Below are 115,343 nucleotides of genomic sequence, written 5' to 3'. Positions count from 1 at the left end.
TCTACGTCAAAATGTTTGAAGATGTAAGGAGCGCCGAGCGGAAACGGTGCACCGTTGCCTTTTACGTAATAAGAGGTAAAGAAGAACTGTTGTTCATCCGTACGTTTGTCCGTAGGCTCAAACTTTTTGAAAGAATTGTAGAAAGATTGAGAGGGCATGGAACTGCCTACGCCACTGCCTTTCGCGGATATATCCTGTGCAAGGGAGTTGTTGGGCAGCATGATCGATTGCAGCGGGTTCTCTTCTACGCCGCTCAGGTATTGCACTTCAAAGAGATGTTCCAGTTTGTTGTTCATCGCTGTGGTGTGCAAACTGGCGTAATCCGGGAACAGGCCTATCTCTGAGGGATGTGCTTCTGCATAGTCGATCACTTCCTTGGCTTTGTCGGCCGCCAGTTTGTAATAAGCGGCGCCTTTGTTGAGCGGGAATCCAGCCATGGTGAGATATACTTTCGCCAGCTGTGTTTTGATAGCGGCGAGGCCTACGCGGCCGGAGGCGTCCGTCCAGTTGAGGCCTGCGGCTTCTGCATTCTTCAGGTCCTGCACGATGGCATTATAAACGTCTTCTGTTTTCGTGCGGGAAGGGAAGAAATCAGGCGAAGATGCTGTTTGTGATTTCAGGATCAGTGGAATATCTCCCCATAACCTTACTGCATAAAAATAAGCCCAGGCGCGGAGGAAGCTGGCTTCGCCGAGCACGCGCTTCTTTTGCGCACTGTCCATCGGGTTGATGCCAGGTACTTTATCGAGCGTGAGGTTACACTGTGCGATCTCTTTGTAGAGCCCTCTCCACCACTGTCCTACATGCAGGTTATCGCCATTGTATACCAGGCCGAGGAGGTTATTGAGATCGGAGTTCTGCGCAGTACCGGTGATAGCGGTACCGGTAGGGGCGTCCAGCATCTGGAAGTTATTGGAGAAGATACCGGCGCCTTCACCGATCACGCGGGTACGTGCATAGGCTGCAAACACGGCAGCATCGGCATGTTCAGGCAAGGTGAAATAGCTGTCGGGCGAGAGGTTGGACGGGTCGTTCTCTTTCAGGAACTTGGAACATCCGGTGCCCATACCCAGCATCAGCGCGCCTCCCAGGGCCAGCAGCATCGTTTTGTTGATTATGTTACGCTTCATGGTTAATAGTCTTTAGGTTACTGAACAAATTAGAACGCCACATTTAATCCCAGGGTATAAGTAGTTGGCTTGGGATAGTCGAAGAAGGTCTGTCCTTGTGCAAAAGCGTTGCTATAGGTAGTTACCTCAGGATCGTTGCCACTGAATTTCGTTCTCAGGAAGAAGTTCTGTACGGCGCCATAGATCCGCAGTCTGGACAGATGCAGTGGTTGTATCATCTCTGCCGGGAAGGTGTAACCCAGCAGGAGGTTTTTACCACGGATGAAGGAACCATCTTCCACCCAGCGGGTATCTACGTTGGTAACGTAGCCTGCTGCCGGGTTACGTGGTGCAGCGATCATGGTGTTCTGATGATCCGGCGTCCAGTAGTCGAGCACAGATTTGAAGCTGTTGGCCAGGCCGGTACGGTCTTCACCGGAGTGGTGGGTCATATTCAGCACATCGTTGCCATACATGTATTGCAGCTCGATGGTGAGATCCCAGTTTTTGTATTTAAAGGTGTTGAGAAATCCACCCCAGCCTTTCGGGTTACCATTACCGATGATCTGACGGTCGGCGTCATTGATGGCATGATCGCCGTTCACGTCGAGGTATTTGATATCACCAGGCAAGATGGGCTTACCACCGCGGTAGTCGGTGAATTTAGCCGCTTCTGCTGCTTCTGCCGTGCTCCAGGTTCCCAGGCGCACCAGGCCCCAGAAAGAACCAACGGGCTCGCCTACACGAATAATGTTGGTCTGATTGGTGAAGTTAGGACCACCCACGCCAAAGATGTCGGCCGGCGTAGCGAGCGACAGCACCTTGTTCTTGTTGAAAGAGATATTAAAGGTAGAATTCCAGCTGAAGTCCTTGCTGTTTACTACCAGTGCATTCACTGCCAGTTCAATACCTTTGTTCTCCATGGAGCCGATGTTCTGACGGATGGTGGTATAACCGCTGGTGGTGGGCACTGGCGCATCCAGCAACATGTCGGTGGTTTTGCGATAGTAGTAATCTGCTTCCAGGTTGATCCTGTTCTTGATCAAACCAATTTCTATGCCTCCATCATACTGCGCTGTTTTTTCCCAACGGAGGTCGGCATTGGCCAGGCGGTTGGTACCCACGCCCTGTACTTTGGCGCCGCCGATGGCAGCGGCGTAAGTACCGCTCGCAGCCAGGGATGCCAGCGAGTTATAGGAAGGTATTTCAGAGTTACCCGTTAAACCATAGCTGGTGCGCAGTTTCAGGTTGGAGATAATTTTATTGTTCTTCAGCCATTCTTCTTCTGATGCTCTCCACGCGAATGCTGCTGAAGGGAAGAAGGCATATTTGTGGTTTTCACCAAAACGGGAAGATCCATCTGCACGGCCGGTGAAGGTAACGAGGTACCTGTCTTTAAAGCCATAGTTCAAACGGGCGAAGTAAGAGTTGAAGGCAAAGCTGCTCCTGTAAGAACCTACGCCGCTGGCAGGAATGTTGGAACCTGCACCGAGGTTGTTGTTCTCAAAGTAGTCGGTAGAAAAATTCTCTGCTCTTGCATTGAAACCGAACATATTGGTCTGTTGCCATGACAGACCTGCCATACCGGTGAAGCTATGCACTTTGTTGAAGCGCTTGGTGTAGGTAAGGTAGTTCTCGAAAGACCAATAACTTTCACGGTCGTTGGCGTCGATGGCGATACCTTTCTGCGAAGCGGAGATATCGAGCAGGGAGCGGCCGTTCCATTCATTGCGTCCGCGGGTAACGATGTTGGTACCGAGCACACTGCGGAAAGTCAGGCCCTTGGCCAGTTGCAGGTCGGCGTATACGTTACCGAGGAGGTTCTGTGTGTTGAGGATGTATTTCCTGTCGGTGAGGATCTGTACCGGGTTGGAACCGCCTTCTGCGCCGGGATATACCTTGTTATTAGACCAGCTGCCGTCTTTGAATTTAACAGGGAGGAAAGGCAGCGCTTCGGTGATCATACGTACGGAGTTAAGGCCGCCGGTACCGATATCCACCAGGTTTTCTTCCTGGTTGTTATAGCTCAGTGAACCGCCTACATGCAGCCATTCTTTGATTTTGCTGTCAATAGTAAAACGGGCAGAATAACGTTTGAGATAAGAGTTCAGTAGCAGGCCATTATCATCGAGGTAACCGAGGAACAGGCCGTATTGACTATCGGCATTACCACCTGTAAAACCAAGCTGGTGGCTTTGTGTGAGTTTGTGTTGTACAGATTCTTTCAACCAGTCGGTGTCATAGTAAGGGTTACCGTCTTTATCAAACAAGCGGGGGTCTGTTCTCTTCAGTTTCGGATTTTTGGATACGTAGTCGCCATTGGCCCATCCTGCGGGATCGTAGATCTGCGAGTTTTTCCAGGCGAGGTCTTCTACCTGCATGTATTCTTTGGCGTTCAGCATTTCCACGCGGTGCGGGCCGATGGTGTTTTTGCTGAGGTAGGTGTCGTACGTAACACGGCCGCCGAGCGCAGTACCTTTTTTGGTGGTGATCATTACCACGCCGTTGGCGCCGCGCGCACCGTAGATCGCAGTGGCAGAGGCATCTTTCAGTACTTCGATAGATTCGATATCATTCGGGTTGATGAAATCGATGGCATTACTGCTCTGCGTTTGTGAACCCACGGGGAGCGCCACTCCATCGATGATGTAAAGCGGGTTGTTGGTGGTGTTGATAGAACTGAAGCCGCGGATGCGGATGTTGGTTTGTCCGCCGGGGCGACCGGAGTTAGTGTTCACCTGTACGCCGGGTATGCGACCGCTGAGTGCCTGGTTTACAGACGGGGCGGGCCTTTCCTGGAGTTGTGCCGCTCTTACGGAGGCTACGGAACCGGTTACGTCGGAACGTTTAGCGGTACCATAACCGATCACTACTACGTCTTGCAATGATTTCACGTCGGTGCTGAGGGCCATGTTCACTACGGCGTTGTTGCCGGTGCTTTTTTCCTGTTGGGTATACCCTACAAAGGAGAAGATGAGCGTGCTGCCGGCGGGAGCATCGATGCTGTAAGTGCCGTCTGGTTTGGTTTGTGTGCCGGTGTTGGTGCCTTTGATCTGCACGGATACACCGGGCAGCGGTGAGTTGTCCCGGGCATCGATCACTTTACCGGTGATCTTCCTGCTCTGGGCAAAAATGAGAAGGGATAAGAGCAGCAGTCCTGTCCCCATCAAGCCTGACCGCATAAGGAATGTCAATTTTTTCTTCATACGTTTTGGTTTTTTGGTGAATAAAATGGCGCGCAAAAACGTTTTAGCAAAGCATGCCCAGGCACCCCGGCTGAATGCGGTGGTGAGTAATAAAAGGGAAGTCTTTGGGTGAGATGCGCAGCGCACCATTGCATGGGCTATTTATTTCGTATAGCCGATGACGTTAGATGACAAGTAAGCAACAATCAGTTTTACATGTGTGATAAAAAAAAGACTTTTCAGAACGGGCATCAATCTGTCCGGAACCTGCAACGCCATAACGTGAATACCCGGTTCGCTGCTTCAGGCAATAGCAACAACGGCTAATGCCAGCTGTTATGCTGAAACAAAAATCCGGTGATCGAGGCCGTATACCTTAACGTGAAAATTCAGAAGAAAATCGATTTAGCTATCTTTCTTCCTAAAAGAATATTTCATGACGTGTTTGTTTTACATGCTTTTGTTAAGAGATCTTTTTTTACAATGATTTGGCCACTACGCTGAATAAAACGTGACATTGGTTTTTTCAAAAAGACGTTAGCTTTTCCCTCTTGATTGATAGAACAATACAGATGCTTCCGGTTTTCACAAATGCTACATCTTCACGTTAAAAATAGAAATATTTCCCGACAACTAAAACGTTTTTGCAATTTTTTTTCGGGCTGATGAAATATTATCACGGAAGAGATAATTTTTAATTTTAGCGGTTATTTTTTGAGAGATGAAACCGCCGCCTGCTGCAATAATAATGGCAATCCCTCCTGTTCAAAAATAAGTTTCCCGATCTTCAAATCAGACCATCCACTTTGCAGGCGATAAGCGAACACCGGCCGCTTACCTTCCAGGCTGCATTCAATGAAACCCGCTTCCACAGCAGCAACTGGCGGCAGCAACTGCTTCAGTTGATACAGATGCGTAGAGATCACAAAAAATCCCCGCGGAAAAGTTGCCAGTCCGCCGATCGTTTGCACCGACAATTCCAGCGCATCATCCACATTGGTGCCGCGGAACAATTCATCGAACACCGCAAAGCAACAACGGCCCGCTGCCGCCGTTTGTACCACCTGTTTCAAATGTTGTACCTCCATCATAAAATGACTGTAACCATTTCTCAAATCATCATTGAGCTGTATCACCACTGCAATATCATCGAAAAAAGGCAGGCTGCATGCTGCCGCGGGCACCCCCATGCCTGCATGCGCCAGGTATACGCACAGGCCCAAAGTCTTTAGCAGCGTGGATTTGCCAGACATGTTCGGTCCGGTGAGCAGCAATACCCGCGCCCGGCTATGCAGATCATTCTTCACCGGCTGCCGCAACAAGGGATGATAGCACTGCCGGAGATGAATACCTTCCTCCTGAAACACCGGCAGGCACCAGTTATGCTGCACTACCGCCTGCGCCAGCGAATGCCAGGCCTCATATAAAAAGAAGGCCCGCCAGAAACCCTGCAAAGCCGCCAGCCGGATATCGCGGCTGAACAATTGCAAAAGCCTGACTTCATCGGCAAGACGATTATTTCCCTGTCGCACTTCAGGCGCCAGGGAAGGCGCATCCAGCTCTTTGAGGAATGTTTTCAATTGCGTTACCGGCTCCGCTAACAGGCCGCCAGCAAAGCTTTCCGCCTGCACATCCCTGAAGTAACGATCTACCTGCTCAAAGAACAACACCGCCTGCGCCAGTTTTGCCCGCAGCGTAAAACGGTAACTGCGCTGGCGCCACAGCTGCCAGCCCGCTACCAGGTTATTGTCATCAAAACGGATCGCCTGTTCCTGCAACTGCTGCAAGAAATGGTATACCTCTTCAAAATCATGCGGGTGATAAGTTAATTTCGTATGTACGTAACCGTTATCAATGATCGTTCGTATCACTGCCTGCTTTTCCAGCACGCCTTTTTTATCCGGCGGCAGATCCTGCAGGATACCGGTCAGCATTTCCTGCGCAAAACGGTTATGGGTAAAATTGATCAGCGGCAGCAGCTGCCGCGTAATTTCCAGGTCTTGGATGATGGGCATGTGATCGTTTGAACACACCACCCAGCACTAATTATGCCGGATATTTGCAATATTTTTTTACCTTTTCATCATATACCTATATAGAGGACGAAATGATGGTGAACACCAGCAATATCAGCCAGCAAAGCGAAGCAGCATTGATCCGGGGCATCCACGAAGGAAGCAGACAAATCTTTACCTATGTGTATGAGCGCCATTTCAGGGAACTTGCCATCACGGCCTGGCGCTACGTGAAAGATGCCGGTATCGCACAGGAGCTGGTGCAGGAAGTATTCATCCGCATATGGGAACAACCCTCCCTGCTCAACGAAAACGGCGCGCTCCGCGCCTATCTCTATCGCGCCGTCATCAACCATTGCCTCAATTATCTCAAGAAAGAAAAAAATATCGCCAAACATCACTCCGCCATCGCGGAAACCCTTAGTGATAGCTACCTGCATCACCTGCAGGAAGAACAGGAACTGAAAGTGATGATATACCAGGAAATAGAAAAGCTGCCGCCCCAATGCCGCAAAGTTTTCAAGATGAGCCGCTTCGATGGCCTCCGCTACCGCGAAATCGCCGAACAGCTGGGCATCTCCGAGAAAACCGTGGAAAACCACATCATCAATGCCCTGAAAATATTACGCGAACAACTCTTCCTCGGACCTAATAATACCCGCGACTATAGCGCCAATCTCCGGCTGATGCAGCTCTTCCTGCTCGTCACTGCCAATAATATATTATCTATATAAATATGTAAAAAATCTTTGTGTAACCCTGGGGGTACCCCATCTTCCCGATTGTATCATTTATCAAAGGCGCCACTTTCATGGAACAGGAAACAAACTACTGGCAGCAGCTGGTACAACATCTCAACGATCCCGGTAATACGGCTTTGCAGGAGCAGGTACAGCAATGGCTGGCACAATCGCCGGGCCACGAAGCTCTCTACCGGCAGGTACAGCAGCTATGGGAACTTGCCGCCGAAACAAAAGCGCTCGACGAACTTTCCCTGCCGGCCGCTATCGCCCGCCTCCATGCAGCATTACCGCCCGATGATACCCCCGGCCTGCAACCGGTACGCCGCTACAAATGGTTCCGTGTAGCCGCCGCCGTTACCATACCCCTGCTCGCCCTCGCCTGGTTCCTCTTCCGGCCGCACGCAGCGTATCTCGAAAAGAATACCCTGGCCGGCAATATCGACTCCATCCGGTTGCCGGATGGCTCAAAAGTATACCTCGATAAGTACAGCAAAATAAAATTTCCGGAAAAAATGAAGGCCTCCCGCACCGTGATCCTGGAGCAGGGAAATGTCTTTTTTGAGGTGAATACCAATGCCATTCAACCATTTATCGTTAAAGCCGGCAGTGCGAGCGTTACCGTACTCGGCACATCATTTAACATGCAACTGTCTAATAATCGTGTAGACGTTGGCGTTAAGACAGGTAAGGTGCAATTCGACGGCGGTCAGCGCCACCCACAGGCCAGCGTCCTGTCGGCCGGCGACGGCCTCGCCTTCGATCTTTCCACCGGGGAAGCTACACCGTTCAATGCCGCCACCAGCAACAACGACGCCTGGCTCACACATGAACTGGTGTTCATAGACGCGCCCCTGATGGAAGTATGCAGCGCAATGGAATCCCTCTACCAGGTCAAGATCAGCCTGCAAGGCAAGATTCCACTGAAAAAACTGAATGCCACTTTTAAGAGGAACAAACTGGAAGAAGTACTTGCAGTATTACAAGCTGCTTATCCGATCACTGTGGTACAACATCGCGACACCATCATTATAACGGGTCGCTAAGCTGTACTGTAGCATCTTCTGCCCGTTATCGGCCTTTCATCCTGCGTTGTCCCTCTATGCCCAAAAGCCCTGTGCCTCGGCATCAACCAAATCTGCCGGCTACCGGAACCGTGCTCCCACACAGCGCCGGCAATGCCTGCACCCTATATGTTTAACCTATAATAATTCAATACGATGTTTGAAATCCGTAACAAAAAGAAGCGACCAAAATCGAAACTCCTCTTTGTACTGCTTTCCCTCATCTGCCTCGAAAGCCAGGCAGTACCTGCGAATAATGAACAGGACAGGGAAAAACTCGAAGTCGTCCTCAACAGGATGGAAAAGAAGTACAATATCGTTTTTGTGTACGACGCCGCAGTCATCAATAAAGAAATGAATGTGGAACTCGATCCCGACAAACTGTCGATGCAGCAAGCCTTACACCTGCTTGAGAACAAAGGCATCGCCTGCAAGGTAATAGGCGATAAAGTAGTGCTCACCCGTTCCGCACAAACAGCTGCCACACCACAACAACAGGAACGCATTACCGTAAAAGGACGCGTAGGCACCCGCAGCGAAGCCGGCGACGCCAGCTTCGTACCCGGCATCAGCGTAGTGGAAAAAGGCACTACCAATGGCACCGCCACCGATAGCAAAGGCGATTTTACCCTCCGCGTGAAACCCGGCGCCACACTGGTATTCTCCATGGTCGGATATAAATCACAGGAAGCAAAAGCCAATGCCGACAAAGCCATCATCATCACACTGGAAGAAAATGTGACCAACCTGAACCAGGTGGTAGTCACCGGTTATCAAACGATAGACCGCAAACTGTTCACCGGTTCCGCCGCCTCACTCAAAGCCTCCGATGTGAAACGCGATGGCATCACCGACGTGAGCCGCATGCTGGAAGGCCGCGTGGCAGGGGTTTCCATCCAGAATGTATCCGGCACTTTCGGCGCCGCTCCCAAGATCCGCGTACGTGGCGCTACCTCCATCACCGGCGATAACAAACCGCTGTGGGTAGTGGATGGCATCGTGCTGGAAGATGTGGTGAACGTATCCAACGAACAATTATCTACCGGCGATCCTACCACCCTCCTGGGCTCTTCTGTGGCGGGCCTCAACCCGGATGATATCGAGAGTTTCCAGATATTGAAAGATGCCGCCGCCACCGCCATGTACGGCGCCCGCGCAATGAACGGCGTAGTAGTGATCACCACCAAAAAAGGACGCGTAGGCAAACCGCTCATCTCCTATACCGGTAACTTCTCTACCTATATCAAACCTACTTATAACAATTACAACATCATGAACTCCGCCGACCAGATGTCGGTATACAAATCCATGGAAAACTTCGGCTGGCTTAACTATGGCGATATTTCCAACAAACAGGACGGTGGCGTATATACGAAAATGGCGGAACTCATCTCCCAGAATAAACTGGTGAATGATGAACAACACCGGAACGATTTTTTAAAGCGATATGCACTCGCCAACACCGACTGGTTTGATGTGCTGTTCCGCAACTCGCTCATGCAGGAACACTCGCTCAGCATCTCTTCCGGCACCGATAAATCACAACTGTATTTCTCCACCAGCTTCCTGAATGATAACGGATGGACCGTGGGAGATAAAGTAAAACGTTTCACGGGCAACGCACGCGCTAATTTCAACATCAGCCCGAAACTCACGGTGGGCCTCATTACACAGGGCTCTATCAGGGATCAGCGGGCGCCCGGCAGCATCGGTCGCGTGAGCAATCCTGTTGAAGGTAAATTTGACCGCGATTTCGATATCAACCCTTTCAGTTATGCGCTCAATACCAGCCGCACCCTCACTGCCTATGACGAAAAAGGCAACCTCGAATATTTCCGCCGTAACTATGCGCCGTTCAACATCCTGAACGAGCTACGCAACAATACCCTCGACCTCACCATGATAGACCTAAAGTTGCAGGGAGAAGCCAGTTACAAGATCAAGCCTACGCTGAAATACTCCTTCCTCGGGGCTTTGCGCTATGCCAAAACAAACCGCGAACACAAGGTGAGAGAAAACTCCAACATGGCGATGGCCTACCGCGCCAACCAAACATCTACCATCGCAGATAATAACAAGTTCCTCTACCGCAATCCCGATGACCCGGAAGCCATACCTGTAGTGGTTTTGCCCTATGGCGGCTTTTACAATACCAACGACGATTACCTTGTTAGTTATAATATCCGCAACTCGCTCGAATGGAGCAAGCTGTATAACAATACGCACCAGTTCCTGTTATACGCTTCACAGGAATTGCGCTATGCCGACCGCCAGACCAAGTTCTCCAACGGTTACGGCTATCAGTTCGATAAAGGCGGCGTGCCTTATGTAGATCCCCGCATCGTGAAACAGGCCATCGAAGGCAATTTCGACTTCTATGGCATGAGCACTTACTACGATCGTTTCCTCGCTTACATGGCTAACGGCGCCTACTCTTACAAAGGAAAATACAATCTCAACGGTACCATCCGATATGATGGCTCCAACCTGCTCGGCAAGTCCCGCACTGCACGCTGGCTGCCCACCTGGAACGTGAGCGGATCATGGAATATGGATACGGAAGAATTTATGAAACAGCTGCGGGCCGTCAACAGGCTCACCCTGCGCGCCACCTATGGCCTCACCGCCAGCATGGGCCGCGCTACCAATTCCAGCCTCATCACCCGCAGCGGCCGCACCAACAGGCCCTACCTCGATGAGATCGAATCTGTGATCAACATCACCGACCTCGAAAACCGCGAGCTCACATGGGAAAAGCAATATGAAACCAACATCGGCATAGATGCGGGCCTGTTCCAGGAAAGGCTCACCTTCACCATCGATGCATATAAGCGCGATGGCTTTGACCTGATCAGCCCTATCCGCACCGGCGGCATCGGCGGTCAGTTCATCAAAAATGCCAACTATGCCGACATGAAATCCAAAGGGCTGGAACTCACTGTGGGCGGCACTATCATCCAGCAGCGCGACTGGGGCTTCCGCTCGCAACTCACCGCCGCCTGGAATGAAAATAAAATCACCAACGTAAAAACCAATCCCGACATCTGGACGCTCGTAGCCCCTGATGGCGGTCCGCAGCTGGGTTATCCATACAGAGGCCTCTTCTCGATCGACTTCAAAGGATTAGGGGCTTACGATGGCGCACCTACCTTCATCAACGAAAAAGGAGAACTGAGCAACAATGTGAACCTGCAAAGCCAGGTAACCAAATACCTCAAGTACGAAGGCCCGGTGGACCCGAAAATAACCGGCGGTTTCTTCAACTCCTTACGCTACAAGGATTTCACGCTCTCTGCATTGGTCACTTTCAGCGCTGGCAGCAAAGTGCGCATGAACCCTGTATTCGATCAGCGCTATTCCGATCTCTCCGCGCTGCCTAAAGAATACCTCGACCGCTGGCAGCAAACCGGTGATGAAAAAATCACCCAGATACCTGCCCTGCTGGATGTGCGTACCAATATGTATCTCGGCGGCGTCACACCTTATTATACCTACAACTATTCCAGCGCGCGCGTTGCCGACGGAGGCTTCATCCGCCTGAAACAGGTATCACTCAACTATACGCTGCCCTTGCGCTATACCAATGCCCTCGGCCTGCACAACGCATCGCTGGCGCTGGTGGCCAATAACCCCTGGCTCATCTACGCCGATCCCAAGCTGAAAGGCCAGGATCCTGAGTTCTTCCAGTCTGGCGGCGTGGCCCTGCCCATACCCAAACAGTACACCTTATCCGTAAAAGTTGGTTTCTAATTTCTCAGCCATGAAAAGAAAATTCGTATATATATCAGCGTTAGTACTGCTGGCCACCGCACCAGGTTGCAAAAAATACCTGGAGCAGGTACCCGACCAGCGCACCGATGTGAACAGCCCTTCCAAAGTAGCGGAACTGCTTACCAGCGCCTATCCCCGCGCCAACTATATTCCTTTCCTGGAAGCAATGAGCGACAATGCGCAAGATAAAGGCGTCGCTCCCAACGACATCGTGAACCGTGAATCATGGAAATGGAACGATGTACCTTACCGGGAAGAAGATTCGCCCGACTTCTACTGGCAAAAGGCCTATGCCGCCATCGCCGCTGCCAACGAGGCTTTGCGCGTGATCGGCGAAGCATCCGATCCTGCCAGCTATGCTGCCAGCAAAGGCGAAGCGCTGCTCGCACGCGCCTACGCGCACTTCATGCTCGTTACCATCTATGCTAAAGTCTACAACCCCAATACTGCCGCCTCTGATCCCGGCATCCCTTATGTAACCGCTCCGGAGAACGTAGTAACGGGCAAGTATGAACGAAAAACAGTGAAATACGTGTATGATATGATAGAGAAAGACCTGACAGAAGGATTACCGTTGATAGATGATAACTCCTACAAAGGCGCTCCCTCTTATCACTTCACCAGGGCGGCTGCACACGCCTTCGCCACCCGTTTCTATCTCTTCAAAAAAGATTATCAACAGGTAGTACAACATGCCAATCTCACATTTCCTTCCGGCAACGCATTGCCTTACCTGCGTCCGATCAACTCGCAGGAATTTCAGGGACTGGAGCCGCTGGTGAAAAGAAAAGTATACACGCAAGCCACCACCAAAGCCAATCTCCTGCTCGTGGAAACCGCTTCCCTGTGGGCAAGATCGCTGCGCAGCAATGCCTATGGCTGCGATGTGAACATCCTGCAAGGCGTAGTATGGGGCAATAATTCCACCGGGGGCCTCTATGGCTTTATGTTCTATGGCACGCCGGAAACCTATTTCACGCCCAAGTTCAATGAGCTGTTCATCAGAACAGATATCAATGCCAATATCGGTAATGCCTATGATATGGTGCCGTTGCTCACCGCAGAAGAAGTGCTCTTCAACCGTGCCGAGGCCAACACCGAACTGGGTAACTACGATGCCGCCATCGCCGATCTCAATACGTATGCCAGTCAACGTATGATCATCGATCAAAACGCGCACAACTACTACGATCCTGTAGCGCACAAACTCACCCGCGACAAGATCACCAATTTCTATGGCACAGTAGACCTGAGAGCCGCGCTCATCAACAATATCCTCGATTTCAAAAGGGTAGAGTTTCTCTTCGAAGGATTGCGCTGGTTCGATATCCTGCGTCACAAACTTCCGGTAACACATAATACCCGCGATAACAAAACCAGGATGACCCTCGGTCCGAACGATCCAAGACGGGTAGTACAGATACCGCAGGAAGCGCAGAGCTCCGGCCTTGAACTCAATCCCAGATAATCTCTCAATAAAAAATTATGAAAACAAGATATTCACTTCCCATACTTTTTATCTGCTGCATGATGACTTTGTTATCCTGCCATAAAAAAGATGACCTGGACGTCTCCAATCTCTTCCCGAATAAATACCCTGATCCTACGGTGCTGGATCAATGGCTCATCTCCAATTATCTCAAACCTTACAATATCGATGTAAAGTACCGCTGGCAGCCATTTGAGGTGGCTACCAACAAGGTGATCATCCCGGTAAAAGAAGATAAGGTACAACCTGTGATGGATATCATCCGTCAAACATGGATCAAGCCTTATAGCGATGTTGCCGGTATGGATTTCTTCCTCACCTATTGTCCCAAACAATTCGTATTGGTAGGCAGCGCCATCTATAACTCCGATGGAACTATTACCCTTGGTGAAGCAGAAGGCGGCAAGAAAATACTGCTCACCCAACTCAATTATTTCGACCGCCAGGATAAAAATTTTGTAGAACAGATGTTACATACCATCCATCACGAATTTGCGCATATCCTGCACCAGACTGTTTTCTACCCGCGTGAGTTCAAAACCATCACTTCCGGCGGCTATACGGCCACCTGGTATAACACCTCCCCGCAAACCGCGCTGGATATGGGTTTCGTTACCCCTTATTCCCGTGCCGCCTTCGACGAGGATTTTGTGGAGATGACTTCCACCATGCTGGTAAAAGGCAAAGATGGTTTCGATGCCCTCGTGAGCAGCGCCGCTCCCGACGGGCAGGCCAAACTGAAGCAGAAAGCCGCCATCGTACGGAACTACTTCCAGGACAGCTGGAAGATCAATTTCGATACGTTACAGGCCAAAACCTATCAGGCCATCCTCAACGCTACCAAATAATATCTAACAATCACGCCTATATGAAAAATATTCTCATCACCGGTCTGTTGTTCTGCTTCGTGCTGGCCGCCTGCCGGAAAAATGACGATACCTCCATCTATGGCCAGAAGCCGGAAGAGCGGATGAATCAGATACTCAACACTTACAAAACGCAGCTCACCGGCAGCCCTAACGGCTGGAGAGCCTATCTGTACCCGGGCAATGGCCGGGGCTACGGCTTTTACTTCAAATTCGCCGATAACAACCGCGTAAATATGCTTGGCGATTTCACCGCGCAAAGCGGCGCCTCCATACAGGAAAGCTCCTACCGGATGCAATCCGTGCAGAGGCCTTCCCTCTTCTTTGATACTTACAACTACCTTCACCAGCTCGCCGACCCTGATGGCAGCGTGAACGGCGGGCCAGACGGGACGGGCCTTTCCTCCGATTTTGAATTCGGATTCGATTCCACCCGCACGGATACCATCCGTCTTACCGGCAATGTGTTTAAATCACAACTCATCCTCATCAAAGCATCCAAAGCAGAAGAAGATGCCTACAAAGCAGGTCAGCTGAATAATATCAAAAAGAAAGTGAGCGATTATCTGGCGGTTAACAGTTTGCTCAACCTGCAAACACCGGTGGATAAGCCGGTGCAGTTCATCATCAACAGAAGCAGGCGTGTATTGTCGCTATTGTATGAAGATAGCAGCAAGGTAAAAGTGGCCACTTACGCTTTCGCTTATGGCACCAACAGCTTGTTCCTTGACAAGCCCCTTGTGTTTAGCAACCTGCGTTTCCAGGAAGTGTTCTTCGATGAAACGACCAGCCAGTTTTACTTCCAGCAAGACGGCAAGCGCAGCAACCTGGTACCCGCCAGCAAACCCGCTTTCCCGCTGAGCAAGCTGATAGGCATCACCTACTCCGGCATCAGGATCACCGATGCCACACTGGTGGCCTCTTCCGCGAGCTTCGTAACAGCTTACAAGAAAGCGCAGCAAAGTATCCTCGCCATGCCTTACAATATCTACCTCAAACGTACAGATATCATATTCGATGTGAACGCCGGACAGATGGTGATCGATTATGTATTGGGAAGAGGCGCCATCGAATTCCATGCGCCATTCCCCTTCTCTTACATCCTGCGGCCTGATGGTACTTTCAAGTTCATGCCCGGCGATGTGACCAGCGGAAACAGCCAGCTGCTGATCCCTTCCGTAGCGCCGATCAATAACAAGTTCGCCAGCGACCGTTTCTCTGCCGACTTCTACACCTCCGCCGCTACGGGCCTGTTGGGACAGCTGATCAGCCAGGACGATACACAATATTTTATGGCTGGCGCCCTGCAATAATCTCATCTGTAAAAGAAAATATCATGAAACAACTCACACTATATACACTCGTGCTACTCCTTGCTGCCAGCGCCTGTCGCAAGGATAAGAACGAAAGCTATGCGGTAGAAAAATCTTTCACCGATCCGCAACGTACGCTCGATTCTTTCAGCAAAGCGCTGCAAACACCCGCTGATGGCTGGGATGGCTACCTCGCACCTGGCAACGGGCAGCTGTACCACGTATATCTCCAACTGGACAGTAACAAAAAAGAAGTGACCATGTACAGCGATGCAAGCGCTGAAAGTGGCGCCACGCCTGCCAAAAGCAGCTACGCATTAAATGTAACACAGGCTATAAACGCCTCCATCACCTTCCGGGAGGGCTCCGGCTTGGGTAGCATCCTCGTCGATGGCAAACGTACGCCCGACAGCACCTTCTCTTTCAGCTACAGCCAGGGCGATACCATGGTGTTACTCGGTAACCGCTATGGCGATCAGCTCACACTTTTTAAAGCCTCCGCCACCGCCAAAGCCAGCTATACCAGCGGTAAACTTGGCGCCGCAGTGAGCGCCATCGGCACGTTCCTGAAACCCGGCGACTTTAAAACATGCTACACCAAAAATGATTCGTCGTTGGTGCTTGCCAGCAACGCATCCCGCATCTTCGGATTTTACACCGTAGGCTCCAATCTCGCGCTGGACAAGGCCATGACCGATTTTGCCTACAACACCGATGGCATCACGCTGCGCAGGCCACTTACGGTAGCAGGCACGCAGGTACGCGCCCTCTATTGGGATGATAGCAAAGGCACCTTATATGCGCTCATCGGCGGAGAAAAAGTGTACATCGTACTCAGGAAGATTCCTGTTATTCCGCTGCATTACTTGCTGGGAGCGGAGTTTCCGAACGAGATATCGGCTGTTACACCATTATACGAAAACCTTCCCGGATGGTCTACCGATTTCTTTAATCTGTGGGTACAACTGCATAATAATCTTCAGAAGAGCGGCCTGTTGTTGTACGCTATCGAAAGTGAGGCATTGGTCAACCAAAATGTTTTCAACTTCAACGTGTATTTTGCACAGGGCACCAAGTTGTATCTTGGCCAGTTCCAATACAAATTCACCAAAACGGTAGATGGCACTTATACCTTTACAGCAGTTAAGCCAAGCGGTAATGCAGCCATCATTGCGCCAATGGTCAAACCCTTTACAGATCTGCTTTCGCAGAATCATTTCAAAGTAGACTATTACTACGACCAGAAAGGCGGGATATTGTTAGGCAAGATCATTTGTGTAGAGAAATCAACGATCTACTGGACGGGATTCTTTGGCTCCTATGTCAACGGATAACTACTCCATAAAAAAGGTGCTGAATATTCAGCACCTTTTTTATTAGTAAGCTAACAATTCTTTTATCGCCGCTTCCACTTTATCCGCGTTTGGCAGCATCGCCGCTTCCAGCCCCATGTTGAGCGGTACGGCTGGCAGATCCATGGCGCCGAGGGTGAACACGGGTGCGTCCAAGTATCTGAAGCAATGTTGTTGTATCCTTCCTGCCAAAGCCTGTGCGAAAGAGTTGTTCAGTTGCTCTTCAGTAAGCACGAGGCATTTACCGTGTTTCTTCACCGTTTCATAAACGAGTGCTTCATCCAGCGGGAAAAGGGTGCGCAGGTCTATGATCTCCACATGGCCGGGAAATGCTCTGGCAGCGGCTTTGGCCCAATACACCCCCATACCGTAGGTGAGGATGCAGCAGGAATGGCCATTGGCTACATCTCGCGGATGCGCCGCCTGCACAATATTTCCTTTTCCTAATGGCAGTATGTAATCTGCGGCTGGTTCCACCATCATGGCATCCTGTGTGCCAGGCACTTTGCTCCAGTAGAGGCCTTTGTGTTCGAGCATCACTACCGGGTTAGGATCGAGGAAAGCCGCTTTCAGCAAGCCTTTCATGTCTGCCACATTGGAGGGATACACTATTTTGATCCCTTTGATACTGAGCAGGGTGGATTCCACGCTGCCGGAGTGATAGGGGCCGCCGCCGCCGTAAGCCCCGATAGGCACACGTATCAGCGTTTGCACCGGATATTTTCCGTTGGAGAGATAGCATGATTTTGATATCTCGGTAACGAGTTGATTAAATCCCGGGTAGATGTAATCCGCGAATTGTACTTCCACGATGGGTTTTACGCCGGTGGCAGATAATCCTGCTGTGGAACCGATGATATAGGCCTCTTGTATGGCGGTGTTGTATACGCGGTGGTCGCCGAATTTTTCCCCAAGCGTGGCGGCTTCGCGGAAAACGCCGCCCAGCCGGCGTCCTACGTCCTGTCCGAACAGGATAGCTTCAGGATATTGCTGCATGATCTCTTCGATCGCATGCAGGGCAGCATCTACCATCACTACTTTGTTGCCGGTGGCAGGTGTGCGGATACCGCTTTCAGTGGTAACGGGCGTCGGCGCAAACACGTGCTCCTGCACGGTTTGCGGCGAAGGCTCTGGAGCGTTTACGGCTTTATCGAAAGCTGTTTGTATATATTCAGCCGCTTTGCGGTCAATGTCTTCCAGTTCAGTTTCGGTGATACCTTTCTTCAGCAGCAGTTGCCGCAGTTTAGGCAGCGGATCGTTTTTGGCGTGCTGCGCAAGATCTTCCGGGGAGCGATACCACTCTTTGCGTACGCCGGAGGTGTGATGCCCGAGCAGCGGCACGGCGGCCTGCACGAGTATGGGTTTACGTTCGTGCCGCACATAGCGTATTGCCGCATCCATGGCGGCGTGGCAGGCTTCATAATCGCTGCCGTCTACACGCATGCGTTCCAGTCCTTTGAAGCCGGCGGCATATTCATAGGCATCCATGGCGCGGGCTTCCGCTGCCGTTACAGAGATGCCCCAGTCGTTATCCTGTACGAGGTAGATGATTGGTAATTGCTTCAATACCGCAAATTGCAGCGCTTCGCTCACTTCTCCTTCTGTTACGCTACCATCGCCGAGGGAGCATAATACCACTGGCAATTCGCCATCAGGGCCGGTTTGCAGCAATGCGGACTGTATCTGTTCGAGGTATTGTACGCCTTGTGCCATACCGGTGGAAGGAATGACCTGCATGCCGGTGGCGCTGCTCTGATGTGGTATCCTGGGCTTGTCTGGCTGGCGGCTGTTAGGGTGGCTGTAGTAGGATCTGCCACCGGAGAAGGGATCCTCTGCTTTCGCGAGGAGTTGTAGCATGAGCTCATAAGGTGTGAAGCCCATGGCCAACAGCATGCTTTCATCGCGATAGTAGGGGCTTACAAAGTCCCACGGTTGCAATTGCAGGCCGGTGGCGATCTGTATGGCTTCATGGCCCCTTGAGGTGGAGTGCACATATTTGCAGATGGCACGGTTGGCCTCATAGATGGCCGCCATGTGCCCCGCTTCACACATCAGCCGGTAGGCTGTCAACAATTCTTCCTGTCCGCCCATATTCCTCGCCGCTTCGATGGCCGGCGCTTTTAAAGTTGAAACGCTTGTACTATCTTTAAACACGGTAAGACTGTTTTGGTGATGCCTGTGGTAAAAAAGCAAAATAGTTGCAATAGCAACTATTGCTAATGCAAATTAATGAATATGACTGATACTTTCGTCAGTAATCCATCTTTTTTTAAGCTGGATGCTACCCTTAAAAAATTGCGTAATTATTGGCAGAAGATGTTCGATGCCCAACAAAAAGACATCACCGTAGATCAATGGTTATTGATAGAAAATCTGTACAAGCACAAGAAAACAACCCACAACGAGCTGGCGCGTAATACCTCCAAGGATATTACCACCATTTCCCGCATCATTGAATTGCTGGTAAAGAAGGGATTGGTGAAGAGAGAGGCCGATAGTATCGACCGCCGTAAAGTATATTTACAGCTCACACCCGAGGGTACGGAAAAATACAAAGATGTGAAACCCCTGGTGCACGACATGCGCAAGATTGGCTGGAAAGGCCTCACAGAAGCCGATTACGCAGAACTCACCAGGATACTTGATACGATTTATAGTAATGTTCCAGGTAAATAATTTAGGGATTTTTTGATTTACAGATTTTCGGATTTAGTATCGGGCTTAATAGCCCAAATCCCCAAATCCGTAAATCAAAAAATTCGTAAATCATCTCACAGAGAACTCCAGCAGGCTTTCCTTCTCAATAAATGCTTCAAAGTTGTCGCCAATCTCGGCGGGGCCTACGCCGGCAGGGGTTCCTGTATAAATGAGATCGCCGATGTTCAGCGTAAAAAAACGGGAGATATAAGATACCAGATGATTGAAATTGAAGAGCAGGTCTTTGGTATTGCCTTCCTGTACCAGGGTTTTGTTCTTATACAAACTGAAGTTGATATTGCCCAGGTCCATCTCTGGTGTGATAGGCAGGAATTTCCCTACGATAGCAGAGTTATCAAACGATTTAGCAATTTCCCATGGCAAACCCTTTGCCTTCTGTTGTTCCTGAAGATCGCGTGCGGTGAAGTCTATCCCTACAGATAGCTGATCATAGTATTTATCTGCAAATTTTTCCTGTACATGCTTGCCATTCTTGCTCACCCGCAGCACCAGTTCGCACTCGTAGTGCAGGTTGGTGGTGAACTCGGGGTAATAGAACGGATGGTTATTTTGCAGCAAGGCGTTCTTGGGTTTCATGAACACTACAGGCGCTGCTGGTATTTCATTCTTTAATTCCTTGGCATGCTCGGCATAGTTTCTACCTACGCAAATAATCTTCATAATGCGTTTATTTAGCGTCTAAATTTAAACAGTTAGCACCCTAATATACAAATTTACTTTAGAGCCGGGTAAGTCAGGTTGTTATAGGTGTTCATCGTACGGGCCAGGCCGATGAAGGCAAAGCTCTCGATGATCTCTGTACACTTCTCTATTTTCTCCTGTACTACCGGCTCTTCTATCGTTTTCCATTTACCCAGTACAAACTCCACCTGGCGGCCTTTCGGATAGTTGTTGCCGATACCGAAACGCAGGCGTGGATATTGGTTGGTGCCCAGCGATTCCTGAATGCTCTTCAAGCCGTTATGCCCGGCATCGCTGCCGCCGGGGCGGAGGCGCATCACATCCAGGGGTAATGCCAGCTCGTCTACGATCACCAACAGATTTTCGATCGGTATCTTTTCCTTGTCCAGCCAGTATTTGATGGCTTTGCCGCTCAGGTTCATGTAGGTGGTGGGTTTGATCACCACAAATGTTTTCCCTTTCCATTTGCATTCTGCCACATCGGCCAGGCGGTCGTTATGGAAGGTGGCGCCATGTTTGGCTACAAAAGCATCTGCCACGTCAAACCCGATATTGTGGCGGGTATGGCGGTACTCCTCTCCTATATTGCCTAATCCGGCTATCAGATATTTCATAATTTAAATTAAAAAGCCTTCCGCAATGCGAAAGGCTTTTTTTGAAAAATATTTCTAAAAGATTATTTCTTTTTAGCATCTTTTTCAGCGGTAGCTTCTTCCTGACGCAGCTGACGGGTCATTACCACAGAAGCGATCGGAATACGCGGAGAGTTGGTGATCTCGATACCTTCGATTTTCACATCTTCTACGCGGATGTTAGCGTTCAGTTCCAGGTTATCGATATTTACTTCGATGTTCTCAACCAGGTTCTTAGGCAGTGCTTTTACTTTCAGCGCTTTCAGTTTGCTTACCAGTTTACCACCGGCTTTCACGCCTGCTGACTGACCTACCAGTTTGATCGGCAGGGTTACCAGTACTGGTTTGTCTTCTACCAGTTCCAGGAAGTCAACGTGTGCCAGTTCATCGGTCACTACGTCGAATTGCAGGTCTTTCAGTACGCATCTGTAAGTTTTGCTGCCCAGTTTAATTTCTGCCAGCTGGAATGCAGCAGTGTATACCAGGTTTTTGAAAGCTTTTGCAGGCGCTGAGAAGTTCACAGTTTCTGCACCCCCGTAAATAACGCAAGGCACTTTTTCCTCAGAACGGATCTGGCGGGTGGCTTTTTTGCCGAATTCGCTCCTGAGTTCTCCTTCGATGGTTATTGTTTTCATTTGTTTAAACAATTTATATTGATGATAAAAAAACGTTGTTATCAATCCGACCTGCGCTGGCTGTGAATGAACAGGCTGGTGATGGATTTATTCTCGTGCATATTGCGGATGGCTACGGCGAAGAGGTCAGCAACAGAGATCACTTTGATCTTCCCGCTTTCCGGTCTGATAGGAATGGTATCGCAAACCACGATTTCTTCCAGTACAGAATTTTCGATGTTTTCGTACGCCTTGCCGCTGAAAACGGGGTGTGTACAAAAAGCGCGTACGCTTCTGGCGCCTTTTTCTTTCAGCAGGTTAGCTGCTTTGGAGAGTGTGCCTGCCGTGTCGCAGATATCGTCAATAAGCACAATGTCCCTGTCTTTCACATCACCGATCACCACCATTGAAGCAATTTCATTGGCACGCTTGCGGTGCTTGTCGCAGATCACCATTTCGGCGTTGAAATAGGAGGCTACTTCACGCACCCTGTTGGTGCTACCTACGTCAGGGGACGCAAAGGTAAGATTTTCCAGCTTTAAATTCTCTATATAAGGAATAAAAATCGCGGAACTATCCAGGTGATCCACCGGGATGTCAAAGAAGCCCTGTATCTGCGGGGCATGTAAGTCCATGGTAATCACGCGGTTGGCGCCTGCCGAAGTAAGCAGGTTGGCCACCAGTTTGGAGCCGATAGCTACACGTGGTTTATCCTTCCTGTCCTGGCGCGCAAAGCCGAAATAAGGGATCACCGCCGTAATATAGCCCGCAGAAGCGCGTTTGGCAGCATCGATCATCAACAGCAGCTCCATCAGATTATCTGAAGGCGCGTTGGTGCCCTGAACAAGAAAAACATAGTCGCCGCGGATACTCTCCAGGAAAACAGGCTGGAACTCGCCATCACTGAATTTCTGGATCTTTACTTTACCAAGCCCGTTGCCATATCGTCTGGCAATTTTCTCTGCCAACGCAGGATTACTGTTTCCTGTGAAGATTTTTACTGAAGGTTGCATACTGGATACTAGTGGAAAAGAGGTTGCAAAACTATGATTTTTGGTGCATCAGCAGGAATTTTTTCCCCTAAAAATCTTATAATCAAAAAATTATGATCATAACATTCACAATATCAACATTTTTCAAAACGCGGCAGGGGTATATTTTTTTCTTCTGCAAAATAGCGAATAACACGTGATCCAGCGTATATTTGGTAAAATGTTGGATGGTATGTTTGTGAATGTTAACCCTGCTACGCCCCACGTAGCTATCCGCTATTGGTCAGACGATGACAAACCCAGAGAAAAGTTAATGAATAATGGCCCCGCCGCCCTCAGCGATGCGGAACTGCTGGCGATTTTACTGAACAACGGCTATAAGCGGAAATCCGCCATAGACCTGGCCCGCGAAATATTGCGCATGGCCAGCAACAATCTTTCGGAACTGAGCCGCCTAAATGTAAAGCAACTGCAAAAGCTGCAAGGCATGGGCGCCGCCAAAGCCGTTACTGTTGTAGCCGCCATGGAACTGGCCCGGCGCAGGCAAGCAGGGTCCATGCACCGCAAAACCGTTATCCACAGCGGTTCCGATGCCGCCCTCTTTTTCAAGCCACTCCTCGCCGATCAATATTTTGAAGCATTTTATGTGATGTTCCTCAACCACGCCAACCGTGTGCTACACTACCGCTGCGTCAGCAATGGCGGCATGTCCAGCACCGTAGTGGATCCCAAGATCATTTTCCGGGAAGCCCTGGAAGCCCATGCCACCAAGCTGCTGCTCTGCCACAATCATCCTTCCGGCAGCCTGCGGCCCAGCCAGGCCGATATCCGCGTCACACACAAAATAAAAGAACTGGGCCACCTCTTCGATATCGAAGTACTGGACCATATCATCGTGTCGCAGGCCGGATACTACAGCCTCGTGGAAGAAGGCGTGTTGTGATTTTGGAATTTTGGAATTTGGAGAATTTGGAGATTTTGGGATTTGAGGATGTGACACTCCCTGATCAAACAAAATCTCTAAATATCTAAATCACTAAATGACTAAATGTATTTACTTTCGCATTTATTTATTCAGTTCCAATATGCTCAAAATAGGAATCTTCGGGGTGGGACACCTCGGGAAAATTCACCTCTCTCAGCTGGTAACCATGAAAGACGTGGAAGTGGTAGGCTTCTATGATCCCAGCAATGCCAACGCGGCCAGCGTAGCAGAGCAATACAATATCCCACGCTATACCGTAGCCGAAGAACTGATACAAGCGGTAGATGCCATCGATATTGTTGCCCCTACCACGCTGCACTTCAAATTGTGCGAACTGGCTATCCGTAATGGCAAACATATCTTTGTAGAGAAACCCATGACCAACACCATGGAAGAGGCTAAAACACTGGTAAAACTGGTGGATGAAGCCAATATCAAATTCCAGGTAGGCCACGTAGAACGCTTCAATCCTGCGTATCTCGCACTGAAAGGATATGATCTCAAACCGATGTTCATCGAAGTACACCGCCTGGCAGAATTTAATCCCCGCGGCACCGATGTAAGCGTGATCCTCGATCTCATGATCCATGATATCGATATCGTGCTCAGTATCGTAAAATCTTCCGTGAGCCGCATCTCCGCCAGTGGCGTAGCCGTGATGAGCGACACGCCCGATATCGCCAATGTACGCATCGAATTCCATAACGGATGCGTAGCCAACCTCACCTCCAGCCGCATCTCCCTGAAGAAAATGCGTAAAATGCGCCTCTTCCAGAAAGATGCCTACATCGGTATCGATTTCCTCGATAAGAAAACAGAAATCATCAAATTGAAAACACCAGCAGATGAAGGCCTGTTCACCCTCGATATCGAAACCAACAGCGGCAGAAAAACCATCGCCATCGACAACCCGGAGATCAAGCAATCCAATGCCATCCGCATGGAACTGGAACTTTTCCGTGATGCCATCCTTCATAACAAACCAGTGGTGGTAAACGCGATAGACGGCCTGCAGGCGCTGGATGTAGCCCACCAGATATTACAGAAGATCAATAAAGGCCTGTCGGAAGCGCCGGCCGCCAAATAAATTCATGTAAAAACTATAGCCAGGCATTTCAAAGAAAATTTCTACCCATGAAATATCTGTACTCATGCCTGGCTATAGTTATCTTCTTGTCTGCCTGCATGAACTCCCAATAAATAAATCCGTAAATCAAGAAATCCGTAAATCAAAAAATGTTCACATCATCAATGCGGCAGCGATCACAAGATCGAGCGGCCGGGTGATCTTGATGTTGGCCTCCTCTCCCGCCACCAGGTGCACCGGGCGCCCCAGGCGCTCCACTACGGTAGCTTCGTCGGTAAACAAAGGATCATAAGGTAGTTCAAAGGCGGGCAGTATCCATTCAGAGAGGAAGGTTTGCGGGGTTTGAATGATCTTATAACGTTCACGGTCCAACGCTTTGTTAGCGGCGCCGTCCACTTCGCGGATACTGTCTTTCATATCGATCACGGGAATGGCGCTGCCATGCGCGATAGTTTCCTCATAACAGGTACGCACCAACGAAGATGATACCAGGGGCCTTACGCCATCATGTACAAACACTACGGCATCGTCCTTCACTTCCTGTAAACCGTTCTTTACGGAATGGAAGCGGGTTTCGCCGCCCTTTACAATCGTCACATCGGGCAATTGTTCAAAGGAGCGCAGCACTTCATTGGCCATGCTGAAATGCGCTTCAGGCAATACCAGCACGATCTTCATATCGGGGAAGGCATTGGCAAAAGCGGCCATGCTGTGATAGAGCACCGGTTTGCCGCAGAGGTCGAGGAACTGTTTGGGTACAGCGCTCTGCATGCGGGTACCAGCGCCGCCTGCAACGATAATGGCTATCTTCTTCCGTGGTTGCATCTGTGATTAAATTCTACTGCAAGATATAAACAAAAAATCCTCTTGCGGGGCAAGAGGATTTTTATCAATGTGGTTGTCATCAGATGATCAGCATGGCATCACCATAGCTGAAGAAACGATATTTCTCTTTGATGGCCTGTTGGTAAGCTTCCATGATCAGGTCGTAGCCGGCAAAGGCGCAGGTCATGATCAGCAGGCTTGTTTTAGGCAGGTGGAAATTCGTTACCAGCGCATTAGGGATGGCGAAATCATAAGGAGGATGGATGAAGGTATTGGTCCATCCTTCGGCTGCTTTCAGGTGGTTCTGGGCAGTTACAGAAGATTCCACGGCACGTACGGAAGTAGTACCGATGGCGCAGATCCTGCGGTTTTCTTCTTTCGCTTTGTTCACCACTTTCACCGCATGTTCATCGATGAGGAAGTACTCAGCATCCATTTTGTGTTTGCTCAGGTCTTCTACCTCGATCGGGCGGAAAGTGCCTAAGCCCGTGTGCAGCGTTACTTCTGCAAACTTCACACCTTTGATCTCCAGGCGTTTGATCAGCTCACGGCTGAAGTGCAAACCCGCTGTGGGCGCAGCAACAGCGCCTTCGTACTTTGCATAAACGGTCTGATAACGCTCTTTATCTTCTTCTTCCGGTTTACGTTTGATATACTTGGGCAGTGGTGTTTCACCAAGGGTATCCAGTACCTGCTTGAACTCATCATCATTGCCCTCAAATAAGAAACGGATGGTACGGCCTCTTGAAGTGGTGTTATCGATCACTTCTGCCACCAGCGATTCATCATCGCCGAAATACAATTTGTTACCTACACGTATTTTACGCGCAGGGTCTACGATTACGTCCCACAGGCGGTTTTGCTTGTTCAGCTCACGCAGCAGGAACACCTCGATTTTTGCTCCCGTTTTTTCTTTACGACCATACAACCTCGCAGGAAATACCTTGGTATTGTTCACAATCATTACGTCCTTGTCGTTGAAATAACCAAGGATGTCTTTAAATACTTTGTGTTCAATTTTTCCGGTAGTGCGATTTACCACCATCAGGCGTGACTCATCTCTTGTCTTGGAAGGGTGCTGGGCGATCAGATTTAAAGGGAGATCGAATTTGAACTGTGATAGTTTCATATTACGGTATGAATAAATTTTTAAGCTCGCAAAAGTACTAAATTTATCTGGTCCATCAAAAAATCATCTAAAATAACTATATATCAGCTTTTTACACATTAAATGCCTTTAGGTATGGCAGCAATCAGCTGCCGGGTGTACTCATTTTGCGGATGGTTATACACTGCATCAGCAGGGCCGCTTTCTACGATCTTTCCTTTTTGCATCACCATCATCCGGTCGCTGATAAAGCGGACTACAGAGAGATCATGAGAGATGAATATACAGGTGAAACCAAACTCTTCACGCAAGCTGATGAGCAGGTTCAGCACCTGTGCCTGTATGCTCACATCCAGCGCAGCTACCGATTCATCGCAGATGATGAAGGAAGGCGCTACCGCCAGCGCTCTTGCAATAACGATGCGCTGTCGCTGCCCGCCGGAAAACTCATGCGGGTAACGATGAAAATGCTCAGGCAGCAGGTTTACCTTCAACAACAGCTCTGTTACCTTCTCACGCTGCGCTCGTTCGTTGCCATAGAGGCCATGTACCTGCATTGGCTCCAGGATGGCCTTGCCGATGGGCTGCCTCGGATCCAGCGATGCATAAGGGTCCTGGAAGATGAGCTGCATATCTTTACGCAGGTGGCGCATGCCTTGCGGAGAGAGGCTGCGCAGATCCTGCCCTTTATAAACAATTGTACCCCCGGTTGGTTCTATCAATCGCAATAATGAACGGCCCAATGTTGTTTTCCCGCATCCCGACTCTCCTACCAGCCCCAGTGTTTCACCGGTGGTGACGGAAAAGCTCACCTCATCTACCGCTTTGCGCCATTGCAGCACCTTTCCGGTGAAGCTGCGCTTTACCGGGAACCAGGTACTGAGGCCGTTCACTTCCAGCAAAGGCGGACTGGCAGCCAGTTTGCGGGCACGCTCTTCCAATGCGGATTCGCTGATCACCAATGAATTGACCAGTTCCTTTACAGCGCCGCTTTTTTCGTATATCCTTCCCTGTGAGTCGGTGTCCATAAAGTCGCGGGTAACAGGCAGGCGGCGCAGGCGCTTGTCCAGCGGCGGCCTGCAGGCCAGCAGCCCTTTCGTATAGGCGTGCTGTGGCTGCCGGAACACCTGTTCCACCGGGCCTTGTTCCACAATATCTCCTTTATACATCACGATCACGCGGGAGGCGATCTCGGCTACCACGCCAAGGTCGTGGGTGATGAAGAGCACGCTCATATCCAGCTCCTGTTGCAGTTCGCGGAGCAGCGCCAGGATGGCCTTTTGCACGGTCACATCCAGCGCGGTGGTGGGCTCGTCGGCGATGAGCAGCTTAGGGCCGCAGGAAATGGCCATAGCAATCATCACACGTTGTTTCTGTCCGCCGGAAAGCTCGTGCGGATAACGGTCCATCACCTGCGCAGGATCGGGCAGCTTCACTTGCTGAAAGAGCGCGATAGCCTGTGCAGCGGCGGCTTCGCGGGAGATGTGTTTATGTAAGCGGATGGCTTCCGTTACCTGGAAACCGCAGGTGAGCAAAGGATTGAGGGAGGTCATGGGCTCCTGGAAGATCATGGCAATCTCATTGCCACGATAGGCGCGCATTTCAGGGAGAGGCAGCTGAAGGAGGTCTATTGCCTCTCCAGCGGCGCCATTATATAATATTTTGCCCGCAGCAATATTACCGGGATGCTGCACGAGGCGCATCAGCGAGAGAGCGGTCACGGACTTGCCCGAGCCGGATTCTCCCACTACGCCTACGATCTCGCCTTTACCAATGGAAAGGGAGATCTTGTTAACAGCAGTAATTGTTTGGTTGTCTGACCGGAACTTCACTTCCAGGTCCTGTATCTCTACCCGCATGGTAAGCATGGGTGGAAGATACACAATAATTCCTAGAAGCGCAGGTGCTTCACGGTTTGGTGACTGTCGATCAGCTTCTGCAAAGAGTCGATACCGATTTTCAGGTGGCGTTCAACAAATTTGCTGGTCACTTTCTTATCGCTTTCTTCTGTTTTCACGCCTTCCGGTATCATGGGTTGGTCGGATACGAGCAACAGCGCGCCGGTAGGTATTTTGTTGAAGAAGCCAACAGAAAAGATGGTAGCTGTTTCCATATCTACGGCCATGGCGCGTATTCTTTCAAGGTATTGTTTGAATTCGGCGTCATGTTCCCACACGCGGCGGTTGGTGGTGTAGCAGGTGCCGGTCCAGTAATCATGGCCGGAATCGCGGATGGTGGTAGATATTGCTTTTTGCAGCGCAAATGCAGGAAGGGCGGGCACTTCAGGTGGGAAGTAGTCGTTAGAGGTACCTTCACCGCGGATCGCTGCGATAGGCAGGATCAGGTCGCCGATAGCATTTTTCTTTTTGAGACCTCCACATTTGCCAAGGAATAATACGGCTTTGGGCGAGATGGCGGACAGCAAGTCCATCACGGTAGCCGCGCCGGGGCTTCCCATTCCGAAGTTGATGATGGTGATATCGCCTGCGGTAGCGCATTGCATTGGTCTTCCAACACCAACCACCTCTACTTCATTCCATTCGGCGAACATCGTTACATAATTGCTGAAATTGGTGAGGAGAATGTGGGAGCCAAAGTTCTCCAGTTTTTCACCTGTGTAGCGGGGCAGCCAATTAGCTACAATTTCTTCTTTTGTCTTCATAGCCTTTTGACACGCAAATATAAGGTTTTGTTCGCTAATCACCACAACATAGTGCTATCTTCGCACCAGTGGTTCATGTACTAAATCCGTTCAAGCCTTGATCAGCATTCAATTTCCTGCGCCAGATTTTAAAATTGTTAAGAATGGCGATAAAGAGCTCATCTTCGATCGTTTCCGGAAGAAATACGTGACGCTTACACCGGAGGAGTGGGTAAGGCAGAACTTCCTGCAATATCTCGTGCGGGTATTGGCTTATCCGTCTTCCCTGATCGGGATAGAAAGGGAGATCTTGCTGGGAGAGATGAAGAAGCGCTTCGATATTGTGGTGTATAACCGCGAGATGCAGCCCTGGATGTTGGTGGAATGTAAGGAGATGAATGTGCCGCTGAGCCAGCAAACGCTGGAACAGGTGGTGCGCTATAATATGGTGATCCCGGCCAGCTACCTGGTGATCACAAATGGCCTACACACTTTTTGCTGTACCTGGCACGATATGCAATGGCGCTTCCTGACGGAGTTGCCGGGTTTCGCATAAAACAAAGACCTCTGCCTGGCGGGCAGAGGTCTTTGGCTATAACAGTTATAACTATACGAAAATCAAGGGAAGATACCCAGTTGCTCGTAAGCAGCGCCTACCTTATTGATAGCGCATACATAAGCAGCGGTACGCATATCGTGGATCTGCGGATTGGAGAGCATCACATCGCGTACTTCGTGGAGGGCGGCGTGCATGGTTTCTTCGAGACCGGAGTATACCAGGTCTACTTCATCGGCGCCATGCGCGATGAATTTCCTTTCTTTGTCAGACACTTTTTTACCGGTCAGGTCTTCGATGGTCTGGAGGATATGGATGTTCATATTCTCGTCGAAGCGTTTACCCAAACGGCCATAACGCACGTGGCTCAGGTTCTTCAGCCACTCGAAGTAAGAAACGGTTACACCGCCGGCGTTGAGGAACATGTCTGGCACTACGATCACACCTTTTTTGTTGAGGATTTCGTCGGCTTCAGGCGTCAGCGGGCCGTTAGCGGCTTCGCCGATGATCTTGGCCTTTATGTTAGGCGCGTTGTGTTTGTCGATAACGTTCTCCAGCGCGGCAGGGATCAGTATTTCGCAATCCAGTTCCAGGCCATCTGTGTTCTTGTTAAGCATGGTGGAGCCAGGGAAATTGATGATGGAGCCGGTTTCTTTTTTGTGTTTCAGCACGGCATCAGGGTTGAGGCCATTTTCGTTGAAGATGGCGCCATCCCATTCGATGAGGCAGATCACTTTGGCGCCTGCTTCATGGAAGTATTTGGCGGCATGGTAACCCACGTTACCCATACCTTGTACGATCACGCGTTTGCCTTCGATGCCGGTAGTGAGGCCGAGGCGGTCCATATCTTCCTTGATGTTGCACAGTTCGCGCAGGCCGTAGAATACGCCGAGGCCGGTAGCTTCTGTACGGCCGCGTACACCGCCCTGTGATACAGGTTTACCGGTTACGCAACCATATCCGTCAATTTCACCGGGGCGCAGGCTCATGTAAGTATCGAGGATCCAGCTCATTTCTCTTTCGCCGGTGCCGTAATCAGGTGCAGGAACGTCGGTACCGGGGCCGATAAAGTTTTTCTTTACCAGTTCAGCAGTATAACGGCGGGTGATCGCTTCCAGCTGGAACGGAGTGTAGTTGCGGGGATTGATCTTCAGGCCGCCTTTAGCGCCGCCGAAAGGCACGTTCACGATCGCGCATTTGTAGGTCATCAGAGAGGCCAGTGCCATCACTTCATCCTGGTTTACTTCATCGCTGAAACGGATACCACCTTTACAAGGCAGCTTGTGATGAGAGTGTTGTACGCGGTAAGCTTCGATTACCTGTACAGTATCTCCTATTCTTACCGGGAATTTGATCTGGTATACTGCGTTGCAGGCTTTGATCTGCTCAAGGATACCTTTGTCCCATTTGGTGAATACAGCGGCTTTGTCAAAACTTCTCTCCACACTCTGGAAGAAGCTATAATGCTGATCTTGCGACATAGTATTATATTGTTGTTTTGGTATAATGATTAGATTTTCTACTGATTTTTCTCACGTTCTTCCAGTTTGCCGATCTTCCTGTCGAGATTGATGAGGAATAATACGATGCCGAGGAAGATGATCACCAACACGCCTACGATCACATAAATTTTGCCGTTGCTGCGGAAAAACTCATTCACAGGACCTGTTTCTGTGTCCTGCTGTTGCGCGTTTGCCAGCACGGAGACGAGCAGCAGCAAAACGGTAAGGCAGCAGGAAAATGCTTTTTTGATCATTTAAAAATATTTTTAAGCTCTAATTTTTTGTAGCGCACCACGAGGGTGTAAATCCATACGCTCAGCAGCGTCCATCCGATGAAGGCGGGATAGAGCACCATTTTCATGGTACCGTCCGTGTCTTTGGAGGCGAAACCCGGTGTAGAGGCGCTTCCCGGATGGAGAGAGTCTACCATTCGGGGAATGATATAGGTGAGCGGTATTAGCAATGCAAAGGCGAAGACGTTGAAAACTGCGGATATGCGTGCCCGTTTGTCGAGGTCCTGGATAGACATGCGCAGCACCAGGTAAGCCAGGTAGATGAGGATGGCGATGGCTGTGCACATTTGTTTCGGATCGCTGGTGAGGGTACCGCCCCAGGTATAGGTGGCCCAGAGTGAACCGGTAGCAAAGCCCATCAGGCCGAACAGCGCGCCCACACGGGCCGCAGCGGCAGCATATACATCTCTCTTCAGATCATATTTTGACAGGAAAAGCAGGGAGTTGACAACAGAGATGGTGAACATGGTGTACATACATATCCACATCGGCACGTGAAAAAACAATCCGCGGGATGATTGTCCGTTAGTTCCTATTATCGGTATCTTAATAGTGAACCCGGCGATAATTACATAAATAAGAAGCAGTATCGCCAATGCTTTCCACCAATGTCTGGCCATTTTTTAGCAGCTATATTCCGGGGCAAACCTACACGTTTTATCCCTAATCACAAAGATTTTCAGCGATTTTAAGTTTATCAAAAATCATCAAAAACCCTTTAAATATCATTTACAGAACGACGCCTTTTCTTTGATGTTTCACTAGTGTCAGTCTTTCCAGAGGAAAGGGAAGAGGATCATGGAGAGCGCAATCACAAGGATATCCATTCCGCCGAGCAGGAAGAACATGCGGGGAAGGCCGGGCTGGTAGACGGTAATGAATGCCGACAAAGAGATATTAGCCAGCAACATGAGGATGGGCATGATCAGCGGGAAACCCATCACCGCCATCAGTGCGGCATTGTGGTTGGCCTGGGCCGCAATGGCCGCCAGCATGGTAAAGAGCAGCGACAAGCTCACCCCTCCCAGCAACACAATGCTCATAAAATACAAAGGATTATACAGGGGATTACCCAGGAAGAGGAGGCTGCAACCCAGTGCTATCAGGCTCATCACGATCATCAGCACCACATTGTAGATCAGCTTGGCGGCAATGAAACAACGGGGATGCACCAGGGAATAGAAGTACAGCAGTCGCCCACGGCTCTCCTGCATAAAGCTCTTGGCGATCGCATTCACCGACACGAAGAGCTGGATCACCCAGAAAAGCGCGTTCCACAATTTATCATCCGGCCGCCCCATCATCAGGTTGATCACAAACACCGTGGACACAATGTAGAGCAACACGCCGTAAAAAGCGTACTGCTGGCGAAATTCCAGCAAGAGATCTTTTTTAACGAGCGTGAGCGTTTGATGTATGGCAGATCTTCTTTTCATGGGAGGGCAAAGATAATTAATAAATGCAGATGTGCCGGAATGCCGTTGGCAACCTAACACATCTGCATTTATTAATTCCTTATATTGCGCAGATGAAAAAGATACTGGTCGCCAACCGCGGAGAAATAGCATTGCGTATCATGCGTTCGGCACATGAAATGGGTATTAAAACAGTAGCTGTATATTCCGAGGCAGACCGCACCATGCCTTTCGTTCAATATGCCGACGAGGCAGTATGCATAGGGCCAGCACCTTCCAGCCAGTCTTATCTTTTAGGAGAAAAGATCATTGCAGTAGCTAAAGAGAAAGGGGTGGATGGTATCCATCCCGGTTATGGCTTCCTGAGTGAAAACGCCCGCTTTGCCCAGCTGGTGGCTGATGCCGGCATTACTTTCATCGGCCCTTCCGCCAGCTCCATCGAGATGATGGGCAGCAAGCTGGCCGCCAAACAGGCTGCACAAAAATTCGGCGTGCCCATGGTACCCGGTACCGAAACCCCGCTACGCAGCGTGGACGAGGCCCGGGAAGTGGTGAAGAAAACCGGTTTTCCCATTCTCATCAAGGCCTCCGCAGGCGGCGGCGGTAAAGGCATGCGCGTAGTGAATGCTCCCGAAGAACTGGAAGAACAGATCCGCATGGCTAAAAGTGAGGCCATGAGCGCATTTGGCGATGATGCCGTATTCATCGAAAAATATGTAGGCGCACCACGTCATATTGAAATACAGGTGCTGGGCGATCAGCATGGCAATTATGTATACCTCTTCGAAAGGGAATGCTCTATCCAGCGCCGCCACCAGAAGCTGATTGAAGAGGCGCCCTCTTCCTGTCTCACGCCCGCCATCCGCGCCGCCATGGGCAAATGCGCAGTGGACGTGGCTAAAGCCTGTAACTATTACGGCGCAGGCACCGTGGAGTTCCTGGTAGATGAACAACTGAATTTTTATTTCCTCGAAATGAATACCCGCCTGCAGGTGGAACACCCGGTAACAGAGCTGATCACCGGGCTGGACCTCGTAAAGGAACAGATCAAAATAGCCCGCGGCGAAAAATTATCTTTCACACAGGAAAGCCTTACCATCAATGGTCATGCGATCGAACTCCGCATCTGTGCGGAAGATCCGGCCAATAACTTCCTGCCCGACACCGGCAAACTGGAAACCTACATCCGGCCACAGGGCTATGGTGTAAGGGTAGACGATGGCTATGAGCAAGGCATGGATATCCCTATCTTCTACGATCCTATGATCGCGAAACTGATCGCCTGGGGCAGCAACCGCGAAGAGGCGCGCCACCGCCTGATCCGCGCCATCGAAGAATACCAGGTGAAAGGCATCCGCACCACCCTGCCTTTCGGGCACTGGGCCTTACAGCAGCCACCATTCATCAAAGGACAGTTCGATACCAATTTCATCAGTAAATATTTTACGCCCCAATCCTTGCAGGAACACCATGAAACGGTGAGCAAAGTGGCCGCCATCCTGGCTGCACAACTGTGGCAGCAGGATCAGGTAGCTTTACAACAAGCTGCTTTACAGACATCCGGACAAACATCCGCCTGGAAAAAAAGAAATACGTTACGATAATCCGTAAAGTATGTTAAGATAAGTTAAAGTGCTTTCTCAAACCGGGAAATCGTCTACCTTTGCGACACATTTTTTATGGTACGTACACTTATACTCAATATCATCGACTTCTTTTACCAGCCATTCCGGAAAGTCATGCCGCTGCAAACCTTCCGCTACCTGGCCTGTGGCGGAGGCAATACATTGCTGGATATATGCCTGTACTTCGTTTGCTATAATTTTGTGTTGCATCAGCAGATGGTGCATCTGCCATTCCTCAGCATCAGCGCGCATATCGCGGCGTTGTTCATGTCGATGGCAGTAACTTTTCCTATAGGCTTCCTGTTGAGCAAATATGTGGTGTTTTCAGACTCTAACCTGAGAGGACGCGTGCAGCTGTTCCGTTATTTTGTGCAGGTAGCCATCTGCATCATGCTCAATTATATCTTCATGAAACTGTTTGTGGATCATCTCCACTTCTACCCTACTATCGGTAAAATATGTACTACCGCACTGGTAGTGATCTTCAGCTATCTCGCACAGAAAAAATTCACGTTCAAAGTGAAAAATATTTAGGGATGTAAGAATGTGAGAATTTACGAATTTAGGGATTTAGGGATTTGTAAATTCGTAAATCCGTAAATCCGTAAATTCTCACATTCTCACATCCCTAAATTTCAAAATAACAATGTCTGCAACGCGGCTCGTAGAGGTCTTTTTCGCCGAGTAGCAGGGTATCTTTTGTAGATGATTTACGGTAGGAATAATTGGCGATGTGACCGCATTTCACGCAGATAGCGTGTAGTTTGGTGATATAATCCGCCTTTGCCAGCAGGAAAGGCATCTGGCCGAAAGGTTTGCCGGTATAGTCCATGTCAAGGCCGGCAACGATTACGCGGATGCCGCGCAAGGCCAGCTGGTCGCACACATTGGGCAGCTCTCCATCAAAGAACTGCGCTTCATCGATCCCCACAACATCTACCTCCTGTGCCAGCAACAATATCTGCTGCGAGTTTTCCAAGGGGGTAGAGATAATTTTATTTTCATCGTGCGATACAATGCTCTGTTCGTCGTAACGCGTGTCCACAGCGGGTTTGAATATCTCCACCCGGAGATTGGCGATGCGGGCGCGTTTCAGGCGGCGGATCAGTTCTTCCGTTTTACCGGAGAACATAGAACCGCATATCACTTCTATCCAACCTCTTCGTCCTCCTGCAAGAGAAGGTTCAATAAACATATTATACTATTTTGATTATTAATTGGTTAAAATATTCTACTTTTATGCAAATAAAATAATTTCTCTCACAAACCGTTAACAATTAAGGCATGGAAAAGATAAGTGCATTAATTGAAAAACTTCAGGAATTAAAAAATTCCGGTGCGGACCTGCAGACCATATCTTACTACGTACAGTTATTGCAGGCAGAGGTATTACACGCCCGTAGCCGGCAACACCAGCAGGAAGCGGCAGTCAGGCAAAGCCAGATCGCTGTGATCATGCCGGCGCGGCAGCCTGCGGAAGAAATTAAACCGGCAGCGCCGGCAGCGCAAACTACAACATTACCATCAAATAAACCCGTACTAACGGAAACGGATATACCGAAAGCACCGCCGCCGCCTCCTCCGGCGCCGGCGCCCATAGCGGTACCAGTGCAGGAAGCGCCAGCACCGGCGCCTGTTCAGGCGCCACCGCCTCCGCCAAAAGAAAAAGAAAAAGTGCCTGCACCTGCCCCCGCTACACTTTTTGACGTGGCGGAAACACCGGCAGCGCCGAAGAATGGCCACAGTGGAGCCATCACACGCGAACTCAATGAACTGGTAGGTAACAACGGGCAGTCGCTCAACGACCGCCTGCGCACGCAGCAGCAAGTGGAAGTAGCCCAGAAACTGGGCGATGCTCCCATCAAAGACCTCCGGCAGGCCATTGGCATCAATGATAAATACCAGTTTATCCAGGAACTTTTCCGTGGCGACAAAGACCTCTACGAACGTTCTATCAAAACGATCAATGAGTGTCATACCATGCAGGAAGCTGATTACTGGATCCAGCGCGAGATCAAGATATTACAAGGCTGGCAGGATGAACACCACCTGGTAAAACATTTCTATTCCCTGTTGAGAAAACGTTTCTCCTGAATATAGCTGATCACCTTCTCGGTGGCGCCCCTGTTGGATTGCACATAGTTACCGGCTATGGCGGCGATCTGATTATAGGCGGCTGTATTGTGCAGCAGTAATGTTGTGCGGGCAAGGAGCTCTTCGTGGTTACGCACCACCAGTGCGCCGCCGGCCGCTTCGAGTTCTACGGCTTCAAAATACCTGTCAAATACAGGCCCCATGATCACGGGCTTGCTATATACAGCCGGTTCGAGGATGTTATGGATGCCGCCTTTGTCGAGGCCTCCGCCTACATAACAGATCGTAGCATAGCGGTATAGGGCGGTGAGCATGCCGATGTTATCTATGATCAGCACATTACTTTCCGGGATATGGCCTGTGAGCTGTGAATAGCGCAATGCATCCGGGAACAGCTGTAATATAGACTGGATATGGCTTTCGCCGATCTCGTGCGGGGCGAGGATGAGTTTCAGGTCTTTGTCGGGCTGTTCTTTCCACCAGGCGGCGAGCATCTTTTCATCGGAGGGCCAGGTGCTGCCTGCGGCCAGCAGGCGTTTGCCGGCGAGGAATTGTTCGATCAGCGGTAATGCGCGCTGGTCTTGCAAGAGGGCGCTTACCCGGTCGAAGCGGGTATCGCCGCCGAGGCTCACCTGTTGCAGGTGCAGGCCTTGCAGCAATTGCAGGGAGGCTTCATTCTGCACAAAGATATGATTGAATTGTTGCAGCAGCCTGCGGAACATGGCGCCATAGCTTTTGAAGAAAGGCTGCTCCGGCCTGAAGATACCCGATATCAGCAAGGTGGGCACTTTTCGTATATGCAGCTCCGTGAGATAGTGGTACCAGAATTCATATTTGACGAAGATGGCCAGCTGTGGCTGTACCAGCTCGAGGAAGCGGCGGGCATTGGCGGCCGTATCCAGGGGAAGGTAACAGATATAATCCGCGCCGGGATAGTTCTTCCGGACCTCATAGCCTGAGGGCGAAAAAAAAGTTAACAAAATTTTATTCTCAGGAAATTGCTGGCGGATGGCTTCGAGCACGGGCCTTCCCTGCTCAAATTCGCCAAGAGAGGCGGCATGCATCCATACCAGCGGCTGCCCTGCCAGCTGCCACTCCTGTAGTTGCTTTTGCCAGTGATGGCGGCCTTTCAGCCATCGGGCCGCTTTGGCATTGCCGCCGAGGGCTGCCAGCTGAACGCCCGTCTTGTATAACCGAATACCGGCATTATAAATGGCTGTTGCTATCATTCGTCTGCGTACTTTTACTCAATTTTAAAGGCGGTACAAAGATAGTCCGCTACCAATCTCAATTTTTGTAAATTTGCACACTTTAAACAAAATAAAAATATACATAGCATATGGTTCCTATTCAGATGGTCGATTTGAAACGCCAGTACACGAAGATTAAGCCTCAGGTAGACGCTGCCATCCAGGAAGTTTTGGAAAGCTCCGCTTATATCAATGGCGGCGCGGTACAACAATTCGCTGCGTCTTTGCAGCAATACCTGCATATCAAGCACGTGATACCTTGCGCCAACGGAACCGATGCCCTGCAAATAGCCATGATGGCGCTCGGACTGGAGCCTGGCGATGAAGTGATCACCCCTTCCTTCACCTTTATCGCCACCGCAGAAGTGATCGCCTTGCTGCGCCTGAAGCCGGTGTTTGTAGATGTAGACCCGAAAACTTATTGCCTGGATGTAGCCCAGATCGAAAAAGCGATCACGCCAAAAACCAAGGCGATCGTGCCGGTACATCTCTATGGCCATGTGGCGGATATGGAACCCCTGATGGCGCTGGCAAAAAAACATAATTTATACGTTATTGAAGATAATGCCCAGGCCATTGGCGGCGATTACACCTTTGCCGACGGCACTAAAAAGAAAGCTGGTACCATTGGTCATATCGGCTGTACTTCTTTCTTCCCTTCCAAAAATCTTGGCTGCTATGGTGATGGCGGTGCGCTGTTCACCAACGACGACGAGCTGGCAGCGAAGATCAGGATGGTGGCCAACCACGGCCAGTCTGCCCGCTACTATCACGATGTAGTAGGCGTTAACTCCCGCCTGGATAGCGTGCAGGCGGCGATACTCAACATCAAACTGCCCCTGCTGGATCAATATATTGCGGCACGCCGCCAGGTGGCAGATGCCTATGATGCTGCATTTGCGGGCATGCCGCAGATCACTACCCCATTCAGGGCCGCTAACAGCTATCACGTTTTTCATCAATATACATTGCAACTGCATGGCGCCGACAGGAATGAACTGCAAAAGTTCCTGGCCGAAAAACAGGTGCCATCCATGATCTACTATCCTGTGCCGGCACATCGCCAGAAAATGTTCGAAGCCTTTGGCGGCATGGCATTTAATTTACCTGTAACCGATAGTCTCACCCCCAAGGTGATTTCCTTGCCGATACACACTGAAATGGATGCTGATCAACTTGATCACATTATTGAATCAGTTAAATCATTTCTAAATCAACACCCCTCCTCATGAAGATTACAGTAGTAGGCACTGGTTACGTAGGCCTCGTAACCGGTACTTGTTTTGCCGAAACAGGTAATGAAGTAACCTGTGTAGACATCGATGCCAACAAAGTAAAGAAGCTATCCGCCGGGCAGATCACGATCTATGAACCCGGGCTGGAGAAACTGTTTGAAAGGAACCTGAAAGAAGACCGCTTGTTTTTCACCACCAGTTTGGCAGATGGTATCCGCGATGCGGAAGTCATCTTCCTGGCGCTGCCTACGCCTCCGGGGGCGGATGGCGCAGCGGATCTGTCTTTTGTGCTGGGAGTAGCCGAACAGATGGGGCAACTCCTCACCGGCTATAAAGTGATTGTTGATAAAAGTACGGTGCCGGTAGGTACTGCCGAAAAAGTAGCAGCGGCCATCGCCCGCCACTACAAAGGAGAATTTGATGTAGTGTCCAACCCGGAGTTCCTCCGGGAAGGCGTTGCGGTGGATGATTTCATGAAGCCTGACCGGGTGGTGATCGGCACCAATTCCGAAAGGGCCCGCAAGGTGATGGGTGAGCTGTATGCACCTTATGTAAGACAAGGCAATCCTGTCATCTATATGGATGAAAAATCTGCCGAGCTTACCAAGTACGCTGCCAATTCTTTTCTCGCCACCAAAATATCTTTCATGAACGAGATCGCGATATTGTGCGAAAAACTCGGTGCTGATGTGGATATGGTACGCAGGGGTATCGGCAGCGACGACCGTATTGGCAAGCGTTTCCTTTTTCCCGGCATCGGTTATGGCGGCAGCTGTTTTCCCAAAGATGTGCAGGCGCTGGTAAGGTCATCCGAAGAAGCGGAATACGATTTCAAGATATTGAATGCCGTAATGGACGTAAACGCGCAGCAGAAGTTGTTCCTGCTGCCGAAAATAAAAGCCTATTTCAAGGGCGACCTCAAAGGCAAACACTTTGCACTGTGGGGCCTGGCCTTTAAACCCAATACCGATGATATCAGGGAAGCACCGGCACTGGACATCATTGATGCCTTGCTGGCCGAAGGTGCTACCGTATCTGTATTTGATCCCGAAGCAATGAACAATGTGAAACATTTACTGGGCAACAAGATCACTTATGCGGATCATCAATATACCTGCCTGGAAAACGCAGATGCCTTGATCATTGCAACGGAATGGAGCGTATTCAGAACACCTGATTTCAACAAGATCTCTGCCGCACTGAAGAACAATGCGATCTTCGATGGCAGGAATCTGTTTGAAGTGAGCCGTATGAAGGAACTGGGATATCATTACGAGAGTGTGGGCCGTACTCCTGTTTTATCTTAACCTGCTGCAATATGGAGAAAAAAAGAATATTGATAGCCGGCGCCGCCGGCTTTCTCGGGTCGCACCTGTGCGACCGCTTCATAAAAGAAGGATATCATGTTATTGCCATGGACAATCTCCTGACGGGCAATATCAAAAATATCGAGCACCTGTTTCCCTCGCCGGATTTTGAATATTATCATCACGATATCACGAAGTTCGTGCACATCCCGGGGAAGCTGGATTACATCCTGCATTTCGCTTCTCCTGCGAGCCCGATCGATTACCTGAAGATGCCCATACAAACCCTGAAAGTGGGTTCGCTGGGCACGCACAACCTGCTGGGCCTGGCCAAGGATAAAAAAGCGCGCATACTCGTAGCCTCCACTTCTGAAGTATATGGTGACCCTACCGTGCATCCACAGCCCGAAGAATACTGGGGCAATGTGAATCCTGTAGGGCCGCGCGGGGTATATGATGAAGCCAAACGATTCCTCGAATCTATTACCATGGCGTATCATAATTTTCATGGCGTAGATACCCGCATTGTGCGTATCTTCAATACTTACGGGCCGAGGATGCGCCTGAACGACGGCCGTGCATTGCCCGCATTCATGAGCCAGGCACTGAGTGGCCAGGACCTCACTGTTTTCGGGGATGGCAGCCAAACCCGATCTTTCTGTTATGTAGATGATCTGATCGAAGGTATATACAGATTGTTGTTGTCCGACTATCACCTGCCGGTGAACGTGGGCAACCCGGAAGAGATCACGCTGAACCAGTTTGCAGAAGAGATCATCGCATTAACAGGCAGCAAGCAGCAGATCGTTTATCATCCATTGCCGAAAGACGATCCGAAACAGCGGCAGCCCGATATCACCAAAGCCCGCACCCTGCTGGGTTGGGAGCCGAAAGTGAACAGAAAGGACGGACTGAAAATCACTTACGAATATTTTAAACAAGCCTTACTAAAATAACTTAGGGAATGAAGCGGAAACTTTTAATTACAGGTGGCGCCGGCTTTATTGGATCACACGTGGTACGGTTATTTGTGAATAAATACCCCGACTACCAGATCGTAAATCTTGACGCGCTTACGTATGCCGGTAACCTGGAAAACCTGGTGGATGTAAAAGACAAACCAAATTACATCTTTGAAAAAGGAGACATCACTGATGAAGCCTTTATCGACCAGCTCTTTCAGCAATACCAATTCGACGGTGTTATCCACCTGGCTGCTGAAAGCCATGTAGACCGCTCCATTATGGAACCCCTGGCATTCATTAAAACAAATGTCCTGGGTACGGCCGTGTTACTGAATACCGCCCGTAAATATTGGAAAGAACAGCCGGCCGGTAAACTCTTCTATCATGTTTCCACGGATGAAGTATATGGATCATTAGGGGAAGAAGGTTTCTTCCATGAAACTACCGCTTACGATCCCAGGTCGCCGTATTCCGCGTCCAAAGCTAGTTCAGACCATTTCGTGATGGCCTACTATCACACCTATCATCTCCCGGCTATCATCTCTAATTGTTCCAACAATTATGGCTCGCACCATTTTCCGGAGAAACTGATTCCGCTGGCGATCCATAATATCAAGAACAACAAACCGGTACCGGTGTATGGTAAAGGTGAAAACGTACGGGATTGGCTATACGTAAATGATCATGCCCGTGCGATCGATACCATCTTCCATAACGGTAAAGTAGGTGAAACCTACAATATCGGCGGCTTCAACGAATGGAAAAACATCGATCTCATTCAGCTGTTGTGCCAGATCATGGACAAAAAACTAGGCCGTGAACCAGGCACTTCTGCCAAACTGATCACCTTCGTGAAAGACCGTGCAGGCCACGATCTCCGCTACGCCATCGATGCCACTAAACTGAACAAGGAACTGGGCTGGTCTCCCTCCCTTCAGTTCGAAGAAGGACTGGAGAAAACGGTTGACTGGTACCTGGCCAATGAAGAATGGCTGCAACATGTTACCAGTGGCGACTATCAGAAATATTACAACGAACAATATCAAAAACGATAGCCGAGAGTTATGCCATTTCAAGAAACCAATATACCGGGCCTGCTGATTTACGAGCCCAAAGTACACGGTGACCACCGGGGATATTTTTTTGAGAGCTATAATGCGAGCACATTCAGCGATGCCGGTATCGAATACAAATTTGTGCAGGATAACCAGGCCCGCTCCTCCTATGGCGTATTACGCGGCCTCCACTACCAACTGGAGCCCCATGCGCAAACCAAGCTGGTACGCGTGCTGGAAGGCCGCATCATCGACGCCGTGGTGGATATCCGTAAAGGCTCGCCTACTTACGGCAAATCCTTCACGATAGAATTGAGCGCAGAAAATAAATTACAGCTGCTGGTGCCCAAAGGCTTTGCCCACGGCTATTCTGTGATCAGTGAAACCGCAGAAGTGATGTACAAGTGCGATAACTTCTACCATAAAGCAAGTGAAGGCGGCATCCTTTATAATGATCCGGCGCTGGAAATCAACTGGGGCATTGATCTGAAAGATGCTGTTGTTTCAGAAAAAGACCTGATACTTCCCAAACTGGCTGACATCTCTCACAACTTCGTTTTTTAATCGTATGAAAAATATTCTTGTTACCGGCGCAAACGGACAATTAGGACAGGCACTCAAAAAAGCAGTGGCCAGCTACCCGCAATTCAACCTGCTCTGCACCGATTACGAAGATCTCGACATTACCAGCCCGGAAGCGCTGGAGGCCTGGTTCTCCGCCAACCAACCGGATGCCTGCATCAACTGCGCCGCCTATACCGCGGTAGACAAAGCCGAGTCTGACGAAGACAAAGCCTTCCTCCTCAATTTCCAGGCGGTGCTGGCGCTGGCAGAAACCTGTAACAAGCATAATACCCAGCTGCTGCACATCTCCACCGATTATGTTTTCAGTGGCAACCATTACCGGCCTTATAAAGAAACCGATGATGCCGATCCACAAAGCATCTATGGCGCCTCCAAACTACGTGGCGAAGCTGCGGCTACCAGCGAAAATGCAGACACCATCGTGATCCGCACCTCCTGGCTCTATTCTGAATACGCTGTCAACTTCGTAAAACGCATGCGGGAACTCATGCAGGAGAGAGAAGAACTGACTGTTGTATTCGACCAGGTAGGTACGCCCACCTACGCCGGCGACCTGGCCAACACGATCCTGGATATATTGCAATATAAAGCAGACCATCCGGAAACCGCAGTGGGCGGCATTTATCACTATAGCAATGAAGGCGTTACCAGCTGGTACGACTTCGCCATCGCGATCAAAACGCTCACCAACGCCACTACGAAGATCACGGCAGTGACTTCCGATAAATACCAGACAGCCGCGAAAAGGCCCGCCTATAGCGTACTTAACAAAGAAAAGATCAAAGAAACCTTTGGTATACAAGTACCTTACTGGCACGACAGCCTGCAACGCTGCCTGAAAAATATGTAATACCATTACCGAAAATAAGTTCGAACTTCGCGTTCTTACAATTTATATAAAATCATGAATCTGATAGAAGAACTGCGCTGGCGGGGGATGTTACAGGATATGATGCCTGGTACAGAAGAACAACTGCAAAAGGAAATGACCACTGCCTACATCGGCTTTGATCCTACTGCGGCCTCTTTGCATATCGGCAGCCTGGTACCTATCCTCTTGCTGGTACACCTGCAAAAGGCAGGTCACAAGCCACTGGCGCTGGTAGGCGGCGCCACCGGCATGGTAGGCGACCCCTCATTCAAAGCAGAAGAAAGAAAGATGCTCGACCTTGAAACGCTCAGCTTCAACGTAGCAGGTATCAAGGCACAGCTGGAACGCTTCCTGGACTTCGATCCGGCCAAAGCCAATGCAGCAGAAATGGTCAATAATTTCGACTGGTTCCAACATATTTCTTTCCTCGACTTTATCCGCGATACCGGTAAGCACATCACCGTGAACTATATGATGGCCAAAGATTCCGTGAAAAAACGGATCGAAGGCGATAATGGTATGTCGTTCACTGAATTTACCTATCAGCTGATACAGGGTTACGATTTCTATCATCTCTTCACCGCCAAGAATTGTAAACTGCAAATGGGCGGCTCCGACCAATGGGGTAACATCGTTACCGGCACAGAGCTGATCCGCCGCAAAGCCGGTGGGGAAGCCTTTGCCTTCACTTGCCCGCTCATCAAAAAAGCTGATGGCACCAAATTCGGTAAAACAGAACAAGGCACGGTATGGCTCGATCCGGAGCGTACTTCACCTTATATGTTCTACCAGTTCTGGCTGAACACATCAGATGTGGATGCAGAAAGTTATATCAAGATATTCACGTTCCTCGAACAGCCTGAAGTGGAAACGCTCATTGAGCAACACCGCCAGGCTCCCGAGCAGCGCCTTCTACAGAAGCGCCTCGCCAAAGAAGTGACGGTTTTCATTCATGGTGAGCAACATTATGACTTCGCGGTAAAAGCATCTGAACTGTTGTTCAGAAATGATACGGCCGAACTGCTGGTATCTCTCACAGAAGAGCAACTGCTGGATGTAATGGCCGGTGTTCCGCAATTTGAAGTAGCTAAAACTGATATCGAAGCCGGTAAAGATGTGGTGAGCCTGCTCGCTGAAACCGGTATTTTCCCGAGTAAGGGAGAAGCCCGCAAAACCGTGCAGGGCGGCGGTGTGAGCATGAACAAACAAAAGATCGAAGGCATTGATACAGTGGTGAACACTTCATCTTTGCTGCGCGATAAATATATTCTCTTCCAGAAAGGAAAGAAAAACTACTATCTCGTTAAAGCTGTTTAACGTTAATAGCCCTTGAAGCGCTTCGGGCGCTTCAAGGGCTTTCTCCTACTTATTTTAATCCGTATTTCTTCTCGTACTTTTCGTACAACTGTTTCTGTTTATTATCCAGGTTGATCTCACGTCCTTGAATAAACGCTTTGGTGATCACGCTGGAACGCATGTCCAGGATATCGCCGGTGCTGACCGTGATATTGGCGTCTTTGCCGGTTTCGAGGGAGCCGGTGCGTGCATCGATGCCCAGTATTTTAGCCGCATTGAGCGTGATGGCGCTTAATGCCTCTTCTTTCGACAGGCCGAATGCGCTGGCAGTGCCGGCGTTGAACGGGAGGTTGCGCTGCTGCCAGAAACCTTCGTTGCTGATGCAAAACAGGATGCCTGCCTTTTGCAGCATGGCAGCGGTTTTATAAGGTTGGTCGATATCATCGTCCGCCATTTCGGGCAGGCCGTGTGGCTGGTTCAGTACAATGGGAATGTTGTGCTGTTTGAGGATATCCGCCATGCGCCAGGCATCGCCACCGCCTACGATCACCACATCGATGTCAAATTCTTTAGCAAAATCAACTGCGATCAGCATCTCTTTCATCATATCGGTGTGGATAAAGAGTTTTTGTTCTTTGTTGAAAAGACGGCGCATGGCTTCGAACTTGAGGTTGGTGGCCGTGTGCTTGCTTTCAGCCAGGTAGGCTTTGGCATCGCGGAAGAAAGTTCTTACGCTTTCTATTTTCTGCAAAGCATTTTTCAGCTGCTCGGAAGCGTTGTTACCGAAGAATAACAAACGCGGGATAAAAAAGTGCATCGCATTATCCGTTTTGTAAGCAGCATCTTCCCAGTTCCAGGCGTCGAGTTGCACTACGGAGGAAGTGCCGCTGATGATACCGCCTTCGGGCGTTACCTGCGCCAGCAGTATGCCATTGGAGCGTAATGTGTTGATCACTTTGGAATCGGCATTGTACGCGATCAGCGAACGCACGGAAGGGTTGATCTCTCCTACTTCGCGCGCATCAATGGTGGCGCGCACGCTTTCAAATTCTACCAGGCCCAGGCTGGTTTCCGGTGCAATGATACCGGGATACACGTGTTGTCCTTTCAGGTCTACCACCTTGCCATCCGCTGTGGTGGCCACATTGCTGCCTACCGCAGTGATCTTGCCTTTGGCGAAGGCAATGGTGCCATGTTCTATAACTTGCCCGTTACCCACATGGATAGTAGCATTAGTGAGGTATACAGGTTTGTCCTGTGCAGGCGCAGGAGACATGGTTTCCTGTGCAGCGGCGGGTTGCAGGCCTGCTGCAAGCATCGCGATATATAACAGATGATATTTTTTCATGTTGATGTCTGGTTTTGAGATGAGCGTTATTCCACCACTACACTGCTGCGCTGATGGCCGCCTTGCAGGTCTTCACAATGATACACCTCATCGCGCGGCGAAGCAGTTTTCTGCGTGGGCGTACCTTTTTTCTTTTCGCCCAGCAGTTTCTGAATGAGGCGGTTGCGCTCCGCGGCAATGCGCTGGCGCAGTTGCAGGTCATAGTCGCGGTCAAATTCCACGATACCATCTACAATCGTCTTTTCTGCTTTGGCGTAGATGCTCAGCGGATCATCGCTCCATACAACTACGTCTGCATCTTTTCCCACTTTGATACTTCCCATGCGGTTATCCACATGCAGCAGTTTGGCAGGATTGAGAGTCACCATTTTGAAGGCGTCTTCTTCGGTCATGCCCGCGTATTTCACGCTTTTGGCGGCTTCCTGGTTGAGGCGGCGTGCCATTTCAGCGTCGTCGGAATTGATTGCCGTGACTACTCCCACCTGGCTCATGATAGCGGCATTGGTGGGGATGGCGTCCTGTACTTCCATTTTGTATGCCCACCAGTCGGCGAAGGTGCCGGCGCCGGCGCCATGGGCCTTCATCTTGTCGGCCACTTTATACCCTTCGAGGATATGCGTAAAGGTGTTTACATGGAAATGGAAAGTATCTGCCACATGCATCAACATGTTGATCTCGCTCTGTACATAGGAGTGACAGGTGATAAAACGTTTATGGTGGAGGATCTCCACGAGGGCGTCCAGCTCCAGGTCGCGGCGCTTGCCGGGGCCTTGTTGCTCATAGTCACGGGCACGGGTAAACGCATCCATATAGATCTGTTCCACGCCCATCCTTGTTTGCGGGAAACGAACGGTGTTACGCTCGCCCCAGTTGGATTGTTTCACGTTTTCGCCCAGCGCGAATTTGATGAAGGGGTCCCATCCAGCTACCTTCATCTCTTCAGCGTTCTGTCCCCAGCGGAGTTTCACCAGCTGCGACTGTCCACCGATGGCATTGGCGCTGCCGTGCAACAGGTGCGAGGCGGTAACGCCGCCACTGAGCTGACGATAGATGTTGATATCATCCGGGTTAACGACATCGGCTATACGAACTTCCGAGGTAACAGATTGGGAAGATTCATTGACGCCTTTCGAGATGGCGATATGTGAATGCTCATCGATAATACCGGCAGTCACATGTTTGCCTGTACCGTCGATCACGCGGGCATTTCCGGCTGCGAGGCCTTTGCCTACCTGCGCGATCTTGCCACTGCGGATCAACACATCAGTATTTTCCAGCTTGCCTTCTTTTTCATTGGTCCATACCGTTGCATTTTTGATGAGGATATCCTGTTGCTGCGGTAATTTATCCCAGCCATAGCCATTGAAGGGGAAGTAGAGCGGGCCGGCATCGATGGGCGCTTTCTTCTTTGCGGAATCGGCTTTCTCCGGCAAAGCCTTTACGAATGCGGCATTCCATCTTACGATGGCGCCAGTAGTATCAGTGCCGGTACCGGTCCAGCTGTTGTCGCCGACCATACCACTGAGGCGTACTGCGCTGCCATTTTTTTGCAGGGGGAATGAAAGTGTGATCAGTTTGTTGTTCACATCTATCTTTCCGGATAAAGTATCTTTTTGCAGTACGGACACCAAAGGCGCGGTGGCCGTGCCTTTCACCTCGATGGTGTAGCTGTTGCCAGGCGTGAAGGTGAGCGTATAAGTGCCGCGGATATCTTTCCATCCATCTTCCTTGATCACATACCGGTTGCCCTGTACCCAGTTCTGTAACACAACGGTATTGTCGCGGAACAGGGGAGCAGAAGTGATGAGGAAATTGGCCAGCTTGCCGGGTTCCAGGCTACCTACCTTGTCGTAGATTTTCAGGGTGGTAGCAGGCGTTTTGGTAAGCGCTTCCAGGGCTTTCTGTTCGCTGAGGCCATAATCGATGGCTTTGCGCACTTGCGAGAGGAAGGTTTTCACATCTTTGATATCGGCTGCGGTGAGGCAGAAGGGGATATTGGCCTTTTCGAAGGCGGCGGGCTCGGAGGGCGCCATTTCCCAGTTCTTCATATCGGCCAGCGACACGTAACGCGCATCCGCCGGGTCTTCTACATCGATGGCGCCGGGGAAGTTGAGCGGCAGGATGAAAGTGGCTTTGGTAGCGGCCATTTCCTTCATGCGCTGGTATTCGTTACCACCGGCTTTGATGATATATTGCACGCCAAATTCATCGCCGATCTTGTCGGCGCGCAGGGCATCCCATTTATCTGATACCGCGAAAAGCTGCGGCAGTTGCTGGTTTTCGTTCCATGCCTGCAAGCTGAGGTTCACGCCCTCTTTGGCGGGTTGTGATTTATACCATTGTGCATCCAGGTAGGTTTGTCGCAGCAGCGCGATAGATCCCATGAGGGAGTTAGGATAGTTTTGCGTAGAGCTGCCTTTATCAAAAGAGTAGGCGGCTGCGGCCTTTTCCCGGATGATCACTTTGTTCTCGCGGTCGGAGGCGAGGGTAACGAGAGCCGCGGTGCCGCGCGCAATGCCATCCTGCTGCTGGGTGAGCACTGTGCCGAAACCGGCTTCACGGAGGGTGGCGGCTTTGCTATCGTCTGTTACAAAAAGGGATGCCGCATTCACTTCACTCCGGATGGCCTGATTCCAGCCATAAGCGCCTTTGGTGTTGGAAAGGAACTGTGGTGGCGCATTCCAGGCCGACCCGCCTCTTTTGGCTTCGCCGAGGCCATAGTTGCTGTACAGGTCAATGAAAGAGGGATAGATGTACTTGCCTTTGCAATCCACTATCACTGCATCTTTCGGGATGGCGGCATTGGCATCGGCGGCTACAATCTTGCCATCGCGGATCACGAGCGTAGCATTGGAGAGGGTGGTTTGCGCATCTCTGACAATAGTGGCATGTGTGAAGGCAAAGCAGCCTTCATGTGGATCGGCGATGCCATTAACAGGAAACGTTTCCTGGGCGCTGGCATAGGTGCCTGCCAATAACAGCGCCAGCAGCATGGATTTGCCGCGATGCCTGTTAATGGCTAGGGCCAGTCCGCGGAACAGCGGAGCCGCTCCGGGTTTCTCAAAAGCTTTTTTCATGTAAAGTTTTTTATAGCGATTCAGACTTAGTTGCGGTTAAATTTAGGAAATGATACAGGCCGCTCTAAGTAAAAATCGATTTTTTTTATGAGTGGTATCAAACTTGTACCGGTTTTCCGGGATGTATGGTTTTGGATTAACACGAAAAAGGGATAATTTGAAAGGCATTTGGCCGTTATGTTTGTTTATATTCATTAATCAGATATGCTATGAAGATATTTTCCATCTATACCCTGTTACTCCTCGCAGGCTTGCTGACAGGCGCCGCCACCGGCGCCCGCGCGCAGGATAGCAGCGATGTAAAAGGCCGCTGGAGCGTGGAAGGAAGAGCCGATAAAATGAGCGACAAGATCTCACGCCAGCTGGGACTCAACAAAGATCAGGATAAAGAGATCTATGCGATCAACAGCGATATCGTTCGCCGCATGGACGAGCTGCGGAAAAACAAATCCCTCACGCACAAGGAACGGATGCTACAGGTGAAAGCCTTGAACAATGAGCGCAGCCAGCGCTTTAAATCTGTGCTCACCGCATCGCAATACAAACGTTGGAACGACTGGGAGCTGCGCAAGAAAGAACACCTGGAAGCCAAGATGGAGAAGAAAAGGCAGAAGAAAGAAGCCAGAACGCAATAATTCAAAAAACTTTAAATTACGGATTACGAATTAAGAATTACGGAGTTGTGGGAAGATAAGCAAATGATGACCTTCCCACAACTCCGTAATTCTTAATTCGTAATCCGTAATTTTTTATGGTACACCCTGAGCAAGATATCGTTTCTATTTTCCGGCATGCGGTAGCGGCGGTACATCCGCAACGGCTGATCCGGGATACTGTGCAGGTAAAAGATGGCACGCTTTACCTCAATAGCGAAGCCGTGGTATTATCGCCAGGGGCGCGCATCGTGGTGGTGGGCGCAGGCAAAGCCGCAGCCGCCATGGCACAGGAGCTGGAGCGGGTGGTATCGCCGCATTTCCCGCTCAGCGGGTTTGTTGTTACCAAGTACGGACATGCGTTACCGTTAGCGCACATCGAACTGCTGGAAGCAGGCCATCCAGTGCCGGACGAAAACAGTGTAGCCGCCACCGTGAGATTGCTCGCACAGCTGCAACACCTGCAAGCTGCCGACGTAGTGATATTTTTGTTATCAGGCGGCGCTTCCGCGCTGCTGGCCGATGTTCCGGCCGGCGGTTCCTTGCAGGAAGTGCAGGCGCTCTTTGAGTTGCTGCTGCAAAGCGGCGCCGACATCAGCGAAATAAATACCGTGCGGAAACATCTCTCTCATATCAAAGGCGGTCAGCTCGCACAGCAAATATATCCGGCCACTTTGTACACCATCATCCTCAGCGATGTGGTGGGTGACCAGCTCAACGTGATCGGCTCAGGCCCTGCAGTGCCCGACCCTGGCACCTTTGCAGACACCCTGCACATTCTCCAAAAATATCATCTCACCCAAAAAATGCCGCAGCCTTTGCTGCAACATATTGAAGACGGTCTCGCAGGCCGCATCCCCGACACGCCCAAGGCGGGCAACGCACCGTGGGAGCATGTACACAACATCCTCGCAGGCACCAACCGCATTGCCCTGAAAGCAGCTGCCAGCAAGGCGCGCAGCCTGGGGTATCATACGCGCTTATTGCAGGATGATCTTAGCGGAGAAGCGCGCCAGGTAGCCCGGCAGCTGGTACAAACAGCGATGGACTATCAAGGCCCTTTGCCGGCCTGCCTGCTGGCAGGCGGGGAAACTACCGTCACCATCCGCGGTACCGGCAAAGGAGGCCGTAACCAGGAACTCGCGCTGGCAGCGGCGATTGCGCTGGAAGGACAAACAAATATCACCCTCCTGAGCGCCGGCACCGATGGTACCGACGGCCCCACCGATGCCGCCGGCGCTATCGTTAACGGCTATACGTTAAAGGAAGCCAAAGCCCTTCATCTCCATGCTAATGACTTTCTCGACAACAACGATGCCTGGCATTTCTTCCATCAAACAGGTGGACTCCTCATCACCGGTCCTACGCAAACGAATGTAATGGACCTGATGATCCTGCTCATTACAGCGAAGGCATAAACTCGCTATCCTTGCTGGTAGCGGTTCTCCGCTTTTTCTTCCACATAAAGTTTGTATATGTGCAGAGAGATTTTATTTTTGGGGTTTGGATCAATAAGTTATTAGAGATATAAACCCAATTGCATTATGCTGAGAATGGAACAGACATGGCGTTGGTTCGGGCCTGATGATCCGGTGAGTTTGTCTGATATCAAACAGGCAGGAGCTACCGGCATCGTCACAGCATTGCACCATGTGCCTAACGGAACGGTGTGGACGAAGGAGGAGATTTTACAGAGAAAAACAGCGATAGAAGCGGCGGGCCTTACCTGGTCGGTAGTGGAGAGCGTGCCGGTACACGAAGATATCAAAACACAGAGCGGCCGGTTCCGGGATTATATTGCCCACTATCAGCAAACCTTGCGCAACCTCGCCGCCTGCGGTATCAAAACCGTGACGTATAACTTCATGCCGGTGCTGGACTGGACCCGCACCGATCTCTCGTATACGGTGGCCGACGGCTCCAAAGCCCTGCGCTTCGAGAAAGCAGCCTACATGGCCTTCGACCTCTTTATGCTCGCAAGGCCCAACGCGGAGAAAGATTACAGCGATGAAGATATCGCCCGCGCCAAAGAACATTTCGACAGCATGACCAACGAAGAGAAGGCATTGCTGCAAAAGAACATCATCGCCGGCCTGCCCGGCTCCGAAGAGAGCTTCACGCTGGAGAAATTCCAGGCGGCGCTGGACAAATACAAAAACATCGACGCTACCCAGCTGAAACTGCATCTCTTCTATTTCCTGCAACAGATCGCTCCCGTAGCAGAAGAAGCGGGCGTGAAACTGGCCATCCATCCGGATGATCCTCCCTTCCCCATCTTCGGCTTGCCACGCGTAGTGAGCACAGAACAGGATGCCAAAGAACTGCTGGCAGCGGCGCCCTATAAATCCAACGGCCTGTGTTTCTGCACCGGCTCTTACGGCGTACGCGCCGATAATGACCTGCCAGGCATGGTAGACCGTCTCGGCGATCATATCCATTTCATTCATCTGCGCAGCACCCAACGCGATGCACTGGGCAATTTCCATGAGGCTAATCACCTCGAAGGAGATGTGGATATGTTCAATGTAGTGAAGAACATCCTGCTTACTATGAAACGCCGTCACGTATCCATCCCGATGCGCCCGGATCATGGGCACCAGATGCTGGACGACCTGCATAAGAAAACCAATCCCGGTTACAGCGCTATCGGCCGCCTGCGCGGCCTGGCAGAACTGCGTGGCCTGGAAGCGGGTATAGCCGGGGCTTTAGGCTCTGATTGACTGACGTCTACCAACATCAGGTCTGCACAAAGTTTCAAGGTGGGGATCAGCAATACCATCGTCGGACTGAGATGTTACACCAAAGCAGAAAGCGTAGTTGATAAGATCACACTGTAACCGCTAATTACAGCTGCAAATACCGCTGCTTTATATATTTTGAAAGAAGAATATTTCCAGCAAAGACGCAAAGAAGCAAAGGCGCAAAGTAACAAAGATCCACTTCGATCTATATTGCTTTGCGCCTTTGCTTCTTTGCTTCTTTGCGGGAAAAAATAAACCCGGTGCTGAAAAAACACCGGGGTATTGAAACACACTACGAAAACAATTTAGCTCATTCTTATCATCAATTCCAGTCAGTAATTAATGCCTTGCGTAATATTGACTTACCTTATTACCCACAAAGGTAAACCAAGATTACCAAATAGACAAATTAGTTGACTTTTTTCCAGATTCTAAATATTTTCGTAGCATTACAGTACTAAACCTATAACGACACTTGATGAGCAATTCAATTGATGCGCGTTACGAAGCCTGCATGGCCAAACGTCCCCATAGCCTGGCCAGGCTGATCAATCTGCTGAAAAAAGACATGGACAACCAGATCACGGAAAAACTACAGGAACGCGGCTACCGGGATTTCAAGCTGGGCGATATGGTGCTGTTGATTAACATCGATGCACATGGAACTATCAACAACGACCTGGCGCGCAAAGCCCGTATCTCCAAACAGGCCATGAGCAAAGTGGTGAAGAACCTGGAAGCAGATGGCTATATCAATTCCCGCAAGCACGATACCGACAATCGCGCCAGCGTGATCTTCCTCACAGAAAAAGGAAAAAAACTGGTGATCAACGCTGCCGAAAGTGTAGAAGAAGTGGAGCATAGCTATACGGATATCCTGGGAGATAAAGACATGGCGCAACTGAAAAGCCTGTTGATCAAACTTAACAAAGGCCTGGGCTTGTAATTACGTATAGCCGTAGGAGTTATTCATGAATAACAAATGGATCTCGCCCCTACGGGGCGAGGTATTGGTAAACAAAACGCGAGCTACCAATATACCGCCCCGTAGGGGCGAAATGTTGGTAGATAAAACACGAGCCATCAATATACCGCTCCGTAAGGGCGAAATGTTGGTAGATAAAACACGAGCCATCAATATACCGCCCTTTAGGGGCGAAATATTGGTAGACAAAACACGAGCTACCAATATACCGCCCCGTAGGGGCGAAATGTTGGTAGATAAACACGAGCCATCAACGTACCGCCCCGTAGGGGCGATATATTGGTAGATAAAACACGAGCCATCAATATACCGCCCCGTAGGGGCGATATATTGGTAGATAAAACACGAGCCATCAATATACCGCCCCGTAGGGGCGATATATTGGTAGATAAAACACGAGCCATCAATATACCGCCCCGTAGGGGCGATATATTGGTAGATAAAACACGAGCCATCAATATACCGCCCCGTAGGGGCGAAATGTTGGTAGATAAAACACGAGCCATCAATATACCGCCCCGTAGGGGCGATATATTGGTAGATAAAACACGAGCCATCAATATACCGCCCCGTAGGGGCGATATATTGGTAGATAAAACACGAGCCATCAATATACCGCCCCGTAGGGGCGATATATTGGTAGATAAAACACGAGCCATCAATATACCGCCCCGTAGGGGCGATATATTGGTAGATAAAACACGAGCCATCAATATACCGCCCCGTAGGGGCGAAATGTTGGTAGATAAAACACGAGCTACCAACGTACCGCCCCATAGGGGCGACACCTACCTCGTATTTATACAACAAAATTTATTTGATGGTGAGATAATAGCGCCCTTCTTTATCGCGGGTAATATGAACATTCAGTTTTTTACTGATCACCGCCAACACCTGCTCGGGGCCTTCGCTATCGAAATTAGCGGTTAGCTTGCGTTGCAGCGCACTTTGTGCAGAAGGCGGCACTTCCACCTGGATATCGTAATAGGTATTCACCGCATCCAGCACTTCTTTCAATGGCACGTTGTTAAAGCGCAGCCGGCCTGTTTTCCAGGCCAGCGAAGCCTGGCTATGCAAGCGTTCCGACCGCAACTGCTGCTTTTGCCAGCTACCCTGCATATTGGCCGTGAGAGATAGCGGCTCGCCGGAACCCGCTTCCATCGATAGTTTCCCGCGTACCACAAATAGGATGACGCCATTTTCATCTACCCGCACATTGAAGGCCGCAGCATCCGTGTGCAGGGTAACGTCGTTCACTTTCATCTCGAAAATGGTAGCGGAATGGCCGCTCACATCAAAATAGGCTTCTCCCCTGCTCATCTCCATATATCTTTTTCCTTTCTCAAAACGCGCAGGATAGCGGATAGCGGTATTCTTGTTCAGCACGGCCTTGCTGCCATCAGAGAGAATAAAGGAATCGATATAGCCGGTTTGATTAACATTGGAGAGCAATGTTTGCGGGCGATGGAAGAAATAAAATGCGCCTAGTACCAGCAGCAGCGCTGCAAGGGTGATAGCAGCGCATGACCAGGTTTTCCAGTAAGGTATGGTAACAGGTGGCGGAGCTGTTTTTTTCTCGGCAGGTTGCAACCAGGCCTGAAGCATGTGTTCAATATAAGCGGCCTGTTCTTCGCTCTCTGATTTACGCATAGCGATCTGTTCCTGCAATGCAGGATCATGCGGTGCATTGATAAAACGTATGATCAGATCTGTAATCTCGGTAGTCGGCTGATACATAATTGCTACTGTCCTTCCTGTGAACCCACGGCGCCGGCGCCGTAACCCTCTGCTGTGTTCCTCCACTGCAGCACATTTGCTGTGCTTGCGGCGGCTAATATACCAAAATTCTGAATGCGTATGTTGTAATTAAATTTATTAGGCCAGCTCCGCAAGGTTTAATACTTTAGTAAGAGCAGAACAGGCAAAAACCAAGCGTATGTCACCTGACACTTTAACCAATAACGACCAGGAATACATAGAGGGCTTGCTTCATCATACACCGGAAGTTATTGAACACATTTATCAGCGCTTCGCCACCAAAGCAGGCCGTTTTATCCAGCAGAAAGGCGGTAACGTAAAAGACGCCGCCCACATCTTCGAAGAGGCCCTGATGGATATCTACTACTTCGCCAAACGCCACCCGCTGAAAGTAAACACTTTTGAAAATTTCCTGTTACTCCTTTGCAAACGTATCTGGGAACGTGAGCTGGAACGGCGCGGACAGCGCATTCCCGGCCTCGAAGCAGATGAAACCGCTACGCTCTCGCGCGATGACTTACAAGATGTGGAAGATGTGTTGAAAGAAGGAGAGAAAAGAAGATTGGCCTATCACCATTATCTGCAATTAGGAGATGATTGCAAGGGATTGATCCGCTGGTCGCTCACCGACTACCTACAGGAAGATATTGCCGTAGCTACCAAAATACCGATAGCAGAACTGCCTGCACGCCGCGCGTCCTGCTTCCATGAGCTGTTCAAGCGGATCGACAGCAACCTCTCTCCGATGGAGAGCTTCAGCGAAAGCAGCATACAAGAAGCCGACGCTTTCCTCTCCGGCTTCCTCAGCGAAGCCAACAGAAAAGCCTACAGCGCCCGCCTGCAAAGCGATCCCGCTCTCACCACACAGATACGCCGCTTTGACCTCATTCGCAAACTGCTTGCACAAAGGATCTGCACCGACAACAACCGCGACGAACTGCAGCACCTGCTGTTCGGCCACCGCAACGCCTGGTTTTCTGTCAGGGATTCCACGAATATGCCTATACGAAAATTTGTGGTGCTTACCGCCATTATCGCCGCCGGACTGGCCACCCTGCTGTATATCAGCCCATGGCATAAAAATATCTACAGCCAGTTTGCCTCCACGGAAATTCAATCCATAGAAAACGACAGCATGCGCCTCTCTGATGAAATCACCCGGGAATTTAACCGCGGCCATTTCAGCGATGCCTTGCAATTGCTCAATAAAGTGCTGGCCGATCAGCCCAACAACACCTATGCCCGCTACTATCGCGGCGTATGCCTCGTTGATCTCAACCAGCTCGATCCGGCACGCAAAGACCTGCTCACTGTTTTTAATAGTAACAATGACCTGCGTTATGAAGCAGCATTTTATATGGGCCTTAGCTATCTGAAAGAAGGGCGTAAACAGGATTGCCTGGAGTGGTTGCTAAAAATCCCCGAAGGCGCTCCTAACTATCTCAAGGTACAGAAACTGATAGATGAACTCAAAGCTTAGTTCAGGTATTGCTTGTTGCTGTAGTGGATAATGTTCTCTACTTCTCCCTTGATCAGCTCATATACAGGCGCCTTCTCCTGCTTGATCTGCATCAGTTGCTGTAATATCAGGACATAAATCTCTCCCCTGCTACAGCCATCCATCTGGGCTTTAATAATGTTGCGTTTTACCTCTGCACAACCGGTAGCATCCAGTTTCTGGTAAATCGCATACAAGTCGTCCATCCAACTCATACACTAAAGTTTTTGCATAGTCCTTAAAATTAAACATTAACATGATTAATAATATCAATGCGGGAAGATTTAACGATTTGGCAATTTCTGCGGGGCCAGACTTGCATTTTTTTCTCAATTATCAACAGAGACACCCTATTTTTTGACGAAAATCATAACCAGATAAGCGGGTTGCGAACAGGCAGGTTGCGCAGTACCTCAGTCACCTGCGGATCGTGATCCAGTCTGCGCCACAGCTGATAGTAATCCTGCCGATTGAAAGCGGCGGCGCCAAACAACAGAAAGGGTTGCGCCACCGGCCAGTTATCCCAATACATCACATCATGCGGATAAGGCCAGCTATTTTTATCTTTCACAAAAGGATACATCCAGGCGATGCCGCGCTGCATGTTCTGCTGCGCATTCGCCGTATATTCCCAGAGATTATCTTTCGGGGTACTCAATATCTGGCAAAGCGTACTCATTGCATCGAGATTGAACAGCGAGTAGCCGTAAGGTTTAGTACGTTTAAGTTCCAACGGGAAACTGCCGTCAGCAGCCATTTGCGCGGGCAGTAACACCTGTTTGTAACGGTTGATACAAAACTGCCGCAAGGTATCATTGCGGGCGAAAGTGGCAAATTCAGCGACCTGCATCACCCAGCAGGTGCCATGATTGTTGGCGGCATTCATCTCATCCTTCCCATAAGGATGCGTGGTAAGCCATTGCAGGTATAACTCAAACCAGGAGCGGATCGCGGCCAGGTCGGCAGGCGGTATCACACCGGCTTTTTCCATAATACGCAAGGCCTGCACTACTTCCAGCAATTGTATGGTATCGATGATGCCAATACCGCGGCCGGTCGCTTTTCCTTTGATGGCCTGCGCATACAAGAGGCTGGGATTCATGCGGGTGGCGGGATCCACAAACCATGCACGGACGTGCCGCAAAGCGGCTTTCAGGTAAGTCCGATCTTTGCTGGTTATATAACCTGCTGCCAGCGCGCCCATGATACGACTGAAACGTATCATCGCCTCGCGGTGCGCCACGAAATTTTCCGGATTGCTTTGTCCGTCGCGCTGGATATAAGGCCCTTCAGGATTGGCCGGATCGGGCCACCAGTAATCGCCTTCGGAATAAAAGTCGTGCAGGCCGCCGGCGCTGCGGCTGCACTTGAACGCTGTAATCGTTTGTGGCAACTGCTGCACCGCCCAGCTGGCACGCGCCATGATAGCTGGTTTCAGGTCTTTGATCACTTGCTGCTGCCAGCGCGTTTGCGCGCCGGCAGCCAGTGAAAATATCCAGGAGATGAGTAACAAAGCAATGCGCATGATAATCGTTATTTGAGGGTGATCACTTGCCCATCATGGCCCGCCAGCTCTGCGCTATAGCTGCCACTATATTTACCCAATACTTTACCAGTCCAGTAATCCACTACGGTAGCGGGTTTGCTCAGTTTCACTGTCATCTTCCGGGGAGATGATCCCCAGTTGAGCAGCACGATCCTTTCCTCTCCATCTACCTTTATTCTTCCTGTTTCAAAATCAGTATTATCAAATGCGGCAGCATGGCCGGTGGGCGGCACTGCCTTCCTTAAAACGTTTAGCCGTTCGGGTGAGATCTTCGTAAGATCGTCGCCACTCAGGAGCATGCCGCCTGTAGCGTAGATGAGCGCTGCATGGAAGCGGTATTCATTATCGGGCATATCGCCGGTGAGCAAGAGGCAATCGGGATCGTTCCACCACAGGCGGCCGTTCTGCCAGGAGCGGTACAGGTTTTCACGGCCGGAGCGTTCGAAGATGGTCCAGCTGCGTTTGATATCCATAGAGGTACGGGAGCCGTGCACAAGGCCCAGCGAAGGCCACAGTGGCTGGTTACAGCCCAGTATAAATGCATCGCCGGCTCCTTTAAGGATAGCGGCCATCCCCCTGCGGTAGGCTTCTACACGGGTGGCGTTTTTATCATAGAAATAACCGCCATGGATAGCGCCCCAGAAATTGGCGTCCAGCTTGAAATAGGTGACGCCCCAATCGTTGCGCATGGTATGGAACAATGCCTGCAAATGCTGCTGCACCGCGGGATTGGTACCGTCGAGCACATACCAGGGCTTCATGCGCCATCCGCCGAAAGAAACGTTATCACTGCGCAAAGGCTTGCCGTTGGCGTCTTTCACGAGCCAGTCGGGATGTTGTTGGAAGATGGTGGAATTGCTGTCGCAGATGAATGGCGCCACCCAGATAGCCGGCTCAAAGCCTTTATCACGGATCGTATGCAGCACCTGCTGTACATTACCACCGAAGGAATTGCCTACGGAGAGCCAGTCGCCCATATGCGGCTGATAGCCATCATCGATCTGGATATATTTCAGCGAAGGAATATTTTGTTTGATATAATCGAGGTTATCGTAAATATTTTTCGCAGTCACTTTCGGGCCGAAGCAGTACCAGGAACACCAGCCGGTGGGCGGCGCCTTGAAAACCAGCCTTGGATGAAAATGCTGGATGCGATCAGCGAACCTGTTGAGCAGCGCATTGCCATCACGGCCACTGGCCACCATCAGCTCTTCCAGCCTGAACTCCTTGCCGGGAGCCAGTTCCAGGTTCTCCAGGTCGGTGGCTACTTTAATGGTATCTGCGGAGATGTAGAACTTTCCCACAAACCTGTTGCTGGAAGTATATCCGAGCAACAGCTGTGCATCACCTGCGGGATAGAGCCGCAACAGGTTATATACCGCCAGATAGCCCGCTGGTTGCGGAATGCGGTAATGCCCCGCATCAGTGTAATTGCCGAGGTTTTCCGGCTGGCCGATAGTGCCGGCCGTTTGGCTCAACATCTGGAATCCTTCTGCATACATCGGAGTGGTGGCAGGCAATACCTTGCCTACCGCGCCAAGTACCACTTCCTTCAATCTTACCGGCGCACTACCGGTATTGACTATACGAATATCACATAGCTCATTATTCCAGTTGCGGATCACTTTGATGGTGGCGGGAGCAGGAGTGCCATCTTCCTGAAAAACCGCGGCAGCGCTGCTTTTCAGCGCTTTGATAAAACGATCGGCATCGCCGGCGCGGGCGGTCAGCCCGAGTATCAACGTGCATATCAACGACAAAAGCGTTTGTTTATTCATGTGCTGTCAATTGTACTTCAAATAATTTCATTAGCTCATTACCTGTTATTTCCCTTGCCTGTATACTCAAGTCATAAGTTCCTGCCGGCAGGCGAACAGTGCCCGCGGGCTGTAACGCAATGCCCTTAATACTTTCCACTGATCCATCCAATTGCTGATCTCCCACTTTGATCACATATTTACCGCCGCCCGTGCTGGCATATTTCACATTTACCTGCATATTAACGGCAACGGGTACACGTAATTTCCAGCTCAGGGATTGACCGGTGGATTTCCACCCGGATAAAAAGTAGCTGGCCTGTTTACCATCTCCACGCTGAAACCCTTTACCATGCGCGGTAGCATCGTAGGCCAGCAGGTGATTGGTGAGGCCCTGTGTGTCGAGCACGCGCACGGTATCTGCGGCAATATCTTTCATCTCCAATACCACCACATTGTTGATACTATCCGGCGCAACGGCAGGCAGCGTGAGCGCCAGGTCCTTATCATTGATGCGTTTGAAAGACACGGGTTGCTTTCCGGCAAGCAGGTAGGCGCGCGTGATCTTGCCCTCCAAACCGCCCACGTAGAGCGGCCTTTGAGCCGGCCAGGCAAAAACATGCAGGTAAAGCTGCTTGCCCTTGCGGGTCACTTCGCCCCAGGGCTGCGGTGGCAGCGGAGAGGCAGTAGTACCGTAGATGCTTTCGCCATATTGCTGCATCCAGGCGCCAATGCCGTGCAGGATCGCCGTATCTCTCGGGTCGATGCTGCCATCGCCTTCCGGCCCGATGTTCATCAGCAGGTTGCCGCCACGGTCTGCCGCCTTGGCCAGCAAACGGATAAAGAACGATGCGGGCTTATGGCTGCTATCATATTTTGAATATCCATAGGACTCATTGGTAGTGGGAATAGCCTCCCAGTCGCCGGTTACCGGGTAAAACTCCGCGGGCCTGTCGGCTGTATTTTGATAATCCCCGAAAGAAATGCTGCCGCTGCGCGCCAGCCGGCCATTGACCACCACCCGCTGATCCACGTCCCTGATGGCTTTCAGGATGCGGATATTTTCACTCAAAGGCAGCTTGTGCGGCGTATCAAACCAAAGTATATCAGGGTGATATTTACGCAACAGCTCCTGAATCTGTGGAATGGCTTTTTCATTTACATAGCGCACGGCTTTAGGCAGCAACTCGGGATGTACATCATACCAGTTGGCGCCACCATGGAGGTTCTTGTCACCACCGGGATTGTCATAGTCCCAGTCGTTGCCGGGTGCATCCGGGTGCTCCCAATCAAAGGCATGTGAATAATAGAAACCGAAACGGATACCATATTTCTTACAAGCGGCCGATAGCTCTGCCATCGGATCGCGCCTGAACGCTGATTGTTTAATGCTGAAATCGCCGATGGCCGTGGGATACATGGCTACGCCATCATGATGCTTGGCGGTGATCACAAGATAGCGCATGCCGGCGGCTTTGATCATCCGTACCCAGGCATCTGCGTTGAAATGCACCGGATCAAATGTCTGGATCAGGCGGGTAGCATATTCCCTGCGTGGTATCTTTTCCTTGCGCATGAGATGCTCGGCATAGCCTTCTACTTTCTTGCCCTTCCATTCGCCGCCGGGTACGGAATATACGCCCCAATGGATAAAGCAACCAAATTTAGCTTCCCGCCACCAGGCGATGCGCGCATCGTGGCCCTTCATAGAGGCCGTCCACCAGCCGTTCACAGCACTGTCGATCGCCGCCTGGTCGCGCTGCTGCGCGCGTTGCGACAACACGCCGTCATCATCTCCCTTCACTTGTGCAAGAGATAGTCCTGATATAACGGTAAGGCCTATACTAAAAATTAACCCCTTCAATATCTTCATAAACGCTTGATGATATAAGTTTTTCCAGCCTCTGTAGGCAGGTCATATTCATGTATATGCACCAGATCGAGCGATGGCAACAGACTGCTATCTTTTACTTCAATACTAACTGGACCGGCTATACGATAAAACGGGTTGGTATTCACGCCACTGGCGGCATGACTGCCAGCGATCTCCAATGGCTGCCGGGAGCGGATGCGGAGGTTCCCTCCTGCCGTTGACCGGATCACCGCCGTCACCAGTTTACCTTCTTGCCATTCCATATCTACCTCAAATCCGCCTCTTGCTTTCAGCCCTTTCACTTTGCCTTGGGGCCATGCCTTTGGTAAAGCCGGCAACAGGTATAAAGCGCCATCGTGGCTCTGCAACAGCATCTCCGTGATACCGGAAGTAACGCCGAAATTGCCATCGATCTGAAACGGCGGATGCGCATCAAACAGGTTAGGATAAGAACCGCCGCTGTTATCAGCCGTGCTCACATGTTGCGCGGTGGCGAGAAACAGTTGTTTGTTCAACATCGTATAGGCGTGGTCGCCATCTTCCAGGCGCGCCCACCAATTGATCTTCCAGGATTTGGACCATCCGGTGCCGCCATCGCCCCTCAGCAACAAACTGCGTTTCGCCGCAGCAGCCATTACTTCGCTATGGCGCGGCGAGATAAAATATCCGGGGAACAAGCCATAGAGATGGGATACATGGCGATGACTATCTTTCGGATCGTCCCAGTCTTTGTACCATTCCTGCAACTGACCATACTGACCTGCATGGAAAGGATATATCTCTTTCAAGGTTTGCTGCAAACGGGCCACCAGCGCATTATCCACGTGCAATTCGCCGGCCGCGCGGATGGTATTTTCAAACAGGTCGCGGATAATGGAAAGGTCCATGGTAGTGGCGATGCTCACAGAGCCTTCGCGTTTTCCATTCACAAAAAAATTATTTTCCGGTGTGGTAGAAGGGCTTGTTACCCACTGACCTTTGTCGTTTTTAATGAGCCAGTCGAGCATAAATTCCGCAGCGCCTTTGAGATCAGGATACACCTGTTGCAGGAATTTTTTATCGCCGGTAAAAAGATAATGCTCCCAGAGATGGCGGCTCAGCCAGGCCCCGCCCATGGGCCATATCGCCCAGGTGGGCTTGCCGTTGGGATCTTTGAAATCGATGCCGCCGGCGGGATTGGTCATCGCCCAGATATCGGCATTGTGATGCGCCGTCCAGCCATGGGCGCCATAGTTCACGCTCGCTGTTTTGCGGCCATTCTTCGCGAGCTGAGCAACGAAGTTGAACAAGGGCGTAGCGCATTCGGAGAGGTTCGCCGTTTCAGCCGGCCAGTAATTCATTTCAGTGTTGATGTTGATCGTATAGTTCGATCCCCAGGGTGGCTGCAACTCCTTATTCCACAGCCCTTGCAGGTTCATGGCAGGTCCGCCGCTGCGCGAGCCGGCAATCATCAGGTAACGGCCATATTGATACAAGAGAGTGGTGAGCTGCGGATCGCGGTTACCGCCTTTCTCCGTGTACGACAACAAACGCTCATCGGTAGGTTCGCTGGCAGCGCCATCATCGCCGAGGTCCAGCGATACGCGTTTAAAAAGACGCTGATAGTCCTGTAAATGCGCAGCTAACAATTGCGCGTAGGTACTATACCCAGCCCGCTGCAAAGGCGCTGTGGCAGCGGTATGCGGGTCTTTCCCTTCTTTAAATGGCGATTTATCAGGGCCATTATAGCTGGTGCCGATCGACAGCAACAGCACTACTTCTGTAGCTTTGCTCACATGCACGCCGGCAGTATCCGTTTTCACCTTGCCATCTTTGCAACGCGCCTGCAGGTGCACTTCGTAGGCGATGGCATCATCGCCGTAAACAATTTGTTGCGGCTCATAATTGCGGGCTGCCACATATGAAGGACAGCGGCCTTTCATCACCAGGTAGTTGTTATTCACCACTGCGTTCTGATGCGGCATGGGGTTGGCAAAGCGGGTATCGAAGTTCAGCGCGCCAGGCTTCGAAGCCCGGTAGCGCAGGACCAGCAATTGCGCCGGGTAACTGATAAAGGCTTCCCGCGTATAGTCGACACCGTTAGCCGTATAACTTACTTTGCTGATACCGGTATTCAGGTCCAGTTCACGTTGATAATGCGTGGCCTCCTGCGGTGCCTGATCGATGAAAAGGCTGCCCAGCGTGAGATAGCGGGCGCTGTAACGGCCCATCATCTGGCGGGCCATTTTATCAGCCTCCATGTATTTTTCTTCGGCAAGCAACTGACGTATCTGCGGCAGCAACACTTTTGCTTCCGGGTTGTTCCCATCGCGCGGAGCGCCGGACCATAGATAGCCTTCATTGAGTTGTAACTCTTCTTCCTGTACGCCACCGAACACCATCGCGCCGATACGGCCATTACCCAGCGGCAGGGCCTCAACCCATTGTTTGGCCGGCTGCCGGTACCAGAGCTTCAGGAGCGAGTCTGCTGGGGCCGATGCCCGCATTTGCCAAGAGATCAATAACATCGCTCCGGTCAGAAAATATTTTATCATCGTATGAATAAGATTTTTTTATAAAGATGTGAACACCGCCGCCATTCCTTTGGAGGCCACTCCTACCACGCTTTTCCCTTTATTCAGCAATATCTTGATACTAGCCTGGCCATTGGCCAGCTGCACTTTGCGGGAGCCGCCGGCAGTGCCCAGGTCGTCCAGCAGCGCGCCATTGCCGGCAATGGAAAATTCCACCTGGTTAGCCGCATCGAGACATAAAATACCATTGGCATCTACTGCTTTCACTTTTACAAGCGCCGTATCCTTACCGGCTGGAATGCTTTCTACCAGCAGTTTTGCGGGCTTTGTCCATTGTTCGGTCTGGTACTGGCAAGTGATTTCATCGCTCACCGTTACCTTGCCACTACGCGCGATCACTTTGATGTGATTCTCTCCATGTTGCAACGGCGCTTGCCAGCGGAGGCCTGCTGCGGGAAAATCCTGACTATTCCTTTTTCTGACACCGGCGCTCTTGCCGTTCACAAACAGCTCTGCTTCCTGGCAATTGGAGTATACACGAATTTCTTTCTGTTCACCTTCCTTGCCCCAGCGGATGGGCCAGGAGTGGCCATAGATGCGGGCCATAGGCTTCGTGGTCCAGTACGACTGAAACACATAATACAGCTCTTTCGGTGTCAGGTCTCTCGCAACGATACCTTTTTGATTGACATAAGGTACGGGATTTTCCGGGCGCAATGGTGTGGAAAAATCTTTGAATATCCAGTAAGCGCTGCCTGTCAGCTGCGGCATGGTTTCCTGTTCTTTCAGGTGCCAGTCCACCAGGTTGCAGGCATATGTTTCCGACCAGTCACCATCCTTTGATGCGCGGGCATTTCCGCCGCTGAGGGCAAAATCGCCGCTACGTTCGTCAGCGCCTTTGCCGGTGGCCACCTGTTGAATGAATTGCTCCGGCGCCTCTGCATGACGGCCCTGGTGGCTGTCGGCGCCCCATTCTGCATGAAAGAAATGCGGCACTTTGGCAATTTCGTTTTCACTTTCTTTTTTGTATTCTGTGTAGCGACCACGATACCAGCCGGCCCATATGGAAGGAGAATATACATCGGGGATATCTTTGCAGAAGTCGCAGCGGCGGATGGTAGTATAACGCGTGCTATCTGCCCAATGGGCGAGGGTATTGAGTTCCGCCATATACTTGCGTATCTCTTCTTTATTAAACTCCTGGAAATCGCCGGGCCAGTCGTTTTCGTTGCCGAGGCCCCAGAGTATCACAGCAGGATGATTGCGGTGCTGGGCGATCATATTGAGCAGCATACGTTTGCCTTGTTCCTGATAGGTGCTGTCGCCAAGGCCGCCGCGGCACCAGGGAATTTCTTCCCATACCAGTATGCCTAAACTATCGCACAATTGCAATACAAGCGGCGATTGCTGATAATGGCCTAAGCGGATGAAATTGGCGCCCATGGCTTTGATCAGGTACATCTCTTCCCGGATCATGGGTTCAGTCATTGCTGCGCCTACGCCTGCATGATCTTCATGCCGGTGTGTGCCTCTCAGCAGCAAACGTTTGCCATTGAGCAGGAATGGTCCGTGCGCGATAAATTGAAAATGGCGGAAACCTGTATGGCCGCTCCATTCCGCCGTACCAGCCTCGCTGGTGAGGCGGGCCTGTACGGTGTACAACTGTGGTTGATCCGGCGACCACAGAGCGGGTTTCTTGATGGTAAAGCGGGCCACTTTCTTTTCTCCCATACCCAGTTGCAGTGGCTGCTTCAGCGTTTCTATCACTTGCTGGCGCGGGTCCAGCAGGCGTAGTTCCAGCGTGGCCTCCTGGAAGCGCAAAGCATTGATGAAGCTGGCGCTTACGGTGAGCACGCCTTCTTTACCGGCAGCATCGGTTTGCGCTTGCAGGCCCACTGCTTCGAAGGATAGCGGTGGCGTATATACGAGATTTACATAGCGGTATAAGCCGCCATACACATTGAAATCCGACATGCTGGACGGCATCATTTGCAGGTCGCGGGTATTATCGCAACGAATCGCAACAGGCACCTTTCCTTTGAAACGTTTTGCCTCCGGCGTTAGCAGGAATTGCTGCGCCGCTTCGGTGATATCGGCCGTCCATTCGTCATAGCCGCCGGTATGTTCGGCTACTTTTTTCGTATATACGTATACGGTAGTTTTCTGGCCGGCGCCTTCGAAATGCAGCAAGGTACGGCCGTTCTTGTAAGGGTTGTTGATATCGAGTTGAGTGCGGTACCAGCCGGGGCCTTGATAGTAGTTCACATCAGGATCCACTGCATCGCGGCTGTTGAAGCAATGCGGCAGTGTAACGTTTTGCCATAGCGGCACCGATTCCGGACTGCCATCAGCCGCGGGACGCACGGCTTCCCAAATGCCGCCCAGGTCGCCTTTCAAAAAATCCCAGTGTGCTGTGAGCCGCGTGGATTGCTGTGCCAGCAAGGGTTGGCACCATAGCAGCAATATACTCAGCCAAGCGGGGATACCCAATTTTTTCATAACGGGAAATCGTTTTTCCTTTTAATAACGAAAGTTATGCAAACGGTTGCATAACTTTCGTTATTATTTTGTCGAAAATGAATACTTTTTGATCTACCAATATGTCGCCCCTACGGGGCGTATTATAGCGTAACGCATGTTTTATCTACCGAGCTACCGCCCCTACGGGGCTTATCGTAGCGTAACGCATGTTTTATCTACCCTATGGGGCATTATATTGTTAGATAAATTTTAGCCCCGGTAGGGGTGATAGCCCGGTAAACAAAACATGCGTTACGCTACGATAAGCCCCGTAGGGGCGACAGCTCGGTAGAGGCGATATATTCGTATTGCTTCAACCATTGTCAGGGCTTCGCGGTAAATAATACAATCCGATCTACTACATGCGCAGGCCCGTTGGTATTGAGTATCCCGGCAGTACGCACATTGGTGGCCGTAACGGAGTTCAGGAAATCATTGAGCTTTACTGTAGAGTTACGGTCGTTGGTTAGCTTGATCGTCATGATGCTGGCCGGGTTCAGCGTATCGGCGCCTAAGGGCAGCAAGGTGTGCATGGTATCATTCTCGGGACCTATCTTACTGAAGCCGTACTCGCCTTCTGCAATCAGGTACAGCAGCCAGTTCTTCACCTGTTGTTTCGGATACTCCTGCCAGGATTGCGCCGGCCTGAATTTATTCGGGATCACGTTGCCGTTGGCATCTTTATCTGGCACCAGGTATTTTCCCCAGTAACAATCGATGGTGGGTTTCTTCTTGGCATCGAGGCGCAGGATGGCGTCGCGGTGCAGCAAGATGTAGGTACGGCCTGGTTTCGTATATTCTGTGGAATCAATACCGGCGTACTGTATCGCCTGCGCCATGAGATAAAATATAGAATCTTTCCCCGGCACATTGCGGTCGTTGATGTACGACCAGGTGCTCTTGAACGTATGTGGGTCCGCAACATGCGGTTTAAAATTCCATGATTCCTGCGCGTCCAAACCTGCCAGGGAACAGGCGCCCAGCGCGCTGCACAGGATCAGCCAAAAATATTTACCGATTTTCATAACAGCAGATTTTATTATTCAGAATAAGGCGGATTTTGTTTGAGCAAAGGATTGGCATTGAGATTATTGCGATTGATCGGCCAGAGCAACAAACCGGGATTGTTATACCCGGGATTGGCAGGCTGACGGGCTTTCAATAAGGGGTCCATCACCTCTTTCACTTTATTGGTACGGCGAAGATCAAACCAACGTTTAAACTCGCAGAAGAACTCTAATTGTCTTTCCCAGAGGATCGCATTGAGCATACTGTTAGCATCCGTGAAATTAGCCATCGTAAAGGCTTTCAGGCCGGCGCGCGTATGTACCTGGTTCAGTTGTGCGAGCGCGCCTGCAAGATCGCCTTTGGCGGTCAAGGCTTCTGCACGCAGCAGGATAATATCTGCATACCTGTAAATCGGGTAATAGATATTGGCCTCCGATTGTTTGGGATAGATCTGCTTGCCATCTTTATCCAGTTTTACCGGGTAGTATTTCAGTATCTTGTCTCTGTTGATAGCCTTGTAATCCACGGTCTGCTTACCTCTCACGTCGATAGTATCAATCAGGAAATGATTCCAGATAGTATCTTCAACAAGGAAATTACTATTGGTATCATTACAACCGATCAGGCCGGAAATGCCTGCGCCGCCATCTACAAGGTAATCCCAGGAGAGGCTCCAGATATTTTCCAGGGAGGTGGATGGAGAGATCAACACATTTTTCCAGGTGCCGGTAGGCTCAAGTGAATACCATTTCAGCGCGGCAAGTTTATCCATCCATTTGATGGCATTATCATAATCATGACGCCACATGTAGGCATCAATCAACACGGCGGCTGCACTGCCTTTATTGATGTTGTACACAGAAGAGTGATCGGTGTTCAGCGCATTGAAGGCCGCTTCCAGGTCAGGCAATACAATGGCGGTCATGATACTGTCTGCCGATGTACGCGCCTTGTACGGACTGGTGTTCAGGTCTTCATAAGGCGTAAGCCATACGGGCGCATCGCCCCAGAGGCGGATGATGGTAAAGTAACACCATGCGCGCACTACTTTAGCCTGCGCTACATATTGCGTAAGACTGGAAGAAGGCAGGTTCTTTACAGTAGGCGCATATTTCAGGAGCATATTGGCGCGGCCAATAGTGCTGTAAAGCGGCGCCCAGTCGCTACCCGCAATGGTGGCGCTCAAACCGTTGTAGGCAAATTGCTTGTTGCCATACTGACTTACATCTAAATTATCTGTACGGGCATCGCCCCAAAAGATATAGTTGGTATTAAGACTGCTTTGTACGCCATCGTACACGCCAGCCAGCGCATGGATCACATCATCTTCCGTTTTCCAGAACTGATCGGGCGTCAGCTGCGTTTGCGGCTTTTCGTCGAGGAATTTGTTACAGCTGCCCATCATCACTGCTGCTAAGATCCCTGCTAAAAAAATTATCTGCTTCATAGCAAAAAAATTAAAGGTTAATATTAATGCCCAACCCAAGTTCCCTTCTGCGCGGGTAACGGCCATTATCCTGACCAAGTTGCAGCGCATTGTCAGAAGAAAATTCCGGATCATACCAGCTGTAGTTGGTCCAGGTGATCAGGTTGCTCGCATATACGTACATACCGGCGCCTTTGATCCTGGCGCGACGCACCAGTGCCGGGTTGAAGGCATACATCAGCTTTACATAACTCAAACGGATAAACGAAGCATCTTCCAGGTAACGGGTACTTACGCGATGGTTCCAGGCAGTGCTTTTATCTACCCTTGGCACATCGGTGATGTCGCCCGGCTTACGCCAGGCATGATAGATCACATAAGGCTGTGGAATGATGTTGGAAGTAGCATAATCATTGAGTGCAGCAGCAGCGGCATTATATATCTTTCCTCCCATAGTGATGTTGAAGGTGAAAGACAGCGTGAAGTTTTTATACGTCAGGTTATTGATCCACCCGGCGTAGAACTTGGGTTGCGCGTTTCCGATCACGGTGCGGTCGGCATCATCGATCACGCTGTCTTTTACAGGATTGGCATAGATTACGTCGCCACCTTTGAGCAGGTTGCCATTGCCGTACATGTGATGTACCACGCCGGTATATTTCTGTCCGTTCAGTTGATACTCGCCTGTGAATTTCTGATTGGCGTCGAATATGGGCGTGAGTTGTTCCCATCCATCATTGTAGGCATTGGATTCATCGTATTGATACACGCCTTTGTATACAAAGCCGTAGAAGTCGCCCAGGCGGCCGCCTTCGCGGATCAGCCATTTATCTCCCGCAATAAATTGTTGTCCGTTATAGAGCTGCAATATCTTGCTCCGTTCAAAAGTAATATTGAAAATAGTGTTCCACTGGAAATTGGCTTTTCTCACGGGAGTGATGTTCACAGCAAATTCCAGCCCGGTGTTGCGGATGCCTCCCAGGTTGATGCGGGTGCTGCTGTAGCCTGTTTCCACTGGCAGCGGACGGGAGTACAGGAGGTTACGCGTGGTTTTGGCGTAGTAGTCGAAAGTGAATTGCACCCGGTCTTTGAGCAGGCTCAGGTCCAGGCCTATATCCGCCGTGCGCGTACTTTCCCAGCTGAGGTCCTTGTTACCGAAATCGGAAGTAGGCACTGCGCCGGAAATGCCGTTATAGAACTGTGTGCCAAAGGTGAGGCGCTGCATGGCATCATAATCACCGATACGTTCATTACCATTCATGCCGTAGCTCAGGCGCACTTTGGCATCGCTCAGATAGCGGCGGGTGAAGCTCATGAACTTTTCATCGCTGAGGCGCCAGGCGGCCGATACGGAGGGGAAATCGCCCCATACATTAGACTTACCAAAGCGGGAGGAGCCATCATGGCGCAAGGTAGCATTAACGATATAACGGCCTTTATAACTGTAGCCTACGCGGCCGAAGAAAGACGCCATGCTGTGCACATATCCCGAGGTAGTGGTTTTGTTGTTAAGCAGCTGCCCATAAGCGTTAGCATAGTAGATCAGTTCACTTACATAATCGGTGCCGGCGATATCGAAAGAATTGCCTTTTGCCTTCTCTGCGCTGAAGCCTGCCATGGCAGTGATTTCATGCGCTTGTTTCCATGCTTTGTGATAATTAAAGTAGGCCTGGTATTGCCATCCGATATTGAGATCAAAGCTCTCGCCGCCATTGTTCCTGGGCGGCGATGCGGCGCTGACGAGCTTGGAGGCAAACATGACATTATGCGGTGCGGCCAGGTCTACGTTGAAGTTGGTATGGAAGTCCAGGCCTTTGGCTATTTTGAAATCCATGAAGGAGAAGGCAGAACCGGCATACGACTGTGTGGTATTTGTTTCATAGAGCGCATTGGCGAGCGGGTTGCGCCGGCCGCCAAGATAGCCGGCTACGGTGCCATCCGGCAGCCACACGTAGTAGTTGGTAGGCCTTTGGAAAGTTTGGTTGAGCGTATTTCCTTCATTGATATTATTCTTATTCTGATAGGCAAACTGGAAACGGTTACCGAACTTGAAACGATCGGAGAGCGCAAACTCGGTGTTCACGCGGGCCCGGATAGTTTTGGCCCAGCTGTTAACCACAAGACCTTTATCGTCGAGGTACTGCATGCTGGAATAATAGTTCGATGTTTTAGAGGCGCCGCTCATGCTGAGGTCCACTTGCTGACGTATAGCCGTTTGCGTGATAATGCTCTGATAGTCGTTATCAGCATTGAAGCTCGGGTTGAGCGAATCGGCGGAGGTGCCGGAAGTGCCTTGCAGGATGCGGTACATGCGTACTTCGTCGGCATTGGATTGCCGCATTTTATGTGCGAGCTTGCCGAATACGCTGGAATAGCGCACATCAAAAGCGGGTTTGCCTTCCTGTCCACGTTTGGTGGTGATGATGATCACGCCGTTGGCGGAGCGGGAGCCGTAGATAGCGGCGCTGGCGGCGTCTTTGAGTATCTCTATCGATTGTATATCGCCGGGATTGATGTTGCTGGCGCTTTCCGCGAGCACGCCATCGATCACATAGAGGGGGTTGTTGCCGGCGGTGGAGAAGGTAGAGAACCCGCGGATGCGCACACTTCCTTCTGCGCCGGGTTTACCGGCATCGTTCATTACAAGTACGCCGGCGGCCTGGCTTTGCAGGGCATCGACGAGGTTTACCGGTTGTCGTTTTTCGATGGCATCCCGGCTGATGGAGGTGATGGCGCCGGTAACGTCGCGTTTGCGCACGCTGCCATAGCCTACGGCCACTACTTCATCGAGTGATTTGTTGTCGGCCTGCATCCGGATGCTGATGTTTTTAGCGCCGTTGAGCGCTTTCTCTACGGGCGTGTGGCCGATGGCGGAAAAAACCAGTGTAGCCGTTGCCGGTACATTGGCAATAACAAAGCGGCCTTCCTGGTTGGTGGTGGCCCCTGCTGTTGTTCCTTTTACGCGGACTGTTACGCCGGGAAATGGCTGGTTGTCTGGTGTGAGTACCTGGCCCGAAATGGCGCCATCCTGCGCATGAAGCGTAGTCAAACTTCCGCCACAAAGCAATAGCAGCAAAGCGAGCAGGGGTATGCGTCGTAAATAGGCATACATAATAGAACAGTTAATAACGTGAGATAATAAAGGACGATAAAAAATGCTGACAGTCTGAATGCCATACTAACGGGAACGTATATACGCGCTACACAGAATGCTACAGCACAGCATACAGGCTATGATGTTGTTATATAACAAAGATGGAATACAGTAAACAGATTTGAATTAAGAGAAACGCTTATCCTCCTGTATAAGGGCCGCTGGTACTTTACTTTTCATAATGGAATTTTTTAAAGGGATACGTAAATTTTATCGCAAGTCTAGTTCTGGTTGATGTCCTGATTGAGCAAACGATTGCACTATTATACAAAAGGTCTGAACCCCAATGTTTACAGGCATTTCCGCCGCTTCATCCCGTGGTTGATTAGTCGAAATTACGCAATCGATTGCACTTAATGAAGTGCTATTTTCGCATTTTTTAATAGGATTTTCATCTTACACAATATGTTCTTTCATCGCTTTTACGATAGCATTGGAGCGTGAGTTAACATCCAGTTTCCGATAGATATTCATGATATGTGAGCGAACGGTTCCCACACTGATATGGCAATGTTCCGCGATCTTCTTATAAGTATCCCCGCTAACGAGGCAGCGCAATATTTCTTTTTCACGGGGCGACAATCCATACGGATCCTGCTGGTGCGCCAGCCGGTCTTTCCGGAAAAAGGCCAGTACTTTATTCACTGCTACCATATTGGAATGCAGCGCGGTTTCATATACTTGCGTAATAAATTCCGATAAAGATACCGGCGGAATATGATCCGGCTCAAAACCCGCTCTGGGCGCGGGTACCTGCGATACCGACTTCTCCTGTTCATTTAATGTAAGCAGGATCACATTAATATCAGGGTACGCAGCCTTCACAATGCTGGCAGCCTCTAAAGTGGTAAGTCCGGGTATATCTATGTCCATAAAAACCAGGTTACAGATATCTTTTGCTAATTGTTGTAACATTTCCGTTGATTCGTTGTGCATTCCAGGCACTTCATAAAGACTTGGTTCTGCCAAATGACCAGCACTTATAGGCCGCACTTTTTTCATAATATTCCTTTTGGGTTATAGTATGTTTTCCTGAAATCTCCCATCGTAAAGCTGCAAGTTCCGGAAGCTGGTATGGCTAATAGTTAGAAAATGGGAAGTTCACACGGTTCCCATACCGAAACAAATTTGGTACAAATACCAGCAGCAGTCAATCGGATACGTATATGGTTTTTCAATAAATATTAATATACAATTTGTTCTATATTATAGAATTCACACACTCATAATATGGTCTTGTTCAAATAAATAATGGATTAACAGAGATATAATAAACTAATTCTCAAGGTCTTCTAAGTTGGACCGGTTTTTCAATACTCAAATTGAATTTAAAACTATATATCAAAATTGGACTTTGGCGGCGGCTCTCCTTCCCGTACCTTTTGCGCCGGTTAGATCGTCGCCCAGATCATTACGATATTTCTCTGCTAACTGTAATAACGCTTTCACTACCTCAGGATATTGTGATTGCACATCTAAAGTTTCTCCGGGATCATGGCGCATATCATATAACGCTTGTGCAACCATCATTGTTGGCTGCGCACCCGGAAAACCATCCTTACCAGGTACATTTAATTTATACGTGCGCGAACGATGCGGCAACACCAGCTTCCATGGCCCTTTACGGATTGCCTGTAAACTATTGGTTTCATAATATACAGCGAGTTCATCACGCGGGTTCGCGTCCGGTTCGTTGAACATCAGCGAACGCATATCCACGCCATCAATCCGGCGCGACGGCAGCCTGGCGCCACAAAGCCCCGCTATAGTAGGCAACAGATCAATAGTAGCAGCCATCCGGTTACAGACTGTACCTGCCGGTATCTTGCCCGGCCAGCGCATAATACAAGGCACACGGATACCGCCTTCAAAGGAAGTGCCCTTGCCCTCACGCAGGCCGCCTGTAGTGCCCGCATGATTGCCATAAGATAACCACGGGCCATTATCACTCGTGAAGATCACCAGCGTATTGTCCGCCACACCGCTCTCCTGGAGGGTTTTCAACACCTCTCCCACCGACCAGTCGATCTCCTCGATCACATCTCCAAACAATCCATCCTTGCTCTTTCCTTTAAATTTATCTGATGCGGCAATCGGCACATGCGGCATGCTGTGCGCGAGATATAAGAAGAAAGGTTTTTGTTTATTCTCCCGGATAAACTTGCAGGCACGCTCCGTGTACAAGGTGGTTAACTGCGCCTGGTCATCCAGCGTTTTGATATAACGTACCGGCTTGTTGCCTTCAATCAGCGGCAAAGGAGGATACTTGCTTCGTGGATTCGTAGAAGTATCTGCATAGGGCACGCCATCATAATGTACGGGCCACATATCGTTGGAATAAGGCAATCCAAGATATTCATCAAAGCCATGCTGCAAAGGCAGCCAGGGCTCTTTAGATCCAAGATGCCATTTACCTACCATACCGGTATGGTATCCACGTTGCTTTAACACATTGGCGATCGTTGTTTCACTGGTGTCCAACGCGATGGGGGCAGTAGGCCACAAGGCCCCGCTGATGCCTACTCTGTTAGGATAGCAACCTGTGAGCAAAGCCGCTCTGGAAGCGGAACACACCGCCTGTGCCACATAAAAATAAGTAAAGCGCATCCCCTGCGCCGCCATCTTGTTCAGGTTAGGCGTATGCCACGGGGAACCGGCATAACATTCCAGGTCACCATATCCCATATCATCCATGAAAATGATCACCACATTGGGTTGCTTTGCCGCAGGCTGCGGCTCCACAAAACTGAATGAGAGACCGGTTAACATCAACGCGCTAAATAACAGTGCAACTTTTTTCATTCCGGCTTTTTAACAATAAGAAAATGGTGGCGCTATAAAAATAGAAAAAATTAAATGATTTACGGATTTATTGATTTACAGATTTATTGATTTGGTTGAAGCGAAGATGAACAATGTTGTCATCTTCGCTTCAACCAAATCAATAAATCCATAAATCAATAAATTCAAAAATATTACTTATTTCAGCAACAGTTCAATCACCGGGATCTCTACGTCTGGTTTGCGTACGGGCAAGCTCAGTGCTACATCGCCTTTGTCGGTATCATGCATGCGTATTTCAGAGCCATCATGCAGGAACTGTGCATATTTGATCTTGCCTTTCATGCCAGGTAATTCAAAGCGTTGCAAAGGATAATCGAGCAGGTGTACATACAAACGTTTGGTGGTGGGATTGTAGGTCAGCAAACTGTTATCCGGCGCTTTAAACTCCGCAGGCGCCTGCGTGCAGCCATAGATCGAACGGCCATTGTACTGCATCCAGTCGCCCATGCCTTTCAATGCTTTCTGTGCGCGCGGATCAAAGAGGCCGCGGGAGGTAGGCCCTACGTTGAGCAGGAGGTTACCGCCTTTGCTCACAGATTCGATCAGCAATACCAGCAACTGTTTGTTATCTTTCCACGTCATCTCATCCCGGTAATAACCCCAGGAGCCGGAGAAGGTCTGACAGGTTTCCCAATGTATCTTCTTGCCATTACGAGTAGGCCATTCGGAAACTTTGTATTGTTCTGGTGTCACGAAATCAGCGCCATCATCATATTCATCGAGGTCCAGACGGTTATTGATCAGGATGCCGGGCTGCAATTTGCGCACCATCTTGATGAGGTCGAGAGAGTTCCAGTCGTTATGATCTTTACCATGCTCGCCGGGGAAAGAGAAGTCCAGCCAGAGGATATCTATCTTACCATAATTACTCATCAGTTCTTTCACCTGATTATGCAGGTAGGTGCGGTATTTAGCCATATCACGGCCTTTGTTCAGGCGCTCATAATCTTTGGGATCGTTGGGCCTTTGCGGATGATTGTTATCAATAGTGTAATCCGGATGGTGCCAGTCGAGCAGCGAATAATAGAAGCCCACTTTCAATCCTTCTGCACGGAAGGCATCCAGCCATTCCTTCACGAGGTCTTTTCGTATAGGCGTGTTAGTGGCTTTATAATCTGTGAATTTGGAGTCGAAGAGGCAAAAGCCTTCATGGTGTTTGGTGGTGAGCACGGCATATTTCATACCGGCTTCTTTGGCCATGCGCGCCCATTCGCGGGGATTGTAAAGATCGGGATTGAAGTTTTCGAAATATTGCTGGTACACGCTGTCGTTCAGGCGCTCATGGCTTTTTACCCATTCATGCCTGGCCGGCATGGAGTACAGGCCCCAGTGGATGAACATACCGAAACGGTCGTTGAGCCACCAGGCCATCCGCTGTTCCTGTTGGGCCTCCGTTTCATTGAATATCTTTTTCTGCGCCTGCCCTTGCAGCAGGAACAACAGCAGCGTGAGGATGGTAAGTGTCAATTTTTTCATGATATACATTTTGGTTTGATCTCTGTATTATTCCACCACCAGCCAGGTATAGCCGGAGGCGGGGATGCTGACGGTCACATGCGCCTTGTATTCACGGTCAAGGCTATACGTTTTTGGCGTGCCTTCTTTTTCACGGATGCGGGCAGTGCGATCCAGTCCGCTGTAATACAATGGCAGCGCTATTTCCCGGGTAATGGGCTGAGTGGTGGGATTGTATAGCATCACCAATGCTTTCTGCTGCCAGTGGGCGCTCACGTGCATGATACCGTCCCAGTCGCGGCCATCGGCACGACGCAGGTGTATCACATCGGTATTTAGAATATCACGGTACTTTTTATACCAGCGGATCACACGTTGTACCAGTTGTTTGGTGCTATCGGTATCGTACAATCGGGGGCCGCGGTAGCAGGCCTGTATGCCGGCGCCATAGTATTGCATCATCAGCTGTTCGTAGGCATCGAGGTGATCTTTGAGCGGCTCCAGTGTAGCAGCCGCGCCGCCGCCCTGGTACTCAGTGAGCGGCACAAAGCCCCAGCCCATGGCAGGTGTTTTCTCCCAGGTACCATCAAAAATATTCTGCCTGTTGAGGATCAGCTGCTGCGCGCGCGGCAGGGAGAAGTTCACCTCGCGGTAGCCCAGCGCGATCTTGTTGGTGCCATCCAGGAAGTACCAGTCCGGCGCATTGATGTACACGCCCATTTCATTGAGCGTATGGTACAAGCCCTTCTGTAGCTCCATCTGTTTCCACTGTGAGTCTTTCAGGCCGGTATGACCGGGATGTGTGGTAGATGCGCATACATCGCCGGGATAGGGACCATCATTCTCGAAAATATCGAAGCCGGTTTGGCGGATAAAGGTTTTTATTTTAGCAAGATAGGCGAGGCCCCACTTGCTGCCCAGACAGGGCGCATTACCGAAGAAAGCGCCGCCGGGCTTGCCAGTAGCGGGATTGATCACATCGTCCTCATCACTGATACGCCTGCTCGAAAAGAGGGAATAACCGCCGAGCCAAACATTTTTGCTATGGGCATAATCCGCCAGCTGCTTGTATTTCGCAATGTTGGCCGCACTGGTATCTTCCATATTGAGGCCGCTGCCGAAACTGAGGATCACGCCTTCATAACCGGTGGCGGCACATTGATCGATGATGGCTTTCACTTTCACCGGATCGCTGCTCACGAGGTGCATGAACACCGGGTTTTCAGCGGTCCATGGCGCAATGACACGGTACATCGCTCTTTTGGCGAGACCATTGCGTTCGCGGTCATAACTATCCAGCAGCAGCTCGCAGGTACGGATGGAGCGGTAGTTTTCACCTGCCGCCATCGTAATGCCCACGGGCACTATCGGATGCACTTCCAGCAAACAAGGGGTTTGCAGGTCATAGTTCACCTGTGATGTATAGGTACTGTCGATTTTCCAATGTGTGCTCTGATCGCTCAAACTTGCCTTCATCGCATTATTGAAGGTATAATTGCTTTCAATGTAGAGACCATGCGGCGTGGCCATCTTCGTAACGCTGCCTACCACGGCAGATTCTTCTTCCGGTGTGGCGAGTATCTCATTCACCACCTGGTCCAGCTGTAATGCCGCACGGCTGCCATTGAGCACCTCCAGCCATTTCACGATGAGAGGTATGCCGTCGTAGATCTCGTAATGTACTTTTACCGCTACGCCTTGCAGGGCAGGCGCCTGCGCTTTATAGGTAAATACCAATGCTTTACCACCGGACCAATACGGGCTGCCCGTCCAGCCTTTCGGCTTCCAGCGCAGGTAGGGCTGAATGGGGCCAACTTCGTGCGACTGATACATAAAATCTTCCTGGCCGGCATGCAGCTCATCGAGCCATGCGGGCAGCAGGTAGGCTTGTTCGCGCTGGCCATAGGCGCCGCCCATATTGTAATACTTTCCGTTCACCTGGATGCGCGCTTCCGGTTTCACGGCGCGCAACAACTGTTCGCCGCTGCCAAGGTTACGGAAATCGGTGCAGATCACGTTGGGGGCTATACGAAAAGTGCGGCTGAGCAGGCCGTTGCCAAGGGTGATTTCCCCGTTTCGCTCTGTGATAGCGGCTTTGAAGCCACTGTTATCGATCAGCCAGTCTTTCTTTACCGGCTTTTTCTCCTGTGCAGGCAGGGCGGTAGTATACAATATGCCCGCTATCCCGCAAGCCAGGATGATTGCTTTCTTCATCATTTCACTGAATTAAATAATATTACCTGACCGGTTGCAGTATCAGGCTGCGTAACCGGAATAATTCCTGTTTGTTATTAGCCGCAGGCTTCACTGCGATATTATATTTTCCGGGTTGATCAATGTGGATGATACCTACCGCATGCGGAATGAACAACATGGGCTGGTGGCTGTTGTACACGCCGGTAGCCAGTGTGAGGAAAGGCAGCTGCTGACTGTTAACCGTTACCAGTCCTTGCTGGGAGGCCGCGCCGGTTTCGCAGGAATAGTCCAGTATCACCTTATAATCGCCTGCATCCTGTACGTCCAGAGGGAATATCAACGCATCTTCCGGTTGCTTCATACCGATGGCGCAGTTATCATGTTTCCAGTCGCCGAAATAATGTGAATAGGTAAACAGCTTGCTGGTGGCGGCGCCATTGAATACGGCCCATACCGCTGGTATAGATGCCTGCGGATACTGGCTGCTCACGGTTTGCACCCGCTGCCGCGACAGGTCGGGTTGCGTACCATTATATATCACTTCCAATACGGTATTTCGTGTATCCGGCAACGTAGTGGGCAGCTGGATCACGGTTTCCGTGGGTGTTTGTTTATAAGATAGCGGAAGATGGGTACCGAGGATCTTTACAGATTTAATTTTTGCGCTGAGGCCGGGCACGCGCAATGCCCTGTTGGCGGGCATTTCCCACACATGCAGAAAAAGGCGTCCCGGTTTGCTGGTGCTGACGCCCCAGGGCTGCGCCGGGATGAGGCCATAGGTGGTGCCATAGATACTTTCGCCATACTGTTGCAGCCACCTGCCGGTGGCTTTCAGGTATTCGATGGAATAGGCCGGCCAGCGGCCGTTTCCATCGGGACCTACATTGAGCATGAGGTTCCCTCCTTTGGAAGCTACATTCGAGAGCAGCCGGATGATCTCCTGCGGAGATTTGAAATTGAGATCATGTTGAATATATCCCCAGGAGTCGTTGTGGGTATAGATAGATTCCCATGCGCCGGCGATGGGTACCGGCGGCACTTCAGAATCGCCGAAATCGCGGTAGTCGCCCAGGTCGTGGCCTACTCTGCTGCTGAAGAGGCAGCCGGGTTGCAGTACCCGGAGGCTGTCGATCATCTTTTTGGTTTGTTCTGTGGTGAGGCCGCCGGGCATATCAAACCAGATGATGCCGAGCGGGCCATAGTTGGTGAGCAGCTCTTTTAATTGCGGCACCGATTTGCTGCGGTAATATTGCTGGTAGTCTTTTTCCTTTTCTTTAAAATCCCAGTTGTTGCCGCCGCCATTAGGTTCGTGCCAGTCGAGGAACTGTGAATAATAGAACCCGAAATGGATGCCTTGCTGCCGGCAGGCCGCAGCGAGGGCTTTCATGGGATCTTTTTTATAAGGAGTGGCGGCTACGATATTGAAGTCGGAGACTTTGGAATCGTACATGCTGAAGCCTTCGTGGTGTTTGGCCGTGATCACAAGATAGCGGATGCCGGCGGCTTTGGCTGTGGCGGCCCATTCGCTGGCATCAAAGCCGGTGGGATTGAAGGTGGCGGCTACCTGTGCATATTCGGCGGCCGGCGCTTTGGCGCGGTGCATGATCCATTCGCCACTGCCGTAATAGCTGCTGTCTTTCCAGCGGCCGGCCAGTTTGGAATAGAGCCCCCAATGGATGAAGAGGCCAAATTTAGCCTCCCGGAACCATTGCAGGCCAGGGTGTTTTTCATTGCTGGTGGCGCCTTTGGCCCACATGTCGGGCATATCCTGGGCCCAACAGCGTGTGCACATCAGCGTTAGTATCAGTATAACGGGAAATTTATGGAACATACTTTTTATTACTAGCGGTCCATAAAAAGTAGCGATAAGCTGCGGCATGTCCAAGCCCTTAGAAAAAAGATATCAGGGAAAGGGAAAATTGTATAATGGCCACATTAACCAGCAGTTAACTAATTATCCGGAATGGAAACTTTAATTTCGTTACTGATTCAATCGAAATAATTTATTTCAAGATAATAGTAGGCTACAATTTGAATACAGCACATCCTGCGGCTGTCCTATGCCGGGGATAGCATGTGAATGTTTTCCGGCCCTTGCTGATGGCTTCAGCAAGGGTCTTTTTTTTGCCGGTCTCATCCGGAAAGACCATTTGTTAATCCATCTTCCTATCATCTCCACCCATCTATTCTTTTCCAGCTCCTCCTTAATATTACACCATAACTACATCGCGTTGAGAAAAACGGAATGCATACAAAGTACAAAACATCATGATAGAGGTCCCGGCCACCTTTCCAGGTAGCTGGTTAAATTCTTTGTAACCAGATCAGATTTTGGGTTGATTATTTTTCATAAAGATATCATTGAATTTGGCAGGATGGGTTTTTGATTCTAACATCATCCAGCTAATGGTGCCGCACAGTGTCTACTGATGCGGACTTTTTTTGCGGGTAACAAAGCGTATCAGACCTCTCTCTCCCAAGCCCTTTTTTCATGACAAAATTCCGGCATGGCAAAGGCTTCCATATGCCCGGAAGGAATGGTAAACAAGCGTATCATTTTTATCACAATCAATTAATTATCAATTAGTTGTGAGAAAATTTATTTGCAAGATACCTGTTTTTCCCATTAACTTTACGCCGGATACAACAAAATAATTCCATGTTAGCATAAGTAGCACCAAGATCTATTATCCACTAACCAACTTTACCGATATAGTTATGAAAAAACGATTTTTACTCACCATGTTCCTGCTTGTATGTTGTGCCCTGGCATTTGCCCAGCAGCAAACCCGTGTGCAGGGAACGATCAGGGACAGTCATGGCACCCCGCTACCAGGTGTGTCTGTCCATGTAAAAGGAGCGACTCAGGGCGTTACCGCCGACAATAACGGCGTGTTCAGCATCAATGTAGCGCCCGATGCTGTACTGGTATTTTCCTACATCGGCTTCAGCAGCCAGGAAGTGGCTGTGAGCGGCCGCAGCGCCATCAACATCACCCTGAATGATAGTAACTCCCACCTCGATGAAGTAGTGGTAGTAGGTTATGGTACGCAGAAAAAGAAAGACCTCACCACCGCAGTGGTGAGTGTAAACACCAAAGACATTGAAGAGCGCCCCATCGTGCAAACAGCAGGCGCCCTTCAGGGTAAGGCAGCAGGCGTACAGGTAACGCAGCCCAGCGGCAAGCCCGGCACGGCCTTCTCCATCCGCGTACGTGGCGCCACCTCCGTACAGGCCGGCAATGAGCCGCTCTATGTGATCGACGGAGTGCCAACTATGGATACCCGCGACCTGAACGTCAACGACATCGCCAGCATACAGGTATTGAAAGATGCTTCCTCTGCCGCCATTTACGGCGCCCGTGCCGCCAACGGCGTGGTGATCATCACCACCAAAAGAGGAAAGGAAAGTATGCCGGTCATCTCCTTTAATACTTATTACGGCGTTTCCAATCTCGCGAAGAAAATAAATGTGCTCAATCCCTCCCAGTACAACGACCTGATGAAGGAACTGGGCTATAACGTGCAACCCGCCACCACTACCACCGACTGGCTCAAAGAAGTTTTTAAAACGGGGCATAACCAGAATTACCAGCTGGCCTTTTCCGGCGGCAATGCACAATCACAATATTATGTGTCCGGCAATATCACCCGCGACGACGGGATCGTGAAGCCTGCCGCCTATAACCGTTACGCTTTCCGCGTGAACCTCGACAACCAGGTGAAATCATGGTTCAAGCTCAGCACCAACATCAGCTATTCCAATGTGAATTCGAAAGATGTGAAAGACAATGGCAACGCCATGCGCAATGCCGCCATCCTTGGCGCTCTGAACGCGCCGCCCACCATGGGCATCTTTGAGAAAGACTCGCTGGGCCGCAACCGCTATACCAGCAATCTCTACAAAGCCGGCTGGGATAACCCGCTGGCCGCCATCGACGGGCCCACTCAAAACACCACTGATAATCGTATATTCGGTAACGTTAGTGGCGAACTTACCTTGTACAAAGGCCTGAAGTTCAAATCCAATTTCGGTATCGATTACTTCAACCACAAGTACGATTATTACCTCGATGCCTTCTCCACCACCCCTGGCCGCAATGACCATGGTATCGGCAATTCGGATAAATCCAACAGCTTCACTTACCTGCTGGAAAACTATTTCACCTACGACCATAGCTGGAAAAAGCACAATGTATCTGCCATGGCGGGCATCACCACCCAGCAGAACAAATACAATATTTCCACGATGAACGGCCGCGACTTCCCCGACGACCCTACCGTGAAAACATTGAATGCCGCCAACCAGCTCACCGGTTTCACCGAAGAATCAGCCTGGTTCCTGATGTCGTACATCAGCCGCGTGATGTATAACTACGATAGCAAATACCTGTTCACCGCCAACTTCAGGGCCGATGGCTCTTCCAAGCTGGCGCCAGGTCACCAGTGGGGTTACTTCCCCTCCTTCTCTGCCGGCTGGCGTATCTCCGCGGAACCTTTCATGAAAGATGTGCGCGTGATCAACGACCTGAAGATCCGCGCCGGATGGGGCCAGAATGGCAACCAGGAAGGACTGGACAACTACTCCGCCTATGGTCTTAATACCTATAAGCAACGCACGCCTACCAATCCTTTGTCGGGCCCGGATATCGTGATCCCTTCCTATATCCCCAATCCCAACCTGACCTGGGAAACCACTACACAAACCAATGTGGGCATCGATATCAGCCTCTTTAACTCCCGCCTGACGGTGAGCGCTGATGCTTACCTCAAGCAAACCAGGGACCTGCTGCTGAACGTGCCCGTGCCCAAGATCGCCAATGTGCAATATATGCCTGGCAACTTCGGCGCGATGGAGAACAAGGGCCTTGAGTTCACAGTATCTTCTGTGAACATGGACACCAAACAATTCACCTGGCATACGGATTTCAACATTTCGTTTAACCGTAACCGTATCACCGATATGCAGCTCAGCCCGGTGTATTACTTTGGCGGTGTGGAAGGACGCGATAACATTATCATCCTGAAGAAAGGCGTAGCGCTGGGCACTTTCTATGGCTACATCTCTGAAGGTGTGGATCCGCAAACAGGTAATATCAAATACAAAGACGTGAATGGCGATGGCGTGATCACCCCGCAGGACCGCACCGTGATCGGTTGCGCGCAGCCCAGGTTTACCTACGGCATGAACAACGACCTGCGCTTCCGTAACTGGGGCCTGTCGTTCCTGCTGCAAGGCTCACAAGGCAATGATGTATTCAATGCATCCCGTATGGAAACAGAAGGGATGTATGATAGTAAAAACCAAAGCACAGATGTGCTGAGAAGATGGACCAAACCCGGACAGGTGACCGATATCCCAAAGGCCACCCTGCAGGATGTGACCAACTCGCTCACCAGCAGCCGCTTTGTGGAAAACGGTTCCTACCTGCGCATGAAGAGTATCACGCTCTCCTATAACCTGCCACAGGAGCTTATTTCACACATCAAGCTCACAAAGCTCTCTGTGTATGTAACCGCTACCAATATCTTCACCATCACCAAATACAAAGGCTTTGATCCGGAAGTGAATGCCTTCAATGCCGCCGCTAATCCCGACAAGGTAAATAACAACGGCGCTACGCTGGGCATCGATTATGGCACTTATCCACAGGCCAGATCGTTCATTGCTGGTTTAAATCTTCAATTCTAAATCCTGATGGCCATGAAAAAAACACATTTATTTATACTTGGAATAATGCTCATCGCTGGCGCCTCCTGCCAGAAGCAGCTGGACCTGAAGCCTATCTCCAATACGATCAGCGGCGGCAATGGCGCGGGTAGCGCCGGCTCCTTCATCAAAGACGCCGCCACAGCCGAAAGCGCGATGTCGGCCTGCTACTCTTTCTTCAAGAACGATGGCGCGGAATATTATGTACTGGACTATTTTAACAATGGCGACTCACAGTCAGACAATGCCTATGTAGGCGCTGACAACGTAAACGGTTTCCAGATCGATGAGTTCCGCATCGTTTCTACCAACGAATGGGTGAAGCGCGACTGGGGCTATCTTTACAATCACATTGCGCGTTGCAATGCCGTGATCCTGAATGTGCCCAAGGTAACAGATCCAGCACTCACGCAGGCCCGCAAAAGCCAGATGATTGGCGAGGCCAAAACATTACGCGCCCGCGCATTCTTCGACCTGGTGCGCATCTTCGGCCCCGTGCCACTGATCACCTACGAGTTCCCGGCCATCACACCGGATAACATCTCCCAGATTTATCCTCAATTATATCCCGCCCGTACTACTGTTGACTCTGTGTACAAACAGATCATACAGGACCTCAGCGATGCCGCCACCACCGTGCCTTCCAGCGCACAGAACAAAGGCTATGTAACGCCCGGCGTAGTATATACCCTGCTGGCAAAAGTGTATGCTGCGTACAATCCTCACGACTGGGCCAAAGTGAAAGAGAACTGCGACAAAGTGATAGCCCTGGGATATGCTTTGCTGCCTGAGTTCGAGCAGCTGTGGGATAACAACCATCTCAATTCTTCCGAAGCGATCTTTGAACTGAACTTCGCCGGTTGGGAAACCGGTGGTAACTGGGGCACCAGCATGTTCCTCGGCGACGACTGGAAAAAATTCTGCAATCCTTCCAATGATATGCTGAAAGCATACGATGATGCAGGCGATGCCGTGAGAAAGGCTTCCACCATCACTTTCATGAATGTGAATGGCAAGTGGGCAGACAAATACCTGGATGTCAATAAATTTCCTTTCTTCTACAAGATGCGCAAAACTGATGGCACGCAACATATTATCATGTACCGTCTCGCGGATGTGTTGCTCCTGAAGGCAGAGGCGCTCAATGAGCTGGGCGATGCCGCCGGCGCCGCTGTGCTGGTGAACCAGATCCGTAGCCGCGCACACCTGGCGCCTACTACGGCCACCAGCCAGAGCGACCTTCGCAATGCCATTGCGCTGGAACGCAGGCTGGAACTGGCTTTCGAAGGACAGCGCTGGTTCGACCTGTTGCGTACCAACCAGGCCATCCCTGTGATGCAGGCTGTAAAAGATGGCAACGGTAACAACCTCGGTTACAAGCTGAATGAAAACAAGCTGCTGTGGCCAGTTCCACAGGGCGAGATGGACCTCAACCCGAGTCTGACACAGAACCCCGGGTATTGATCGTAGCAAAACAGTGGATGATGAATGTGTTCAAGGTATTGATAATAATGGCGCTCATGGCCGCGCCGCTGACCCGTTTGCCGCACAAGGTGAGCGTATGGGTCACCAATGGAAAGGGTAGCAAATTATTGCATCGGGATGCGGACATCCCGATGTACCCTGGTTCGCAGGGGATGATCAGTATAGATACGAGCCGCCGCTTGCAGGAAGTGAGCGGTTTCGGGGCGGCGCTCACGGGGTCGTCGGCCTGGCTGATCCATCAGCTGGAACCCGCGCGGAGAAAAGCTTTGCTGAGAGAGCTTTTCGATCCGGCGCGCGGTATCGGCATCAGTTACCTGCGCATTACGATGGGTGCATCGGATTTTTCGCTCCGCGATTATACGTACGACGATCTGCCTGCCGGCAGCCAGGACCCGCAGCTGAAGCGGTTTTCGCTGGGCGACGACCGGCAGGATGTGATACCGGTATTAAAGGAGATCCTGGAAGTGGCGCCGGGCCTGCGTATCATGGCAACGCCCTGGAGTGCGCCCGCCTGGATGAAAACCAATGGCCGCCTGGCCGGCGGCAAGCTGGACCCGCAATGGTATGAGGCCTATGCGCATTACTTCGTAAAATACCTGCGGGCGCTGGCGGCGGAAGGTATCCATGTAGATGCAGTGACGGTGCAGAATGAGCCGCTGCATGAAGCGGCCTATCCGTCTATGCGCATGGAGGCTGCGGAGCAGGCGGTATTTATCCGGGATCATCTCGGGCCTTTGTTCCGCCGGGAAAAGATACACACGAAAATTATTGCTTATGATCATAATTGGGATGAGCCCCAATACCCTCTCACTATCCTGAACGACCCGCAGGCAGCGGGTTACGTGGCAGGCAGCGCTTTTCATGCCTATGCCGGCGATGTGAGCGCGATGAGTCGCGTGCACGATGCCTATCCGGCCAAGGAGCTGCATTTCACCGAGATTTCCGGTGGCGAGTGGGCCAGGAATTTCAGCGATAATCTTCAATGGAATATCTCCAATATTTTCATTGGTACGATGAACAACTGGTCTAAAAGTGCGCTGCTGTGGAATCTTGCGCTGGATGCAGCACATGGCCCGCAGAACCGCGGCTGTAGCAATTGCCGGGGTGTGCTGACGCTGCGGGGCGATAGCACCCTGCGTAACGTAGAGTACTACGTGATCGCACATTTTTCAAAGTTCGTGCGGCCCGGCGCTTACCGTATCCAGAGCAGGAATGATGCCCCGCTGGAAAGCGTGGCCTTCCTGAACCGGGATGGCGGTAAGGTGCTGGTGGCGCTGAACAAAGCTGATACGGCTGTGTCGTTTACGGTACAAGCAGGCAAGGCCGTATTTCAGTACCGCTTGGAAGAACACGCGGTGGTCACACTGGCGTGGTAGTGTAGTAGTCGATGAAGTGCGGGCAGTGCTTCATCGACTTTTTTTCTTTTTTTAATGAATACTTATTCGCTTATATTTGTTATGTGAAATTGAAAGACGACAAGAAAGCAGACCAGATATTTCAGGCTGCGCTCAAGCTGGTGGCCAGAAAGGGGCTGGCAGGCATGACGATGGGCGATATTTCGAAAGCAGCCGGTATTGCCACCGGCACTTTGTACGTGTATTTCAAGGGCAAGGATGAACTGATCAATGCCTTGTTTGCAGCCTGCCGCGAAAATTCTGTACAGGTGGCATTTAAAGGTTACGACCCTGCAGGACCGTACAAGCCGGGCTTCCGTACCGTATGGCTCAACATCCTGCGATACAAGCTCCAGAACTTCGACGAATCGGTATTCCAGGAACAGTGTAACCACTCCCCTTTCATCACCACCCATACCCGCGAAAAAGCCCGTGAGCTGGCCGCTCCCTTCTTTGATCTTATCAAAAGAGGTCAACAGGAAATGCTGATCAAGGAAATGGATGCCAACCTCCTGCTGAGCTTTATGATGGGCGCTATGAACGAACTGGTGAAACAAACGCATTACAGCGCCGTGCCGCTCAACAAAAAACGGATAGAGCAGACTTTTGAACTCTGTTGGGATGCGCTCAAAGCCTGATCGATTAGCGAATAATTATTCAATATAAATACTACGCATATGGCAGACATTATGATCGCTGTAGACTTAAGCCCATTTTCAGAAAATGTGGTAAGCAATGGTGTAGCCCTGGCAAAAAAAATGCAGGCGCCCGTTGTACTCTTTTCTGTTGTGGAGATAGGCATTGGCATTGCATTACCGGATGCAGGCCCCACCGTTGCCGACGATATTCCCGCCAGGATGCGGGAAACCGAAGAACGCCTCACCGCTTTCAAAAACCAGTACCCGGATATGGATATCAGGATCGTGGTAACTGCGGGCAGCGCTAAAAATGAAACACTGGAACAGGCTCACAATGGCGACACCTCCTACCTGGTAGTAGGCACCCATGGCCGTACCGGGCTGGATCACATGCTGATGGGCAGCACCGCCGAATACATTATCCGCCACGCACGTATACCCGTGCTCGTTATACCCTATAACCAGGCGGCCCATTAAAACCTTATAACACTCAACCATCACTAAAACAACAAGGGGCAAAAGAGGCTGTTATCATAAATAAATGATACAGCCTCTTCCCTTTTTAACAGGCCGGAACCTGCGAGATGCCGATCTGGTTGAACAGCCGCAAAAAACTGATGTTGATAAATTGACAAATGTGGATTAAAAATCCCTTAAACTGCCTGTCAGTGGCGCGTACCATCGAAAACAATACCTAACTTTGCGGGTTGACGTCTACTGTAAGAAGCTAAACCACCATGCCTCTAGAGAAGAAATTTTTATCTGCTACTTTCCTGCGAAAACTGCATTGGAAAGAATTGTTGGCTGTGCTGTTCATCCTGCTGGCCATCTATTTCTTTCGTTCCCAACGACATGAATTAGTCGCCCTCGTACCTGCCATTGAAAAAGCCGACCGCGTATGGGTATACGCCGGCGTGATCATTACTGCCGTGTATGTTTTATTACAGGCATTGATGTACGTATTCAGTTTCCGCTCTGTTGGCGCAAGGCTGGATATTTTCAAGAGCACTGAATTATTTCTCAAGCGCAACCTGCTGTCCGTATTTCTGCCGGCAGGTGGTATCAGCTCGCTGGCATATCTGCCGCAAAGCCTGCGCCGCGCACATATCCACAAACAACAGATACATCAGGCTTCCGGCATCTACGGATTTGTAGGTATCCTTTCTGTATTCCTGGTGGGCATCCCCGTAGTGATGTACGCAATGCTGCACACAGCCACCATGAAAGATGCGATGTGGGGCTTGATCGTGATATGCGCTTTGCTGAGTGCAGTGGTATGGCTGGTAAGGTCCATGCAACAGAAAGGCGGCGCTTATCAATTGCTGGTAAAATATTTTCCTTCCGCTGCCAACCAGGTAGATGAGATATTCACCTTTCATTTGTCGGTGCCGGACTTTATGCAAACAGTGATTGCCTCTGTGCTCATTGAAGTGGCCGGCGTGGCGCACCTCTACCTGAGTATGTTGGCAGTGGGCGTACAACCCTCGCTGGAAGCGGCTTGCGTGGGATACATCGTAGCTACCATCTTCCTGATCATCTCTCCTTTCCTGCGCGGCCTCGGCGCCATCGAGTTATCGCTCGCCTACCTGCTGAGCAACTATGGCTATTCCAATTTGCAGGCACTGGAGATCACGCTGCTGTTCCGTTTATTTGAATTCTGGCTGCCGCTGGCCGCCGGCATGGTGGCCTTTGCGCTCAAGGGCCGCGACCTGGTGCTGCGTATCCTCCCGCCCATCCTGATTTTCCTGCTGGGTATGGTGAACATCTTCTCAGTGCTTACGCCGCCGCTGGCCAGCCGTATGCATTTGCTGCGCGCTTATATCCCCGGTACTTCCATCCATGCGTCTAATTTGCTGGTGGTATTCCTGGGATTGATATTGCTGGTAACGGCCACCTTCCTGTTCCGCGGACTGCGCAGCGCATGGATCGTGGCGCTGTCGGTATCCCTGCTGTCGGTGATCGGGCACCTGAGCAAGGCGCTGGATTATGAAGAAGCGTCATTGGCGCTCGTTACCAGTGTGCTGCTTGTGATCACCGCGCGGCAATACCGTGTGAAGAGCAACCCGCAACTGGTGAATGTGGGCATTATCACAGCCATCGCCACTTTCGGCGTGGTACTGCTTTTCGGGTCGATCGGATTTTATTTTCTGAAGCAACGGCACTTTGGTATCGACTTCACCTGGCAGCAATCGATCCGCCATGCCTTTCATGGTTTCATGTTACTGGATGATGATGGCCTGCAGCCGGTAACCCGCTTCGGGCGCGAGTTTATGTCGTCCATCCGGGTACTGGGCGTGAGTGCATGGGCCTTCCTTTTCTACACGATCATCCGTCCGTATCTGCATATTTCCCGTACTACCAATATGGCCCTGGAAAAGGCGCGCTTCTACCTGAGCCAGTATGGCGATTCTCCGATGGACTATTTTAAGATCGGGCAGGATAAGCTGCTGTTTATTTCCAGTCAGTACGAAGGTTTTATTGCTTACCGCGTGGCCAGCAGTTTCGCGATCGTACTGGAAGAACCGGTATGCAGTGAAGATAACAAGTTGCCGCTATTACAGGAGTTCGAGCAGCAATGCCGCAAGATGGGCCTCCGGCCTGCATTCTATCGTGTGGATGAAGACAGCACCTATTATTTCAACCAGCTGAAAAAGAAAAAAATGCTCATCGGCCAGGAAGCCATTATGGACCTGCGCGAGTTTACGCTGAGCGGGAAAGATAAGAAGTCGCTGCGCAATGGCCTGAACAGCCTTGCCAATAAAGGTTATGTAACCACCTTCCACCCGGCGCCGCAATCGCCTGCGATGATCAACGCGCTGAAAGTGGTGAGCGATGAATGGCTGGAACAATATGAAGTAAAAGAGATGACCTTTTCACAGGGATTGTTTGATGCAGATGCCATACGCGAGCAGGATATCATCACGGTATCTGACCCGGAAGGCAAGGTGGCGGCCTTTCTCAACATCATCCCTGATTATGCGCCTGGCGAATGTACCTATGACCTGATCCGCAAGCGTTCCGATGCGCCCGGCGGCGTGATGGATGCATTGATCATTGCACTCATACAGGATGCGCAACAGAAAGGATTACAATACCTCAACCTCGGTATGGTGCCCATGTCGGGCATCAGCCAGCCCCAGAATACGGCCGAGAAAATGGTGAAATATGCGTATGAGAAACTGCGTTTCTTCCGCCATTATCAAGGCTTGCGCGAGTTCAAAGACAAGTACGCCACCGAGTGGACCAACAAATACCTGGTGTACGAGCACGACTTTGACCTGATCCAGCTGCCGGCAGCATTGAGTAAAGTGATGCAGCCATAATGAGCTGAACATTAACGGAACGGATTTTGTTTTTTCAGACAGGAGATATTTTAATATGTTGAACAGATATATTTTCAGTGTGGTGCTGCTAATAGGCATCTGGTCGGGAGCCGCGATGGCGCAGGGGAATTTGCCGGTGGTTGTAAAAGCGCCACCAACGGGCAGTACAGCGCCACTCATTTTTTATATTACCGGCGACGGCGGTATGAAAAAATTTTCGGTGAATGTGATCGACGAGTTCCAGCGGAAGAGTTATCCGGTGATCGCATTGAATGCCTTGAAATATTTCTGGAACAAGAAAACGCCGCAGCAAGCGGCGGCGGATGTGTCTAACCTGATCCGTTATTATCAATCACAATGGGGCGGCAACCATGGCGTGGTGCTCATCGGTTATTCCCTGGGTGCAGATGTGATGCCTTTCATTTACAATCACCTGCCGGGCGCACTGGGCAGTGAAGTGCGGAACGTGGTGTTATTATCTCCCTCCCGTTTTACTGATATGGAAGTGCATTTATCTGACATGTTGGGCAAGAGCAGCAACAAGGGCATGAGTGTAATCGCGGAGATCAACAAGATCACGGAGAAGCCGGTGGTATTTATTTTCGGGGCAGAAGAGAAAGATTTCAACATGCCTGATCTCACGGTTCATAATTATAAAAAGCTGGTGTTGCCGGGCGGGCATGCCTATGATGAAGATGCCGGCGGCGTTGCCAGCAAGATCCTTGCAGCTATCAGTCAATAGTTTTACGATTCCCATCTTTTACGGTAGCGGCGGGCCACTTCGGGGCCGGCATGTGTGGCTACCGGTATTTTTGCATCTCCGATGAACAGGTGATCGCGTTCCAGTTGCGTTACATGCCTGAACCCTACTACAAACCAGCGATGTACATGCATGAAAGCATTTAAGGGCAGCTGTGAGATGATCCAGTCCAGCTTTTCTGTGGTTGCAATTTTCTGATCGGTCATGTGCAGCAGGATATGATCATCCATTACCTCCACATACTGCAAGTTATGATAGCAGATTTTTTCATGGCGGTGGCCACAGCGCAGCATGAAATGGTCGTTACGCGGGTTGAAGTAAGTTACTTCTCCTTCCATATTGATGAGATTATAAATTTTTCTGAAGATGTCGTAGAAGCGGGTATAGGTGAAAGGGAGATGGATGATTTCGGCGTGATAGACGATGAATGGATCGGGGCCCTTATCGGGGTAGCTCATGATGAGTACGGGTAGTTCATCTCTTGGTTCCAGAGCGGCTTCCATTTCTTTCACATGATTGCCGATGATGAGCAGATGGATGCAGCTGGTGGTGAGCAGCGAGGCGGCTTCCTGCATGGAGGAGCAGCGGCTGGCAAGATAGGTAAAGGGCGTTTCGTTTAAAAAAGTTTCGAGTTCTTCAAATCCACTGGGGGCGTCCCCGAGAACAATACAATTCAACATCATACTGATGCATTTGTGATAGTTACGATATTCACCTGAAACTGCAACACCTGATCAAACAGGAGCAGGTGACTGGATAGAGACCTGCGGATTTTTCTAAAATCTAATCTAAACCGCGTTATGAAAGAAACAAAAGCACGGCGCAATGGCGCTCATATCCGGTAAAGTGTAAAATCTTGATAATTCCTGGTTCACTTTGATTGTGGTTGTGCTTTGGTATCGCCAGTAAAGATGCATTTAAAAAATCCGTAGAATGTAGATCAGATGTTAACAAAGAACGAAAAACAAAAAGCAGAAGAGAGGGATATTTAAGGATTTTTTGATGTACGGATTTTTTGATTGGGGGAATCCCAAATCCCTAAATCCCTAAATCAAAAAATTCAAAAATATCCCTCCTTCCGCCTTGTGGGACGGATATACATAAAAGATTCGGCGGCAGCAATTTAGCGTTGCTGCGAATGAATCTTGGCGACCGCATAGCGGCGCAGGCTTACCGGGCATCTCCGCATAGCGGGGAATGCGTCAGAGCATCAATACCATACGTTCATCAGGAAGAGAAGAAATACTGTACTCACGGCAAGGAGGTTCTTGGAGAACCGGATGTTGAATCCGCCTTTTTCCGAGTAATAGTAACTTTCTTTGTACCGGTCGTATTCAATGGGAGCACCTAACTCCTTCATCATTTTGAGGAATTCATAGAGTGTTCGTTCGGAAATACGAAGCCGCTTGGCTAACTGAGCGGGCTTCCCGGTCCCTTTGATCCTAATAAGGTAATCAATGGTCTGCAATCGGTCAAAATAACGCTTTGGCATCTGGCATAGAGGGGCTTAACGATTACTAATACTGAATTTACGATAAAGTGAATGATTAAACCAAGATTCTCATATATATATTATAATGTAAATATTAAGAAGCTGGGTTTAAACGGGTTTCTCAATACAAGCTGCGGGTCAATGGCGCTGATGCGGGTTTAGCTACGAACATTTCCTATAACGTGGAATAACGCGATTTATTGAGCATTGCCACGAAAATCACTGCTGGAGCGCCTCATAGAGGATATTTGTGAGTGCGGTGCCATGGTCGGCGGCAGGATCCGGCGGCTTCACTGCGAAAATATTGCCGTTCCTTCCTACCACGATCAAACCGGGATAAGCGCTCACATTATAATGGGCCTGGATTTCAGCGGCCTTACTGCCACAGGGTAGCAGTATGCCGTCGGCCTTGCTGCTGAAGGGTTGCGGGCTTACATGCATAAATACTACCTCTCCTTTATTGAAACATTTGTTGATCTCGTCGAGGGTAGGCATGATGGGATCATTGCCTTCGCAGAAATGCAATAGCACCACCTTTCCACGAAACTGTTGCAGGTCTACCGCATGGCCGCCATCATCCGGTACGATGAAAAGCGGCGCTGGCATGCCTTTCCGGATACCTCGCCTGCTGCGGCCATATAGTGTGGCAATAGCCTGACGGCCTGGTTCCAGTTGCGCGTGGTTCAGGTAATCGGATACGCAGGTTTCCAGTTCATCCTGCGGCCCGCCGCCGGCATAGGCCAGCATGAGCTGGTGTACCAGCAGCTTCTCCTGTAAACGGCCACTGTAGTGCGTTTTCAGCCATTCATATACGGCGGCATTGCTGCAACGGAAATGCTGCGACAGAAAATAATCTACCTGCGCTTTCTCCAGCAAATAATCCAGATAGCGTATAGCCATGGCCGTAGTATCTGAAGGAACAATAGCAGGCAGCGCCGGCGCGATCTGACGACGGTATAAAGCCTCCTGCTCGTCGGGCGCAGCATTCCAGAAAGTGGCCATCAGCTTCGAGGCCGATCCGCCCAGCAGGTCGGCCCGGATGATTGCGCAGGCGGTGGCAGACAAACTATCCCGCCACCTGTCCAGCGATTGCATGGCAGCAGCCATGCGGGCCTTGTAAAAGGCTACCTGCTGTTGCGGCTCCCTACCGGTAACGGCTACACGCTCCTGCGCTTTCCTGGCGGCATACCAGGCCTTGCAGGGCATGGCGCCACGCCCCGACAGCAATACCGTATCTTCCCGGAAATCCAGCCGGATACTATCTCCCGGACTGATCATCCCGTAAAAATCATGGCCTCCTCCTGCATCTGCATAAAAAAATAATTCACGTGCCGTAAAGGGGGGTAAACGAAAACTGAAAGTATCCCGCTGTAGTAAGGTATCCATACTGCTAAGAGCCGACACGCCGGGATGGAACCAATAAGACAAAGTAACCCGCTGCGCGCCGCCATCAGCTACCTTTCCGCTGATAACAGCCGCTTGCTGCGCATGCAGCCCGGATAATGGCAACAGGAATGAACTTAGTAACAACAGGCCGCCAACAATACGTTGCAGCCATTTTTCATAACAGGGAACGGGACGCCGGTACATATGGTTATCTGCTTTATGGTTGTGAGCTGCGTTGGTTAACCCGGTCTTTTACAAATATATCGGAAATAAACCACGATACACCATCCCAAAGAAATCCCCAGGGTAAAAACCACGGGGAATTAGTATTCACAACGATAGTAAATGAAAACATTTGCAGAACTCTGATTAATATATAAAAGGGGGACTTATGAGCAATTTTGTGGTGCAATGATAATCTGATTATCACCGCAGATTGTTAATTACTTCTTAACGGGGTATCTGTTAACAATAAAGACGACTGGTGTTATCACATGTATATCAATCTTTAATGAGCACCAGGCGGCTCCAGCCACCCTGCCCTTGCTTCAGCTCTTTCTGCCGTTCGGCCATCATCTTTGTGATGCGGCTGGCATAGCTCCAGCAGGTGCTTTGCCGGATATCCACCATATCCGACAGCTTATGCGAAGAGATCTTTCCCTTGGAGGAATACACGAGATAGGTCATGTAAAAGGCCTTGGTAATAGGGATATGGCTGTTCTGAAAGATGGTGTTGGCCGTCACCGACTCTTCATAACCACATTTGGTACAACGGCGGCTCAAAGGCTGATGCCCGTTGAAATACTGTTCATTGCTGCATTTGCGGCAGCTATATCCTTCATTCCACTTCAGATCGGCGAGGAACCGGAAGCAACTTTCTTTATCGGGATAGGTTTTGGAAAATTCTTCGAAGTCTACCGGCGCCGACAAGGCCCTTGCCCTCGACACCTTTTCCACATTGGTGGTGAGCTGCTTGTTATCCTGCTCCAGCAAGGCATTCATGCGCGATATCTCTTCGGCCTGTTGCTGCAATAATTCGTTGGCCTGCAACAGTTCCTCATTGCGCGAAGCCACCAGCGCGGATTGTTCGGACAACTCACGGGTACGTTGCTGCACCAGCGTTTCCAGTTCTTTATTCAGCGTATCTTTCAGTCGCGCATTTTCTATCATCTGCCGCATCATCTGCCGCTGTACTTTGTCTTTCTGGCGCTTCATCCATCTCACCTTGTCTCCCACCGCAAATGATAAAAAGAACATCTCCAAAATGAAACAGAAACTCAGACTGTAATAACTGATAACGCCGAAGTTGAGCCATTCGTAACCCAGCATGATAAAGAATTTCAGCATAAAGCCAATGAAGAGGAAACTGTAGCCCAGCACAAAGAAACGGGCCGGCCGGTAGCCGCGCGCCCAGGTGTAAATACCTGTGTAAAAGGCCACTGCCAAGGGTATCACCTCTATGAACTTGTAAGTGAACAGGAAAGGGTCCGCCACTGCACAAATGATAAACCATGCTATCCTGGCGATGATGATGCCTACAATCAGCTTGTTGAGCAAAGGCGCCCGCACCTTTACGTTCAGCAGCTTGCGGGTAAACAACAGTGCAAATATGCTCATGCCGCACAGCGGCACTGCATAGGCATACTGGTTCCAGGCGGGCGAATGCGGCCACAGGTACTGGTAAGCAATACCATCGGTACACATTTCGTACAAGGCCACGCTCAGGTTATACAATACATAATACAGGTATTGTCGCTGCCGCATGGCGATGAACATGATCAGGTTGTAAAAGCTGAAAATGAGGATCATGCCATAGAACAGCCCGAACGAAAAATATTCGCTGAGCGCATATCCTACAAAGCGGTTCACGGAGCGCAATACGATGATCACATCAGCTGTTTGCCGGGAGTAGACGCGGAAATAATACACGCTTTCCTTGTTGTGATTATTATCTACCGGCAGCTCGAAATTCTTGTGGGCAAAGAGCCTGCGGCTGAAAATGAAATCGTCGCCGGTTTGAATGGCATGGTAATGCCCCAAACTGTCGGGCATCCAGGCGGTGATGTGATCGATCGTCTGATCAAAAAATTCGAGGATATAATGTTGCTGCACGGCGCTGTTATGCTGTACCCGCACGCGGTACCAATAAGTGCTGCCGAGATTTTCATTTTGCGGGGTGCTGCGGTTATTGGCCCGGAACAGGGTATCATACGGGATGCTGCGCACCTGGCCGAAGCTCAGTTTCCCTGTGGGATCTTCCAGGTAATCGATCTCTCCGTAAGTAAATATATGCTCATTTACAGCACTGTCGATCTTTACTACCTGTTGAGCATAGGTCCTGCCACACATCCACAGCAGCAGGCATAGCAAGCTGGTTATATTTTTCACAACACCGGAACATTAAATGTTCAGCCAATATACCAGTTTTATTACCAATGCACGATTTTTCACGTAAAAAGGCTCGGGCAGATAGTTATCGGTGTACACGATAAAAAGATCCGACGCCGGCCGGTAACGCCACTGGAAGCGGGTGTTCACGTTCATGTTCTTCTGTTGCTCGTTATATTGCAGGAAGCCGGTGAAAAACAGGGTATTGGTCATCGTTACATCGAGGCGTGGGCCTACGAGCCAGAAAGAGTTGTTGCCCCAGGGTTCAGGGAGATTGATTTTATTGTAATTCGCGCTCAGCGCGATGCTCACATAAGGCTGGAAGCGGTATCCGAGGTCTGTGTTGAGCATCAGGCGATGGCCATCGTCGTAATAACCGCCATAGCGCGCAGAGAAAGCATAGGTGAAAAGGCTTTGCGGTTTCGATACATAGTCCAGTCCCACGGTATTCCAGTTATGCTGCGAACCCACGGCCAGACTATCTTTCCCCGTATTGGTAGGATCAAATTTCTGCAGCAGCCGGATATAGGTATTGGATGCCCAGATGTTCAATGTATTACGTTTGCGGAAAACGATGCCATAGTTCAGCATGGTTTCATTATCTGTACGATGGAAATTTTCATTGAAGAACCAGGTGGTGGTGAGCTGCGGGCCATGGCTCAACACGGGCCCCGACAGCGGGAAGAACAGCCTGGTAGCCTGCGGCGCCATTTTAATATATCCCTGCCGCGGCACATATCCTACTTCTGCATTATAGTTACGTCCTACGTATTCATGCGCCCAGCCAATGTTCCAGACCTTGCTCGTGTATTGGAGGTTGGCGGCATGCACCATATCATGGCCGCTTTTGCCAGGGCTATACGATTTCAGGAAGAGCGCTTTTCCTGTCCAGAAATTGTTGGACGATGCCAGGTTGTATTCCAGTCCCATGTTGCGGTTATAGCGTGAATATATGGGCTGGTCCACCACTTTTGCGGGATCGTAGTTGACAGATTCTTTGTTGATGAAGATAAAACCGAGATTGGACCGGGAGAACATGCGTCGCTGCAAAGCCGCCACAGTAAAGTTCTGCGCGGGAAGGCCAATCTCGCTCTTCGCGCCTGTTTGCATGTTCATCACACCGAGGCGCCAGTCTTTATTGAGTTTCCCGCTGAGGCGTGCACCGAAATGAATAGGCGCTCCCAAACCGATACGGCGTGAGAAGAATGGCCGGATGGTACTGTAGCCGAAATTAGAGAACTGGTCGCCGTTTTCGAGGAAGAACTGTCTTTTCTCCGGGAAAAATAATTCAAAGCGATCGAGGTTGGTGACTTGCTTGTCCACATCTACTTGTGAGAAGTCGGGGTTCACGGTGAGATCAAGATTGAGAGAAGAGGTAACGGCTATTTTAGCGTCGAGGCCTGCATCGCGGCGCCAGGAGGCTTTGTCGCCCTTCACGAAATCTTTGGATACTCCGCCGAGCAGGTAAGGGATAATGGAGATATTGGGTCCTGCGGGCGGTGGCGCGGAGTCCCATTCCAGCGTGCCGGTGTAGGCCAGCGAGGCAGTTGGGAACTGCCGTGGCACGGGCGCCCAGGCTGATTTCTCTGTTGTTTTGAGATCATTGCGGCTGAAGTTGATGCCCCAGCTTTTGATCCCTTTTTTATAACGGATGGTCTTAAAAGGGATGGCTGCTTCAAACACCCATTTGCCATCGTAATTCTTCACGATAGATGTCCATTTGTTATCCCAGCTGAGGTCTACTTTTCCGCCATCGTACATAAGGCCGTCCCATTGTGCGCCGGCGGCGTTGGCGCCGAAAGAGAAGCCGTTGGTCTGGTCATCGAAGGGGTCCATGAAGAAGATGAAGTTATCATTTTTCAGGAAGGCGAAATCTCTGCGCAATGATTCCACCATGTAAGGCCCTTCGCCGGCGGTATAGTTTTCTACAAATATGTAGAGATGGTGTTGGTCGTAGGTCATGCGCACATCCGTGCGCAGGCGGGCTTTGCTGGTATCCATTGGTAATACCATGTGGAAATCGGTAGCTACTGCGGCTTCTTGCCAGGCTGCTTCATCCATTACTCCGTCTATTTTGATCGGTGAAATGGCCCTGCGGATGGGCAGTTTGAAGGATTCATTTTTTTTCTGCGCCATGGCAGGAAGGGCCAGCAGGCAGCATAATAAACGTGGAATTATACGCACAGTTTCAAGGTTGAACAAACAAAATAGTAAATTATAGTTGTAATAAATAGCACGGCCCCTTGCGGGGCCGTGCTATTTATTACAACTTATTACTTTTCACTTGTGTGTCTGGTACCGGCACCTTGATAGCGGTAGTGCGGCTGCTGCGGCCGCGGGTATCGAACACCCGGAATTTCACGAGCTTACCGGCAGCTTTTACCGGACCATTATATACGGGGCTTTTCAGCGTAGGTTCGTCGCCGTTAGTGGTGTAGCGGATCACGAGGCCGGGGAACTGCACGTTAGCGCTCACTACGCCGTCTTCCGCCATGGCGCCGGCAGTGGGGATGCGCCAGTTGTAGCCGCCGCTATAGTGATCGAGGCGGGGCATTTCGCGCTTGCCCATCACGTTGGTGAAAACGCTCCAGGCTTGCTGGTACATGGCATCTGCTTTAGCCGTATCTTTTTCGGTAGCCCAGGCGGGATCCTGCGCCCATGCGCGTTCTGCGAGGCCGAGCAATTTGGGCAGCATCATGTATTCCATGCGTTCGGAAGAGGTCACGGTTTCACTCCACAGCAGTCCCTGGATACCACGGATGTTCGACTGACCAAAGCCGGTGAGGCGGTCTTTTCCTACGAAGAGCGCGGATGTGACAGGATCGCCTTTGCCGTCCACCTTTTGATTTTTATAGTAATCGAAAGGTATGAAGTAGAAAGGTTTATCGATATCTACAAAGCCGCCCCAGTAGAAGCCTGGCTCATCGAAAGATTTCATGTAAGCCATATCGAAGTAAAAATTGCTCACGCCCGACAGGATCACTTTATAGCCAGCATTAGCCAGGCGGTAAGAAAGATCTTCCTGGCCGCCGCCGATCACGTTATTCCACACGTTAAGCTGGAAGTTATCGTTCACGAAATCAGGATTGGGGATGCTGGCGTGTTGCCCGTCCATAGATGTTTTGCGCATGCCGGCTTCTTCCCATGCCGCTGTTTGGAGGCCGCGGGCCTTGAGCAAGTCGTTTACTTTGCGGTAGTAATAATACCAGAGGTCATTTACATTTTTGATGGAGGCATCCTGCTGCATCAGGGCTGCGCAAGCGGGAGACTTTTCAAATGCGCCATTCGGCACTTCATCACCGCCCATGTGAACAGCGGTCAGCGGTGCGCCGGCTTCTTTGTACATCGACTGTAACTCTTCCACGATCTTGTCGAGAAAGCGGTAGGTAGATGGCAAGGCCACATTCATAACGTTATCATTCCAGTCCTGTACAGAGTGGTATTGTGATTGATCCTGGAGATCGGTGAGCAGAAATTCCTCTGCCTCTTTTTGTTTGCCAGCCGCCATCAGGCGCTGGTAGCGGTATTCCATGGATTTGACTGCTGCGCGGGCGTGGCCGGGCGTTTCGATCTCCGGTAAAATACGTATATGCCTTTCCGTTGCATATTTTAATATCTCTACAAAATCCTTGCGGGAGATGTATCCTGTACCGGCAGTATTGGTAGTATCCGGGCCGGAGCCATAAGAAGGCGGCAGCATGGCTTTGAAGTCCACGCTGTGGCCGCGTTTGGCGCCTACCTGCGTCAGTTCCGGCAGTGAGGGTATTTCCAGGCGCCAGCCTTCGTCGTCGCTGAAGTGAAAATGCAGCACATTGAGTTTGTACAGCGCCATCACATCAATGATGCGGAGGAGGTCGCGTTTGTTGTGGAAGTTACGCGCGATATCGATCATGAAGGCGCGGTAACTGAAGCGGGGATGATCGGTCACCTGCACAGCCGGTATGCTGATAGATTTCTGCACACCGGTCCATGCCGCAGGTGATATGAGGGATTTCAGGGATTGTATTGCATAAAAGGCGCCTTCATTGCCGCTGGCGGCGATGGTGATGCCTTGCGGCGTCACATCCAGCTTGTAGGCGCTGGCGGCCAGCGAGGCATCCAGTTGTAATTTGATAGTGGCCTTGCCGGTATTTCGTTTACCCAGTAACGTTAGTAACTCGTTATGGAGGAATTGAGCGCTTGAGTCCAGCTGCGGATCAGCGTTGATCACCGGAGGCGCATCCATCACAAAGGCGCCGCTCTGCATGGTCCAGGATACTGGCGTCGGGAAAACCGGCGGCAGCTGGTTAGCAGGAATATTTTTGATGGCAGCATTCTGCTTAAATATCTCGCCGGGCGTTACGACGGCGCTTTTATCGCCGGGGTAACGCATCAGCTGACGGGCCGTACTGGAAGGGCGAATCGCATAATCTGTGAGGGAGATACCTTTTTCCGGATGCTGTTCCCATACGAGGTACAGGCCGCCGGGCGCATCGGTGAAGTTCACTGCCCAGGCATCGCCCACCATGTTCACTTTCAGCGAATCGCCAGGAGCGATACCGGCGAAATTATCGGCGGGCGACAAACGGTAAAGGTCTCCATTGACATGATCTATTTTAATATTGCCAGGTATCACCCCTTCTTTCACACTCCGCACGAAATTGAAATACAGTTGCCATCCCTTTGCAGGAAAGGCTTTGCCGCCGGTGTTGATAAACGTGAAGGTAGATAGGAACTCCGCTTTTCCCTGGTAGTTATTTTCTACCACTTCCCAGCTGGTCCTTAATTTAGTAGCGTCGAAAGGTGTTTGCTGCGCATGGGCTGTTCCAATGGAATTGGCCAGGAATGCCGAAGCGGCCACCAGTTTTGTGAAATGTTTAAGCCTGGTCATGTGTCTTAACATTAAATTAAATAGTACGGATTATATGAGGTGCGACAAGTTGTTTGTAGCAGTGTAGGCAAATCTGATGGCATATCTTCGCAGTTGTGTCAATGCCACCATTTGTGGCGATCTTGTAAGATAGTCACTAATCCTCAAATAAGCAAGCTACTGGTCACTTAGCGGTGCGATGCCACTATCTCGTCCCAGTATTTTGATGCATAGACCTTAATGACCGGCGGAATATCATCGAATGCAGCATCCATTTTTTTCACTGGCTGATCGCCTTCCTGTTGCGGGAAACTGCCGCGGATCGCATACTTTTTGTTTTTGTAGTGTACCATCATCTTCATGGTAACGGGGTCGAGCCCATCGGGCCAGCAATAATATACGAAGATGGTTTCTGCTTCACCATCGTGATCGATATCCACGATCCTGGTCTTTTTTTCATCGAAGAAAACCGCGGTGAGCGGGCCTGGGGCGGCCTCCTTCACCTCCCAGCGAAGCAACAATCCGCCATGGTCGTGTGTATATTTATAGGCATGTATCACGGTGCCCATGGTATCGGTGGGTGTGATCTTTTCTTCCTGGGAGAGAATGAACTGGTGAAGGCCCATGGCATCACCGATCTCGTAAGCCTGTATTAACCTGCCGGGAAAATCCGCCTCTATCTCCTCAGGCTTCGGCACCGTCACCTTCAGTTCCCGTTGTTGTGAAGATGCGCTAAAAGCTGCCACCAGCAAGGGGATAACAAACATCAGTGCTAGTCTTTCTTTCATAAACATGCGTTATAGCCCGACAAATATAGGAAGATTGTCGCTGCTGATTATTCTTTAACTTTAAACAAATAACGATCAACATATGATAAAAGGGTTCATCGGATTTTCATGTGGAAGCCTGCTATTGATTATTGTATTGGGAATGTTTTTCCCCTGGGTATGGTGGTTGCTCATACTGGTATTGCCCGTAATAGTAATGGGGATACTGGACCTGCGGCAAACCAAACATGCCATCATCCGCAATTACCCGGTGGTAGGGCGTATGCGCTACTGGATGGAGGCCTTGCGGCCCAAGATCTACCAGTATTTTGTAGAGAGCGATATTGACGGGCGGCCGGTAAACCGTGTAGACCGATCCACCATTTACCAGCGCGCCAAACGTGAACTGGATACGCAGCCTTTCGGTACGCAGTTCGACGTATATGCAGAAGGTTATGAATGGATGGCGCATTCCATCCAGCCGCGCGATTTCGAGAAGATGGATGCCGATCCGCGGGTAACGATCGGCGGTAAAGATTGCAAACAACCTTATTCCGCCAGTATCTTCAACGTGAGCGCGATGAGCTATGGGTCGCTGAGCTCCAATGCTGTAGAGGCTTTGAACGGCGGGGCCAAACTGGGCAACTTCGCGCATAACACCGGCGAAGGCGGCATCAGTGATTTTCACCTGAAACAAGGCGGCGATATTATCTGGCAGATCGGTACCGGCTATTTCGGTTGCCGCGACGACGAAGGCCGTTTCTCCGATGCGCTCTTTGCAGAGAAGACAGCGCTGCCGCAGATAAAAATGATCGAGCTGAAAATATCACAAGGCGCCAAACCAGGCCATGGCGGCATATTACCGGCAGCAAAGAATACGCCGGAGATAGCGGCCATCCGCCATGTGAAGCCCTATACCACTGTCTTCTCCCCTCCCTATCATACTGCTTTCAACAGTCCGCGGGAAATGATGCAGTTCATTGGCCGTATGCGGGAGCTGAGCAAAGGCAAGCCGGTGGGCTTCAAGCTGTGCATTGGCCAGCAGCGCGAGTTCTACGCCATCTGTAAAGCCATGATCGCTACTAATATCTATCCCGATTTCATCACCGTTGACGGCGGCGAGGGCGGTACCGGCGCAGCGCCACCGGAGTTCTCCAACTCCGTAGGCATGCCCCTGATGGATGCATTGGCTTTTGTACATGATACCCTAACGGGCTTCGGTATACGAAAAGAGATGAAGCTGATCGCCTCCGGTAAAGTGCTTACGGGCTATCATATCCTGCGTGCGCTGGCTCTTGGCGCCGATACCTGCAACAGCGCCCGTGCTATGATGATGGCCATCGGCTGTATCCAGGCCTTGCAGTGCAATACCAACAAATGCCCTACGGGCGTGGCCACACAGGATAAATGGCTGATGGCCGGCCTTGTGGTAGATGATAAAAAACACCGCGTAGCCAACTACCACCGCGATACGATAGAGAGTGCCGTGGAACTGGCTGCAGCAGCAGGTTTGAACGACATCCATGCAGTAACGCGCCGGCATATGTTCCGCCGGGTGTTCATGAACCAGGTACGTACTTTTGAGGATATCTATCCCAGCACCGCGCCGGGCGCATTGCTCAACGGAGCGGCTCCGGAGCCACTGAAGCAGGTCATTGATGAAGCAAGCGTTGACAGCTGGAATTAAACCTGCACCTGCGCTGGCTGGTAAAGATTTACCGCATTGGTATAACAGATCTTTTCAGCCAGCTCAGGTGAAAAACTTTTCTGTACCAGTTGCAGATCCGCATCAGCAAAGGGCCGTGGCGCACGGGTGGAAGGCAGGTCGGTGCCGAAGATCAAAGCGGCGGTATTGATGGCGGTGATCTGGCGCATGGCGGTAACTACGTCAAAATCGCAGCGACTGAAGCCGGTGGCTTTTACGATGGCGCCTTTTTCTACCAAGGGCAATAAATATTTAAAGCCGGCTTTGGAGAGGCCCAGGTGGTCGATCACTACTTTTGGCAATTTGCGCAGGGTGGTGGAGATGCTGGGCAGTTGCCGGGAATCGATATAGAGTTCTACATGCCATTTAACGAGCTCGTATACACGCAGTGCGAGTTTTTCGAGATATTTGATGCTTTCAGAGCCGCCGCGTTGCACATTAAAGCGCACTGCGCGTACGCCTGCCTGATGTAAGGAGATGATCTCTTCATCGGCGGTGGTGGCGGGGACCTGTGTTACGCCTACAAAAGAGGGTCCTAATGTTTTCAATGCATCCAATAAATATCCCTGGTCAAAACCCTGGAAAGAGCCTGACACGACGGCGCCGCCGCTGATATGCAGTGAGGCTGTCCGCTCGCGGTAATCCGCAACAGTAAAGGCAGGTGGCAAATATCCCTGATTGGGCTGCAAGGGGTGCTGGTGGTCTATGATGTGCAGGTGTGCATCAAATACGGGCTTTTCAAACATATCTCATCGCTTATGATACACAAGCTACGAAATAATCCTGATACAAATATGTGGCGCGGTGGCGCCACATATTTATAAAGATCAGTCCATGGCTGCGGCAGCCGCTTCATCAACGAACCAGTGCAGTTCGCCGTCCTGCGGCCTGATGAGCTGGGAAGGATATCTTTCTGCATCGAAGGTGCCTTCGATCACATTTTTCAAAGTGATGGCCTTGCCGGAGCCGGTAGCGAGGAACACTACGCAGGAAGCGCGGTTCACCAAGGGCGCAGTGAGAGTGATGCGGTACATATCCTGCGCCTGCAGGAAGAATGCTTTCACCCAGGCATCGTGTTCATGTACCACGGGTGTACCGGGGAATAATGACAAGGTATGCCCGTCATCTCCCATTCCTAATAATACGAGATCGAAGGTATCCTCTTCCTCATCATCAAAATATTTTTTCAGTATCGCCTCATATTCCGCGGCAGCCGCTTCCGGGGCGATATCTGTGCGCATCACGTGGATATGCTCGGGGTTTACCGGTACTTTATTGAGGAGCACCTCAAACGCCATGCGTGCATTGTTGCGGTCATCTTCAAAAGGCACCGCCCTTTCATCTCCCCAGAAAAAATGTACTCTCTCCCATGGAATGATCTGGCTGTATGGCTCTTTGGCGAGCAGGGCATACAATTGTTTGGGCGTATTGCCGCCTGATAATACGAATGTAAAATGCTCCTGATCCTGGAGCACTTCCTGTATGTAGTTGCTGATCCATGCGGCTACATTTTCACTGAGCTGTGCCGGATCTTTCGCGATGTGTAGTTCCATAAGATGTGAATTAGAAATATTTTCGCCCACCGCTGTAGTAGTGGTGGGCGAAAGTATATTTATTTCGAAGGAAGATTGATCCAGCTGTGACCATCACGGGCAACGAGCGCGTCTGCATCGTCGGGGCCCCATGAATCGGGTGCATAGTTGGGATAGTCTTGCGGGCTGCGGTTTTCCCATGTTTCTAGGATGGGCATGATCACCTTCCAGGCAGCATCTACCTGGTCGCCGCGCATGAACAGGGTGGCATCGCCTTCCATTACATCCAGCAGCAGCGTTTCATATGCTTCCGGTGCGTGTTCGCCGTTGGCGGCATCGTAGTTGAAGGTCATATCCACCGGGTCGAGGGTCATGGTTTGACCGGGGCGTTTGGCCTGGAAGCGGATACGGATATCCATTTCCGGCTGTATGCTGATGGTGAGCCTGTTGGGGCGCCATGTTTGAGCCGCTTCTTCAGGGAAAGCATAGTGAGGCGCTTCCTTGAACTGGATCACGATATTGGTCGCTTTCTGGTGCAGGTATTTACCGGTGCGCACATAGAATGGAACGCCCTGCCAGCGCCAGTTATCGATATAGAATTTAACAGCGGCATATGTTTCGATGTTGGAATTGGGGTCTACGCCTTTTTCCTGGCGGTAGCCTGTTACCTTTTCTCCTTTCATCCAGCCGCCTGAATACTGGCCACGAACGGCGTATTCGTGTACTTTATCTTTAGTGATGCGGCGGATGGCGTTGAGCACATCTACTTTTTTGTTACGTATTTCATTGGCATCGAAAGATACCGGGGCTTCCATCCCGATCATGCAAAGTATTTGCAGGATGTGGTTCTGCACCATGTCACGCAGGGCGCCGGCTCTTTCGTAATAACCGCCGCGGCCCTCCAGGCCTACGCTTTCAGCGGCGGTGATCTGTACGTACTCGATGAAGTTACGGTTCCATACCGGCTCAAACAGTGCGTTGGCAAAGCGGAAGGCCAGGATGTTCTGTACCGTTTCTTTACCGAGGTAGTGATCGATGCGGTAGATCTGTTCTTCTGTGAACCTTGCTGCCAGCAGCTCATTCAGTTCATGTGCGCTTTTCAGGTCGTGGCCGAAAGGCTTTTCGATCACGATGCGGGTGCAATGTTTATCGGAGCAGAGGTCCAGCGCGCCCAGCCTGGTAGCGATATTCGGCACCAGTTGCGGCGCTACGGCCAGGTAGAAGATCACGGTGGGATGTACGCCCCATTCGCTTTCTTTCTGTTTTACGTAGTCGGTGAGTTTAGCGTAAGCCGCGGGATCTTCTGCATCCATCTGCAAATAATTCACATGCTGGCTGAAGTCGGCCCAATGGCCATTCTGTTCGCCTTTACGGCGGGAGAATTTGCTGATACCTTCCAGCAGGTGTCCACGGTATTCATCATCACTATATGGACTGCGGCCCAGGCCTGCGATGGCAAACTGCTCGGGCATCCAATCGTCGAGGAACAGATTGTATAGCGCAGGCGTAAGTTTCCGGTAATTTAAATCGCCGCTGCCGCCGAAGATAAAGAGGATGGTGGCAGGTGGGCGTTTATGGATCTGCATATATTAATTTAAAAAATGAATTGCTTTGAATATTACTGCCATTCGGTGTGGAAAGTACCTGGCATATCAATGCGCTGATAGGTATGTGCACCGAAGTAGTCGCGCTGGGCCTGAATCAGGTTAGTGGGCATGCGCTCCGTGCGGAATGCATCGAAGTACGACAATGCCGACATCAGCCCTGCCACGGGAATGCCTGCCTGTGCGGCTTGCGCCACTACGCTGCGGGTGTTTGCCTCTACGGATTTCACGAGGTAAGCCACGCCCTTGTCGAGCAGGATATTAGGCAGATTGGTATTTTGCTGATAAGCCTGTGTAAACACTTCCAGCAGGGAAGAGCGGATGATGCAACCACCACGCCATACTTTCACTACTTCCGGCAGTGGTATTTCCATTTGCAGTTCGCGGGAGGCTTCGTGCAGCATAGCCAGGCCTTGTGCGTAGCTCAGGATGGTAGCGAAGTACAGGGCATCATGCACTTGTTTGATCCACATGTCTGCGGTGGCGTGTATCTTGTTTTCCGGTTCTGCATACAGCTGGGCGGCCTGTGTGCGTTGCTCTTTGAAGCCGGAGAGGGTGCGCATGGCTACCGCGGTATCGATCACGGGAACGGCTACCGGCAGTTCCATCGAGTCCTGTGAGGTCCATTTGCCAGTGCCTTTGGAGCCGGCTTTGTCGGAGATCACATCTACGAGGCGCTGACTGGTTTTATCATCATTCTTGAGGAAGATATCTGCGGTGATCTCTACGAGGAAAGACTGGAGCACGCCGTCGTTCCAGCTTTTGAACACTTCATGGAGCTGATCGTTGTTGAGGCCTGCGCCTTGCTGCAACATTTCATAGCATTCGCTGATCAGTTGCATGATCGCATATTCGATACCGTTATGCACCATTTTCACGTAGTGGCCTGCGCCTTCTTTACCGAGGTAGGCTACGCAGGGCGTATCTTTTACTTTGGCCGCGATGGCTTCCAGCATGGGTCTTACTTTAGCGTAGGCTTCGAGGTCTCCGCCTGGCATGATGCTCGGGCCGGTACGTGCGCCTTTTTCACCACCGGAAACGCCGATACCCATGAAGTGGATACCTTTTTCGCGGAGATATTTTACGCGGCGTAAAGTGTCGGTGTAGTGGGAGTTACCACCGTCGATCACTACGTCGCCCTGCTCCAGCAGCGGCAGCAGAGAGGCAATTACGTCGTCAACGGGTTGTCCTGCGGGGACGAGCATCATCAGCTTGCGTGGGCGTTCCAGCATCTGCACCATGGTAGCCAGTTCGGCTACGCCTTTAACGTTGGTGCCGGCGGTGGCGGCAGATTCCAATGCGGCTGTTTTTGAAGCGTCCTTATCAAAACCGATAACGGAGAAGCCGTGATCAGCCATATTGAGCAAGAGGTTGCGACCCATTACTCCCAGGCCAATCATTCCAAAATCATATAAGCTGTTTGCCATAAGAAGAGTAGTTACTTAAATGGAGATGTAAAAGTAGAAAAGAATTATCAATTTCGCGCAAAGGGTGCAACTGCCCGCTGCGCGTGCGTTTTTTTCTCGCAAAGCAGCGTAAGCAGCAAAGCAGCATAAGGCGCGCTGCGCGCGCCATTAAGAAATAGTTATTTTCTATATCGCGAAATAAAAAATCGATCTCTCCACAGCGCGCAGCGCAACTTATGCTGCTTTGCTGCTTACGCTGCTTTGCGAGCCACTACGCGGAGTTTCTTCCGGCGTTGATGATACCAAAGCTGCAACGCATCACGAGCTTCTCATACGTCTCTTTGCCGGCGCCATTAGCGGCATCTGCATCCAGTTCACGGATACGGGTGAGCGCATATTGCTGAATGGTGAGCAAAGGCAACACAATGCGTTCGCGCATCTGGATAGACAACTGATCGATCGGGCTTCCGGCCATCAGTTCTGCCTCGCCGCTCAGGCGGAGCAGGTATTTGCGGGTCAATTCATATTCGTCATAGATCTTCTGCCATACCTCGCCATATTGCGGATGTTTGGCCAGATAAGCGGTGAGCGGGAAATAACTTTTCTTCATCGCCATCTCACAGTTATCGAGCAAGGTGCGGAAGAAGAGCGAATGTTTATAGAGATGATCCACTTCTTCCCATTGGCCTTTTTGATCGAGCTGCTGCAAAGCGCTGCCCACGCCGTAATAGCCGGGCACATTTTGTTTCAGCTGGCTCCAGGCGCCTACATAGGGAACGGCGCGCAGATCGTTCAGGTTCAGTTTGGCCGAGGCATTGCGTTTGCTCGGGCGACTGCCAATATTAGCCTCTGCATAGTAGCGCAAGGGGCTGGCATGATCCAGGTAAGCGAGGAAATAAGGATGCAGTTTTAATTTATTATAAGCCTCATAACCCGCATCTGCCAAGGATTGCAGCAGTTGCTCCTCTTTTCGTGTAAGCGTTACCTCGCGGGAAGAGAACAACTCATTACTGATACCGGCATGTACCAATTGCTCCATATTGAACTGTGCGGCATCCACAGTGCCGAAGTTGGAGCTGACGGTTTGCCCCTGTATCGTTTGCTGTATTTCCTTATTGGCAATATTGCGTCCCATGGAAGCATAGAACTGGTGCGTTTTTCCGCCGCCACGTGCCGGAGGGCCGCCACGGCCGTCGAAGAACACGACGTTGATACCGTATTCCTTGGAGATAGCGGTGAGTTCTTCTTTCGCTTTGTAGATGCTCCAGTTGGCCATCAGATAGCCGCCGTCTTTGGTACCATCGGAGAAACCGAGCATGATGGTCTGGTAACCCTGGCGGCGGTGCAGGTGTGCGCGGTAATCTTCATTTTCATACAGCGCTTTCATCACCTGGCCGGCACGGCGCAAGTCGTCGATGGTTTCAAAGAGCGGCACAATATCTACTGTTATCTCTTCTTTCTTCCATCCGCTCAACAGGAACAGGGCATATACTTCTATCACGTTCAGTTCACTGGTACTGTGACTGATGATATAGCGGTTGCAGCCTTCTTCTCCGTTGGCGGCCTGTATATTTTTGATGGCGGCGATGGTCTCCAATGTGTCTTTATGCAATGGTATGGATAACTGCGCCGGATCTACCTGTCGGTTCACTTTCAGCAGGGTGGCCACTTTCTGGGCATCGCTGAGGGTGGAATAATTTTTCGGCAGCAGGTCGGTGCTGGCGGCGATATCATCCAGTAGCGCCACGTGCACGGAGCTGTCCTGGCGGATATCCAGAGTAGCGAAGAACAGGCCGAATATCTGCACTTTGCTCACGAGGTTATCTATCAGGTGCACAAAGAGGCCATTGTGTTCTTCCACGATCGTTTTTCGTATAGCCGAGAGCGTGTCCAGTATTTCCTGGCTGGTAATATCTGCTTTATGATCGGTGAGATAAATATTGCGTGAGAGCTTGGCCTCAAGAGCGCCCACTACATTTTCCACCCCTTTGAAAGTGAGGCGGCGTTTGAGATTCCGGACTTCGCGGAAATAGCATTTCATGATAGACTCCCGGAGCGCTGCTGCCACGGCCACGGTTGTGGGGGCCGTTACGAAGGGGTTACCATCGCGGTCGCCGCCGGGCCAGAATCCCATGCGCAGCACGCCATTGCCGGCATTCACTGCGTCGGGAAACTGCGCATTCAGGAAAGACATGATGCGGCCGCCGGCCTGGTAAAAAATATTTTCGAGGAACCATATGAGGCTGATGGCTTCATCATATGGCGTGGGTTTTTCTTTTTTGAAGAAAGGCGTTTTGCCGAGTTGTTGCAGGTACATGTTCACCTGCGCCGTATTATCGTCGATAAGCGCTTTAGCCAGGTCGTTGATGATGCCCAGCACTTCACCGGGATAGAACTGTGTAGGGTGTGCGGTGAGTACGAGCCTCACGGAAAAGTCCTTCAGTTTTTCTTTCAGCTGCTCCTGGGCTTGTTCCTGCATCACTTCTGATTGCAGGTGGCGGAGGGTGCCGGCGCCTTGCAGGTCGCGGATATAGCGGAAAGCGGCATCTTCGAGCGCATCGAACAATACCACCTGCCGTTCGGCATATTGAATAAAACGGAAAAGCAGATCGATTTTCTGCCGTTCATCCTGGAAACCGGTATACTGCTCAAAAAATGCGTCCATGATCTCCTGGGGGCTGCTGCCCTTGGCATAGTGCTCTTCGCAGTGCAGAAGAAAAAGGGACAGGAATATACCCGTTTTCTCTACCCGGTGAAAAGGCAGGGAGGTAAAAAGACTATTATACAGCTGAAACTTTGTACCAACAAGGTTCTTAAACTGTTGCAGCGAATTATTTACCGGCGCTTCCATACGATATATCCATTTAAATTGGCTGAAGATGAGAACTAAGCGGGCGTTAAATTAATAATTATTCTGTTTAGTTGTTTATATATCAAAAGCTTTATTTTTTGATTATTTTTTTATGGAATTATAAAATGTTTAAATAATATCTAATAACATATTTAAAAAAATCCCGGTGGCCGTAGCAACACCGGGATGTGTGTATCAGGGATAGATGGCGGAAAGAGAAGAGGTTAAATGGACGGAAGGCCGTACGAAATTTTATTCATGGTCGAGTTTGAAGCGGACAGGAAGATTGAAATACACGGCTACGCTCTGGTTGTTCTGACGGCCGGGCTTCCATTTGGGCATGGTCTTCACCACGCGGATGGCTTCTTCTTCCAGTCCGCCGCCTTTGGCTGCGCCAGTGGTTTTCACGTCGGTGATGGTGCCGTCGCGGTTCACCACGAATTGAATGAATACGGTGCCTTCAATACCGTTTTCTGTAGCGGCATGCGGGTAACGGATGTTTTTGGAAAGGAACTTCATCATGGCTGCTTCGCCGCCGGGAAACTCCGGCATGATCTCTACGAAAGTGAGCGGCGTTTCTGATTCTGTTTTACCGGGCGGTGCGGCAACTACGCCAGATCCTTTGCCAGCCAGCATTTCAGGCGGCACGCCGTCGTCGGCTCCTGCTGTGTTGGCAACGCCGATAGCGACGTTGGGTTTGATCTCATTTTGCGCCAACATTTCATCTGCTTCTCTCACCTGGTCGTCGGGTTCGATCCTGGGCGTTGTCACTTTCACGGTAGCGGCGGCAGGCGGAGGCGCGGAAGTTACCGGTGGTGGCGGGATCACGGGCTTTTCTTCTTTTGGCAATACCGGCTCAATGGGCGTGATGTCGGTGATTTTAAAAACTGGTTTGTCGGTCCTCACGGCTGCGTGCAGCGCATTATCCAGCATATAACCGCCTACCAGTACCAACATCAGCGAAGCGGTTCCTATGATCGCATTGCGTACACGGCTGTCGTAACGGCTGCGTAATTCGTAGGCCCCATAATCCTTGTTCCTGCCATCGAACAGGATATCGAGAAAGTCATTCCCGTGGATGATTTTAGTTGAGTCCATAGCAATTTGTTTTTTATGTAGATGAGCGGAAAAATTATTTTCCATACGCCATCGCAAAAAAAAGTTTCTATAGACAAGAAGAAGCCCCGACAAGACATCGGGGCTTACTGGCACTAGAGGACCTGATCTGAAAACAGATGGTTCTTTAAATTTAGGCTTTCCGAAAAACGTATAGGTGTTAACGTTATACCGTTATAATAGGTTCCTTTTCTTCTGCGGACAGTTCGCTGCCTTTCTTCTTTGACTTGAAGATGGGATAGAATACCTGCGCATACCATTCTTCTTCATGATAATCTTCAAGCCCATACTCCTCGGGGTATTTGCGGGTGATCTTTGCTGTGCCGAAGATCACATCCCAGAGGAAGAACATATTGCCATAATTACCGTTGTAGTGTCCAACGCCATCACGGTTGTGGGCCGCATGGTGTGCATGATGCGTTGCAGGCAGCGATATCGTCCGCTCCAACACCCATGCCACCGGATGCAGCCACTTATGATCATACAGCGGTTTGTCCCAACGGATACTGGAATGCGCCATGGTAGTGATCAGCCCTTTAACGCCGCGCACCACCAGCGCAGGCAAACCCAGGCCCAGATAGGTTAAGGTAATGGTAGCGTATATCTGCGGGAACAACACCGTATAAATAAAATTCTGCCGGCTGGCCATCGCCATGCCCATATAAGGCGCTGAATGATGCGTGCGGTGGAACTTCCACAACCACGGCACTTCATGATGCAGGCGGTGATACCAGTATTGCGTAAGATCGTCGGAAACCGCCAGCAACACCACTCCCCAGCCAAAAGGCACCCAGCTGAATACGTTGCGGTACTGTGGTATCACGCCCGGCAACAGGGTGAGCGCAAACCAGGATATAATAACGGGCATGACTATACGCCCGAGTAAGATACAGGCGAGGTCCACTGCTTTCTCGTTCAGTTTCCAGTTACGGTATAAACCAAAAGAGAACTCCAGCACGCCCGTCAACAGCAGGATCACCGTGAGGCCCCAGCCATTCAGGTTTTCAAAGATCAATTTGATGCTTGCCATATAAACAGATTTTTCAGGTTACTGATACCATATCTTCAGCAGTTGCAGGATCACCCATACAAAGAGCAGCGGCAAGAAATACAATGCCACGCTTACAAAGAATTTGCGGATGATCAGCCAGACGTCTTGCATTTTTTTATTTTTTTATTTGATTATTTGATTATTTAGATGGGGAATGGGTATAGCTCTCCGTCTACTTCCAGTGCGTAGCTTACTTTGTTGGGCCATACGGGCTTTTGCAGCTGGCTTTCCCATTTGGCAAGGTCTGATTTCAGCTCCTGCAATTTTGATGGCTGAATGGCTGAGAGGTCTTTCTTCTC

At 50.5% G+C, this 115,343-nt stretch carries 84 protein-coding genes (2 of these 84 cut by a window edge); 34 read left to right on the top strand and 50 right to left on the bottom strand.

The window, feature by feature from the left end:
* The 3 genes from FPG75_RS14850 to FPG75_RS14840 all read right to left on the bottom strand — a co-directional run.
* Window positions 1-1,130 carry the 5' portion of a RagB/SusD family nutrient uptake outer membrane protein gene (locus FPG75_RS14850; protein WP_143307653.1) on the bottom strand. Its footprint begins 445 nt before the window's first position, so only the first 1,130 of its 1,575 coding nucleotides appear in the window; the start codon lies at window positions 1,128-1,130; the stop codon falls past the left edge of the window.
* Window positions 1,131-1,159: 29 nt separating this feature from the next.
* Entirely contained in the window at window positions 1,160-4,315 is a 3,156-nt protein-coding gene (locus FPG75_RS14845; RefSeq protein WP_143307652.1) for a SusC/RagA family TonB-linked outer membrane protein, read from the bottom strand.
* 686 nt (window positions 4,316-5,001) lie between these two features.
* A complete protein-coding gene (locus FPG75_RS14840; protein ID WP_143307651.1) occupies window positions 5,002-6,309 on the bottom strand; it encodes a MutS-related protein in 1,308 nt (435 codons plus the stop codon).
* Between the two features lie 92 nt (window positions 6,310-6,401).
* Here FPG75_RS14840 and FPG75_RS14835 point away from each other — a divergent pair, with 92 nt between their 5' ends.
* From FPG75_RS14835 to FPG75_RS14805, 7 genes are all read left to right on the top strand, one after another.
* A complete protein-coding gene (locus tag FPG75_RS14835; RefSeq protein ID WP_143307650.1) occupies window positions 6,402-7,043 on the top strand; it encodes an RNA polymerase sigma-70 factor in 642 nt (213 codons plus the stop codon).
* 77 nt (window positions 7,044-7,120) lie between these two features.
* Complete coding sequence (locus FPG75_RS14830) at window positions 7,121-8,095, top strand: FecR family protein (RefSeq protein WP_143307649.1); 975 nt, start codon at window positions 7,121-7,123, stop codon at window positions 8,093-8,095.
* Window positions 8,096-8,269: 174 nt separating this feature from the next.
* Window positions 8,270-11,863 (top strand): SusC/RagA family TonB-linked outer membrane protein, encoded by a 3,594-nt coding sequence (locus FPG75_RS14825; RefSeq protein ID WP_143307648.1) that lies wholly within the window; start codon window positions 8,270-8,272, stop codon window positions 11,861-11,863.
* 10 nt (window positions 11,864-11,873) lie between these two features.
* The gene (locus tag FPG75_RS14820) at window positions 11,874-13,352 is read left to right on the top strand and encodes a RagB/SusD family nutrient uptake outer membrane protein (RefSeq protein ID WP_143307647.1); all 1,479 of its coding nucleotides are present in this window, start codon (window positions 11,874-11,876) and stop codon (window positions 13,350-13,352) included.
* A gap of 17 nt (window positions 13,353-13,369) precedes the next feature.
* Window positions 13,370-14,221 carry a zinc-binding metallopeptidase gene (locus FPG75_RS14815; RefSeq protein ID WP_143307646.1) on the top strand — a complete coding sequence of 284 codons (852 nt, stop codon included), beginning with the start codon at window positions 13,370-13,372 and terminating at the stop codon, window positions 14,219-14,221.
* Between the two features lie 20 nt (window positions 14,222-14,241).
* On the top strand, window positions 14,242-15,552 hold the full coding sequence (locus tag FPG75_RS14810) for a DUF4302 domain-containing protein (RefSeq protein ID WP_143307645.1): 1,311 nt from the start codon (window positions 14,242-14,244) through the stop codon (window positions 15,550-15,552).
* Between the two features lie 23 nt (window positions 15,553-15,575).
* Window positions 15,576-16,886, top strand: a complete 1,311-nt coding sequence (locus FPG75_RS14805; protein WP_143307644.1) for a DUF4302 domain-containing protein — start codon at window positions 15,576-15,578, stop codon at window positions 16,884-16,886.
* A 42-nt stretch (window positions 16,887-16,928) separates the two neighbouring features.
* Here FPG75_RS14805 and FPG75_RS14800 read toward each other — a convergent pair whose 3' ends face one another.
* Window positions 16,929-19,058: an alpha-ketoacid dehydrogenase subunit alpha/beta gene (locus FPG75_RS14800; protein ID WP_236652799.1), complete on the bottom strand. Its 2,130-nt coding sequence runs from the start codon at window positions 19,056-19,058 to the stop codon at window positions 16,929-16,931.
* 81 nt (window positions 19,059-19,139) lie between these two features.
* Between FPG75_RS14800 and FPG75_RS14795 the strand changes: the two genes are divergently transcribed.
* Window positions 19,140-19,580 carry a MarR family winged helix-turn-helix transcriptional regulator gene (locus FPG75_RS14795; RefSeq protein WP_161596814.1) on the top strand — a complete coding sequence of 147 codons (441 nt, stop codon included), beginning with the start codon at window positions 19,140-19,142 and terminating at the stop codon, window positions 19,578-19,580.
* A gap of 90 nt (window positions 19,581-19,670) precedes the next feature.
* Here FPG75_RS14795 and FPG75_RS14790 read toward each other — a convergent pair whose 3' ends face one another.
* The 4 genes from FPG75_RS14790 to FPG75_RS14775 all read right to left on the bottom strand — a co-directional run bounded on the left by FPG75_RS14790 (window position 19,671) and on the right by FPG75_RS14775 (window position 22,562).
* Window positions 19,671-20,282 carry a fumarylacetoacetate hydrolase family protein gene (locus FPG75_RS14790; RefSeq protein WP_143307642.1) on the bottom strand — a complete coding sequence of 204 codons (612 nt, stop codon included), beginning with the start codon at window positions 20,280-20,282 and terminating at the stop codon, window positions 19,671-19,673.
* Window positions 20,283-20,335: 53 nt separating this feature from the next.
* The gene (pth, locus tag FPG75_RS14785; protein ID WP_143307641.1) at window positions 20,336-20,917 is read right to left on the bottom strand and encodes an aminoacyl-tRNA hydrolase; all 582 of its coding nucleotides are present in this window, start codon (window positions 20,915-20,917) and stop codon (window positions 20,336-20,338) included.
* Between the two features lie 62 nt (window positions 20,918-20,979).
* Window positions 20,980-21,570, bottom strand: a complete 591-nt coding sequence (locus FPG75_RS14780; protein WP_143307640.1) for a 50S ribosomal protein L25 — start codon at window positions 21,568-21,570, stop codon at window positions 20,980-20,982.
* A gap of 41 nt (window positions 21,571-21,611) precedes the next feature.
* Window positions 21,612-22,562: a ribose-phosphate pyrophosphokinase gene (locus FPG75_RS14775; protein WP_143307639.1), complete on the bottom strand. Its 951-nt coding sequence runs from the start codon at window positions 22,560-22,562 to the stop codon at window positions 21,612-21,614.
* Between the two features lie 211 nt (window positions 22,563-22,773).
* Between FPG75_RS14775 and radC the strand changes: the two genes are divergently transcribed.
* A complete protein-coding gene (gene radC, locus FPG75_RS14770) occupies window positions 22,774-23,484 on the top strand; it encodes a RadC family protein (protein WP_143307638.1) in 711 nt (236 codons plus the stop codon).
* A 142-nt stretch (window positions 23,485-23,626) separates the two neighbouring features.
* A complete protein-coding gene (locus tag FPG75_RS14765; protein ID WP_143307637.1) occupies window positions 23,627-24,613 on the top strand; it encodes a Gfo/Idh/MocA family protein in 987 nt (328 codons plus the stop codon).
* Window positions 24,614-24,766: 153 nt separating this feature from the next.
* Here the strand turns inward: FPG75_RS14765 and FPG75_RS14760 are convergent, their stop codons facing one another.
* The 4 genes from FPG75_RS14760 to FPG75_RS14745 all read right to left on the bottom strand — a co-directional run bounded on the left by FPG75_RS14760 (window position 24,767) and on the right by FPG75_RS14745 (window position 29,208).
* On the bottom strand, window positions 24,767-25,438 hold the full coding sequence (locus FPG75_RS14760) for a 2-C-methyl-D-erythritol 4-phosphate cytidylyltransferase (RefSeq protein ID WP_143307636.1): 672 nt from the start codon (window positions 25,436-25,438) through the stop codon (window positions 24,767-24,769).
* A 79-nt stretch (window positions 25,439-25,517) separates the two neighbouring features.
* Window positions 25,518-26,567 (bottom strand): tRNA preQ1(34) S-adenosylmethionine ribosyltransferase-isomerase QueA, encoded by a 1,050-nt coding sequence (gene queA, locus FPG75_RS14755; RefSeq protein WP_143307635.1) that lies wholly within the window; start codon window positions 26,565-26,567, stop codon window positions 25,518-25,520.
* Between the two features lie 98 nt (window positions 26,568-26,665).
* Window positions 26,666-28,414 carry an ABC transporter ATP-binding protein gene (locus tag FPG75_RS14750; protein ID WP_143307634.1) on the bottom strand — a complete coding sequence of 583 codons (1,749 nt, stop codon included), beginning with the start codon at window positions 28,412-28,414 and terminating at the stop codon, window positions 26,666-26,668.
* Window positions 28,415-28,437: 23 nt separating this feature from the next.
* The gene (locus FPG75_RS14745) at window positions 28,438-29,208 is read right to left on the bottom strand and encodes an AMP nucleosidase (RefSeq protein WP_143307633.1); all 771 of its coding nucleotides are present in this window, start codon (window positions 29,206-29,208) and stop codon (window positions 28,438-28,440) included.
* Window positions 29,209-29,305: 97 nt separating this feature from the next.
* On the opposite strand from FPG75_RS14745, the gene FPG75_RS14740 reads away from it, so the two are divergent.
* Entirely contained in the window at window positions 29,306-29,743 is a 438-nt protein-coding gene (locus FPG75_RS14740; RefSeq protein WP_143307632.1) for a type I restriction enzyme HsdR N-terminal domain-containing protein, read from the top strand.
* 62 nt (window positions 29,744-29,805) lie between these two features.
* Here the strand turns inward: FPG75_RS14740 and FPG75_RS14735 are convergent, their stop codons facing one another.
* The 4 genes from FPG75_RS14735 to FPG75_RS14720 form a co-directional block, all read right to left on the bottom strand.
* Complete coding sequence (locus FPG75_RS14735; protein ID WP_143307631.1) at window positions 29,806-31,224, bottom strand: Glu/Leu/Phe/Val family dehydrogenase; 1,419 nt, start codon at window positions 31,222-31,224, stop codon at window positions 29,806-29,808.
* Between the two features lie 38 nt (window positions 31,225-31,262).
* The gene (locus FPG75_RS14730; RefSeq protein ID WP_143307630.1) at window positions 31,263-31,499 is read right to left on the bottom strand and encodes a CcmD family protein; all 237 of its coding nucleotides are present in this window, start codon (window positions 31,497-31,499) and stop codon (window positions 31,263-31,265) included.
* Complete coding sequence (ccsA, locus tag FPG75_RS14725; RefSeq protein WP_143307629.1) at window positions 31,496-32,158, bottom strand: cytochrome c biogenesis protein CcsA; 663 nt, start codon at window positions 32,156-32,158, stop codon at window positions 31,496-31,498. The genes FPG75_RS14730 and ccsA overlap by 4 nt, the downstream gene beginning before the upstream one ends.
* Window positions 32,159-32,305: 147 nt before the next feature.
* Window positions 32,306-32,974 carry a heme exporter protein CcmB gene (locus FPG75_RS14720; RefSeq protein WP_143307628.1) on the bottom strand — a complete coding sequence of 223 codons (669 nt, stop codon included), beginning with the start codon at window positions 32,972-32,974 and terminating at the stop codon, window positions 32,306-32,308.
* 92 nt (window positions 32,975-33,066) lie between these two features.
* Between FPG75_RS14720 and accC the strand changes: the two genes are divergently transcribed.
* Together accC and FPG75_RS14710 are read left to right on the top strand one after the other, a co-directional pair.
* Entirely contained in the window at window positions 33,067-34,557 is a 1,491-nt protein-coding gene (accC, locus tag FPG75_RS14715; RefSeq protein ID WP_143307627.1) for an acetyl-CoA carboxylase biotin carboxylase subunit, read from the top strand.
* A gap of 75 nt (window positions 34,558-34,632) precedes the next feature.
* Complete coding sequence (locus FPG75_RS14710; RefSeq protein ID WP_143307626.1) at window positions 34,633-35,112, top strand: GtrA family protein; 480 nt, start codon at window positions 34,633-34,635, stop codon at window positions 35,110-35,112.
* A gap of 94 nt (window positions 35,113-35,206) precedes the next feature.
* Here FPG75_RS14710 and FPG75_RS14705 read toward each other — a convergent pair whose 3' ends face one another.
* Window positions 35,207-35,773, bottom strand: a complete 567-nt coding sequence (locus tag FPG75_RS14705; protein ID WP_143307625.1) for a thymidine kinase — start codon at window positions 35,771-35,773, stop codon at window positions 35,207-35,209.
* An 89-nt stretch (window positions 35,774-35,862) separates the two neighbouring features.
* Here FPG75_RS14705 and FPG75_RS14700 point away from each other — a divergent pair, with 89 nt between their 5' ends.
* A complete protein-coding gene (locus tag FPG75_RS14700; RefSeq protein ID WP_143307624.1) occupies window positions 35,863-36,672 on the top strand; it encodes a hypothetical protein in 810 nt (269 codons plus the stop codon).
* On the opposite strand, the gene FPG75_RS14695 is transcribed toward FPG75_RS14700, so the two are convergent.
* Window positions 36,642-37,901: a 3-deoxy-D-manno-octulosonic acid transferase gene (locus FPG75_RS14695; RefSeq protein ID WP_236652798.1), complete on the bottom strand. Its 1,260-nt coding sequence runs from the start codon at window positions 37,899-37,901 to the stop codon at window positions 36,642-36,644. The genes FPG75_RS14700 and FPG75_RS14695 overlap by 31 nt on opposite strands.
* 110 nt (window positions 37,902-38,011) lie before the next feature.
* Between FPG75_RS14695 and FPG75_RS14690 the strand changes: the two genes are divergently transcribed.
* The 7 genes from FPG75_RS14690 to tyrS are packed head-to-tail and all read left to right on the top strand — an operon-like array spanning window position 38,012 to window position 45,257.
* On the top strand, window positions 38,012-39,154 hold the full coding sequence (locus FPG75_RS14690; RefSeq protein WP_143307623.1) for a DegT/DnrJ/EryC1/StrS family aminotransferase: 1,143 nt from the start codon (window positions 38,012-38,014) through the stop codon (window positions 39,152-39,154).
* Window positions 39,151-40,464, top strand: a complete 1,314-nt coding sequence (locus FPG75_RS14685) for a UDP-glucose dehydrogenase family protein (RefSeq protein WP_143307622.1) — start codon at window positions 39,151-39,153, stop codon at window positions 40,462-40,464. The genes FPG75_RS14690 and FPG75_RS14685 overlap by 4 nt, the downstream gene beginning before the upstream one ends.
* 11 nt (window positions 40,465-40,475) lie before the next feature.
* Window positions 40,476-41,420: a UDP-glucuronic acid decarboxylase family protein gene (locus FPG75_RS14680; protein WP_143307621.1), complete on the top strand. Its 945-nt coding sequence runs from the start codon at window positions 40,476-40,478 to the stop codon at window positions 41,418-41,420.
* 8 nt (window positions 41,421-41,428) lie between these two features.
* Window positions 41,429-42,484 (top strand): dTDP-glucose 4,6-dehydratase, encoded by a 1,056-nt coding sequence (gene rfbB / locus FPG75_RS14675; RefSeq protein WP_143307620.1) that lies wholly within the window; start codon window positions 41,429-41,431, stop codon window positions 42,482-42,484.
* A gap of 9 nt (window positions 42,485-42,493) precedes the next feature.
* Window positions 42,494-43,048 carry a dTDP-4-dehydrorhamnose 3,5-epimerase gene (gene rfbC, locus FPG75_RS14670; RefSeq protein ID WP_143307619.1) on the top strand — a complete coding sequence of 185 codons (555 nt, stop codon included), beginning with the start codon at window positions 42,494-42,496 and terminating at the stop codon, window positions 43,046-43,048.
* 4 nt (window positions 43,049-43,052) lie between these two features.
* A complete protein-coding gene (rfbD, locus tag FPG75_RS14665) occupies window positions 43,053-43,919 on the top strand; it encodes a dTDP-4-dehydrorhamnose reductase (RefSeq protein ID WP_143307618.1) in 867 nt (288 codons plus the stop codon).
* A gap of 54 nt (window positions 43,920-43,973) precedes the next feature.
* Window positions 43,974-45,257 (top strand): tyrosine--tRNA ligase, encoded by a 1,284-nt coding sequence (gene tyrS, locus FPG75_RS14660; protein WP_143307617.1) that lies wholly within the window; start codon window positions 43,974-43,976, stop codon window positions 45,255-45,257.
* Between the two features lie 49 nt (window positions 45,258-45,306).
* On the opposite strand, the gene FPG75_RS14655 is transcribed toward tyrS, so the two are convergent.
* Complete coding sequence (locus FPG75_RS14655) at window positions 45,307-46,584, bottom strand: amidohydrolase family protein (protein WP_143307616.1); 1,278 nt, start codon at window positions 46,582-46,584, stop codon at window positions 45,307-45,309.
* 26 nt (window positions 46,585-46,610) lie between these two features.
* Window positions 46,611-49,661 (bottom strand): amidohydrolase family protein, encoded by a 3,051-nt coding sequence (locus FPG75_RS14650; RefSeq protein ID WP_236652797.1) that lies wholly within the window; start codon window positions 49,659-49,661, stop codon window positions 46,611-46,613.
* Between the two features lie 209 nt (window positions 49,662-49,870).
* Here FPG75_RS14650 and FPG75_RS14645 point away from each other — a divergent pair, with 209 nt between their 5' ends.
* From FPG75_RS14645 to FPG75_RS14630, 4 genes are all read left to right on the top strand, one after another.
* The gene (locus tag FPG75_RS14645) at window positions 49,871-50,296 is read left to right on the top strand and encodes a hypothetical protein (protein WP_143307615.1); all 426 of its coding nucleotides are present in this window, start codon (window positions 49,871-49,873) and stop codon (window positions 50,294-50,296) included.
* 116 nt (window positions 50,297-50,412) lie between these two features.
* On the top strand, window positions 50,413-51,732 hold the full coding sequence (locus FPG75_RS14640; RefSeq protein ID WP_143307614.1) for a glycerate kinase type-2 family protein: 1,320 nt from the start codon (window positions 50,413-50,415) through the stop codon (window positions 51,730-51,732).
* A 126-nt stretch (window positions 51,733-51,858) separates the two neighbouring features.
* Window positions 51,859-53,034, top strand: a complete 1,176-nt coding sequence (uxuA, locus tag FPG75_RS14635) for a mannonate dehydratase (protein WP_143307613.1) — start codon at window positions 51,859-51,861, stop codon at window positions 53,032-53,034.
* Between the two features lie 499 nt (window positions 53,035-53,533).
* Complete coding sequence (locus tag FPG75_RS14630) at window positions 53,534-54,001, top strand: MarR family winged helix-turn-helix transcriptional regulator (RefSeq protein WP_143307612.1); 468 nt, start codon at window positions 53,534-53,536, stop codon at window positions 53,999-54,001.
* An 852-nt stretch (window positions 54,002-54,853) separates the two neighbouring features.
* Here FPG75_RS14630 and FPG75_RS14625 read toward each other — a convergent pair.
* The gene (locus FPG75_RS14625; RefSeq protein ID WP_143307611.1) at window positions 54,854-55,777 is read right to left on the bottom strand and encodes a FecR family protein; all 924 of its coding nucleotides are present in this window, start codon (window positions 55,775-55,777) and stop codon (window positions 54,854-54,856) included.
* 199 nt (window positions 55,778-55,976) lie between these two features.
* Between FPG75_RS14625 and FPG75_RS14620 the strand changes: the two genes are divergently transcribed.
* Window positions 55,977-57,278 (top strand): tetratricopeptide repeat protein, encoded by a 1,302-nt coding sequence (locus FPG75_RS14620; RefSeq protein WP_143307610.1) that lies wholly within the window; start codon window positions 55,977-55,979, stop codon window positions 57,276-57,278.
* On the opposite strand, the gene FPG75_RS14615 is transcribed toward FPG75_RS14620, so the two are convergent.
* The 14 genes from FPG75_RS14615 to FPG75_RS14550 form a co-directional block, all read right to left on the bottom strand.
* Window positions 57,275-57,511 carry a hypothetical protein gene (locus FPG75_RS14615; RefSeq protein ID WP_143307609.1) on the bottom strand — a complete coding sequence of 79 codons (237 nt, stop codon included), beginning with the start codon at window positions 57,509-57,511 and terminating at the stop codon, window positions 57,275-57,277. The genes FPG75_RS14620 and FPG75_RS14615 overlap by 4 nt on opposite strands.
* A 152-nt stretch (window positions 57,512-57,663) precedes the next feature.
* The gene (locus FPG75_RS14610) at window positions 57,664-58,821 is read right to left on the bottom strand and encodes an alginate lyase family protein (protein WP_143307608.1); all 1,158 of its coding nucleotides are present in this window, start codon (window positions 58,819-58,821) and stop codon (window positions 57,664-57,666) included.
* 8 nt (window positions 58,822-58,829) lie between these two features.
* The gene (locus FPG75_RS14605) at window positions 58,830-60,620 is read right to left on the bottom strand and encodes a glycoside hydrolase family 36 protein (RefSeq protein ID WP_143307607.1); all 1,791 of its coding nucleotides are present in this window, start codon (window positions 60,618-60,620) and stop codon (window positions 58,830-58,832) included.
* The gene (locus tag FPG75_RS14600) at window positions 60,613-62,472 is read right to left on the bottom strand and encodes an alpha-L-fucosidase (RefSeq protein ID WP_143307606.1); all 1,860 of its coding nucleotides are present in this window, start codon (window positions 62,470-62,472) and stop codon (window positions 60,613-60,615) included. The genes FPG75_RS14605 and FPG75_RS14600 overlap by 8 nt, the downstream gene beginning before the upstream one ends.
* Window positions 62,469-64,958, bottom strand: a complete 2,490-nt coding sequence (locus FPG75_RS14595; RefSeq protein ID WP_161597038.1) for a glycoside hydrolase family 95 protein — start codon at window positions 64,956-64,958, stop codon at window positions 62,469-62,471. Before FPG75_RS14595 ends, FPG75_RS14600 begins: the two co-directional genes overlap by 4 nt.
* A 66-nt stretch (window positions 64,959-65,024) precedes the next feature.
* Window positions 65,025-67,484 (bottom strand): glycoside hydrolase family 2 TIM barrel-domain containing protein, encoded by a 2,460-nt coding sequence (locus FPG75_RS14590; protein ID WP_143307604.1) that lies wholly within the window; start codon window positions 67,482-67,484, stop codon window positions 65,025-65,027.
* Window positions 67,485-67,828: 344 nt separating this feature from the next.
* Window positions 67,829-68,530: a hypothetical protein gene (locus FPG75_RS14585; RefSeq protein ID WP_143307603.1), complete on the bottom strand. Its 702-nt coding sequence runs from the start codon at window positions 68,528-68,530 to the stop codon at window positions 67,829-67,831.
* A 14-nt stretch (window positions 68,531-68,544) separates the two neighbouring features.
* Complete coding sequence (locus FPG75_RS14580) at window positions 68,545-69,960, bottom strand: RagB/SusD family nutrient uptake outer membrane protein (RefSeq protein ID WP_161596812.1); 1,416 nt, start codon at window positions 69,958-69,960, stop codon at window positions 68,545-68,547.
* A 10-nt stretch (window positions 69,961-69,970) separates the two neighbouring features.
* Window positions 69,971-73,051 carry a SusC/RagA family TonB-linked outer membrane protein gene (locus FPG75_RS14575; RefSeq protein ID WP_143307601.1) on the bottom strand — a complete coding sequence of 1,027 codons (3,081 nt, stop codon included), beginning with the start codon at window positions 73,049-73,051 and terminating at the stop codon, window positions 69,971-69,973.
* A 438-nt stretch (window positions 73,052-73,489) separates the two neighbouring features.
* Window positions 73,490-73,966, bottom strand: coding sequence for a response regulator transcription factor (locus tag FPG75_RS14570; RefSeq protein ID WP_161596811.1), 477 nt, complete (start codon window positions 73,964-73,966; stop codon window positions 73,490-73,492).
* A 468-nt stretch (window positions 73,967-74,434) separates the two neighbouring features.
* Window positions 74,435-75,895 carry a sulfatase family protein gene (locus tag FPG75_RS14565; protein WP_143307599.1) on the bottom strand — a complete coding sequence of 487 codons (1,461 nt, stop codon included), beginning with the start codon at window positions 75,893-75,895 and terminating at the stop codon, window positions 74,435-74,437.
* A 177-nt stretch (window positions 75,896-76,072) separates the two neighbouring features.
* Complete coding sequence (locus FPG75_RS14560) at window positions 76,073-77,413, bottom strand: alpha-L-fucosidase (RefSeq protein WP_143307598.1); 1,341 nt, start codon at window positions 77,411-77,413, stop codon at window positions 76,073-76,075.
* Between the two features lie 27 nt (window positions 77,414-77,440).
* Window positions 77,441-79,609, bottom strand: a complete 2,169-nt coding sequence (locus tag FPG75_RS14555; RefSeq protein ID WP_143307597.1) for an alpha-galactosidase — start codon at window positions 79,607-79,609, stop codon at window positions 77,441-77,443.
* Between the two features lie 19 nt (window positions 79,610-79,628).
* Window positions 79,629-81,419, bottom strand: coding sequence for an alpha-L-fucosidase (locus tag FPG75_RS14550; protein ID WP_236652796.1), 1,791 nt, complete (start codon window positions 81,417-81,419; stop codon window positions 79,629-79,631).
* 887 nt (window positions 81,420-82,306) lie between these two features.
* On the opposite strand from FPG75_RS14550, the gene FPG75_RS14545 reads away from it, so the two are divergent.
* The 7 genes from FPG75_RS14545 (at window position 82,307) to FPG75_RS14515 (ending at window position 92,879) form a co-directional block, all read left to right on the top strand.
* Window positions 82,307-85,279: a SusC/RagA family TonB-linked outer membrane protein gene (locus FPG75_RS14545; protein WP_201747963.1), complete on the top strand. Its 2,973-nt coding sequence runs from the start codon at window positions 82,307-82,309 to the stop codon at window positions 85,277-85,279.
* Between the two features lie 12 nt (window positions 85,280-85,291).
* Window positions 85,292-86,761, top strand: a complete 1,470-nt coding sequence (locus tag FPG75_RS14540) for a RagB/SusD family nutrient uptake outer membrane protein (protein WP_143307596.1) — start codon at window positions 85,292-85,294, stop codon at window positions 86,759-86,761.
* Window positions 86,762-86,781: 20 nt separating this feature from the next.
* Window positions 86,782-88,158, top strand: a complete 1,377-nt coding sequence (locus FPG75_RS14535) for a glycoside hydrolase family 30 protein (protein WP_201747961.1) — start codon at window positions 86,782-86,784, stop codon at window positions 88,156-88,158.
* A gap of 83 nt (window positions 88,159-88,241) precedes the next feature.
* Entirely contained in the window at window positions 88,242-88,814 is a 573-nt protein-coding gene (locus FPG75_RS14530) for a TetR/AcrR family transcriptional regulator (RefSeq protein ID WP_161596810.1), read from the top strand.
* A gap of 39 nt (window positions 88,815-88,853) precedes the next feature.
* A complete protein-coding gene (locus FPG75_RS14525; protein ID WP_143307593.1) occupies window positions 88,854-89,291 on the top strand; it encodes a universal stress protein in 438 nt (145 codons plus the stop codon).
* Window positions 89,292-89,551: 260 nt separating this feature from the next.
* The gene (locus tag FPG75_RS14520) at window positions 89,552-92,137 is read left to right on the top strand and encodes a phosphatidylglycerol lysyltransferase domain-containing protein (protein WP_143307592.1); all 2,586 of its coding nucleotides are present in this window, start codon (window positions 89,552-89,554) and stop codon (window positions 92,135-92,137) included.
* 55 nt (window positions 92,138-92,192) lie between these two features.
* Window positions 92,193-92,879, top strand: a complete 687-nt coding sequence (locus tag FPG75_RS14515; protein WP_143307591.1) for an AcvB/VirJ family lysyl-phosphatidylglycerol hydrolase — start codon at window positions 92,193-92,195, stop codon at window positions 92,877-92,879.
* Between the two features lie 2 nt (window positions 92,880-92,881).
* Here FPG75_RS14515 and FPG75_RS14510 read toward each other — a convergent pair whose 3' ends face one another.
* The 7 genes from FPG75_RS14510 to FPG75_RS14480 all read right to left on the bottom strand — a co-directional run bounded on the left by FPG75_RS14510 (window position 92,882) and on the right by FPG75_RS14480 (window position 103,800).
* Window positions 92,882-93,580: a LytR/AlgR family response regulator transcription factor gene (locus tag FPG75_RS14510; RefSeq protein ID WP_143307590.1), complete on the bottom strand. Its 699-nt coding sequence runs from the start codon at window positions 93,578-93,580 to the stop codon at window positions 92,882-92,884.
* A gap of 527 nt (window positions 93,581-94,107) precedes the next feature.
* Entirely contained in the window at window positions 94,108-94,260 is a 153-nt protein-coding gene (locus tag FPG75_RS26360; RefSeq protein WP_236652926.1) for a hypothetical protein, read from the bottom strand.
* Window positions 94,261-94,608: 348 nt separating this feature from the next.
* Window positions 94,609-95,979 carry a TlpA family protein disulfide reductase gene (locus tag FPG75_RS14500; protein ID WP_143307588.1) on the bottom strand — a complete coding sequence of 457 codons (1,371 nt, stop codon included), beginning with the start codon at window positions 95,977-95,979 and terminating at the stop codon, window positions 94,609-94,611.
* 297 nt (window positions 95,980-96,276) lie between these two features.
* Window positions 96,277-98,163 (bottom strand): 7TM diverse intracellular signaling domain-containing protein, encoded by a 1,887-nt coding sequence (locus FPG75_RS14495; RefSeq protein ID WP_236652795.1) that lies wholly within the window; start codon window positions 98,161-98,163, stop codon window positions 96,277-96,279.
* Window positions 98,164-98,175: 12 nt separating this feature from the next.
* Window positions 98,176-100,347, bottom strand: coding sequence for a carbohydrate binding family 9 domain-containing protein (locus FPG75_RS14490; RefSeq protein WP_236652794.1), 2,172 nt, complete (start codon window positions 100,345-100,347; stop codon window positions 98,176-98,178).
* A 79-nt stretch (window positions 100,348-100,426) separates the two neighbouring features.
* Complete coding sequence (locus FPG75_RS14485; protein WP_143307587.1) at window positions 100,427-103,033, bottom strand: family 20 glycosylhydrolase; 2,607 nt, start codon at window positions 103,031-103,033, stop codon at window positions 100,427-100,429.
* A gap of 167 nt (window positions 103,034-103,200) precedes the next feature.
* Window positions 103,201-103,800 (bottom strand): M949_RS01915 family surface polysaccharide biosynthesis protein, encoded by a 600-nt coding sequence (locus FPG75_RS14480; RefSeq protein WP_143307586.1) that lies wholly within the window; start codon window positions 103,798-103,800, stop codon window positions 103,201-103,203.
* Window positions 103,801-103,882: 82 nt separating this feature from the next.
* On the opposite strand from FPG75_RS14480, the gene FPG75_RS14475 reads away from it, so the two are divergent.
* The gene (locus FPG75_RS14475) at window positions 103,883-105,466 is read left to right on the top strand and encodes an FMN-binding glutamate synthase family protein (RefSeq protein WP_143307585.1); all 1,584 of its coding nucleotides are present in this window, start codon (window positions 103,883-103,885) and stop codon (window positions 105,464-105,466) included.
* On the opposite strand, the gene FPG75_RS14470 is transcribed toward FPG75_RS14475, so the two are convergent.
* The 8 genes from FPG75_RS14470 to FPG75_RS14435 form a co-directional block, all read right to left on the bottom strand.
* Entirely contained in the window at window positions 105,463-106,230 is a 768-nt protein-coding gene (locus tag FPG75_RS14470) for an amidohydrolase family protein (protein ID WP_143307584.1), read from the bottom strand. The genes FPG75_RS14475 and FPG75_RS14470 overlap by 4 nt on opposite strands.
* A gap of 81 nt (window positions 106,231-106,311) precedes the next feature.
* Window positions 106,312-107,037 (bottom strand): 6-phosphogluconolactonase, encoded by a 726-nt coding sequence (pgl, locus tag FPG75_RS14465; protein WP_143307583.1) that lies wholly within the window; start codon window positions 107,035-107,037, stop codon window positions 106,312-106,314.
* A gap of 59 nt (window positions 107,038-107,096) precedes the next feature.
* Entirely contained in the window at window positions 107,097-108,602 is a 1,506-nt protein-coding gene (gene zwf / locus FPG75_RS14460; RefSeq protein WP_143307582.1) for a glucose-6-phosphate dehydrogenase, read from the bottom strand.
* Between the two features lie 32 nt (window positions 108,603-108,634).
* Window positions 108,635-110,047, bottom strand: coding sequence for an NADP-dependent phosphogluconate dehydrogenase (gndA, locus tag FPG75_RS14455; RefSeq protein WP_143307581.1), 1,413 nt, complete (start codon window positions 110,045-110,047; stop codon window positions 108,635-108,637).
* A gap of 250 nt (window positions 110,048-110,297) precedes the next feature.
* Window positions 110,298-112,877 carry a phosphoenolpyruvate carboxylase gene (locus tag FPG75_RS14450; protein WP_143307580.1) on the bottom strand — a complete coding sequence of 860 codons (2,580 nt, stop codon included), beginning with the start codon at window positions 112,875-112,877 and terminating at the stop codon, window positions 110,298-110,300.
* A gap of 252 nt (window positions 112,878-113,129) precedes the next feature.
* Window positions 113,130-113,975: an energy transducer TonB gene (locus FPG75_RS14445; RefSeq protein WP_161596808.1), complete on the bottom strand. Its 846-nt coding sequence runs from the start codon at window positions 113,973-113,975 to the stop codon at window positions 113,130-113,132.
* A gap of 184 nt (window positions 113,976-114,159) precedes the next feature.
* Window positions 114,160-115,023, bottom strand: coding sequence for a sterol desaturase family protein (locus FPG75_RS14440; protein ID WP_143307578.1), 864 nt, complete (start codon window positions 115,021-115,023; stop codon window positions 114,160-114,162).
* 164 nt (window positions 115,024-115,187) lie between these two features.
* Window positions 115,188-115,343, bottom strand: partial view of a sulfatase-like hydrolase/transferase gene (locus FPG75_RS14435; protein WP_143307577.1) — the 3' end only. It continues 1,392 nt past the right edge of the window; only the last 156 of its 1,548 coding nucleotides appear in the window; its start codon lies off the right edge, out of view; the stop codon is at window positions 115,188-115,190.

This window comes from Chitinophaga vietnamensis (assembly GCF_902167635.1).
Taxonomy (GTDB): domain Bacteria; phylum Bacteroidota; class Bacteroidia; order Chitinophagales; family Chitinophagaceae; genus Chitinophaga; species Chitinophaga vietnamensis.
This window is presented reverse-complemented; position numbering and strand designations above follow the sequence as displayed.

Excerpts from the sequence above, each read along its gene's own strand:
- FPG75_RS14805 (WP_143307644.1), top strand. The coding sequence starts at position 15,576 with ATGAAACAACTCACACTATATACACTCGTGCTACTCCTTGCTGCCAGC.
- FPG75_RS14560 (WP_143307598.1), bottom strand. The coding sequence starts at position 77,413 with ATGAAAAAATTGACACTTACCATCCTCACGCTGCTGTTGTTCCTGCTG.
- rfbB (WP_143307620.1), top strand. The coding sequence starts at position 41,429 with ATGAAGCGGAAACTTTTAATTACAGGTGGCGCCGGCTTTATTGGATCA.
- FPG75_RS26360 (WP_236652926.1), bottom strand. The coding sequence starts at position 94,260 with ATGATGAAGGAGTTAGGTGCTCCCATTGAATACGACCGGTACAAAGAA.
- FPG75_RS14625 (WP_143307611.1), bottom strand. The coding sequence starts at position 55,777 with ATGTATCAGCCGACTACCGAGATTACAGATCTGATCATACGTTTTATC.
- FPG75_RS14645 (WP_143307615.1), top strand. The coding sequence starts at position 49,871 with ATGAAGATATTTTCCATCTATACCCTGTTACTCCTCGCAGGCTTGCTG.
- FPG75_RS14470 (WP_143307584.1), bottom strand. The coding sequence starts at position 106,230 with ATGTTTGAAAAGCCCGTATTTGATGCACACCTGCACATCATAGACCAC.
- uxuA (WP_143307613.1), top strand. The coding sequence starts at position 51,859 with ATGCTGAGAATGGAACAGACATGGCGTTGGTTCGGGCCTGATGATCCG.
- gndA (WP_143307581.1), bottom strand. The coding sequence starts at position 110,047 with ATGGCAAACAGCTTATATGATTTTGGAATGATTGGCCTGGGAGTAATG.
- FPG75_RS14680 (WP_143307621.1), top strand. The coding sequence starts at position 40,476 with ATGGAGAAAAAAAGAATATTGATAGCCGGCGCCGCCGGCTTTCTCGGG.
- FPG75_RS14825 (WP_143307648.1), top strand. The coding sequence starts at position 8,270 with ATGTTTGAAATCCGTAACAAAAAGAAGCGACCAAAATCGAAACTCCTC.
- FPG75_RS14535 (WP_201747961.1), top strand. The coding sequence starts at position 86,782 with ATGAATGTGTTCAAGGTATTGATAATAATGGCGCTCATGGCCGCGCCG.
- FPG75_RS14510 (WP_143307590.1), bottom strand. The coding sequence starts at position 93,580 with ATGATGTTGAATTGTATTGTTCTCGGGGACGCCCCCAGTGGATTTGAA.
- ccsA (WP_143307629.1), bottom strand. The coding sequence starts at position 32,158 with ATGGCCAGACATTGGTGGAAAGCATTGGCGATACTGCTTCTTATTTAT.
- FPG75_RS14500 (WP_143307588.1), bottom strand. The coding sequence starts at position 95,979 with ATGTACCGGCGTCCCGTTCCCTGTTATGAAAAATGGCTGCAACGTATT.
- FPG75_RS14590 (WP_143307604.1), bottom strand. The coding sequence starts at position 67,484 with ATGAAAAAATTGGGTATCCCCGCTTGGCTGAGTATATTGCTGCTATGG.
- FPG75_RS14630 (WP_143307612.1), top strand. The coding sequence starts at position 53,534 with ATGAGCAATTCAATTGATGCGCGTTACGAAGCCTGCATGGCCAAACGT.
- FPG75_RS14550 (WP_236652796.1), bottom strand. The coding sequence starts at position 81,419 with ATGTTCCATAAATTTCCCGTTATACTGATACTAACGCTGATGTGCACA.
- FPG75_RS14810 (WP_143307645.1), top strand. The coding sequence starts at position 14,242 with ATGAAAAATATTCTCATCACCGGTCTGTTGTTCTGCTTCGTGCTGGCC.
- FPG75_RS14840 (WP_143307651.1), bottom strand. The coding sequence starts at position 6,309 with ATGCCCATCATCCAAGACCTGGAAATTACGCGGCAGCTGCTGCCGCTG.
- FPG75_RS14640 (WP_143307614.1), top strand. The coding sequence starts at position 50,413 with ATGGTACACCCTGAGCAAGATATCGTTTCTATTTTCCGGCATGCGGTA.
- FPG75_RS14690 (WP_143307623.1), top strand. The coding sequence starts at position 38,012 with ATGGTTCCTATTCAGATGGTCGATTTGAAACGCCAGTACACGAAGATT.
- FPG75_RS14520 (WP_143307592.1), top strand. The coding sequence starts at position 89,552 with ATGCCTCTAGAGAAGAAATTTTTATCTGCTACTTTCCTGCGAAAACTG.
- FPG75_RS14595 (WP_161597038.1), bottom strand. The coding sequence starts at position 64,958 with ATGCGGGCATCGGCCCCAGCAGACTCGCTCCTGAAGCTCTGGTACCGG.
- FPG75_RS14580 (WP_161596812.1), bottom strand. The coding sequence starts at position 69,960 with ATGAAGCAGATAATTTTTTTAGCAGGGATCTTAGCAGCAGTGATGATG.
- rfbC (WP_143307619.1), top strand. The coding sequence starts at position 42,494 with ATGCCATTTCAAGAAACCAATATACCGGGCCTGCTGATTTACGAGCCC.
- radC (WP_143307638.1), top strand. The coding sequence starts at position 22,774 with ATGTTTGTGAATGTTAACCCTGCTACGCCCCACGTAGCTATCCGCTAT.
- FPG75_RS14650 (WP_236652797.1), bottom strand. The coding sequence starts at position 49,661 with ATGAAAAAAGCTTTTGAGAAACCCGGAGCGGCTCCGCTGTTCCGCGGA.
- FPG75_RS14695 (WP_236652798.1), bottom strand. The coding sequence starts at position 37,901 with ATGATAGCAACAGCCATTTATAATGCCGGTATTCGGTTATACAAGACG.
- FPG75_RS14830 (WP_143307649.1), top strand. The coding sequence starts at position 7,121 with ATGGAACAGGAAACAAACTACTGGCAGCAGCTGGTACAACATCTCAAC.
- FPG75_RS14600 (WP_143307606.1), bottom strand. The coding sequence starts at position 62,472 with ATGAAGATATTGAAGGGGTTAATTTTTAGTATAGGCCTTACCGTTATA.
- pth (WP_143307641.1), bottom strand. The coding sequence starts at position 20,917 with ATGAAATATCTGATAGCCGGATTAGGCAATATAGGAGAGGAGTACCGC.
- FPG75_RS14585 (WP_143307603.1), bottom strand. The coding sequence starts at position 68,530 with ATGAAAATCGGTAAATATTTTTGGCTGATCCTGTGCAGCGCGCTGGGC.
- FPG75_RS14795 (WP_161596814.1), top strand. The coding sequence starts at position 19,140 with ATGACTGATACTTTCGTCAGTAATCCATCTTTTTTTAAGCTGGATGCT.
- FPG75_RS14605 (WP_143307607.1), bottom strand. The coding sequence starts at position 60,620 with ATGAATAAACAAACGCTTTTGTCGTTGATATGCACGTTGATACTCGGG.
- FPG75_RS14775 (WP_143307639.1), bottom strand. The coding sequence starts at position 22,562 with ATGCAACCTTCAGTAAAAATCTTCACAGGAAACAGTAATCCTGCGTTG.
- FPG75_RS14480 (WP_143307586.1), bottom strand. The coding sequence starts at position 103,800 with ATGAAAGAAAGACTAGCACTGATGTTTGTTATCCCCTTGCTGGTGGCA.
- FPG75_RS14730 (WP_143307630.1), bottom strand. The coding sequence starts at position 31,499 with ATGATCAAAAAAGCATTTTCCTGCTGCCTTACCGTTTTGCTGCTGCTC.
- FPG75_RS14760 (WP_143307636.1), bottom strand. The coding sequence starts at position 25,438 with ATGCAACCACGGAAGAAGATAGCCATTATCGTTGCAGGCGGCGCTGGT.
- FPG75_RS14545 (WP_201747963.1), top strand. The coding sequence starts at position 82,307 with ATGAAAAAACGATTTTTACTCACCATGTTCCTGCTTGTATGTTGTGCC.
- tyrS (WP_143307617.1), top strand. The coding sequence starts at position 43,974 with ATGAATCTGATAGAAGAACTGCGCTGGCGGGGGATGTTACAGGATATG.
- FPG75_RS14445 (WP_161596808.1), bottom strand. The coding sequence starts at position 113,975 with ATGGACTCAACTAAAATCATCCACGGGAATGACTTTCTCGATATCCTG.
- FPG75_RS14735 (WP_143307631.1), bottom strand. The coding sequence starts at position 31,224 with ATGTCGCAAGATCAGCATTATAGCTTCTTCCAGAGTGTGGAGAGAAGT.
- zwf (WP_143307582.1), bottom strand. The coding sequence starts at position 108,602 with ATGCAGATCCATAAACGCCCACCTGCCACCATCCTCTTTATCTTCGGC.
- FPG75_RS14780 (WP_143307640.1), bottom strand. The coding sequence starts at position 21,570 with ATGAAAACAATAACCATCGAAGGAGAACTCAGGAGCGAATTCGGCAAA.
- FPG75_RS14835 (WP_143307650.1), top strand. The coding sequence starts at position 6,402 with ATGATGGTGAACACCAGCAATATCAGCCAGCAAAGCGAAGCAGCATTG.
- FPG75_RS14540 (WP_143307596.1), top strand. The coding sequence starts at position 85,292 with ATGAAAAAAACACATTTATTTATACTTGGAATAATGCTCATCGCTGGC.
- FPG75_RS14705 (WP_143307625.1), bottom strand. The coding sequence starts at position 35,773 with ATGTTTATTGAACCTTCTCTTGCAGGAGGACGAAGAGGTTGGATAGAA.
- FPG75_RS14525 (WP_143307593.1), top strand. The coding sequence starts at position 88,854 with ATGGCAGACATTATGATCGCTGTAGACTTAAGCCCATTTTCAGAAAAT.
- queA (WP_143307635.1), bottom strand. The coding sequence starts at position 26,567 with ATGAAACTATCACAGTTCAAATTCGATCTCCCTTTAAATCTGATCGCC.
- pgl (WP_143307583.1), bottom strand. The coding sequence starts at position 107,037 with ATGGAACTACACATCGCGAAAGATCCGGCACAGCTCAGTGAAAATGTA.
- FPG75_RS14475 (WP_143307585.1), top strand. The coding sequence starts at position 103,883 with ATGATAAAAGGGTTCATCGGATTTTCATGTGGAAGCCTGCTATTGATT.
- FPG75_RS14485 (WP_143307587.1), bottom strand. The coding sequence starts at position 103,033 with ATGACCAGGCTTAAACATTTCACAAAACTGGTGGCCGCTTCGGCATTC.
- FPG75_RS14720 (WP_143307628.1), bottom strand. The coding sequence starts at position 32,974 with ATGAAAAGAAGATCTGCCATACATCAAACGCTCACGCTCGTTAAAAAA.
- FPG75_RS14765 (WP_143307637.1), top strand. The coding sequence starts at position 23,627 with ATGCTCAAAATAGGAATCTTCGGGGTGGGACACCTCGGGAAAATTCAC.
- FPG75_RS14565 (WP_143307599.1), bottom strand. The coding sequence starts at position 75,895 with ATGAAAAAAGTTGCACTGTTATTTAGCGCGTTGATGTTAACCGGTCTC.
- FPG75_RS14750 (WP_143307634.1), bottom strand. The coding sequence starts at position 28,414 with ATGCTTACCATGCGGGTAGAGATACAGGACCTGGAAGTGAAGTTCCGG.
- FPG75_RS14710 (WP_143307626.1), top strand. The coding sequence starts at position 34,633 with ATGGTACGTACACTTATACTCAATATCATCGACTTCTTTTACCAGCCA.
- FPG75_RS14615 (WP_143307609.1), bottom strand. The coding sequence starts at position 57,511 with ATGAGTTGGATGGACGACTTGTATGCGATTTACCAGAAACTGGATGCT.
- FPG75_RS14815 (WP_143307646.1), top strand. The coding sequence starts at position 13,370 with ATGAAAACAAGATATTCACTTCCCATACTTTTTATCTGCTGCATGATG.
- FPG75_RS14555 (WP_143307597.1), bottom strand. The coding sequence starts at position 79,609 with ATGATGAAGAAAGCAATCATCCTGGCTTGCGGGATAGCGGGCATATTG.
- FPG75_RS14700 (WP_143307624.1), top strand. The coding sequence starts at position 35,863 with ATGGAAAAGATAAGTGCATTAATTGAAAAACTTCAGGAATTAAAAAAT.
- FPG75_RS14745 (WP_143307633.1), bottom strand. The coding sequence starts at position 29,208 with ATGAAGACAAAAGAAGAAATTGTAGCTAATTGGCTGCCCCGCTACACA.
- FPG75_RS14570 (WP_161596811.1), bottom strand. The coding sequence starts at position 73,966 with ATGGACATAGATATACCCGGACTTACCACTTTAGAGGCTGCCAGCATT.
- FPG75_RS14515 (WP_143307591.1), top strand. The coding sequence starts at position 92,193 with ATGTTGAACAGATATATTTTCAGTGTGGTGCTGCTAATAGGCATCTGG.
- FPG75_RS14820 (WP_143307647.1), top strand. The coding sequence starts at position 11,874 with ATGAAAAGAAAATTCGTATATATATCAGCGTTAGTACTGCTGGCCACC.
- FPG75_RS14620 (WP_143307610.1), top strand. The coding sequence starts at position 55,977 with ATGTCACCTGACACTTTAACCAATAACGACCAGGAATACATAGAGGGC.
- FPG75_RS14655 (WP_143307616.1), bottom strand. The coding sequence starts at position 46,584 with ATGAAAAAATATCATCTGTTATATATCGCGATGCTTGCAGCAGGCCTG.
- FPG75_RS14845 (WP_143307652.1), bottom strand. The coding sequence starts at position 4,315 with ATGAAGAAAAAATTGACATTCCTTATGCGGTCAGGCTTGATGGGGACA.
- rfbD (WP_143307618.1), top strand. The coding sequence starts at position 43,053 with ATGAAAAATATTCTTGTTACCGGCGCAAACGGACAATTAGGACAGGCA.
- FPG75_RS14685 (WP_143307622.1), top strand. The coding sequence starts at position 39,151 with ATGAAGATTACAGTAGTAGGCACTGGTTACGTAGGCCTCGTAACCGGT.
- FPG75_RS14790 (WP_143307642.1), bottom strand. The coding sequence starts at position 20,282 with ATGAAGATTATTTGCGTAGGTAGAAACTATGCCGAGCATGCCAAGGAA.
- FPG75_RS14440 (WP_143307578.1), bottom strand. The coding sequence starts at position 115,023 with ATGGCAAGCATCAAATTGATCTTTGAAAACCTGAATGGCTGGGGCCTC.
- FPG75_RS14450 (WP_143307580.1), bottom strand. The coding sequence starts at position 112,877 with ATGGAAGCGCCGGTAAATAATTCGCTGCAACAGTTTAAGAACCTTGTT.
- FPG75_RS14610 (WP_143307608.1), bottom strand. The coding sequence starts at position 58,821 with ATGCGCATTGCTTTGTTACTCATCTCCTGGATATTTTCACTGGCTGCC.
- accC (WP_143307627.1), top strand. The coding sequence starts at position 33,067 with ATGAAAAAGATACTGGTCGCCAACCGCGGAGAAATAGCATTGCGTATC.
- FPG75_RS14575 (WP_143307601.1), bottom strand. The coding sequence starts at position 73,051 with ATGTATGCCTATTTACGACGCATACCCCTGCTCGCTTTGCTGCTATTG.